Genomic DNA, 111,372 nt, shown 5'->3' on the forward strand with positions numbered 1-111,372 from the left:
GCGAGACCGAGGTGATCGACCGTCTGCTGGAGGCGGGGTGCGGGGTATTGTCCACCGGCGGTGGTGCGTTTCTCGTGGCGCGTAATCGGGCACTGATCTCCAAGAAAGGCGTGTCGGTGTGGCTCAATGCCGATCTGCCGCTCCTGTGGAGCCGGGTGAAACACAAAGATACCCGCCCACTTTTGCGCACGCCTGATCCTCGCGGAACACTCAAGGCGCTCTATGAGGCCCGCGTGCCGGTCTATGCCGAAGCAGATCTGGAAGTGGTGAGCCGGGCGGAATATTCTATCGACATGATGGCTGAGAAAGTGCTTGAGGCTTTGGGTCGCCGACCCGACGTTCTGGAGGCCGCAACATGAGCGATATTGTCCATGTCCCGCTTGGGGATCGCGCTTATGACGTGCATGTGGGCCCCGGATTGCTGGGCCGCTCGGGCGAGATGATCTCGCCCCTGTTGCGCCGCCCGCGCGTGGCCGTGGTGACCGATGAGACGGTGGGGGCACTCCACCTGGAGACATTGCGCGCAGGGCTTGCTGCGGCCGGGATCAGCATGGAGGCGCTCGCCCTGCCGCCCGGTGAGAGCACGAAGAGCTGGCCGCAGCTTGAGAGAACTGTGTCGTGGCTCTTGGATCAACGCGTTGAGCGCGGTGATGTGGTCGTGGCCTTTGGCGGCGGTGTGATTGGTGATCTGGTGGGGTTTGCGGCGGCCATCCTGCGGCGTGGCGTGCGCTTCGTTCAGGTGCCGACCTCCCTTTTGGCGCAGGTCGACAGCTCCGTGGGCGGCAAGACGGGCATCAATGCGCGCCAAGGCAAGAACCTCATCGGCGCGTTTCACCAACCCAGCCTTGTTCTGGCTGACACCGACGTGCTCGGCACGCTACGCCCGCGCGATTATCTTGCGGGTTACGGCGAGGTGGTGAAATACGGGCTTCTTGGGGATGCGGCGTTTTTCGACTGGCTTGAGGTGGAGGGGCCGCGCGCCGCCGCCGGGGATATGGCCGCGCGCATTGCCGCCGTGCGCCGCTCGGTCGAGATGAAATCCGAGATCGTTGTCCGCGACGAGACAGAGCAGGGCGACCGCGCCTTGCTAAACCTCGGCCATACGTTCTGCCACGCGCTTGAGGCGGCGACGGGCTATTCCAACCGGCTTTTGCACGGCGAAGGCGTGGCCATCGGATGCGCCATGGCGTTTGAGCTGTCGGCGCGGCTCGGGCTTTGCAGCCAAGAGGCGCCGAGCCGGGTGCGCGCGCATTTGCGCGAGATGGGGATGAAAGTGGATCTGACTGATATTGCCGGAGATCTGCCCGATGCAAAGGGACTGCTTGCGTTGATGGCGCAGGATAAAAAGGTTGTCGACGGTCAGCTTCGTTTCATCCTCGCCCGCGATATTGGTGCGGCATTCGTCACATCGGACGTGCCGCGCGATGCGGTACTCGGCGTTTTGCAGGACGCGCTTAGCCTGCGGTGACACGCGCCCGCCTGCTGCACTTAAAGCAGCTCGGATACCTTTCTGGCACGCATCCCAATGGTCCCGGTTCCACCAAAAGACGAAAAGCACCCATTTGGGTCTCTTGTGCAGGAGACGGAAGGTCCAAGAAGCTGGAGATCCTATCCACATACCCAAAGTTAATGCCCTTTGGATAAAACCAATCTGGCCATCTTCTTAGCCCAAATACTCACCCCCGTGGGTGATCTCATAGGAGCTAAGGAGACCCTCCTCAGCCCGCGCGCTTCACCAAAGCATGCCGCTTCTTGCCCGCGCTCAGCCTCACAGGCTCGGCCAAGGCCGCCGCAGTCAGCATCAACCCCGCATCGCTCAAAGGTACATCATCCATCCGCGCGCCGTGCTCTGCGATCAGCCGCTTGGCCTCTTTGCCCGACTTGGCGAGCCCCGCGCGCACCAGAATCTGCACGATCGATATGCCGTCGGACAGCTCTGCCTCCGACAACTCCAGCGTGGGCAAATCATCCCCAATGCCGCCCTTCTCGAACACCTCATGCGCCGTGGCCTCTGCGGCCTCCGCCGCCGCGCGCCCGTGCAAGAGGGTCGTCACCTCATTGGCCAAAATAACCTTGGACGCGTTTATCTCAGCTCCGCCGAGGGCCCCAAGCCGGTCGCATTCCTCCACGGGCAGCTCCGTGTAGAGCTTCAAAAACCGGCCCGTATCGGCATCTGTCGTGTTCCGCCAAAACTGCCAGAACGTATAGGGGCTGCACATATCCCCATTCAGCCACACGGCGCCATCCTGGCTTTTGCCCATCTTCTTGCCGTCCGATGTGGTCAGGAGCGGCGAGGTCAGGCCAAAGACTTCGCCATGGATCACCCGGCGGGTGAGGTCGATCCCGTTGACGATATTGCCCCATTGATCCGAGCCGCCCATTTGCAACATGCACCCATAGCGCCGATTCAGCTCCATGAAGTCATAAGCTTGCAAAATCATGTAGTTGAACTCAAGAAAGCTCAGCGATTGCTCCCGGTCCAGCCGCGATTTCACGGATTCAAATGACAGCATCCGGTTGACGGAGAAATGCCGCCCGATGTCGCGCAGGAACTCAAGGTAATTCAGCCCGTCAAGCCATTCGGCATTGTTGACCATCATCGCATCGGTCGCATTGTCGCCATAGCTCAGATACCGCGCGAAGACCTGCTGCATGCCTTCAATGTTCTCGTTTATCACCTGCGGGGTCAGCAGGGGTCGCTCGTCCGCGCGAAAACTGGGATCGCCTACCTTTGTGGTGCCGCCGCCCATCAAAGTAATCGGCTTGTGCCCGCTCTTTTGCAACCAGCGCAGCATCATGATGTTCAGCAAATGGCCGATATGCAGGGATTTCGCTGTCGCGTCATAGCCGATATAGGTTGGCACCACCCCCGCCATCATCGCGTCGTCCAGCCCTTGCATATCAGTGCAATCGGCAAGAAAGCTGCGCTCAATCATGATGCGCAGGAACTCAGATTTCGGATGGTAGGTCATGGCGCTTGTCCCGCTTGCTTTTGCGCGGCAATGTATAGGTGGGTAATGGGCGAAGGAAAAGGCCATGTTGACGGCCATAAAGCCGAGTGCGGCACGCATCGCAGAAAAGGCCACGCAGAAGACCATGCAGAAGACCAAAGGCAAGGGCGAGCGCCTCTGGGCGATGGGTGCCATGTCGGGCACGTCGCTTGATGGGGTGGACGCGGCACTGATCGAGACGGATGGCCATGATATATTTGCTTTTGGCGCATCGCAGTACCGGGCCTATAGCGCCGACGAACAGCGGGTTCTGAGCGCCGCTTTGGGAAAATGGCCGGGTGAGGATCTGGGTGCTGCGGAAGATATCGTGATGCGCGCGCATCTGGATGCGATGGCGCAGCTTGAAAGTGCGGCACTGGCCGGGTTTCACGGCCAGACCCTCGCGCATGATCCGCGTGGGCGCGGCACGCATCAGATCGGAGATGGCGCGGCATTGGCGGAGGCTTTGAGCCTGCCGGTTGTATGGGATTTTCGCAGCGCGGATGTGGAGCTTGGTGGGCAGGGCGCGCCGCTGGCACCGTTTTATCATTTCGCCTGCGCGCGCCATATCGGGGCCAAAGCCCCCTTGGCGTTTCTCAATCTGGGCGGGGTGGGCAATATCACTTGGATTGACCCTGCCAAGGACAGCCCCGAGGCCGAAGGCGCGCTTTTAGCCTTTGACACCGGGCCTGCCAATGCGCCGATCAATGATCTTATGATGGCGCGGCGCGGGGTGCCTTTTGACGAAGGCGGCGCACTGGCCCGCAAAGGCGTGGTGGCCGAGGGGGCTTTGGAGCTTTTCCTCGACGAGGCTTATTTTCGCAAGATACCGCCCAAATCGCTGGATCGCGATGCGTTTGCCGACATGATTGAGTTGGTGCGCGAGCTGAGCGATGCGGATGCCGCCGCCACTCTTACCGCGATGAGTGCGGCGGGCGTCTTGCAGGCGATGGAGCATTGCCCAAGCCCGCCCGAACGGATGCTGGTCACGGGTGGTGGGCGGCATAATCCGGTGCTGATGGAGATGCTGCGCGCAGCTCTTGATTGCCCCGTTGAGCCTGTGGAGGCGGTGGGGCTTGATGGTGATATGCTGGAGGCACAGGCCTTTGCGTTCCTTGCCGTGCGGGTGGCGCGGGGGTTGCCCACGTCCTGTCCGGGCACCACAGGCGTGCGGGCGGCGGTGTCTGGCGGCACGCTTAGCCGGCCCGATCTGGGCGTCAGGGAGGCGTGATGGAATACACGCTTAACCAAGGAGCGGCGGGCGGGGTGCGGCTTGGCCTCATCGTGCTGCAAACCGACGAGACGCTTGAATTTGAGGCGTGGCAGGTTCTGGCCGGGCGCGATGCAGCGCTTTTTCATACGCGCATACCCAATGCGCATGACGTCACCCCCGAGACACTGGCCGCGATGGCGAATGAGATGCCAAAGACGGCAGCGCTTTTGCCCGAGGGGTTGGATGCTGTGGGCTATGGCTGCACCTCTGGGGCCACGGTCATAGGCTCAGACGCGGTGGCGGGGTTGGTGGCGCGCGCGCATCCCAAGGCGGCTGTGACGGACCCGATCCGCGCGGTGGTGGCGGCGTTGCATGCGCTCGGGGCCGTAAAAATCGCGATGGTCACGCCCTATGTGCCCAGCGTGACGGCCCCGATGCGCGCGCTCTTGGGGCGCAGCGGCATCGACGTGGTCTCCGAGATCAGCTTTTCTGAGGGCAATGATTGGCGCGTGGCGCGGATTGATCCGGCCTCCACCCGCGCGGCGATGCTCGGCGCGGCAGAGGCCGGACAGGCGGCGGGGGCCGAGGCGATCTTTGCCAGCTGCACGAATTTGCAGACGTTTTCCATCATCGACGGCGTTGAGGCCGAGACGGGCCTGCCAGTCGTCAGTTCCAATCAGGCGTTGCTGTGGCATCTGCTCAAGGTGTCGGGCGCTCGGGCGCAGGGCTGGGGTCCGGGGCGGCTTTTCACCCTCTGATGGGCCTCACCGGACGAGGGTTTTCATACCCCGGTCCAGCCCTTCGAGCGTCATCGGCACCATCTGGTTCTCAAAGATCTCGCGGATCATATGGGTGGATTGTGTATAGTCCCATTGGCGCTCGGGCACCGGGTTGATCCAGAGGTTGGCGGGCCATTGTGCGCGGGCACGCTCCAGCCAGACTTGACCCGCTTCCGGGTTCCAATGCTCGTTCGCGCCGCCCGCAAAGGCGACCTCATAGGGCGACATGGCTGCGTCTCCGACGAAGATGCATTTGTATTCGGGGCCGTAAGTGCGCAGGACCTCATCGGTCGGGGTTTGCGCGTCCCAGCGGCGGGTATTGTCGCGCCACACGCCCTCATAGAGGCAATTGTGGAAATAGTAATACTCCAGATGCTTGAACTCGGAGCGCGCGGCGGAAAAAAGCTCCTCCACCACTTTGATATGCGGGTCCATCGAGCCGCCCACATCGAGGAAAAGAAGGACCCGCGCCGCGTTGCGCCGCTCGGGCCGGGTTTGCACGTCAAGATAGCCCTGCTCGGCGGTGGCGCGGATCGTGCCATCCAGATCAAGCTCCTCATGGGCGCTGTCGCGCACCCATTGGCGCAGGCGCTTGAGCGCCACTTTGATGTTGCGCGTGCCGATTTCCACCCCGTCATCAAGGTTGCGGAACTCGCGCTTGTCCCAGACCTTGACCGCGCGTTGGTGGCGGCTCTCGTCCTGCCCGATTCGCACGCCTTCGGGGTTGTATCCATAGGCTCCAAACGGCGAGGTGCCTGCCGTGCCGATCCATTTGCTGCCCCCCTGGTGGCGGCCCTGCTGCTCCTTGAGGCGTTCCTTGAGGGTCTCCATCAGCTTGTCGAACCCGCCAAGGGCTTCGATCTCGGCTTTTTCCTCGGGGCTGAGGTGCTTCTCGGCAAGCTTTTCCAGCCACTCTGCGGGCAGGTCGACGGCGTCCAGTACCTCATCAGCGCTGATCGCCTCAAGCCCGGAGAAGGCGGCGGCGAAGGCACGGTCGAAGCGGTCGATATGGCGCTCGTCCTTCACCATCGCGCTGCGCGCGAGATAGTAGAAGCCTTCAATGTCATAGGTCACAAGGCCCGCGCCGACCGCCTCAAGAAAGGTCAGGTATTCGCGCAAGGAGACCGGGACACGGGCGGCGCGGAGGCTCTCAAAGAACGGTAGGAACATCGCCTACCCAAAGCGCATCTGGCGGTCGATCAGCAATGTGACAAAGAGCGCGCCCACCGCGAAGATCATCGCGTAAACCACTGCGTATTGGATAATGTCTGCGACGCGCCCCTTACGACGGCGGGCCTGAAAGGCCCCAAGTGCTGCGCCAGCCAGCGCCGCTATCAGAATAATCATGTATCACCCGTTTGGACCTTTGAGCGGGTTCAGGGCCGAGACCTCGCGCAGCTTTGCACGCACGGCCCAATCCGCGCCATATCCGTACCGTGCCCAGCCAAGGCTGTCCAGCCGGACGGAGCGTGCTTCGGCCACGCGTCCCGTAAGCTCCAGCGCCTCGGCACGCAGCATCATAAGCTGCGCCAAAAGGGCAGCGTTCTCGTGGGTTTCAGCCACAGAAATCTGCGGACCGAGCAGCGTCAGGGCGTCTTCACCGTTCCCGCGCGAAATGGCATAGGCGGCGAGTTGTGCCGCGGTGTGGGCGCGGTGCATTTCGGTGCCGGGGGTGCGGCGGTAATAGGCATCGGCGGCGGCAAACTGGTTCTGCGCATATTCGGGATCGGTGTTCTGGCTGAGCCGTCCGATGGCATAATGCGAGAACGCGCGGCGGTGATCGGTCCAACCGACAGTCTCGGCGATATCGAGCGCGGTTTCGGCTGCCTGACGGCGTTGCATGGGGCCAGCGCCCGGTCCAAGCGCGGTCTGGATCGCCCTGATCCATGCGCGCGGTGTCGTGGTGGGGTGGCGGGGCGCGATGTTCTCGCCTGCGGGATTGAGCCGACGCAGGATGCCGGGGATACGCTCGGCCACCTGCCTGCGAGACATGCCCGAGCGCAGCTCTGGTGCGTAGAAGGCGCGCAGCATCAGCATGTCAAAGCCGGTGAGGACGGTGTGAACATTGTCGTCATTGAAGACGCTGTCCGAGAGGCGATAGAGATCGTTGAGCGGGCCCACGGCCTGTGCCAGCTCCTCGTGCAGGCAATCACGCACCTCTTGGGGGCTGGTATCATTGGGCACAAAAATGGCAATGCGCTTGCGGGTCTCCAACGCGCTCCAGCTTGTCAGACGTGCGCGGCGGGCCTGACGGTATTCGGCGAGATTTGAGATGTTGGGCACGACGAAACACGCAGCCTGCGGCAAATGACGGCGGATATCGGCGCGGCTGACCGCCTCAATGGTGATGTTGGCGGCCTGACCCTGCACCTGCCGGATATTGATGCCGGCCTCATTGCGCATACGGTGCAACAGGCGGTTGAGGTCGGGCAGGAGGGTCGCGGGCGGTGCGCCGGTGACACGCACGGTGATCGGCGTCTCAAACCGCGACAGAACCGCAAGCTGGCGACCGGATTCGAGTTGCATACTTAGATCGATAAAGTCGCGCGCGAGATCCACGTTGGAGCGTTGCGGCGCGGCAGGGCGCGGCACGGAGAAGGATTTCATCGGGGGCATCACGCTGACATCGCCAGTCGCGGCGCGCGATGTGATCTCTCCGGATGTGCCGGGCATACACGCCCCCAGCATGAGGCAAATCGGCAAGATCATTCGACGCATCTGTTTCCCAATCCTTGAGCACTCGTGAAAAACCCCCATGCCAGAGTGGCCGGGGGGGTGCGCTCTGCCAGCGGAGATTGGAGCGTTGATACCTGCCGTCCCTTGCAGACAAAATTACACCGAATCCCATAACCAGCAGGTTCAGGAGTAGAATTGCGCCTCATCCCGACGTCAGTAAGGAGCATTTAAGGCAAAAATGGGGCAAAGTTTATGAAGCAGAGAAAATGCGTCGGGTCACGCCTAAACCTTAGCCATTGACGGTTTTTTCGCTGCATAGCTCTTGTGATTTCTTAGCGGCCGCGCCGCGCCATAAAGGCCAAACGCTCAAAAAGATGCACGTCTTGTTCGTTTTTCAAAAGCGCGCCATGCAGCTTAGGTAGCGCGTCCGCGCCCTTGGATTTAAGGTCCTCCGGGCTCAGATCTTCTGCCAGCAGAAGCTTGAGCCAATCCAGAACTTCTGAGGTTGAGGGTTTCTTCTTCAGCCCTTGCTGCTCGCGAATCTCGTAGAATTGGGTGAGAGCCGTGGTCAAAAGCGCGTCCTTGATGCCGGGGTGGTGTACCTCCACGATCTTGCGCATCGTGTCCATGTCGGGGAAGCGGATGTAGTGGAAAAAGCAGCGGCGCAGGAACGCGTCGGGCAACTCTTTTTCGTTGTTGGATGTGATGATCACGATGGGGCGTTTGGTGGCGCGGATCGTCTCGCCCGTCTCGTAGACGTGAAACTCCATCTTATCGAGCTCTTGCAGCAGATCGTTGGGAAATTCGATATCGGCCTTGTCGATCTCGTCGATCAAAAGCACGCATTTCTCCTCCGACGCAAAGGCCTGCCAAAGCTTGCCGGCGCGGATATAGTTCGACACATCTTCGACCCGCGCATCGCCAAGCTGGCTGTCGCGCAGGCGGCTTACGGCGTCATATTCATAGAGACCTTGTTGTGCGCGGGTGGTGGATTTGATGTTCCACTCGATCATTTGCATCCCAAGCGCGCCCGCGATCTGCCGAGCCAGCTCGGTTTTGCCGGTGCCCGGCTCGCCCTTGACCAGAAGGGGCCGCTCCAGCGTGACGGCGGCATTGACCGCGATGGTCAGATCGTCCGTGGCCACATATGCGTCCGTGCCTTCAAATTTCATGGCTCACGCCCCTTTGTTTCGCGTCTCATCAGGCTGCGTGATACCCCAGCGCGGTGTCGCGGTCAAAAGACAAAACCGCGCGCTATTTCGATAGTGACAAATGCCGCGCGGTGCAGTATTTCGGCCCAAATGAAGGGGAGAATTATGTCTCAACCCGATATCCAGACCAACCTTGAACCCATTGAGGATAAACGCATGAAAGCCGAAGTTTTCCTGCCAAAAGACTATAGCCCAGTGGAAGATGAGCCATTCATGAACGAGCGGCAGCTGGAGTATTTCCGCCGCAAACTCGTGGATTGGCGTGAAGACCTCTTGGCGGGAAGCCGCGATACAATCGAGGGTTTGCAAGACGGCACACGGGCGATCCCGGATGTGGCGGACCGCGCCAGCGAAGAGACTGACCGCGCGCTTGAGCTGCGGACCCGCGACCGTCAGCGCAAGCTGGTGGCCAAGATTGATCAGGCCCTGCGCCGGATTGAAGAGGGCGAGTTTGGGTATTGCGATGTGACGGGGGAGCCGATCAGCCTCAAGCGTCTTGACGCGCGGCCCATTGCGACCATGAGCCTTGAGGCGCAGGAGCGGCATGAGCGCCGCGAAAAAGTCCACCGCGACGATTGATTTATATCAGGATCACGTATTCAAGCGCCGGGGCTTTCGCTCCGGCGTTTTTCGTTTGAAAGTGGGTGTATGAAAGCGGCATCAAACATCACTGTGATTGGCGGCGGTATCGGCGGTCTCGCCGTGGCGCGGGCCTGTGCGTTGCGCGGCGCGCGCGTGACGGTGCTGGAGCAGGCGGAGGCCATCGGCGAGGTTGGCGCAGGGTTGCAGATCAGCCCCAACGGGTTCGCTGTTCTGCGCGGTCTCGGGCTGGGTGATGCGCTGCGGGCGGGGGCGGTGCAGGGCGAGGCTGTGGCGCTACATGATTACCGGCGCGGGCCGGTGGTGCGACTGGACCTCACGCGGCTTGAGAGCCGGGAGTATTGGTTCATTCACCGCGCCGACCTGATCGAGATTTTGCGCGCGGGCGCCGAGGCGGCGGGGGTGACGATCCGCACGGGCGCGCGGGTCAGTGAACCGGGGGAGTGCGAGGGCGATCTGGTGATTGGGGCCGATGGGCTCCATTCCGTACTACGGCCCGGCCTCAACGGCCCCGAGGCGCCGTTTTTCACAGGCCAAGTGGCGTGGCGCGCCCTCATCCCGCATGACGGCCGCCGTGGCGGGGAGGCTCGCGTGCACATGGCCCCGCGTCGGCATCTGGTCAGCTACCCGCTGCGCGGTGGTACGCTGATGAACCTTGTGGCGGTGGAAGAGCAGGCGGAGTGGACCACTGAGAGCTGGAGCCATGCAGGCGACGCGGATAATCTGCGGGCGCGGTTCGCGGATTTCGGGGCGGATGCGCAGGAGATGCTCGGTGCCGTGAATGCTGTAAGCCAATGGGGGCTTTTCCGGCATCCCGTGGCCAAAATCTGGGGGCAGGGGCGGTTTGCCCTGTTGGGGGATGCGGCCCATCCCACGCTGCCTTTTTTGGCGCAGGGCGCGTCCATGGCGCTGGAAGATGCGTGGGTTCTGGCCGATGCGCTCGCCGTGCAGGATCTGCCCGAGGCGCTCGTCACCTATACCGCGCGCCGCCGTCCCCGCGCCACGCGCGTCATTGAGGCGGCCAGCGGCAATGCGTGGAAATACCACCTCAGCTTTCCGCCCCTGCGCCTTGCCGCGCATACTGCGCTGCGGCTGGGTGGGGCGCTGGCGCCGATGCGGATGATGCGGCAGTTCGACTGGCTCTACGGCGAGGATGTCACGAACGGCGCGCAGCTTTGCTGATCGGCTCGCCGTAAAGCTCCATCTTATGGCCTTTGAGCTTATAGCCCAGCTTGGCCGCGATTTTTTCCTGAAGCGCCTCAATCTCGGGGTCACAAAACTCGATCACGGCACCTGTCTCCAGATCAATCAGGTGGTCGTGATGCGCGCGCTCCGCATCTTCATAGCGCGCGCGTCCATCGCCGAAATCAACCTTCTCCAAAAGGCCCGATGCCTCAAAGAGCTTCACCGTGCGATAGACCGTCGCCAGAGAAATCCGCGGGTCATGCGCCACGGCGCGGGCGTAAAGCTCATCGACATCGGGGTGATCGTCTGCCGCCTCCAGCACGGCCGCAATGATGCGCCGTTGCTCGGTCATGCGCAGGCCCATGTCGGCTGCGCGGCGGATGATGCTGTCGGTCATGGCGTGTCTCGTTTGCGGAACCTCGCTTAGGTGATACCGCCTGAGCGGCGTAGATTCCACCGCTTTTGACCGCCTCCGTGCTTGACTTATCCACGCCGCACCCGCATATGCACATCACGCGCATCTGTCCCGCCGCGTGAGCATGCTGGCCGCCCTTCGGGCAGACAGCCCCCCCGGACAGGCAGCGTTTGTTCCCAAAATCACGCGTGGGGCATGCCGCCGGGACGGCGGCCGGGCATTCGTCCGGCGCGTCAGGGCCGTTGGCGGAACCACGACGAGGGCGGCCCTGCGCATGAGGTGCAAGGCTTTGAGCCCTTTGAGACTGGTGCTGCGTGCAGTTTGCCCGGCGCCGATAAAGGAAACGATTTGAATTTGTTTGAAGAAATGGGCCTGCCCAGCGGTTTGGTCCGCAAGCTGGCCGCGCAAGGCATCTCCGAGCCAACCCCGATCCAGAGCCACGCGATTCCGCACGCGCTCAACGGGCATGACGTGATGGGCCTTGCCCAGACCGGCACGGGCAAGACGGCGGCGTTTGGTTTGCCACTGATTGCGCGTATGATGGAAGAAGACACACGCCCCGGCCCCAAGATGGTTGGTAGCCTGATCCTCGCGCCCACGCGCGAATTGGCAGGACAGATCCGCGACACGCTTTTGCCTTTGGTGCGCGACACGCCGATGAAGATCGGTGTGGTGGTCGGTGGGCAATCGATCAACGTGCAGATCAAGCGCCTTGAGAAGGGCACGCATATCCTCGTGGCCACGCCGGGCCGCTTGCTGGACCTGCTGGATCGCCGGGCGCTGCGCCTTGATGAGGCGAAGTTTCTGGTGTTGGATGAGGCGGATCAGATGCTCGATCTGGGCTTTATCCACGCGCTGCGCAAGATTGCCGGGATGCTGCCAAAAGAGCGTCAGACGATGCTTTTTTCGGCCACCATGCCCAAACAGATGGAAGAGATCGCCGCGAGCTATCTCACCCATCCCAAGCGCGTGCAGGTCGCCCCTCCGGGCAAGGCTGCCGACAAGGTCACGCAAGCCGTGCATTTCATCGCCAAGGCGGAAAAGCCAAACTTGCTGATTGAGCTTCTGGCCAAGCACAAGGATGAGCTTGCACTGGTCTTTGGGCGCACGAAGCATGGCTCGGACAAGCTGGCCCGCAAGCTTGAAAGTGCTGGCTTCTCCGTGGCCGCGATCCATGGCAACAAAAGCCAAGGACAGCGTGACCGTGCGCTCAAAGCATTCCGCGATGGTCAGGTGAAGGTGCTTGTGGCCACGGATGTGGCGGCACGCGGTCTCGATATTCCGGATGTGAAACATGTCTACAACTTCGATCTGCCCAACGTGCCCGAGAATTACGTCCACCGCATTGGTCGCACGGCCCGCGCGGGCAAGGATGGCGCGGCTATCGCATTTTGCAGCCCCGATGAGATGGGCGAATTGAAAGACATCCAGAAGGTTCTGGGCACCAGCATCCCCGTTGTTTCGGGGCGGCCCTGGGCCGATCTGCCTGATCCTACGGCCAAGCCCAAGGGCCGTGGTCCGGGCGGCGGTGGCGGCAATCGACGCGGGCGCGGTGGCAAAGGTGGTGGCGGCCAAGGGGGCGGCGGTGGCCAATCCCAAGGCGCCGGCCCCGGTGGCGGTGGTGGCAACCGGCGTCGGCGCGGTGGCGGCGGTGGACGCTCTGGTGCTAAGGCCGCGTAATCTGCGAATGTTACAGTGACGGATCAGGCGGGGTGTTCCCCGCCTTTTTCATGTGCCGCAGAAGGTTTGTTGCACCACTTCCGAGGGCTCGGGCGGGCGGCGTAAATCCTCCACGCCCGGCTGCGCCTCAAAGGGCTTGGAGAGCACGCTAAGAAGCCGCTCGAAGGGGGCGAAATCTCCCTCGCGCGCGGCCAGGATCATCTCTTCGATCCGGTGGTTGCGGGGGATGACCCAAGGGTTGGAGGCCTGCATCAGGGCTGACGGGTCTGCCTCGCGTTCGATTCGCGCGCGCCACTCCGGCTCCCATTGATCAAAGGCGGCAGGGTCCAGAAACTGATCCCGCGCAGCCCCTTCGGTGAGCGCGCGGAATGTGTTGGTAAAATCCGCGCGCCCCGCCTGCATCCGTTCGAGCAGCCCCTCAATGAGCGGCTTGTCTGCCTCCGTGGCCTCTTTGAGGCCGATCTTGGCACCCATCCGGCGCAGCCATGCGGCATCCACCAGCGCAGGCATGGCGTGAATGATCGCGGTAAACTCCTCAATCGCGGCGTCCCTGTCTGGCATCAGCGGCACAAGCGATGTGGCCAGCTGCGCCATATTCCAGACGATCACATGTGCCTGATTATCATAGGCATAACGCCCCTGCGCGTCGATTGAACTGAAGACCGTGACCGGGTGATAGACATCCATGAAGGCGCAGGGGCCGTAATCAATTGTCTCGCCCGAAAGGGCCGTGTTGTCTGTGTTCATCACCCCGTGGATGAAGCCGAGCGACATCCAATGGGCCACCAATTCGGCCTGCGCGGCGCAGACCGCGCGCAAGAAATCCGCCGGGCCGTTTGCGTCCGGGTAATGGCGCGCGGCAGTGTAGTCATAAAGTGCGTGGAGCGCCTCCACATCGCGGCGCGCGGCGAAATACTGAAACGTGCCGACGCGGATATGGCTTGACGCAACGCGGGTCAGAACCGCGCCGGGCACGGCCCCTTCCTGACGGTAGATCGGCTCGCCCGTCAGGGCGGCGGCCAGCGCGCGGGTGGTGGGCACGCCAAGCGCGTGCATTGCCTCGCTGACGACATATTCACGCAGCACGGGGCCCAGCCACGCGCGCCCATCGCCATTGCGGCTATAGGGGGTAGGGCCGGAGCCCTTGAGCTGAATATCGCGCCGATGCCCAGCGGGGTCTATGACCTCGCCCAGCAGGACTGCCCGCCCATCACCGAGCTGTGGGGAGAAGCCGCCAAATTGGTGCCCCGCATAGACCTGCGCAATCGGCTCGGCCCCATCAGGCAGCTCGCTGCCCGCAAACACCGGGGCCATGGCGGCGTAATCAAGGCTCAGCCCCAACTCTTCGGCAAGGCCGGTGTTGAACGCCAAAAGCGCAGGTGCGGCCACGGCGCGCGGGGCGATCCGTGTGTAGAAGCCTTCGGGCAGGCGGGCGTAGCTATTGTCAAATTTGATCATCATGGGGTTAACCTAAGCCTGCGCTTCGCAAATAAAAAGGCGCAGAGGTCTGCGCTTTCGTCTTTCAGAACATACGTGGCATGTTCAAAGCACGCGAGACATCAGGCCATAGCCCTCGCGCAGCTCAAAATGTAGCGCCTCGTAAAGCGCGCGTGCCTTGGCGTTATCGCCGCGCACTTCCAAATGGATCGCCTTCATGCCCGCCGCGCCAAGCGCCTTGGGCAGCCCGCGCAGCACTTCCAGCCCGATCCCGCGTCCGCGCACGCCGGGCCGGATATAGATCTCGTCCAAAATCCCGTCGAGCCCGCCATATTCCAGCGACCAGCCAAAACTGACGCAGGCATACCCAATCGGCGCGCGCGATGGCCCGATCACATAGATCGCCCCATGCGGTGATCCCTCCAGCAAAGGCAGCACAGCCGCGCGCCGTGCAGCATCGCTCAGATCAATGCCCTCTTCGGTGTGGAACGCCGCAATCAATGGCAAAAGCCGGTCGATATCTTCAGGTTTGCCAAGTGTCATCGCGGTCATAACTGTCCCACCCTATCTGGCGTATTGGCGGACCATGGCGTGTGCAGGCTTCATTGTCCACCGGACAGGGCCGCGCCGGTGGACGGGCGCCGGTAGTGGCGTAACACATAGAGCCGGATGGCCGAAGCGAGCCCCATATCTGTGCCTCGGTCCGCGTCAATTTCTGCGGCCAGCACGTTGATCGCCGTATCTTTTGACGCTGCAATCTCGCGAAAGGCCTGCCAAAACTCTGCCTCAAGCGACACCGAGGTACGATGCCCCTTGAGGGTGAGCGAATGTTTGACAGGCCGCCTGCTCATGTCTCGCGTTTTTTAGCGTCCAGATTTTTGGCGATCTGCGCTGCCTTGGCCTTGAGCAGTTCTTTCTGGCTCTTGGTCTGGCCAAAGGCCACGGCATTTTCATCCGCGCGGGCCCGGCGGGAGGCGCGGTTGCGCTCTTTCTTGGCCTTGTTCATGTTCACTGGGGCGCTCATTTTGGTCCTACCATGTTCTCGGGCCGCACAACGCGGTCGAATGTTTCGCCATCCACAAAGCCCAAGGCAATCGCCTCTTCGCGCAATGTGGTGCCGTTCTTATGGGCCGTCTTGGCCACTTTTGTCGCGTTATCATAGCCAATTTCGGGCGCGAGCGCCGTGACAAGCATCAGCGATTCGCGCATCAGCTTGTCGATCCGTGTGCGGTCCGCGTCGAGCCCGGCCATGAGATTATCGGTGAACGTACCCGCCGCATCGCCCAGAAGCTGCATGGATTGCAGCACGTTATAGGCCATCATAGGTTTGTAGACGTTCAGCTCAAAATGCCCCTGAGAGCCGGCAAAGCCCACGGCGGCATCATTGCCCATAACATGCGCGCAGACTTGGGTCAGCGCCTCGCATTGAGTGGGGTTCACCTTGCCGGGCATGATCGAGCTGCCCGGCTCGTTTTCGGGCAGGATCAGCTCGCCCAGGCCGCAGCGCGGGCCGGAGCCGAGCAGGCGGATATCGTTTGCGATCTTGAAGAGCGACCCGGCCACGGTTTTCAGCGATCCGGAGATTTCCACCATCGCGTCATGGGCGGCCAGCGCCTCAAACTTGTTGGGGGCGGTGACGAAGGGCAGGCCGGTGATCTTGGCCATGTTCTGGGCCACCATCACGTCCCAACCGGGGTTTGTGTTGAGGCCGGTGCCCACGGCTGTGCCGCCTTGGGCCAGCTCATAGATGCCTTCAAGCGAGGTCTCGACCCGCTTGATCCCCATGGCGACCTGATGGGCATAGCCCGAAAATTCCTGACTCAGCGTCAGAGGGGTCGCGTCTTGAGTGTGGGTGCGGCCAATTTTTATTATTCCATCGAAACTTGCGATCTTTTCTTCAAGTGACGCATGAAGCTTGCGCAGGCCCGGCAGCAGCATGTCGCGCGCCATCATCGCGGTCGAGATATGCATCGCCGTAGGGAAGGTGTCGTTGGACGATTGCCCCATATTGCAATGGTCGTTGGGATGCACCGGGTCCTTGGAGCCGATCACGCCGCCCATGATCTCAATCGCGCGGTTGGCGATCACCTCATTGGCGTTCATGTTGGATTGCGTGCCCGACCCGGTCTGCCACACCACCAGCGGGAAATTGTCGTCGAGCTTGCCCGCGACAACCTCGGATGCGGCCTCGATAATTGCTTCTCCGCGCGCCGTGTCCAGCTTGCCCAGCGTCACATTCGCCTCAGCGCAGGCCTGTTTGATCACGCCAAGCGCGCGAACAATGGCCACGGGCTGTTTTTCCCACCCGATGGGGAAATTCAGGATCGAGCGTTGCGTTTGCGCGCCCCAATACTTGTCTGCGGGGACCTCAAGAGGGCCAAAACTATCGGTTTCAGTGCGGGTGGCGGTCATGGGCGGGCTCTCCTATGCGGTTTGCCCCTTCCTTATCCTATGGCGCGGAAAGTTCAATCGCGGCTTACTTGCGGAAGGTATCGAGGCTGACCACCTCTGCCTGCTTGGTAGAGCTGTCGTCGGGGGATGGCGCGTCCTCGTCTTCTTCGTCCTCCTCCTCCGGCGTCTCGAAGCGCAGCCCAAATTCGACCGAGGGGTCTACGAAGGTCAGGATCGCGTCATATGGCACCACAAGCGCTTCGGGCGCGTCGCCAAAATTGAGTGAAACGGAGAAGCCTTTGTCCGTGACCTCAAGATTGTCATACCAATGCTGCATCACCACGGTCATCTCGCTGGGATAGCGTTCGCGCAGCCAATCCGCGAGCTTTGCGTCCGGGTGCGTCGTGTCGAATGTGATGAAGAAATGATGCGCGCCTGGCAGGCCGTTTTCCTGCACATCTTCCAGCACCTCTTGGATCAGGCTCCGCATGGCGCGGTGCATCAGGTTGCCATAGTCAATTCTATCGGACATGTGCGCCCCCCGGCTTGGTCTCCCTCATCATAGGGGATTCGGGGCAAAAGCAAAGCGCTGTCAGAGGGCCATGCCCAGCACTCCGCCTGCCGCCGCCATAAGCCCCAATGCGGGCAGCATTGGCACCCGCAGGCCCAGCATGAGCACGCCCGCCAACGCGGTGAGGGCTGCGGCGGGGAGGGAGAAACTGGACCAGACGGGACGGGGGCCAAAAGCCGTCTCGCCCACCTCGCCAAAGAGGACATGAAGCGCGAACCACAGCGACAGGTTCAGGATCACGCCCACCACAGAGGCGGAAATCGCGGCCAGCGCGCCTTTGAGCCGGGGCTGCGCCAGAAGCCACTCCAGATAGGGTGCACCGGCGAATATCCATAGAAAACAGGGCAGAAACGTCACCCAAAGTGTGAGCGCGCCCGCCGCAAGGGCCAGCCCAAGCCCGCCCTCGTAATAGCCCGCCAGAAGCGCCACGAACTGCGTCACCAGAATGAGCGGGCCGGGGGTGGTTTCCGCAAGCCCCAGCGCGTCGATCATCTGTGCGGTGCTGAGCCAGCCATGTGTCTCCACCACGGCCTGTGTCATATAAGCGAGAACGGCGTAGGCGCCGCCAAATGTCACCACGGCCAGTTTGCTGAAGAAGAGCGCGATTTCCGTAAGGAACTCTGCACCCGAGGCCCAGACGGCCAGCACGGGCAGCGCCCACAGCACTGCAAAGATCACCGCGCCCTTGGCAGAGCGGCCAAACTGGCCCCGTGGCAGTGGCGCCGCATCGCCTGGTGCTGCCCCGGCGCTCAGCGCGCCATAAAGAGCGGCCAGCGCAATGATCAGCGGGAAGGGCAGCCCCGCGAAGAAGATCGCGGCAAAACCCAGTGCGGCAAGCGCCCAATGCGCGGCCCCTTTCAGCGCCTTCTGGCTGAGGCTCCAAAGCGCCTTGATCACGATGATAACCACCGCCGCCTTGATCCCCAGAAAGACGGCTTGAACCAGCGGCACTTGCCCAAGCGCGATATAAGCGAGCGCGAGCGCGAGGATGACCGCCGCACCGGGCAGCACGAAGAAAAGCCCGGCGATCAACCCGCCCACCGTGCCGCGCAGCTTCCACCCGGCATAGGTGGCCAGTTGCATTGCCTCGGGTCCCGGCAGGAGCATGCAGAAGGACAACGCACCCAGAAACTGCGGCTCACTCATCCATCCACGGTGCTCCACCAGCTCGCTATGCATGAGGGATATCTGCGCGGCGGGCCCACCGAAGGAGAGAAGACCGATACGCGCGAAGCTGCGCAGGAAATCGCTCAGCGGCATGTCCATCGCTCACTCCCTTATACGCGGTGGCGCGCGCTTTGTGGTGGCTCACCTTGGCTCAGGGGTTTGACGATTTCATGACACGGCGCGCGCGCCAAGAGGCATCGGTGCGGAAATCATAAAAATATGGGGGTAAAGTGCAGGCTTCTGTTGCCAGGTGCCTGCGAACCCCGCCTTACGCGGCTAGGCGCAAGGGCTTAAGTTTCAGTCGCTGAAACCGCTTACGCGGCCATCGCAACTGGAGCACGATTGTCATTTGCAATTGTACTTTTTGGGCCGATACGGTGGCACCCAGCCGAAACAAAGCATAACCCCTTTAGACGTTCGTCGATCCTATTTCGACCCCCTCCGCCGCCAAATGAACGGGTGTTGGTGGAGTCGCCGGGTACCGCCCCCGGGTCCGATCCGCGTATTACGAGCGCGTTTATGTCCATAGTCCCCGAAGGAACATTTTGAATATAGGCGGTGCTGTTCGGTTTGCAAAGGGGGCACGCAAAACCCCCCGCCGGGTAAGGGCGGGGGTTTTGGTCATCTTGGGGCGCGATGATTAACCAGCGCGGCGGAAATCCGTCTCATCGGTCACGGCGAACCGCCCGCCTTTGAGCTTTTGCAGCTTTCCCTCGCGCAGAAGCTGCCCGAACGAGCGCAGCCCCTCTTCGCGGGAAAAGTCGCCCGCCTCCATCTCACGCAGCTTTTGCATCAGCATCGGGCGCGAGAATTGCGGCATGCCTTCCACATCGGCCATATAGGCGGCGGCGGCTTCCAAAAGCTCGGGCAGGGATTTGGCCCCTTGCGCGTCGGCAAAATCAGCAAAGCTGTGATCGGTGGCGGAAGCATTCATCTGCTCAGGCTTTGGTTCGGTCTGTGGGCGCTGTGGGGTCATGTCCGAGGTGTCTTTCCGTATCTCGGACGCTTCGGCCAGAGGAGCCTCGGCGGGACGCGCGCGCACAACCCGGCGAGGCCGTATGGGGGCCGCATCGGTGTCGACACGTTGCTCGGCCACCAGCTTCAGAGGCGCGGGGCGTGGGGCGGCTGGCCGTTCGGGGCTGGGCGTGGCTGTGACTGATACGCGCGGGCGACGGGGGCGCACGGCGTTTTCAAGATCGAGCCGGTAAGGCTGATCGTCCACGTCTTGCGCCATGGCTCCGCCCGCGCTGCGCTCGGCCTTGGTGGCGGCCACGGCGGCGCGCAGGTGTTGAATGGCATTGCGCCGTTCGTTTGATTCGGGCTCTTGCAACTGGCTGTCGGTCTCATCGAAGATCCGCGAGGTTTGCGCATCGGACCCAATTGCGCCGAGCACAGCGCTTTTGGCGTCAGGGGCGGGCTTCTCCGTGGCGGCGTCTTCGGCTGCATCTTGGGGCGCATCTTCCGGCGCGTCGTCGATCTCATCCGTAAGGTCTTTGCTGGCCTCGGCGGGGGTGTCGTCAAGATCGGCGAGGGCGTCGGCCACATCATCTGCCACATCCTCGGACGTGCCCTCTACGATCTCCTCGGCTGGCATTTCTGCCGCCTCAGGCTCTGACTTTGCGGCGCGGGACGCGTTCAGCTCCGCTTCGACCTCTGCCAATTCGCGTTGCAGATCGGCCTCTTCCTCGGGCGAGAGGGAGGCACCGTCTGTGGCGTTGTTTGCGGCGCTGTCTGTCCCGCCAAGGGCTGCGTCGAGATCGGCGCGTTTCACCTTGATCATACGCGCGGCGAGGGGGCGGACCTCTGATGCGTCCTCAGTAGGGGCTGTCTCGGCGTCATTGCCGATGGCATCCGCCTTAAGCTGCGCCAGAGTATCATCTGCGCGGGGCGCGGCGTCTGCGTCGATGTCATCGTCATCCTTAGCGGTTTCAATCGGGCCGTTGTCCGCTGCGCTCAAGCGGGCCAGCATGTCGTCTTCGACGTCTGTGTTTTCTTGCGCGGTGGCGTGTGCTTCGGCTTCGCGAGTGGCGGCCTCGGCGCGGGCTTGTTCTGCGTCGGCTTCGGCCTGCGCTTCAAGCTCTGCTTGGCGTTTGGCCTCGGCGGCGTGGTCTGCCTCGGCTTTCGCGTCTGCTGCACGCTCCGCCTCCGCTTGCTCAGCGGCCTCGGCTTGACGCTCTGCTTCCGCTGCACGCTCAGCCTCGGCCTTTTCGGCCGCTTTGGCTTCTGCTGCCGCTTGGGCCTCCGCCTCACGCGCGGCCTCTGCCTCACGCGCGGCCTCAAGGGCGGCACGGTCTTCTTCGGCTTTGGCGGCGGCCTCAGCTGCGCGCTGGGCCTCCTCGCGCTCCGCTTGTTCGGTGCTTTCAGCCTCGGCCAAACGGGCCGCATCTTCTTCTACATCATCAGCGTCCAGCGCGGCCGCGATATCATCCTGTGCGCTTCTCAAGAAATCTTGGGCGTGCTCGTCCTCGGTATAGCGCGCATCGAATCCGCCTGACGGGCTGGCCACGGCGCGGATGCGGCGCAGCTTGTCGGCCACGCTTTCCGCCTCGCCTTGGGGGGCGGCGCGTTTGGGTGCTTCATCAGCGTTATTTATGCCGTTGGTCACAGTGGCCTCAGAGCGGACCTCTGCCGCGCCCTGCGCAGGCAACGCGGCAGGGGGCGTCGTTGCCACCGGGGCGGACTGTGGGGCAGGCGCGGTGGCGGGCGATGCCGCTGCATCGCTGGCGCGCAAGTGGATACGGCCGTCTTGATCATGTGCCTCCACGCGGCGCGAAATCTCGCGGCCTGCGATCTTGGCCAGCATGTCTGCATCGGGTGTCGGTGGCTCTGCGCCGAAATAACGGTCGTCGGCGGCCAGATCACGGAAATACTCCGCAATCGCCTTCATCGTGTCGAACGAATCGTCGAACCCTTCAAGGGTGCACGAAAACGTGCCATACGAGACCGTCAGAATTTTACTCGAATTCACCATAACATGCTCACTTTCGTTGCCTGCAATGGGCGGTTTACCATGGGGGGCGCGTTCAAACCGGCCCGAATCTGAGAAGATTAACGTATCATTTCATGGCGAGATTGTGATCTGTTTCACAAATCTGGGATAATATAGTGAATTTGAAAATGATTGTGCAGGATTTGGGACCAATCACGCTGCTGGGTGGCGGTGCGGCGACGCAAGAGCAATTGCACGCGGCGATGGGGATCGCCCCCGTGGCGGTGGCGGCGGATGGCGGCGCGCAGTTGGCGTTAACCCACGGGGTTGATGTGCGGGCGGTGATCGGCGATTTCGATTCGATATCTGAGGATGTGCGCGCCGCCGTGCCCGCTGAAAACCTGCATCATATCCCCGAGCAAGACAGCACGGATTTTGAGAAATGCCTCGCGCGGATCAAAGCGCCCCTTATCCTCGGGGTGGGCTTTGCAGGCGGGCGGATGGATCATCAGATGGCCGCGTGTAATGCGCTGGTGCGGGCGGCGCATCAGCGCTGTGTGCTTTTGGGCAGTGACGATCTGATCTTTCTCGCACCGCCCAGTTTGCGGCTCGATCTGCCCGAGGGGGCGCGTGTGTCGCTTTTTCCGCTGGGCGCGGTTGAGGGCGTGTCGGATGGGCTTGAGTGGCCCATTCAGGGGCTGAACTTTGCGCCCGACCGTCAGATCAGCACATCTAACAGGGCGCTGGGGCCTGTTTTTCTTAGCATGACCGCGCCGAAAATGCTGGTGATGGTGGCGCCCGAGCATCTGGAGATGGTGGTGGCGTCGCTTCTGGCCGCGCCGAATTGGGGCCGGTGACGGCGCAGTGATCAGATCAGGGCTGCGGGGGGACGCGGCGCTCTATCGCCAGTTCCATTTTGCGTTCGCGCAGGAAAACGTAAAAGCCTGAGCCCACAATGAGCGCGATGCCAATAATGCTCAGCCCATCAGGCAGGTCCCCGAAGATCCAAAAGCCCAGTGCGGTGGCGCTGACAATCTCAAGGTAGTGGATGGGCGCGATGGTGGAGGCGGGGGCGAAGCTGAGCGCGTAGCTGATGCAGATATGGCTGAGCGTGGCGACCACGCCGACGCCTAAGAGTAACCATAGCTCGCGGGCGGCAGGCCAGCTTGGGTCAAGCTCGGTCACGCCGGTATTGTTGAAGATCGTAAGGAGGGGCACGGCGATCACCAGTGCGGCAAGGCTGGTATAGGTTTGCAAGGTTATGGGGTGCATGCGCTGCGCCATCTTACGGGTCAGGATCATGTAGAAGGCAAAGAGCAGGGCCGTCACCAGAGGCGCCAGCGCGACAAGGCCCACATCCACGAATGTGGGCTGAATGATCAAAAGCGCGCCCACAAAGCCCACGGTGCAGGCAAGGATGCGCCGCGCCCCGATTGCCTCCCCCAGCAGGAGCGCCCCCAGAAGGGTCAGGATGAACGGCTCCACAAAGAAGATCGCGATAGCATCTGCGATTGGCATGTAGCGCAAAGCGTAGAAGAAAAATCCGGTGGCGGTGAGAATGAGCGCCGCGCGAATGAGGTGCAGGCCCATCTCGGCGCGCAATGGCCTGTGCAGGCATCCCATGGCGATGGCCAGCGGCAGCAGCAAAGCGGCCTGAACCGCAAATCGGGTTGCCGCCACCTGGCCCACGGCCAGCGCATCGCCGATCATTTTGGCGAAGCTGTCCATCAGCGGCGCGGTGAGGGCAAACCCCACCATCAGCAATATGCCGAGTGTGGGCCGCTCGGCTTTTGGCAGGCCTTTCATCAGCAGTTCGGCACGTTCACAGCGAGCCCGCCAAGCGACGTCTCTTTGTATTTGTCCATCATATCCGCGCCCGTCTGGCGCATCGTCTCGATACAGGCATCAAGCGGGACAAGATGCGTACCATCGCCGCGCAGCGCGAGGCTTGCCGCCGAGACGGCCTTGATCGCGCCCAGCCCGTTGCGCTCAATGCAGGGCACTTGGACAAGGCCCGCAACCGGGTCGCAGGTCATGCCGAGGTGATGCTCCAGCGCGATCTCGGCGGCGTTTTCAATCTGCTCGGGCGTGCCGCCCAGAACGGCGCAGAGGCCAGCGGCCCCCATGGCGGCGGCGCTGCCCACTTCGGCCTGACACCCGGCCTCGGCGCCCGAGATGGAGGCGTTGTATTTCACCAGCCCCCCAATGGCGGCAGCGGTGAGCAGAAATTCCTCCACCTGCGCCTCGGACGCGCCGGGCACATGCTCCAGCCAGTATTTGATCACCGCAGGCACCACGCCTGCCGCACCGTTGGTGGGGGCTGTGACCACCTGACCGCCCGCCGCGTTCTCCTCATTGACGGCCATGGCATAGGTGCTCATCCAGTCATTGATCTTGTGCGGTGCGCTGAGGTTGGTGCCGCGCTCTGCGATCAGCGCGTCGCGGATGCCCTTGGCGCGGCGTTTGACCTTCAGGCCGCCGGGCAGGATTCCATCGGTGACCATGCCGCGCTCGATACAATCATCCATCACCTGCCAGATGCGTTTGACGCCCGTGGTCATATCCACCTCGGCCTTGCGCGACACCTCATTGGCGCGCTTCATCGCGGCGATGGATTTGCCCGAGCTTTGGGCCATCTCCAGCATCTCGGCGGCGGATTTGAACGGGTAGGGGACGGGCGCGCCCTCATCGGTGTTGCGCCCGGCGGCAAGCTCTGCCTCGGTCATCACGAAGCCGCCGCCGATGGAGTAATAGGTCTCCTGCAAGATCACGTCGCCCTGCGCATCCGTGGCCATCAGGACCATACCGTTGGCGTGGCCGGGGAGGTTGGGACCAAAATCGAACACCAGATCGTCCTTGGGGTGAAAGGCCAGCTCCGGCAGGCCTTCGGGGCGCAGGGTATGCGTCGCGTGGATATCGGCCAGTGCGGCTTCGGCCTTTTCTGCGTCATATGTCTCGGGCAGGAACCCCGCAAGGCCGAGGATCGTCGCGCGGTCCGTCGCATGGCCCACGCCTGTAAACGCAAGGCTGCCATGCAGCGAGCCGCGGATACCCGCATATTGAAACGGTGCGCCGCGCATTTTGTCCAGAAACATGGAGGCGGCGACCATAGGCCCCATCGTGTGCGACGACGACGGGCCAATACCCACTTTGAACATCTCAAACACAGACAGAAACATTGAGGGCGCCTCCCTTGATACCCGCTGAGTGCGGCGATTGAGCTTTAGCGCATCCATAGGCCAGAGGGCTATCCGGAAACGACAGAGCGCGCCGTATCAGAGACGATTTGCGCCCTCAACCGACATTGTGACGCCGCCGTATAGTGGTGGGCCTGCCGGGAAGGGTCAGGCTGGCATCGCCGCGCGGGGTGCGGGCAATCACGCGGCCCTTGGCGATCACGCAAAGCCGGGCGGCGCGCAGGCGCAGGGCCTCTACCGGGTCGCCCGCATCAATCACTACCAGAGAGGCCTCACAACCAACCTCAAGCCCGTATCCCTCCAGCCCCATGATCTTGGCGCTGCGGGTCGTGACCATCTCATAGCACTCGCGCATCTCGGCGGGGCTGCTCATCTGCGCCACGTGCAGGCCCATGAAGGCCACGTCGAGCATATCGCCCGTGCCCAGCGGATACCACGGATCGCGCACGCAATCCTGCCCAAAGCCCACGGTGATGCCATGGGCTTGCATCTCCTTCACGCGGGTCATGCCGCGCCGCTTGGGGAAGGTATCGTGCCGCCCTTGGATCATGATGTTGATCAGGGGGTTGGGGATTGCGGCAACCTCGGCCTCGGCCATCAAAGGGAGCAGTTTCGAGACATAGTAATTGTCCATCGAATGCATGGATGTGAGGTGACTGCCCGCCACGCGGCCCTCAAGGCCAAGGCGCTGGGCCTCAAAGATCAGCGTCTCGATATGGCGGCTCATCGGGTCGTCCGTCTCGTCGCAATGCATGTCCACGCGCAGCCCGCGCTGGGCGGCCATCTCGCATAGCTCGCGCACGGACGCCGCACCATCCGCCATTGTCCGCTCGAAATGCGGGATGCCGCCGACCACATCCACGCCCATATCCAGCGCGCGGATCGTGTTGTCGCGCGCGGTGGGGTCGCGGTAGAACCCGTCTTGGGGGAAGGCCACGAGCTGCAGGTCGATATAGTCTTTGACCTGTCGCCGCACCTCCAGCATCGCCTCTACGCCCTTGAGGCTATCGTCACACGTGTCCACATGGCTGCGGATCGCTAAGAGGCCCATGCTCGCGGCCCAATCGCAATAGTCCAGCGCGCGGGCGATCATTTCGTCCTGGGTCATCACCTGCTTCAGCTCGCCCCAGAGGCCGATCCCCTCTAGCAATGTACCCGAGGCGTTGATGCGGGGCTGGCCGTAGCTCAGCGTGGCATCAAGATGAAAATGCGGGTCCACGAAGGGCGGGCTGACGAGATCGCCGGTGGCATCGATCACCTCGCCCGCCTCGGCGTCCAGCGTGCCAATCGCTGTGATCTTGCCGGCTTTGATCCCGATATCGGCCACGTGCCCATCGGGCAGGGTGCCGCCCTTGACGATCAGATCGAACATCACCGCTCTCCTTTGTTGAATGGCACCATCAGGGCCGCTGGCACCTCGGCCCGGCGCGACATCACGATGAGGGCGAGGATGCTGAGGATGTAAGGCATCATCAGGAATATCTGATAGGGGATATCCGCGCCCACCTCCGTCTGCTGCACCCGGATTTGCAGTGCGTCAAAGGCGGCAAAGAGTATCGCGCCCAAGAGCGCCTTGCCGGGCCGCCACGCGCCAAAGACCACGAGGGCGATACAAATCCAGCCGCGCCCGTTCACCATCTCGAAGAAGAAACTGTCAAAGGCCGACATGGTCAGGAATGCCCCGCCCACGGCCATCAGCCCCGACCCGGCAATCACCGCGCCCATGCGAATGGCTGTCACCGACAGGCCCTGTGCCGCCACCGCCGCCGGGTTCTCGCCCGCCGCCCTTAGCGCCAGCCCCAAAGGCGTGCGGTAGAGGATATAGGCCACGACGCCCACGCTGATAAACGCCAAGTATGTGAGCGGAGTCTGGTTGAAGAGCGCTGGGCCGATGATGGGAATATCCGATAGGAACGGGATTTCAAGCGGCTGAAACGCCTCGATTTTCGGTGGGCTGGTGACCTCGGGCAGGAAGAGGCGATACGCAAAATATGTGAGTGACGTGGCCAGTAGCGTAACGCCCAAGCCCACCACATGCTGGCTCAGCCCGAAGGGCACTGTCAACGTGCTGTGCACCAACCCGAAGAGCATCCCCACGGCGAAGGCCACAGCGACCCCGGTCCAGAGGTCCGTGCCGCTATAGACCGCCATCCAGCCCGCGAAAGCGCCCGCGACCATGATCCCCTCGATCCCGAGGTTGAGCACGCCCGCGCGCTCGCAGATCAGCTCGCCCAGCACAGCGAAAATCAGCGGCGACGCGATGCGGATCGCGGCGGTCCAAAAGCTGGCTGAGAGGAGAATGTCGATGATGTCCATGCTATTCCCTTACCACCCGGAACCGCGTCAGAAGGATCGCCAGCACCATAAGCAACAGCGCTGTGGCCAGCATGATATCGGCCAGATATGTGGGCACGTCCAAAGCGCGGCTCATGCTGTCTGCGCCGACGAAAATGCCTGCCACAAAGAGGGCGGCGGCGATCACACCCAGCGGATTGAGCAAGGCCAGCATTGCCACGATGATCCCAGTGTAGCCAAAGCCGGGGCTGAGATCCAAGGTCAGCGCGCCTTTCAGCCCCGCCACTTCCGAGAAGCCCGCGAGGGCTGCAAGGCCGCCCGACAGAAGCGCCGTCTTGATCAGTACCAGCCCCACCGGGATGCCTGCAAACTTTGCCGCATCGCGGCTGAGACCCACGGCGCGCATCTCATACCCGAGCGTGGTGCGGGCCTGAATAACCCAGACCAGCACGGCGGCAATGAGCGCGATGCCAAAGCCCCAATGCAGGCGCAGCCCGTCGATGATGCGGGGCAGGCGGGCCTCGTCGATCAGGCGCGGGGATTTGGGCCAACCCATGCCCATAGGGTCTTTGAGGGGGCCTTCGAGGAGCATGGAGACAAAGAGCAGGAAGATAAAGTTCAGCAGGAGCGTCGTGACCACCTCATCCACCCCCAGCCGCACTTTCAAAAGCGCGGGTACCAACAGGAGCAACGCGCCTGCCAAAAGCGATGCGATGATCAGCGTGGGGATAAGTGCGGCGGACGACCAGCCAAGCGCGCCCGTGCCCAGCACAACCGTGACCAACGCGCCCGCATAAAGCTGCGCCTCGGCCCCGATATTCCAGAGCTTTGCACGAAACGCCACGGCGACGGCCAGCCCGGTGAAGATCAAAGGCGTGGCGCGGTTCAGCGTCTCCAGAAGCGCAAACTGACTGCCCGCCGCGCCGCGCAAAATCTCGCCCAGCACGGCAAAGGGGTTTGCCCCTGCGGCCATTGCCAGCAGCGAGGCGATGACGACCGTGGCGCTGATCGCGAGGGCAGGTGGCATGAGGGTGCGCAGGGCCGATGGATTGGCGATAGGCTCAAGACGCATGGGCCATCTCCTCGAAACCTTGCCCGGCCATCCAGACACCAAGCTCTGCCGGGCTCATTGATCCACGCGCGAAGGGCGGCGAGAGGCGGCCTTCGGAGATCACGTGGATCACATCCGACAGCGCCATGATCTCATCGAGATCCTCGGAGATCAAAAGCACTGCCGCCCCGCGATCCCGCGCGGCCAGAAGCTGCGAATGGACATAGTTCACCGCGCCAATATCGAGACCGCGCACCGGTTGATTGGCCAAGATAATCTCCGGCGCACCTTCCAGAACCCTGCCAAGGATCAGCTTTTGCATATTGCCGCCCGATAGCAACCTGATCCGCGTGCCGGGACCGGGGCAGCGCACATCGTAGCGGTCGATCACCGCGCGGGCGAAGTCCTGCGCCGCGCGCCAGCTCATCCAGCCCTTGCGGCTGAACGGGGCATCGGCGTAGCGCTCAAGGATGGCGTTTTCCGTGAGGTCAAAATCCGCGATTGTGCCGGTCTTGTGGCGGTCCTCGGGAATGCGCGCGATGCCCGCATGGACGGCGGCGCGGGGCGACCAACCTTGCGGCGGGGCCCCTTTGAGGTGGAGCGCACCCGCGCTCGGCCCCTGCATCCCGCCGATCAGATCGGCCAATGCGGCTTGTCCGTTGCCCGACACACCCGCAAGCCCGGTAATCTGCCCCGCAAAGAGGTCCAGATTGAGCGCCTTCAGCCCCGGTGCGGCCCCCCGATCCGGCGTGGTCACCGCTTTGAGCGATAAAAGTGCTGCCCCCGGTGTGCCCGGCGCAACCTTAGGCGCGGACACCTCAGAGCCGACCATGCGCGCGGCCAGATCGCGTTTGTCCGTCTCAGCGATAGGGCCTTCATGGACCATTTTGCCGTGGCGCAGGATCACCACACGGTCCGAGATCGCCATAACTTCATGCAGCTTGTGCGAGATGAAAACGATGGAGAGGCCCAGGGCCACCGCCTTGCGCAACGTCTCGAAAAGATCATCCGTCTCTTGCGGCGTCAGCACGGCGGTCGGCTCGTCCAGGATCAGGATGCGCGCCTCGCGGTAGAGGGCCTTGAGGATCTCGACCCTCTGCCGCTCGCCCACGGTTAGGGTGCCGACCCGCGCATCTGGGTCCACAGCCAGCTTGAAATCCGCAGCCAAGGCCATGATCCGCGCCCGTGCCGCGCGCGCATCGAACCGCCACGACATCAGCCCTTGGGTGCCGAGGGCGACATTCTCCAGCACGGTCATATTCTCGGCCAGCGTAAAATGCTGATGCACCATGCCCACGCCCGCCTCCAATGCGGCGCGCGGATTGCCGGGGGGCAGGGGTTTGCCGAACACCTCGACCGTGCCGCTATCGGCTGTGTATTGGCCGAAGAGGATGTTCATCAATGTGGTCTTGCCCGCGCCATTCTCGCCCAAAAGCGCGATCACCTCGCCCTTGTGCAGAGCGAGGCTCACGGCGTCATTGGCGGTCAGCGCGCCAAACGTCTTAGTGATCTTGTCGAGGCGCAGGACAACCTGCGCCTCTGTTTGCTCCGGCATTTACTGCGACTTCGGCTCATCATCATTGATCGCGGTCACATATGTACCCGCAAGGATTTCGGCGGTGCGTTGTTCCACCAGATCCATCGCCTCTTGCGGCACCTTGCCCTCAAACGTGCCCAGAGGCGGGATCGAACAGCCGCCCTCGATCATGTAGGAATAGACGCCGTAATCAGCGGCGGTGAACGTGCCTGCCTTCACCTCTGCGATGGCCTTATCCAGCGTCGGCTCAAAATGCCAGATCGCGGAGGAGACAACCGTTTCGGGGTAATCGGCCTGCGTGTCGATCACATTGCCAATGGCGAGGATGCCCTTCTCTTGGGCCGCGTCCGAGACGCCAAACCGCTCGGCGTAAAGCACGTCCGCGCCATTCTCGATCATCGCAAATGCGGTCTCTTTGGCCTTGGGGGGATCGAACCAGCTGCCGATGAAGCTGACTTGGAACGACGCGTCAGGCCGCATCTCGCGCACGCCCGCCATGAAGGCATGCATCAGACGGTTCACTTCGGGGATGGGGAAGCCGCCGACCATGCCAAAATTACCAGTCTCGGTCATGGACCCTGCAATGATCCCGGTAAGATACGAGGCGTCCTGAATGTAATTGTCGAACACGGCCATGTTAGGCAACGCATCGTCAGGCTTGAAGCTGGACCCCATGAGGAAGGCGATCTCGGGATATTCGGCCGCCACTTCGCGCGCCTCTTGCTCCACGGCGAACATCTCGCCGATGATCATCGTGTAGCCGCTTTCGGCGTATTCGCGCATCACACGGGCATAGTCGGTGTTCGACACATTCTCGGAGAAAGTATAGTCCAGATCACCGCGCTCTTGGGCAATCATCGCGGCCTTGTGGATGCGGCTCACCCATTGCTGCTCCACGGGCACGGTGTAGATGCCCGCGCATTTGATCGGCTCGGCGGCCAGAAGGCGCGTGGGGCCAAAGGCCGCGCCCGAGGCAAGGGCCACGCCCGCTGTAGTGGTCAGAAAACGGCGGCGGCTGAAGCCCGGTTTGGTCGCTATGGTCATGGATATATCCCCCTGAAAATTATTGCCTGGCGCGGATTTGACGTGGCAGACAAGCCGCGCGGCGTGTGGGCGCGAAATTGGCCCAGCGGGGCCGGGAGCGCAATCGTTAATCGCGCCTCTTAGCGGGAAAACCGGGCAATTGCCTGTGGATTAAGCGGCGGCTCCACCCGCAAGATGCGCGGCGATCAGCTGCGCGACCTGCTCGGGGGCTTCCTCATGGGCCAGATGGCCGAGACCACGAAGCCGCGTGACGACTGCATTAGGCAGGACGGTGGCGGCGTGCTCGGAGACGCCGGGGGGCACGGCGATATCGCCCTCGGCGGCGATCAAAAGCGTGCGGGCCATGTTGCGGGGCATCCGCGTGAGCAACGTGTCGAGATCCCATTGTGCCATCATCGCCAGAACCCCATTCACATGGGCACGGTCCCGCGCCAGCCTGTGATAAAGCGCCAGTCCTTCGGGGGTCAGGGTGGAGCCCGTGCCCTCGATCAGGCGGGCCACATGGGTGGGCGAGGCGGAGGTGCGCACAAAAAGCTCCGCCGTGAAGGGCGCAATCGCCAGCGCCTTGGCGAGTTTGGGAAACAGCCATCCCGCCACGCCTTTGAAGGGCGCGAGGGCCGCGTTGATGCCAATCACGGGGGGCGGACCGGACCATGTCTCGGCCAGTCTGAGGGCCAATGCGGCCCCTGCGGAATGGCCGATCAGTGCGTCAGGCTGCCAACCTTCCTGGTGCATCAAACTGGTGATATCGGCAGCCATATGGTCAATCCCGCAGCGCGCCCGCCCACCCATCTGGGTGAAGCCCTGACCGGGCAGGTCAATTGCCACCACGTGAAAATCTTCGGCCAGCAGCGGAAAGAGACCGCGCCAGCTTTGCGTGGCTCCACCTGCGCCATGCAGAAGGATGAGCGTAGGGCCAGCGCCCGCTTCCTGCACGTGCCAGCGATGGGGGCGGCAGAGCACCCGGCGGGAGTGCTCCATAAGGGGCCAGCCGCCTGTGTCCTCGGGCCAGCGCACGGGCTCAGGCGTCCAATGCGGCGCGCGCGGCGCGGCTCAGGCGCTGCGCATCGGCGCGCGGCAGGGCGAGGTATTGTGCGCCCATCGCGGTGCTGAGGGTCGCAAGCTCAGCCGTGGGGCGGTTGCCTGCGTCGATCACCAGCGCGGCGGTTCCGGCGGCCATGATACGGCGGGCTGCCTTTGTTGCGTCGGCCCCCGCCTGTGCGCGGCCGGGCTGGCCATCGAGGCCGATATTCGCGCGCCCATCGGTGATGAGCGCAATTGTGGGCGTCATCCCGCGCCCACGCGCCTGTTCTGCCAGATCTTCGGCGGCCATCAGCCCGGAGGCGAGCGGCGTGCCACCCCCACCGGGCAGCCCCGCAAGCCTGCGTTTGGTCTGCACCAGTGAGCGGGTGGGCGGCAACATGAGGTCAGCGCCCGCACCACGAAAGGCGATGAGAGCCACGTGATCGCGCCGCGCATAGGCCTCGGCAAGCAGCAGCTCGACTGCCCCTTTCGCCTCGCCCAGACGCGCCATGGCGGCGGAGCCGGACGCGTCCACCGTGAAGATCAAGAGCCGCTCGGCGCTGTCCTCATAGCGTTTGGTATGGATGTCCGAGGGGCGCACATGGATTGGTGCGGGCGCATCCGGCATGGCTTTGCGGCGCATCGTCTGCCACGGGGCGGCGGCGCGGAGCGTTGCCACCAGATCAAGCCGGGTGCGTCCATCAAGCCTGCCGGGCCTTGCGGGCAGGGGCCGGCCCCGCGCGCCGCCCTTGCGCTTGGCACCCGCACCGCTGCCCGAAGCGCGGCGGGTGTTGCCTTGGGCCATGCGCGACAGGATATCTTTTGGCAGCTGCGCCATCACGGCGGCGAGAAGAAGCTCCTCGGGGATGTCGCTCTCTTGCTGCGATGCGGCCTCGTCTGGGGCCTCTTCAGGCTCTTCCGGGGTGTCGGGCGGTGGGGCCTCCTCCTCCGGTGGCTCCTCCATCTGTGGTATTTGCGTGGCGCGGTGCCCGCAAGTGAGCGCGATGGCCGCCGCCAGATGATCCGCATCCGCCGCCTGTGCACCGTCGAGCGCGGCCAATGCGCGGGCGGCACGCAAGGCGTAATGCCCGGCGCGGGCGCTTGAGATGCCCATCAGCACGGTCATGGTGGCAATCTGCGCGATGGCGTCTTCGGGCAGGGCGATGCGCGGCAGGGCGTTGCGAGCGGCTATGATGTCGTCCTCATCGGCTGCGGCACCGGGGATATCGGCCAGCCCCAGCCCGTCGAGATCGGCGTAGAAGGCCAAACGCTCGGAAAGGGCAGGCGCGATGCCCTCACCCTCCTCAATCCCTTCATCGAGCGCCAGAACCGGCAGGGGTGTGGCCCCAAGGGCCTGCGACAGGCGCGCGGCGAGATGCGGGCGCAGCCGCTCAGCCGAGGTGAGCACCATCGCGCGCGCACCCTCCAAAAGCCCTGCACGCTCTACTGTGCGGCCCTTGGCCAGCGTCTCTGTCACGTCGAGCCCGCCGAAAATCTGATCCTCGGACGCGCCGGGGCCAAGCCTGAGCGCGGGCCCGAATATGTCGACCAAGCTGTCGCGCACCGGGCCAGATCGCGCGCGCAGATGAAGCCCGCCCAGCGAGGCATCCACCTGCACCAGCGCAATGGCCAGTGCGGCGCGGTCCGCCTCGGTCTCGGGCAGGGTACTCATCAGGCGAGGACTTCCTCGACCACGCGCATGACGCGCGTGCCAGTCCCGGCCTCGTCCAATGGGTCGCGGCGCAAGCGGTGACGCAGCGCCATGGCCGCCACGGCGCGCATATGCACACGGGCGAGCGCCGTGTCGTCGCGGTAAGCCGCAAAGGCACGCGCGGCCTTGAGCAGGGTCAGCTCCCCGCGCAAGCCATCCGCGCCCAGCGTTAGGCAAAGCTGCGAGATGTCGCGCAGCACGGCGTCTGTCGCACTCAGCTTTTTCAAAGCGGCGCGCGCGCCGATGATCCGGTCGCGGATCGCGGCATCCTCGGCCTGCCAACGCAGCATGAAGGCGGAATTGTCGTTCTCATAGGCATCGCGGCGGCGGATCACCTCGATCCGTTCCTCGATATCCGTGGGCGAAGCCACATCGACGCTCAGGCCAAAACGGTCCAGCAGCTGGGGCCGCAATTCGCCCTCTTCGGGGTTGCCGGAACCCACCAGCACGAAGCGCGCGGCGTGACGGATGCTGAGCCCGTCTCGCTCCACCACGTTTTCGCCCGATTGTGCCACATCAAGCAGCAGATCAACGATGTGATCCTCCAGCAGGTTCACTTCATCAATATAGAGATAGCCCCGGTTCGCCTTCGCCAGAAGCCCCGGCTGAAACGCCTTTTGTCCTTGGGTCAGCGCCTTCTCGATATCGAGCGCACCTGTGACCCGGTCCTCGGTCGCACCGAGCGGCAGATCGACCACGGGGGTCGGGATTTCGTGGGTGACCTTGCCGACATTCTCGGCCCAGTCAGGGCAATCGGCATGCCGCTCAGCGTTGATCGGGCAATTCTCTACGGCGATGATGGGCGGCAGCAAAGCGGCGAGCGCCCGCACGGCGGTGGATTTGCCCGTGCCCCGGTCGCCAAAGACCAGAACCCCGCCGATGCTTGGGTCGATCGCGGTGAGGATCACCGCCTGTTTCATCTCGTCCTGACCGACGATGGCGGAGAAGGGGAAAGGCTGTTTCATATGGCGTCTCTTTGTGGATGGATCGGCGGGGATGCGAGCGGTGCGGCCTCTGACCAACTACCACTCTCGCCTGCAATGGCAAAGCGGGCATAAAGCTCCTCGCGGAACCAGCCTTCGTCGCGCACGGCGCGGATCGCCTCTGCATGGGGGCCTGTTCGGGCAAATTGCGCGACCGTGCTGGCGTCGGGCCAGACGGAGAAGGTCACCTGATGCAGGAGAGGCACCTCGCCGATGCCTATCTTGAACAAAACATTTGGGTCTGCGCCGATCCGCGCGCTGATATCCGGCACGCGGCGCCAGAAGCGGGCGGCGCGGCTGGGCTTGACCGTGGCGCGGGTGAGGACGGCAAGGGGGCCGGGAATTGTTTCGGGCGTGACTTCAAACGGTGTCACCCCGGCCCAATCGCCCCGTGCGGAGGTGGGCGACATGAAAAGCGTCCAATCCTCGCAGGCGCGGGCGCGGTAGCGGTTGAAGACCGCCGCGCCATTCGTGCGCGCGCGGGCGGTCGCCATGTCGGGCCACGTGGCGAGGATCGCATAGACGCCTGTGTTGGGCAGGGGTGTGAACCCTTCGCCCGTGCCCGAGCCGCAGAGCTTCCAAAAGCCTATATCCGGCACCCGCGCCATCATAGGCCGCGCCATGCCCATCATCGTCAGCGCCCAAAGGCGCGAGAGCAGGCTGTCGAAGCGAAAAAGGGAAAGGGTGACGATTTGTGTCACGCGGGGGCATACCTCCGAGGCGTGTTGGGGGCCTATGTGTCAGATAAGTCTGACACATATAGATGTATTTGGGAAGGTGCTGGATTGAACCCATTGGGGAATCCGGGTTGGTGCGGCAGCGTTGATTTAAGTTGTCAACTTAGCTAGACACACCTACACTTGTGGAATGATATCAGAATCTGACACATTTACCCGTCCTACCAAATCTCATGCCGTTGTTATCGGCGCCGGCCTCGGCGGTCTGTCTGCCGCCATGCGCCTCGGGGCGAAGGGTTATGTGGTAACGGTTCTGGATCGGCTTGACCGCACCGGCGGGCGCGGATCGTCGCTGAGCGAGGCGGGGCACCGCTTTGATCTGGGCCCTACGATTGTGACTGTTCCACAAGTGTTTGAGGAGCTTTGGGCGGCCTGCGGGCGGGATTTCCATGCTGATGTGACGCTCAAGCCGATGGACCCGTTCTACGAGATCCGCTGGCCCGATGGCAGCAGCTTTACCGCCACCGGCGACACCGACCAGATGGTTGAGGAGGTCCGCCGCCTCAGCCCGGGTGATGTGAAGGGCTACCTCAAATTCCTGAAAGACAGCGAGACCCGCTATACATTCGGCTTCGAGAATCTGGGCCGTCGCCCGATGAACAAGCTGATGGATATCGTGAAGGTCCTGCCCACCTTCGTGCGTCTGCGCGCGGACCGCTCGGTCTACAAACATGTCTCGACCCGCGTGAAGGACGAGCGGCTGCGCATGGCGCTGTCGTTTCATCCGCTTTTTATCGGGGGCGACCCGCTGAAGGTCACGTCGATCTATGCGCTGGTGAACCATCTGGAAAAGGCGTTTGGTGTGCATTACGCCATGGGTGGCGTGCAGGCGATTGCCGATGCGATGGCGGACGTGATCCGCGATCAGGGTGGCACAATCCGTCTGGGTGCCGAGGCCGACGAGATCGTGCTGGAGAATGGCCGCACCGCTGGTGTCCGCCTCAAGGACGGCGAGATGGTGCACGCGCCTTTGGTGATCAGCAATGCCGATCCGGGGCACACCTATAGCACCCTCATGCGCAATCATGACCGCCGCCGCTGGACGGATAAGAAGCTTGCGAACAAGCGGTGGTCCATGGGGCTTTACGTTTGGTATTTCGGCACCAAAGGTACGGCGGATATGTGGAAGGATGTGGGCCACCACACCATCCTCAACGGCCCGCGCTTCCAAGGGCTGATCAAGGATATCTTCATCAATCAGCACCTGTCTGATGATATGAGCCTTTATATCCACCGCCCCAGCGTGACCGACCCGAGCGTGGCCCCCGAAGGCGATGATACGTTCTATGTGCTCTCGCCCGTGCCTCATATGGGCGGCGACAATCCTGTGGATTGGGAGGCAGAGCGCGGGGCTTACGCGGACAAAGTCGCCGCCGTTCTCGAAGGTGTGATCCCCGGATTCCGTGAGCGGATTTCGGCGTCTGTGACCTTTACGCCCAATGAGTTTCGTGATCGCTACCTGTCGCCCTACGGCGCGGGTTTCTCGATCGAACCGCGCATTTTTCAAAGTGCGTGGTTCCGGCCCCATAATGTCTCGGAAGAGGCGCCGGGGCTTTATCTGGTGGGGGCGGGGACCCATCCCGGTGCGGGCCTTCCTGGTGTGATTAGCTCGGCCGAGGTGCTGGGCAAGCTGGTGCCGGACGCGCCGCATGTCGCGGTGCCAACCCCAGCAAAACTGGCTGCAGAATGAGCGCGCCTTTGCACGCGTCCGGCATCCGGGCCGATGATCTGGAGCATTGCCGCGCAGTGATCCGCACAGGCTCGCTCAGCTTTCATGCGGCGTCCAAACTTTTGCCCGCATCGGTGCGTGATCCGGCGCTGGCGCTTTATGCGTTTTGCCGTCTGGCTGATGATGAGGTGGATGAGGGCGGCAACAAGGCGCGCGCGGTTCTGGACCTTCAGGAACGTCTTGATCTGGCTTATGCCGGGCGGCCCAAGAATGCGCCCGAAGACCGGGCTTTTGCCGCCATCATCGAAGAATTCGACATGCCCCGCGCCCTGCCGGAGGCCCTTCTAGAGGGGCTGGCGTGGGACGCGGTTGAGCGGCGCTACGAGACACTCTCGGATGTGCGGGGCTATTCCGCGCGCGTGGCCAGTGCCGTGGGTGCGATGATGTGCGTGCTGATGCGGGTGCGTGATGCGCATGCGCTGGCGCGCGCCTGTGATCTGGGCGTGGCGATGCAACTGACCAATATTGCCCGCGATGTGGGCGAGGATGCGCGCGCAGGCCGGATTTATCTGCCGCTTGAATGGGTGCGGGAGGCGAGGCTGACGCCCGAGGACATTTTTGCAGCCCCCGAAGCCAGCCCCGAGATCCGCGCCATGGTGCGTCATCTTCTGGCCGAGGCGCACAGGCTTTATGTCCGCTCCGAGGCGGGCATCCCCGCGCTGCCGCGTGAGGCGCGCATGGGCATCTTTGCCGCGCGCTATATCTATGCCGCCATCGGGCGTGATCTGGCACGGGCACGGCACGATTCAATCACCCGCCGGGCGCATACCAATACGGCGCAGAAGCTTGTGTGGATCGGCGTCTCTGCCGCCCGCACAGGGGTCAGCTTTGCGGCCCCACGCTCGCCGGTACTCTATGCGCGGCCCTTGCCTGAGGTGGCCTATCTCGTGGATGCGGCGGCGCGCAATACCGCCCAGCCGGGCCGGACCGGGGCGCTTTTGGATGTGCTTGCCGACCTCAGGGCACGTGACACGGGGCGCCAAGAGCCTTATCTGAGTTGAAAGCCCGGTCCTGCCGGGGAGTTTAACTGGAGGCCACACACCCTATGGATTGGATGCTTTTCGCTATTTTTCTCGTGACATGCGGGGCAGCGGGGGCCACGGGTGCGGCCTTCAACCCCGGCGCTTGGTACATGCGGCTTGAAAAGCCGTGGTTCACCCCGCCCAACTGGGCCTTTCCGGTGGCGTGGACCTCAATCTATCTGCTGATCTCCTTTGCAGGCGCGCGGGTCGCCGTGCTTGACGGGTCGGGATATGCGTTGGCCTTCTGGGCCGCGCAGGCAGGGTTTGCGACGCTCTGGACCCCTATTTTCTTTGGTTTGCGGCAGATGAAGGGCGCGATCCTCGTGATCGTGATGTTGTGGATTTCTGTGCTGGGCGCGACCGTGCTGCATTGGCAGCTCGATTTTTGGGCGGGGCTGGCATTCATGCCCTACCTTGCATGGGTGACGGTTGCGGCGGCGCTGAATGTGGGCATCGTGCGGCTGAACCCGGATGTGAAGCCTCTGGCAATCGACAAGATTTAACGCGGCCAACGTGCACGGCGCGGCACACGCACGGCCAGCATAGGCTTGAGCAGCGGCGACGCGAATCGGCGCAGGTCGAGGGCTTCGTGTACGCCGCGCATGGTCTCACCGTTGATCACGGTCTCCACGCCCGCGCGCGCGTAGAACGGTGCGTCGAGCATGGCTTGCACCTGCCGGGCGGTGTGGCCGGGGTCAGCGCGGCCCTCTCGGCGCAGCATCCATGCGCTGCGTTTCATCGGGCGCGGGGCGGGGGCATCGAGCATCCGTGCGCGCCCCTCGGCGTCAAAGCCTATGGCAGCGCTCAGCGTGCTGCCATCGCGTCGCTCGGCGTCATAAAAACACGTAGCCCCCTTGGCAGAGGGAAAGCGCGCCCATGTCCAATAATCGAAATCCGCCTCCAGCGCGCGGGTGCCGAAATTGGCGTCGAAATAACCGTGCCCGTCCCATTGCCAGCCCTTGGCCTCCAGATCGACCTTGATCCGGGCCACAGGCGCGAAGGGGCGCCAGATATGGCTGTCATCGGGTGCCAGAGGCAGCTCAACCCCGGTGATGGCCGAGGGGGTCAGCGTGATGCGCCCGCGCACCGGGCCGAACTGCGGGAGGGCGGCGCGCTCGTCGATCTCGATGATCAGATCGGACCCGGTCCAGCGCATGGACGAGGGGCCGATTTTGATCTCATCGGGGGTTTGGCGCAAGGCATCACGGCCCCGGTCGGTCATGGTAAAGCGGCCACCCGGCCCGTAGGTGGCCACGTTGAGGCAGCAGTGGTTTTGCGGCTCGGCGCGCCCTGACCACGCATACCAAGGCGAAAAGACGGAGCCGATAAACCCGATCACCGACACAGCCCGCGTGCCACAATCGCTTACGCCGTCGACATACCACCAGGCATAGCCGTCTGGCTCGACATGGAGGCCGAAGTCAGGTCCGTCCAGATCGCCTCGGCCGCGTGCCGTCCGGAGAGGGTCGCCATCGGCACGCCCGCACCCGGATGCGCGCCGCCCCCCACCAGATAGAGCCCCTTGAGCGGTGTGCGCGCCGTTGGCCGCTGAAAGGCCGCCATCATCCCCGAGGGACTGCGTCCGTAAAGCGCTCCCTGTGACGCCGGGAAGAGCCTGTCCCAGTCCTGCGGCACCGTCAGCGCCCTGAGGCTCGGGCGCGGATCGCAGGTCAGGCCGAAGCTGGCCAGTCGGTCGAATATTCGCTTCAGACATTTTTCTTGCTCCTCTAGGGACAATATCAGGCCCGCAGGGGCATTCATGATGATCTCGTACCGGCCCGGTGTGCCGGGTGGCTGGCCGCTTGCGCCGTGGTCCTGCGCGCAAAGATAGAGCGTGGGATCATCGGGCAGGCGGCCTTGGTGTATCGCGTCAAATTCGGCGTGTAAGTTATTGCCAAAGAAAACGTTATGATGGCTCAGATCTGGCCCGTGCATCATGCCCGAGAAGGCCAGAACGCACGCCGAGAGCGAGCGCGGGCTGGTTGCGCTTGCACCAACCGCGCGGCGCGCGCCATGGCCCAGCAGCCCCGTTTCCAGCGCGCGCGGATCGCCGTTAAACACGACCGCATCCGCCTCGAAGCGCGCCTCATGGGTGTGGACAAGAGCCGCGCGATCCCCTTGGCTTTCGATGCGCGTGACGGGGGTGTTGTACTGGAACTCAGCCCCTTTGCTGGTGGCCAGATCGGCAATCGCGCGCGGCAGGGCGGTCATCCCGCCTTCGGCGGCCCAGACGCCGTCCGCCTCGGCCTGCGAGATCAGGCTGAGCAGTGCGGGCACGCGGGCCGGCATCCCACCCACATAGGTGGCGTAGCGGCCAAAGAGCTGGGCAAGCTCTGGGTCGGAAAACTGTGCGCGCAGCATCTTTGCAAGGCTTTGATGCGGGGCCATTTTGGGGATGATGCGTGGGTTTGAAGCCACTTTGGCGACCATGGCCGAGAGGCTTGGCGTGGCGGTTTGCATCATAGGCGCGTCGAACGCATCGAACAATGCGCGTGTACGGGCGGAGTAGCTCTGAAATTCGGCCTCTGCGCGCGGGCCTAAGGCATCGCGGATGTTGCGGGCGCTGGCAGCCGGGTCCGCCATCAGATCGAGGCTTTGCCCGCCCGGCCAGAAATGCCGCGCCAGAACGGGCAGGGGTGTGAGGGTCACATGATCGCTCAGCACCGCGCCCACATCGCGGAAAAGGGCGTCGAACACATGCCGCATGGTCAGCACCGTTGGGCCGGTATCGGCGGCGCCATGATCCGTGGGCAAGGTGCGAATTTTGCCGCCGGGCGCGCCTGCGGCCTCCAGCACCGTCACGTCACAGCCTCGATGGGCCAGCCGCAACGCCGCGCTGAGCCCGCCGATCCCGGCACCGATGATGATTATTTTGGCCCCTTGGCCCATATGGCACCCTTTCTTGGGTGGGATGATTGTTGACTCGCGAGGTAAAACTGTCCAGTCTTGTTTACACATATATGTCCAAGATAAATTACACCTTGAGCGCCTTGCGCAGAATGAGAGGGCCGAGATGGACCTGAAACGCCGTATCGAAGGGGCCATGAGCGCCGCTATCTCGGGGGCGCGGACCGGAACACCGCCACAAAAGCTGTCTGAGGCTTTGAACTATTCCGTCACTCCGGGCGGGGCACGTATCCGCCCGACGATTCTTCTCAGCGTGGCGGCGGCCTGCGGCGATGACCGCCCGGCGCTGGCCGATGCGGCGGCGACGGCGCTGGAGCTTATTCATTGCGCCTCGCTTGTGCATGACGACATGCCCTGTTTTGACGATGCCGACATGCGCCGGGGCAAGCCTTCGGTCCACAAGGCCTACTCTGAGCCGCTCGCGCTTCTGGCGGGTGATAGCCTTATTGTGCTGGCCTTTGACGTGCTGGCAGAGGCGGGCCACGACGATCCACACCGCGCGTTGCAACTGGTCCAGACCCTTGCACGCTGCACCGGGATGCCCGGCGGAATTTGCGCGGGCCAAGGCTGGGAAAGCGAGGCGGAGATTGATTTGTCGGCCTATCACCGGGCCAAAACCGGCGCATTGTTTATTGCCGCTACCCGGATGGGCGCGATCGCATCGGGGCAAGACGCAGACCCGTGGGACGAGCTTGGGATGCGTATCGGTGAGGCATTTCAGGTGGCCGATGATCTGCGCGACGCGCTTTTGGACGAAGAAAGCCTCGGCAAACCCGCAGGTCAGGATGATCTGCACGGGCGGCCCAATGCGGTGGCCCTGTTGGGCGTTGACGGGGCCGTGGCTCGGCTTGGGAACATTCTGAGCGGTGCGATTTCGTCCATTCCGCATTGCCCCGGTGAGGCGCAGCTTGCCCAGATGGTGCAGGCCTATGCGCAAAAACTGGCGCCGATGGCGGCCATGCGGCGCGCCGTGCCCGGCGAATGATGCACGAGGCGGATATGGGTCAAGTGGCACCCTCGGGGCGCGGCGTGCGTGCCGGGGCCGGGTGGCTCACGAGGCTGGTGGCCAGTCGCAAGTTTCAGAAATGGGCGGCTGGATTTCCTCTTACCCGTGGCCGGGTGGGGCGCGAGGGCGCTGCGGTTTTCGACATTCTGGCCGGGTTTTGTCACAGCCAGATCCTGAGCGCTCTGGTCGAGATGGATATCCTTGCGCAGCTGTTCGAGCGGCAAAGCACAGTGGCTGAATTGGCATCCGAGAACCGTGTGCCGCCTGAGCGGATGGCGGTCTTGCTGCGCGGTGGCGAGGCGCTTGACCTATTGAAGCTGCGGCGCGGGCGTTATGGCCTCACGGCGCGGGGCGCATCGATCCTTGGCGTTCCGGGTTTGCAATCCATGATCCGCCATCACCATATTCTTTATGCTGACCTCTCTGATTCCAAAGCATTTTTTCGTGGTGAGACAGACCCGAACCTTGCACGGTTCTGGCCATATGTCTTTGGCGCGGCCGAGGCCGAGGACCCCAAGACAGCACAAACCTATTCGCGCCTGATGGCCGAGAGCCAGGTTCTGGTGTCTGAGGACACGCTGGGGGCTGTGGCCTTCAAGGATGTGCGCCATTTGATGGATGTGGGCGGCGGCACGGGCGCGTTTCTGGAGGCGGTGGGGCAGGCCCATCCGCATCTGTCGATGACGCTCTTCGATCTGCCCGCTGTGGTGCCCGGTGCGACCGAGCGCTTTGGCGCGGCAGGGCTCCGCGACCGGGTCCGAATATCTCCGGGGTCGTTTCGCGATGACGCGCTGCCGCTTGGTGCGGATATGATCAGCCTCGTGCGGGTGCTCTATGATCACGCGGATGACACGGTGGCCGCTTTGCTGCGCGCGGCATATGTCGCGCTTCCGGTGGGCGGGCGTATCCTGATCTCCGAGCCGATGAGCGGTGGCACAAGGCCCGAACGGGCAGGGGACGCATATTTCGCGCTTTACACGCTGGCAATGGGTACGGGACGCGCGCGCTCTGCGGCGCAGATCACAACCCTTTTGGAGGGCGCGGGCTTTGATGCAGTCAAGACGCATCGCGCGGTGCGACCTTTTATCACAACAGCGATCACGGCTGTCAAAAGCAAATGACACAAATCTGTAAGGTTTAGTTGACACCAGCGCGTGTAAGTTTAAACTGACAGGCAACGGAGCGCCCGGATCTGAGTCTCTCGATCATCAAGAGCAAGACGGGGTGTCAGAACAGGAACGTCACTTGGAAACCACCGCAGTCATACTCAACGGACCCCGCGATCTTGGTCTTGATGTGCTGCCTGTCACGCCGCCGGAGGCAGGGGATCTGGTGGTGGAAATCACGCATTCCGGGATTTCCACAGGGACGGAAAAGCTCTTTTATTCTGGCGAGATGCCGCCCTTTCCGGGCATGGGCTATCCGCTTGTGCCGGGCTATGAGGCCGCAGGCTTTGTCGTCGAGGCGGGTGCCGATACCGGCTTTCGTGTGGGCGAGCATGTCTTTGTGCCGGGCGCCAATTGCTACGAGGGGGCGTTTGGCCTTTTTGGGGGTGCCGCAGCGCATCTGGTCTCGGCGTCTGAGCGGGTTACGCGAATCGATTCGGGTCTTGGGGCCGAGGGGGCGCTTCTGGCGCTTGCCGCCACGGCGCGCCATGCGATGGCCGGTCCTAACAAGGCTGTGCCGGACCTGATCGTGGGCCACGGCGTTCTGGGCCGCCTTCTGGCGCGCCTGACGGTTGCGGCGGGCGCACCGGCCCCCACAGTGTGGGAGGTTGATCCCGCGCGTATGGGTGGCGCGCAGGGCTATGAGGTTATCACACCTGAGGCCGATACGCGGCGCGACTACATGTCGATTTACGACGCATCGGGCCGGGCGGATCTTCTGAATGATCTGATCGGGCGGATTGCGCGGGGCGGTGAAGTCGTTCTCGCCGGATTTTACACCGAAGCGCTGAGTTTCTCGTTTCCGCCCGCCTTCATGAAGGAGGCGCGGCTGCGCATCGCGGCTGAATGGGCTGCCGATGATCTCGTCGCCACCCGCCGTCTGGTGGAGAGCGGCGCGCTCAGCCTTGGTGGGCTGATCACACATCAAAGTGCGGCCACGGATGCCGCGCAGGCGTATGAGACAGCGTTCTCAGATCCCGCTTGCTTGAAAATGATACTGAACTGGAAGGGCCTCGCATGACACTTGATGTTCCAAACCTCAAAGATTTTGACCAACGCTTGCGAGACGAGGCGAATGAAGAACCTACGTTGGAGGTGCCCCAGGGCGAGCCCACGTCCAAGACGCAGATCATCGCGATCTACGGCAAAGGCGGTATCGGCAAATCCTTCACGCTGGCCAATCTGAGCCACATGATGGCCGAGCAGGGCAAGCGCGTGTTGCTGATCGGGTGTGATCCCAAATCAGACACGACCAGCCTTCTGTTTGGCGGCAAGGCGTGCCCCACGATTATCGAGACTTCGACCCGCAAGAAGCTTGCTGGTGAAGAAGTCGCCATCGGTGATGTCTGCTTCAAACGCGGTGGAGTTTTCGCGATGGAGCTTGGCGGGCCGGAAGTTGGCCGCGGCTGCGGTGGACGCGGGATCATCCACGGATTTGAATTGCTCGAAAAGCTGGGATTTCACGATTGGGACTTTGATTATGTCCTGCTCGACTTCCTCGGCGATGTTGTGTGCGGCGGCTTTGGCCTGCCCATCGCGCGGGATATGGCGCAGAAGGTCATTCTGGTGGCCTCTAATGATCTGCAATCGCTTTACGTGGCCAACAACGTCTGCTCGGCGGTGGAATATTTCCGCAAGCTGGGTGGCAATGTCGGTGTCGCGGGCCTTGTGATCAACAAGGATGACGGTTCGGGTGAGGCGCAGGCTTTTGCGGAATCGGTCAAAATTCCGGTGCTGGCCTCGATCCCGCAGAACGATGATTTGCGCAAGAAATCAGCAAACTACCAGATTGTTGGCACCGCCGAATCTGAGTGGGGCGCCTTGTTCGCTGAGCTTGGCGATAATGTGGGCGTGGCCCCGCCTGTGCGGCCCACGCCGCTGGATCAAGACGGGCTTCTGGCGCTCTTTGATGCGTCGGAAACGGGCGGTGATTACCAGCTCGTGCCCGCCACGGACATGGATATGCGCGGCAAGAACGCGAAACCCATCGAGAGCCTGGAGGTGATTTATGACGAAGCATGACGCCCCCAAATCCGACGATTTCGCCCGTATCAAAAAAATGCTGCGCGATGCACGGCCTGAGCAAATCTGGAACCTGATGAAGGATATCCAGAACACGCAGTCCAATTCTGATGAGGGCAAGCCCGCATGAGCGATGAAGTCACATATGACGCCGCCGGCGCCGTAGAGGTGACGCTCGGCACGGATGTTGCTCCCGCCCCTACACCTGATCTGGGTGCAGGCAACCTGCCGGGGCAGGCGGCGGCCAAAGGCTGCCACGCCCCTGGCGGCGAGATGGAAGCGGCGGCGCGCGCGGCGGGCCAGTCCGAGATCCTTGATCAATACGCGAAAGACTATCCCACCGGCCCCCATGATCAGCCGCAAAGCATGTGCCCCGCTTTTGGCAGCCTGCGCGTTGGCCTGCGGATGCGCCGCACGGCGACCGTCCTGTCGGGCTCGGCCTGCTGCGTGTATGGCCTGACCTTTGTGAGCCATTTCTACGGCGCGCGGCGCTCGGTCGGCTACGTCCCGTTCAATTCCGAGACGCTGGTGACGGGCAAGCTCTTTGAGGATATCCGCGAGAGCGTCCATGCGATGGCGGACCCCGAAAAATTCGATTGTATCGTCGTGACGAACCTATGTGTGCCCACGGCCTCCGGTGTGCCTTTGCGGCTTTTGCCCAAGGAAATCAACGGTGTGCGGATCGTGGGAATTGATGTTCCGGGATTTGGTATTCCCACCCATGCCGAGGCGAAAGACGTGCTTGCCGGGGCGATGCTCAATTATGCGCGCGCCGAAGTGGCCGCAGGTCCCGTGCCGGCACCTGTGGGCGGCAAGTCTGATCGCCCGACCGTGAGCCTTCTGGGCGAGATGTTCCCCGCCGATCCGATGATGATTGGTGCGATGCTGGCCCCGATGGGTCTGGCTGCGGGTCCTGTCGTTCCGTGCCGCGAGTGGCGCGAGCTTTATGCGGCACTTGATTGTGGCGCAGTGGCTGCGATCCATCCTTTCTACACCGCTGCCGTGCGGGAGTTTCAGGCCGCTGGTCGGCCCATCGTCGGCTCCGCACCCGTTGGGCGTGATGGCACGGCCACATGGCTTGCCGCGATTGGCGATGCGTTCGGCATTGCCGCCGACAAGGTGGCCGCCGCGCAAAACGCGTTTTTGCCTGCGATCTCGACCGCTCTGGAAGGTGCAGCCATCAATGGCACGATCACCCTGTCAGGCTACGAAGGCTCCGAGCTTCTGGTCGCCCGTCTGCTCATCGAGAGCGGTGCGAACGTCCCTTATGTCGGCACGGCTTGTCCCAAGACACCTTGGAGTGCTGCGGACGCGGATTGGCTTGAGGCGAAGGGCGTGACGATCAAATATCGCGCCAGCCTTGAGGATGATTGCGCCGCCATGGAGGCGATCCAGCCGGATCTCGCCATTGGCACAACGCCCGTTGTCCAAAAGGGCAAAGAGCTGGGTATTCCATCGCTCTACTTCACCAACCTCATTTCCGCGCGGCCCCTTATGGGACCTGCGGGTGCGGGGTCCTTGGCCGAGGTGGTCAATGCCGCCATGGGCAACAAGGAGCGCATGGGCACAATGAAGGCTTTCTTCGAGGGGGTTGGCCATTGCGACACGGCTGGCGTCTGGGAAGGGTCTCCGAACATTCAGCCGCGCTTCCGCGAGCTGAACGCCAAGAAGATCGAGAAACAAGCCCGCGCGGCCAAAGCGGCGGAGATGATATGACGGCGAAAAATACATATTTTTCGCCGGGTGCGGGAAAGCGATTGGCGCAGCCAATGGCGGCCGCACGTGGTTGTTATGTGGCACCCAGCCGCACACGCCAAAATCGCACCAAAGGGGAGGCACAAACATGCTGATCCAGGACCATGATCGTGCGGGCGGATATTGGGGGGCGGTTTATGCCTTCTGCGCCGTCAAGGGATTGCAGGTTGTGATCGACGGCCCCGTAGGCTGCGAGAACCTGCCCGTGACCTCCGTTTTACATTACACGGATGCGCTTCCGCCGCATGAGCTTCCCATCGTTGTCACCGGCCTTGCCGAGGACGAGATGGGCAAAGGCACCGAAGAGGCGATGGAGCGGGCGTGGAAAACGCTTGATCCCGCACTGCCTGCGGTCGTCGTCACCGGCTCTATCGCCGAGATGATCGGCGGGGGCGTGACGCCCATGGGCACGAATATTCAGCGCTTTTTGCCGCGCACCATTGATGAGGATCAATGGCAATGCGCCGACCGCGCGATGACCTGGATCTTCACCGAGTTCGGCATGACCAAGGGCCGGATGCCCAAGGAGGTCAAGCGCGAGGAGGGCGACGCACCGCGCGTCAATATCCTCGGGCCGATGTATGGCACGTTCAACATGCCATCCGATCTGCACGAAATCCGCCGCCTCATCGAGGGGATCGGCGCCGAGGTCAACATGGTGATGCCGCTTGGCGCGCATGTGGCCGAGATGCGCAATCTGGTGAATGCGGACGTCAATGTCTGCATGTACCGCGAATTTGGCCGGGGGCTTTGCGAAGTTCTGGGCAAGCCTTATCTGCAAGCGCCCATCGGCGTGGACAGCACGACGAAATTCCTGCGCCAGCTGGGCGAGATGCTGGGGCTGGACCCTGAACCGTTCATCGCGCAGGAAAAGCACTCGACGCTTAAGCCCGTCTGGGATCTGTGGCGCAGCGTGACGCAGGATTTCTTTGCCACGGCGAGCTTCGGCATCGTGGCGGGGGAGACCTATGCGCGCGGCATCCGCAATTATCTTGAGAATGATCTGGGCCTGCCGTGTGCCTTTGCCGTGGCACGCACGGCGGGCAAGAAGACCGATAACGACGAGGTGCGCGCCATGATCGGGGCCAAACGGCCCCTGATCCTGATGGGCTCGATCAACGAGAAAATGTATCTGGCCGAGCTGAAATCCGGCCACGGCCCCGCGCCCACGTTCATTCCCGCAAGCTTCCCCGGTGCCGCCATCCGGCGCGCGACGGGCACGCCCTTCATGGGATATGCGGGTGCCACTTACATGTTGCAAGAGGTCTGCAACGGGCTTTTCGATGCGCTTTTCCACATCCTGCCTTTGGGCACGGAAATGGATGCGGCCGAAGCCACACCAACAACCCTGCGCCGCGATTTCCCTTGGGATACCGATGCGCAGCGCCTGCTGGACGAAATTGTCGCCCAGCACCCCATTCTCACCCGCATTTCCGCGGCCAAATCCCTGAGAGACGAGGCCGAGAAGGTCGCGCTTTCTCAAGGTGAAGACCGGGTTGTGCGTGAGACCGTCGCGGGGCTTAGCCCAGCATTTCAAGACCAAAATTCGGGAGGACAGACATGACTCATGTTGACACGAACGCACCGGCGCGATCCCGGAAGAAACATGCGCCAAGGCGCACGGAATACTCCGCTTATTTTGCCGTGATCTTCATGACCGCCGTTCCCTTTGCCCTTGTGGCATGGGCGCTGGCACAGGTCGGGATCATGGACACGCCAGAGCACGGGCCGATCAAATCGGCATGGTCTCAGGCCAGCATCATCACCCCCAAGATCTTTTGGGCCTGATGCAAATGGAATTCGCCGCTTCGCTTGCGAGGGGGTGAAATAGGGCAGGGGATGAGCCTCTGTCGTATCCCGGCCGCGGGGAATTCGCGGTGTCGGTATATTTTTTCCTGGAGGAAAAAACATGGCTGATAAAACTGATCTGTCTTTCACAGGTCTCACAGACGAGCAGGCCCAGGAGCTGCACTCAGTCTATATGAGCGGTTTCACCATCTTCGCGATGGTAGCAGTCGTCGCTCATATTCTGACGTACATCAAGCTTCCTTGGTTTGCTTGGTAATAGGAGACTGACAAATGGCACAGTTCTACAAAATCTGGCTGATCTTTGATCCGCGGCGTGTGTTCGTGGCCCAAGGCGTCTTTTTGTTCCTGCTCGCAGCGATGATTCACCTCGTCCTGCTCAGCAACGCTGAGACAAACTGGTTCGACCGCGCGTTCGGCTCGGAGATGGCAGCAGAGTAATCGGACGCGAGCGTTCGGTTCAAAAATCAGCCGCGGGCGGGGGCATCTCTTTGTGCCTCGCCCGCGGTAACCAGAACAAGATATCGCAACATCGGGTGCGCCCTCTCTTTTGGGGTGTATCTGCAAGGAGTTAGACGATGGCACAGCTCAGCTTCGAGAGAAAATATCGCGTCCGTGGTGGGACGCTGGTGGGCGGCGATCTTTTCGATTTCTGGGTTGGTCCGTTCTATGTAGGGTTTTTTGGGGTGACGACGTTCTTCTTCGCCGCCTTGGGAACAATCCTCATTTTTTACGGCGCGGCCCTTGGAGACACGTGGAATCCGTGGCTCATTTCGATTGACCCGCCAAGTATTGAATACGGCCTTGGCTTTGCGCCTCTGGCAGAGGGAGGGCTGTGGCAGTTGATCACCATCTGTGCCACCGGGGCTTTCCTGAGTTGGATGATGCGTGAGGTTGAAATCTGCCGCAAACTCGGGATCGGGTATCACGTACCCTTTGCCTTTGGTGTGGCAATCTTCGCCTATGTGACGCTGGTGGTGTTCCGCCCGGTCTTCATGGGTGCCTGGGGGCATGGCTTTCCCTACGGGATCTTCAGCCACCTCGATTGGGTGAATAACGTGGGGTATGCGTATGGCAACTTCCACTATAACCCCGCTCACATGGTGGCCATCAGCTTCTTCTGGATCACCGCAGTCGCGCTTGCGCTGCACGGGTCCCTGGTTCTTTCGGCGGTCAACCCTGCCAAAGGTCAAGAAGTGAAGAGCCCCGATCACGAAGACACCTACTTCCGCGATCTGATCGGCTATTCGATCGGGCCGCTCGGTATTCACCGGCTGGGTCTCTTCCTCGCGCTGAGCGCTGGTTTCTGGAGTGCGATCTGTATCGTGATCTCCGGCACCATCTGGTTCGAGGAATGGATCGTCTGGTGGGATTGGTGGCTTGAATTGCCCTGGTGGGCGGACCTTTAAGGAGATATGAAAAATGGCTGAATATCAGAACATTTTCACCCAAGTGCAGGTCCAAGGCCCTGCCGAGATGGGGGTCGCTGCCGACGCGGATACAGACCGCGAGCGCACCAAGGGCACGACGTTTTCGACACTGGCGGGCCTGTTTGGCAACGCACAGATTGGCCCCGTGCACCTTGGGTCCTTCGGGATGCTGGCGGTGATTGGCTTCGCCTCGTGGTTCTTCATTATCGGGATGAACTTCTGGGCGCAGGCCGGCTACTCGCCCGGCATTTTCTTCCGGGATCTCTTTTGGTTCTCGCTTGAACCTCCAGGACCGGAATACGGGCTGGGCTTTGCGCCACTGGCCGAAGGTGGCTGGTGGCTGATCGCGAGCTTCATGTTCGCGGTGGGCTGTGTCGCCTGGTGGGTGCGGACCTACCGTCGGGCAGAAGCGCTCGGGATGGGCAAACACGTGGCCTGGGCCTTTCTTGCTCTGCTGTGGCTCATCTTCGTGCTCAACTTCTTCCGCCCGATCCTTATGGGCAGCTGGTCTGAGGCGGTTCCTTACGGCATCTTCTCGCACCTTGACTGGACGAACCTCTTCTCGATCACGTGGGGCAACCTCTTCTACAACCCGTTCCACGCACTCTCGATCGCCTTCCTTTATGGCTCGGCCCTGCTCTTTGCGATGCACGGCGCAACCATTCTGGCGGTCAGCCGCTTCGGCGGTGAGCGCGAGATCGAACAAATCGTGGACCGCGGCACAGCCTCGGAACGTGCGGCGCTCTTCTGGCGCTGGACCATGGGCTTCAACGCCACGATGGAAGGGATTCACCGCTGGGCTTGGTGGTTTGCCGTGCTGACGCCGCTGACAGGCGGGATCGGTATCCTGCTGACCGGCACTGTGGTCGACAACTGGTTTGTCTGGGCACAGGACCACGGCTACGCGCCGCTGAACTGAGGAGAGACACGATGAGTAACGACAACGATATCCTTCGAACTTCGGACAGCAGCTTTCGTTTGCGTGCTGACGCCTTGGCCCTAATGCTGAAAGGGGGCGGCTATGCAGCCCTCTTTTGCGGAGCGCTCTTGGTGATCTGGTTCGTGCTGGTGGGCATCGGTGCCCTCCTGCCGCCAGAATCGAAGGAAGCAGATGACCCGAACCCCAACTTCTCGATGGTGGTTCCGGAGGCCGAGCGCACGTTCGGATAAGAGATCAGATGGCGGGCCGCATACCCGCCATCTGTTACGGTGCAGGATCTTTTCACGCGTTTAGATCCTGCGCCTTCGGGGCTTCCAAGCCTCGGTTCCCTTCCTGTTGGCTACAGGAGCGTGGCGTCGCGAGGGGGTAACTCAGCGCGGCGCCATTTGCCTTCCATCGGTGGCGAAACCGATGAAAGATATCCAGAGCACGAAGGAAACATATCATGAATACACCTGCCACACCAATCCTTGATCGCGTCGCCTCTCCGGCGGATCTGCGCCGCCTTAGCGACGGGGCGCTTGGCCAGCTGGCGGATGAGCTGCGCGCCGAGGTTGTCTCGGCCGTCTCCGAGACTGGCGGGCATCTGGGGTCTTCCTTGGGTGTGGTGGAAATGACGGTGGCGATCCATGCGGTTTTTGATACGCCGCACGACAAGCTGATCTGGGATGTGGGCCACCAATGCTATCCGCACAAGATTTTGACGGGCCGCCGGGACCGTATCCGCACGTTGCGCCAAGAGGGGGGCTTGAGCGGTTTCACCAAACGCGCCGAGAGTGATTATGACCCTTTCGGCGCCGCACATAGCTCCACCTCAATCAGCGCCGCTTTGGGCTTTGCAGTGGGGCGCGATATGGGCCAGCCGACGGGCGACGCGATCGCGGTAATCGGCGATGGCTCGATCAGCGCGGGGATGGCCTATGAGGCGCTGAACAACGCGGGCGCGGAGGGGCGGCGTCTTTTCGTGATCCTCAACGACAACGAGATGTCCATCGCCCCGCCGGTGGGCGCGATGTCGAGCTATCTCAGCTCCATCGGTGGCACACCTATTGGCCAGATGGCCGAGGATTTTGAGAAAGCCCTTCCCGGCCCCTTGCGTGATCACGCGCGCCGCGCACGGCAGCTTGTGACCGGACAGATGAGCCAGGGGCGCGGCACGATGTTCGAGGATCTGGGCTTTCAGTATTATGGCCCCATCGACGGGCACGATATGGGACAGCTTCTGGCCGTTCTGCGCTCGGCCCATACACGGGCCACGGGGCCGGTGCTCATCCATTGCTGCACCGTGAAGGGCAAAGGGTATGGCCCCGCCGAGACGGCGGCGGACAAATATCACGGCGTGGCCAAATTTGATGTGGAGACCGGCGCGCAGGCCAAGAAACTGCCCAACGCGCCCAGCTATACGCGTGTCTTTGGCGATGCCCTGCTGCAAGAGGCGCGCGCAGATAGCCGCGTTGTTGCGGTGACGGCGGCGATGCCATCGGGCACGGGGGTCAATATCCTTGCCGATGCGCTGCCCGGGCGGGTGTTTGACGTAGGGATTGCTGAGCAGCATGGCGTGACCTTTGCCGCCGGGATGGCCGCGTCGGGGCTCAAACCCTTCTGCGCGATTTATTCCACGTTTTTGCAGCGTGGCTATGACCAAGTGGTGCATGACGTGGCGCTGCAAAACCTGCCGGTGCGCTTTGCGATTGACCGTGCGGGCCTTGTGGGTGCGGACGGGCCCACACATGCGGGCGCGTTCGACATTTCCTATATGACGGCGCTGCCCAACATGACCGTCATGGCCGCTGCGGATGAGGCGGAGCTGATGCATATGGTGGCCACGGCCGCCGCACATGACAGCGGCCCGATTGCCTTCCGCTTTCCACGCGGCGAGGGGACAGGGACGTCCCTGCCGGAGCGCGGCGAGGTTTTGGAGATTGGCCGTGGCCGGGTGATCCGTGAGGGCGCGGATGTGGCGCTTTTGTCCTTCGGGGCGCATCTGGCCGAGGTTGAGAAGGCCGCTGCCATGCTGGCCGAGCAGGGTGTCGAGGCCACCGTCGCCGATGCGCGCTTTGCCAAGCCGCTCGACATGGATCTCATCCGGCAGCTTGCGCGCAATCACAAGGCGCTGATCACGGTGGAGCAGGGCTCGAAGGGCGGTTTCGGCGCGATGGTGCTGCATGCGCTTGCCAATGAGGGCTGGCTCGACGGGAGCCTCGCGGTGCGCACGATGACATTGCCCGACCGCTTCATTGATCAGGCGGCCCCCGATGCGATGTATGCGGATGCGGGGCTCACTGCGGGCGATATCGCGGCCAGTGCGATGCAGGCCCTGGGCCGCACGCGGATGGCCAAAGGCGGCGTGCTGCCCAGCTAGGGCATTGGACCAGACATAGAAAAACGCCGCGCAAGTAAGACCTGCGCGGCGTTTTGTTGTTTTGGCTTTGCCTGCTTACGCGATCTTGAGGGCAGGGCGGTCGAAAATGGCGCTGTGGTAATTCTCAAGGTAGATGCGCAGCCACGGCGTGAAGAGGTCCGGCTCGTTCGCGGCGCGTTCCACCAACGTGTCGACATTGACCCATTCGGTCTCCATCACCTCATCTGGGTTGCACTGCACCGTCATCGTCTCGGGTGCTTCGGCGAGATAAATCTCTACCACTTCATGTTCGATCAGGCCGCCGCCGACATCTGCGCGATACTCCACGCGCCCACGGTGGCGATAGCTGAGGCCCGTCACGCCGAGTTCTTCCTCCATGCGCCGCGCGGCGCAATCGAGGCTTTTCTCGTCCCAGTTGGGATGGGTGCAGCAGGTGTTGGCCCAAAGGCCCGGCGTATGATATTTTCCCAGCGCACGGCGTTGGATCAGCACGTCATCGCCGCTGACCACGAAGACGGAGACGGCCTTGTGCCGCAATCCGCGCTTATGCACTTCAAGTTTTTCCACTGGGACGAGCGTGTCGCCCACCCATGCCGGAATCATAGCAGTCATGTTCTCTCCACAGAGACCAAGCGCGTCAAATGCGCCAGGTTTTTCAGGCCGATCTTGAGATGCGCCATCGGGCGCGCCTTGACCAGTTTCTTGTTCATATATGCCTCGAATGTGAGGCGCTGCACGTCGATATCATGGCATAGCGACACGAAGCGTTCGCGCCGCTCGTCCGAGCGGTAATAAGCATTTTGCATTGAGGCCAGCACGCGGAACACGGTCTTATGTTCCTTCATGAAGAGCGAGCGGGCGAGTTTGAGGTTCTTGACCTTGCCGGTCACAAGCGTGGCGGCGCAGGCGGTGGCGGCCACGCGACCCCCGACCATGGCATAATAGATGCCTTCGCCCGAAGAGGGCGCGACAACACCTGCCGCGTCCCCGGCCAGCACCACGTCCAAGCCGTTGTCCCAGCGGTCCAAAGGCTTGAGCGGGATGGGCGCACCTTCACGGCGCAGCGTCTCGCAATCGGTGAGACCCGCCATTTCGCGCAGATCAGCGGTGGCTTTCTTGAGATCCACCGAGGCCACTTCGGTGCCCATGCCGACAGAGGCGCTATCGCCATGCGGGAAGACCCAGCCGTAGAAATCGGGGCTGATCTTGCCGTCATAGATCACATCACAGCGCGCGGGATCATAAATTGCCGTCTTGGCAGGGGCCTTGATGATCTCGTGATAGGCCAGAACGTAAGGGATCGTGTCGCCGCCGGGCACCTCGGCGCGTCCCACCTTGGAGCGCGCACCATCGGCACCGATAATCAGCTTCGTTGGCAGGGCGCGCTCTTGGCCGCTGGCCTTGTCGCGGAAGATCACGGCGGTGCCATCCTCGCCACGCTCAATCCGCAGAAAAGTGCCGGTGAACAACTTGGCCCCGGCCTCCACCGCGCGGTTGCGCAGAAAGGGATCAAAATCCTTGCGGTCCACCATGCCGACAAACCCGTTCTCGATAGGGATGTCCACGTGACGGCCCGTGGGCGAAATCATGCGCGCGGTGTTGACCTTGGCGACAAGCTGCGCGTCCTCAATGTGGAAATCGCGCATCAGACGCGGCGGGATCGCCCCGCCGCAGGGTTTGATACGGCCATCACGGTCCAGAAGGGCGACGCTATGGCCCGAACGAACCAGATCTTCTGCGGCTGTGGCACCTGAGGGACCGCCCCCGACAACAACGACATCATACATATGCTATTCTCCCGGAACGAGGGCGCGGCGGGTCATGCTACGCTCCATGACTTGGGCCGCCATGAAGGCTGCGGCGATGAAAAGGGCGGCCTCGAAGACAAAGACGAGGCCGAATGATTGTGACGTGCTGAGGCTGGTCATGCGGAACACATCCACAAGCGCGGCACCGGTGAGGCCACCAAAGCCCGCCGCGATGGCCTGTGCCGCGCCCCAAAGGCCCATGCGTGTGCCCTCGCGCCGCTCCCGGCCCGCACCGGCGAGTGCCATCATCGAGCCGATGGCGGCAACCGCGAACATCCCGTTGAAAAAGCCCAATGCCACGACCGCGGCGGTCAAAGGCGCGCCCGGCCCGATCGTGCCGAGCGAGGCAATCGCCAGGAGTGCCACGCAGGAGCCAAGGCAGCCCGCGATCACCCAGGAGCGCAGCGCGCCCCATTTGAGGCCCGTGGCCGCGATCCCCACAAGGAGCATGCCGATGAAGACACCGCCGTTTTGCGCGCCGCTGAGCGATGTGGACTGTCCGGGCGTGAAGCCGAAGACCAGACCTGCATAAGGCTCAAGGATCAGCTCCTGCATGAAATAGGCCGTCATGGAGAGGAAAACGAAGAGGGTGAAATTGCGCGCCTCACGCTCGCGCCAGACCTCTTTGAGGCCATCGAGAAAGGGTGTTTTTTCCGGCTCCTGTTCGGCATGGACGGCGCGCTCGACGCCCCAGACTGCGATGACTGTGACGAGCACGGCCAGCGCACAGACGCTCCCCACGATGCGCAAGAGAAGCGCTGGCGTATAGGGGTCCAGCATGGCGCCCACGATGCCCGCCGTGGCCGCGATCCCGAAGATCATCATCAGCCACACGATGGTGGCAGCAGCGGCGCGCCGGGTGGGGGCAGTGGCCGTGGCCATGAGCGCCAGAAGCGATGTGCCGCCCGCGCCCACACCCACACCGATGAGGGTATAGGCCAGCACGCTGAGCAACAGGCCAAGGGTTGCCGCCTGCGGGATCAGCCAGACAGCAACCGCCGCAAGGAAAGCCCCAAGTGCCAGAATGGCCATGCCGGTGATGATCCAGAAGGTCCGATTGCCGCCCGCATCGGATTTGAACCCCCAACCGGGGCGCGACAGCTGGATGGCATAGTGCAACCCGACGAGAAGGCCGGGGATCAAAGCGGGCAGGGCCAGCTCGACAATCATCAGTCGGTTCAGCGTCGATGTGGTCAGCACCACAATCGCGCCAAGCGCCATCTGCACGAGGCCGAGGCGGAAAATCTGGACCCAGCTGAGTTTCATGAGACACCTCCCAAGGCGCGCAGGGCGAAGGCGGCGATCATCATGCCCGAGACATAGAGCGTGATGCCGGTGCCGTTATACCAAGGTGTGCGGCCCTTTGGGTCGCTCAGAAGGACGCGCATGGCCCAGAACTGCACCGCAAGAAGGGCCGCGATGGCCAGAGCGTGCCATGGGCGATCCCATGTGAACAGAAGCGCGATGACCACGACTTGCGGGATCGCCATGACCCAGCAGGCAAGGCGCGCGGCGCGCGCAGGGCCCATCGTGACGGGCAGGGAGTTGAGCCCCATCTGCCGGTCGCCTTCAAGGGCCTTGAAATCATTGAGGGTCATGATGCCATGCGCGCCAAGCCCGTAGAGGAGCGCGATCAGCATTGTCTCCCATGAGGGCGCACCAGCGGCCAAAACAGCCGCGCCGGTGATCCACGGCAGTGTCTCGTAGCACAGACCGCAAAGGCCCGGACCCCAGATGCCAGAACGCTTGGCGCGCACAGGCTCGGCCGAATAGGCCCAAGCGGCGGCAACGCCAAGGATCGTCGCGCCAAAGCCCCACGGCCCAAGCTGCCAACCGATCAGAAGAGACAGGCCTGTCATGGCCAGCGCCACGTAAAGACCCCAGCGACCGGGCACCCGGCCCGAGGGGATGGGGCGGTCCGGTTCGTTGATCGCGTCCACATGACGGTCGCACCAGTCATTTGCGGCCTGACTCATCCCGCAGACCACGGGGCCTGCAAGGATCACACCCAGAAGCACCAAAAGCCACTGCCCGGAAGGCGAGGCACCCGAAGATACGGCCCCACAGAGATACGCCCACATGGGCGGAAACCATGTGATGGGCTTGATCAGTCGCAAAAGTGCGAGAGGATCTGGGAGCCGCCGGGGGGTGATGATTGGAGTATCGGCCATAGTGTCAGTTTAGCCTGACACCGTGTGTATCGCAAGTGTAAATCAAGATTTACACTGCGCCTGAAGAGCCTTGCTTAAAAGGGTGGCGGCCTAGTCCGTGTCGCGTGAAATCAAACCGTATTTGCGCAGTTTCACATAAAGAGACTGCCGCGAGAGGCCGAGCATTTCGGCGGTGGCGACGCGGTTGTTATCCGTAAGTTCAACAGCGGTTTCGATGCAGAGTTTCTCAATGACATCAGTGGTATCCGCGACGATCTCCTTGAGGGTCGCGCTGCCCACAAGCTCAACCACGGACTTGCGGTTATCGCCTGCGGGACCGGAGCCTGCGAGGGCGCGGGTCTTGTCGGTGACTTCTGCATCACGCATGACGAAAATATAGGCAGGGTGGGCGGCATCGGCGAGATAAGTCGCGGAAATCTCAACGGAACGCTCGTTATCATACTGTCCCTTGACCTTGGTTGCGTAGAGCCGCATCCGGCCCGAACGGGCGGCATTTTCCAGCAGAACCTTAAGGTCCACCACGCCGCGCCCAAGGAAATCGGCGAGGCTGCGGCCCTTAACTGCGGTGCCATGGGCGCAATCTGTGAGGCTGAGGAAGGCGTCATTTGCGGCGACGATCATGCCGTCGCGATTGGCAAAGACCAGCGCATCGGGTCCGTTCTCAAACAGGCCGGTCATGTACCGCGCCAGCACATCCTTGCCGGCACGATCCGCGGCCTGTTCTTCAAGTCGGCAGAGCATCATACGCTCCCCCGCGGCCCGAAAAAACGACGGTGCGGCGCGCAACACGATCCGGCGGCGACCGCGCAGAACCAAGGAAACTTCGGTATTGCCTTCGGACAGCGCCGAGGCGGCCATATCGGCCATCAACTCGCTCTTGCCCTGATCTTCAAAAATGGCGGCGAAATCAGCGCCCGTCAGTTCTTCCGAGGTTTGCCCCAGAAGGGCGGCGGCAGATCCATTGACGTCCGTGATGCGCCCATTGGCGACCGAGACAAAGACGATCGCATCATGGCTCGCCTTCATCAGCACGCGAAAGCGGGTGTCATATTCGCGTTGGCGTTCAAAATCTTGCTCAAGTGCAATCTGGGCGTTGACCAGTTGCTGCTGCAAATCCGCGACGGGGCGCAGATCGCGGCCCATCATCAAGATGGCACCATCCGGGCCGATATCGAAAAAGGAATATAGCACCGCCGAATCTTGTCCCGGCTGGGCCGACTGGTGGTTCATCTGCGCGCGCTGCTGACGATCGGGGTCCGCGCGATGCTCTTCCATGGCGCGCTCGAACTTGGCGATGCTATCGGGCATGAGGGTGCTGCGGATATTCTGGCTTTCCCATGATTTCACATGAGAAAAAGCGCTGTGATCAGGTGCATTGAGAACGGATAGGATAAGCCCATCCACATCGATTACCAAGGCCAGGTCCGAAATGGTCGAAATCATTTCGGCAAGCATCTCTGGCTCGATCATCGGCACGGCGCCGAGATCCCAGTTTTGCGTTCCTCCGGAATTCATTAGGCGTCCTTTACTCGGCGCTGGCATGCGCTTTGCGTGTCCGTTGATGTCTGCGTTGACATCAACCTCACCCCGCCTCGAGGCCACAAAAGACGAGGGCTTCATCCAGATCGGATGTGACGAGGCCGGCGCCGGTTCTGCTATACAGGTCGTCGGGTTCACCCGCGACGCTGCCGCCCAGAACAACGGGAATGGTCGGTCCGTCAGAATGGTTCTTGATGGCCCTGACGAGGGCCGTTATCGCGTCCAGCCCATCGCCAAGCGACGATGAGATAAAGACAGCGCTGTAGCTTCCCGTGGCCAACATCGCCTTGAGCGAATCGGGAGAGACCCCAAGGGCGAGGCGCACGGAAAGTCCCTCGCGCCGCAGCCGTGTCGAGACGACCGAGGCACCCAAAGTGTGCTGCGCCTCCATCGGGACCGCCACGATGACAGATCCCTTGGTGCTTGCAGCGCCCACCGCGCCATCTGCGGTCCAGACCGCTGACAATTCCCGCACCAACGCCTGAAGCCGGGCCGTGCCAATGGTCACTTCGGCAAAGCTGCTGATATCGTCGGTCCACTCATCGCCCATGCGGCGGGCGGCTGCGGGAATGTAATGATCTACAATGGCTTCGGGTGAGATACCCATCTCCAGCATTTGCTGGGTGACAGCGCGGTGACCATCTTCTGAACGGCCCATGGCGGATTGCAGCAATTTATCAATAAACACGGACCCAGCCTTTTGTGGGGTTGTGCGGGATGCGACGATCGAAAGCGCGAAATCTGCGAGATCGCCAACACGTTGTGTGACAGGCCCCGATCCTTGTGCGGCGTTTCGTTCGGCGTTCTGCGACATCATATCCCCAGTCTTCATTCGGTGTGTTTCGCTCAAAGTTGCGACCGCGAGCAGAGATGCAGCCACTTAGTTTTGTATTGTTTTCCGTGTGGCCGAAAATGTCAAAGAAAATAGACAGTATATAAAGAGGCCTGTTTGTTTCCTGTGATTTTTTCAGCATTTTATTGTTGTAAACGGTGAAAAATTGCAGAGTTCTCAAATTTTAGACAGTGTAAGCTTTGCGTATCAGGTGTGTAAATCAAAGTTGACACCAGCCCTGTCTCAGTCTTATCTTCAGGGTTGTAGCCACCTTGGGAACGGTGAATGACACAGCATTCGACTTCAAAGCCAGTAGGGCTCCTTTACACTGCAGAAGAGCGCGCGCGCCGTGACGCGACACGCTGGACCCTCGTGCAGGGTCTTTTGGCGCCGGCTCAGTTCTTGGTCTTCGTGATCTCGCTCGTGCTGGTAATCCGGTATCTTTGGACGGGCGAGGGGTATCAGGCGGCGACCATCTCGATCATCGTGAAAACCGGCTTTCTTTACGTGATCATGATCACGGGCGCGATCTGGGAGAAAGTGGTTTTCGGCTGCTATCTTTTCGCGCCATCCTTCTTCTGGGAGGATGTGTTCTCCTTCGTCGTGATCGCGCTGCATACCGCTTATATTCTTGCACTTTTCGACCAATCCATGACCACGACCGGCCTCATGATAATCGCCCTTCTGGCCTATGCAGCCTATGTGGTGAATGCGGGTCAGTTTATCTGGAAGCTGCGCCGCGCCCGGCTTGATGCCGAGACGCGCGGCATGGGCTCCGAGGTGACGGCATGAAGGATCAGATCCCCGCCACGACCGGATGCCGCACCGCCCCCGTTTTGAAAGAGCGCGGACAGCGCGAAGTCTTCTGCGGGCTCACCGGGATTATCTGGCTGCACCGCAAGATGCAGGACGCGTTCTTTCTCGTCGTGGGCAGCCGCACCTGCGCGCATCTGCTGCAATCGGCGGCGGGGGTGATGATCTTCGCCGAGCCGCGATTCGCCACGGCGATTCTCGAAGAGGGCGATCTCGCGGGCCTCAAGGATGCGCATGACGAGATTGACCGCGAAGTGGGCCGTCTTCTGGCCCGCCGCCCCGATATTCGCCAGCTCTTTCTGGTGGGCTCATGCCCCTCAGAGGTGATCAAACTGGATCTGGCCCGCGCCGCCGAGCGTCTGACGCAAACCCATGCGCCTCATGTGCGGGTTCTGAACTATTCCGGCTCGGGCATTGAGACGACATTCACCCAAGGCGAGGATGCGTGCCTTGCCTCCATGGTGCCGGTCCTGCCCAACACGGATGCACGCGAATTGCTCGTGGTGGGTGCGCTGCCTGATGTGGTCGAGGACCAGATGCTGGCCCTCTTGTCCGATATGGGCATTGGCCCCGTGCGCTGCCTTCCGGCGCGCGCGCGTGCTGATGAAATCGCCGTCGGGCCGAATTCGGTCTTTGCGCTGGTGCAGCCCTTCCTCGGCGACACCCATGCCGAGCTTGAGCGGCGCGGCGCCCGCCATCTTCCCGCCCCATTCCCCTTTGGTGAGCAGGGCACAACAGCCTGGCTGCGCGCCGTCGCCGATGAATTCGGCGTGGACGCAGAGACCTTCGCCCGTGTCACGGACGCGCCCCGCAAGCGCGCGCGCACCGCCATCGCCGGTGCGGCGGATGTGCTCAGCGGCAAATCGGTGTTCTTCTTCCCCGACAGTCAGCTTGAAATCCCCCTCGCGCGCTTTCTCACGCGCGAATGCGGCATGACCGCCATCGAAGTGGGCAGCCCCTATATCCACGACGCGCTGCACGGCCCCGATCTCGATCTGCTGGAGGCCGGCCCGCAAATCTCGGAAGGGCAGGACGTTGATTTGCAGCTAGAACGCGTGCGCGCCGCGCGCCCTGATCTCACGGTTTGCGGTCTTGGCCTCGCCAACCCGCTGGAGGCCGAAGGTCTGCTGACCAAATGGGCCATCGAATTGGTCTTCACCCCGGTGCATTTCTACGAGCAGGCGGGTGATCTCGCTGGTCTCTTCTCACGCCCCATCCGGCGCCGCGCGCGCCTGCATCTGGAGGCTGCGGAATGATCCCTCTTCTTGCCACAAGTATCCTTGGGGGTCCGGGGGCAGACAGCCCCCGGCGGCGCGCCACAGACGCCCGCACCGCGTGGATGGAGGGCCGCCCATGAAGCTCACCGTGTGGACATATGAGGGCCCCCCCCATGTCGGTGCGATGCGCGTCGCCACCGGCATGACCGGCCTGCATTACGTGCTGCACGCGCCGCAGGGCGATACATATGCGGATCTTCTCTTCACCATGATCGAGCGGCGCGACCATCGCCCGCCGGTCACCTACACCACGTTTCAGGCCCGCGATCTTGGTTCCGACACGGCGAACCTTTTCAAAACGGCCTGTCAGGATGCCTATGACCGCTTCCAGCCCGAGGCGATCATCGTCGGCGCGTCCTGCACAGCCGAGCTGATCCAGGATGATCCCGGCGGCATGGCCGAGACCATGAACATGCCCGTGCCGGTGATCGCGCTGGAGCTTCCAAGCTACTCGCGCAAGGAAAATTTCGGCTGCGATGAAACGTTTTTCCAGATCGTACGCCACTTGGCGAAGCCGATGGCGCGGACTGAGCGGATCACGGCCAACCTGATAGGCCCCACCGCGCTTGGTTTCCGTCACCGCGACGATATCGTTGAGGTCACGGCCCTTCTGGACGAGATGGGGATCGACGTGAATGTGGTCGCGCCCATGACCTCGTCTCCGTCGGATATTGCCCGCATGGGGGCCGCGCATTTCAACGTTCTGATGTATCCCGAGACGGCTGAAATGGCCGCGCGCTGGATGGAGAAGGAGCTGGATCAGCCTTTCACCAAGACTGTGCCAATCGGGGTAGGGGCCACGCGCGATTTCATCGCCGAGGTGGCCAAGATCACGGGCCGCCCGGCACGCATGGAGGAAAGCCGCCTGCGCCTGCCATGGTATTCCAAATCCGTCGACAGCACGTATCTCACAGGCAAGCGTGTCTTTATCTTTGGCGATGGCACACATGCCCGCGCCGCCGCGCGGATTGCGCGCGACGAGATGGGTTTCGAGGTTGTTGGCCTTGGCTGCTATAACCGCGAATTTGCCCGCGATATCCGCGCTTTGGCGCGTGAATATAATGTCGAAGCGCTGATTACTGATGACTATCTTGAGGTCGAAGCCGCCATTGAGGCCGCCGCACCCGAGATGATCCTCGGCACCCAGATGGAGCGCCATATCGGCAAGCGTCTGGGCATTCCTTGCGCCGTGATCTCGGCACCCGTCCATGTGCAGGATTTCCCCGCGCGCTACTCGCCCCAGATGGGGATCGAGGGTGCCAATGTGATTTTCGACACATGGGTGCATCCGCTCGTGATGGGGCTGGAAGAGCACCTTCTGCACATGTTCCGCGATGATTTTGAATTCCACGACGCCGCGGGCCCAAGCCACCATGGCGGCCACGCCCCGAAGCCGATGCCGGCCACCGCCGATGAGGCCCGCAGGGCCGAGGAGGCCGCCGCCCCGCCCGAGCGCCAGCCCAATGGCGAGGTTATTTGGCTCGATGCCGCCGAGCGCGAATTGAAAAAGATCCCGTTCTTCGTGCGTGGCAAGGCCCGCCGGAACACAGAAACCTTCGCCGCCGAGCAAGGCATCTCTGAGATCACCCTAGACACCCTTTATGAGGCGAAAGCACACTTTGCGCGATAACATGGATCATATCTATCGTATCGTCATCGTGACGGTGGACCGGCATACCGCCGGCCCGATCGAGCGTGTGGGCCCGCGTCTTGCCGCCGATTTTCCCGGTCTTGAGGTCAGCGTCCATGCCTCAGCTGAATGGGGCGAAGACCCGGCTGCGCTCGAGGCCGCACAAGCGGCTGTGCTTCAGGCCGATATCATCGTCTCGGGTGTCTTGTTCCTAGAAGAGCATCTCAGCGCGATCCTGCCCCAGATGCGCGCGCGCCGCGATGCGTGCGACGCCTTTGTCGGGATCGTCTCGGATCCGCAGATCGTCAGCCTGACCAAGATGGGCGATCTGGACATGTCCAAGCCCGCCTCGGGTGCTATGGCGATGCTGAAAAAGCTGCGCGGCACCAAGGCGCCGTCGGGCGGGTCTGCCGCCAAGCAGATGAAGATGCTGCGCCGCCTGCCCAAGATCCTCAAGCTGATCCCCGGCAAGTCTCAGGACCTGCGCGCATGGTTCTTGTCCATGCAATACTGGCTGGGCGGCTCTGACGACAATATCGAGAGCTTCGTGCGTTTCTTGCTGTCGCGTTATGCGCGCCGGGATGAGTGGCACGGTGTGCAGGCCGACGCGCCTGTGGAATACCCTGATGTGGGGCTTTATCACCCGCGTCTGCCGGGCCACCGGATCATCACCGATCTGGACGAGCTGCCCAAGGTCGACGCACCTGTCGCCACCGTGGGTCTTTTGATGTTGCGCTCTTATGTGCTGGCCTCGGACACGGCGCATTATGATGCGGTGATCGAAGCGTTTGAGGCGCGGGGCATGCGCGTCATCCCGGCCTTTGCGGGCGGTCTTGACGGGCGGCCTGCGATGGACGCCTATTTCAAGGGGATCGACACGCTTGTGTCGCTCACCGGGTTCAGCCTTGTAGGCGGGCCTGCCTATAATGATAGCGACGCGGCTGTGGAGACGCTCAAAGGGCTCGACGTGCCTTATGTGGCCGCACATCCTCTGGAGTTTCAGACGCTTGGTCAATGGGCCGCGAGCGGACAGGGGCTTGGCCCTATCGAGACCACGATGCTCATCGCGCTGCCCGAGCTAGACGGGGCGACCAACCCCACGATGTTTGCGGGCCGTCATGGCACCGAGGGTTGCACCGGGTGCGAGCGTCAATGCGGCTCCCATTCTACCTCCAAGGAAATGGCGCCCTGCCACGAGCGGATCACGAGCCTTGCCGAAAAGACATTCCGCTTGGCCGTGCTGCGCCGCAAGGCGAATGCCGACAAGAAGGTCGGCGTGGTTCTTTTTGGGTTCCCGCCCAATGCGGGAGCGGTGGGCACAGCAGCGCATCTCAGCGTTTTTGAGAGCCTTTTCAACACCCTGAGCCGGATGAAGTCCGAAGGCTACGTCGTTGATCTACCTGATGATGTGGACGCGCTGCGCAAGGCCGTTCTGGAAGGCAATGCCAAGCAATATGGCCAAGAGGCCAATGTCGCCGACCATGTGAGCGCCGATCATATCGTGCGCAACACGCCACCGCTGGCCGCCATTGAGGCGGTCTGGGGGCCGGCACCGGGCAAGGCGCAATCGGATGGGCGGGGCGTGTTCGTTCTGGGCCACCATTTCGGCAATGTCTTCGTCGGTGTGCAGCCCACATTCGGCTATGAGGGTGATCCGATGCGGCTCCTCTTTGAGCGCGGTTTTGCCCCGACACATGCGTTTGCCACCTTCTATCTGTGGCTCAAGAACACCTACAAGGCCGATGTGGTGCTGCATTTTGGAATGCACGGCGCGCTGGAATTCATGCCGGGCAAGCAAGCGGGCCTTGGCGCGCGCGACTGGCCTGATCGCCTGATTGGCGAGATGCCGAATATCTATCTTTACGCCGCAAACAACCCGTCCGAGGCCTCGCTGGCCAAGCGCCGGTCCAACGCGGTGATCATCACGCATCTCACTCCGCCTCTGGCCACGTCTGGCCTCTACAAGGGTCTTCTGGACCTCAAGGAGAGCCTGAAACGCTGGCGCGAAATGGACGCCGAGGACGCGCAGCGCGCCGAGCTTGAAGTGCTGATCCATGATCAGGCCGAGACGGTCGATCTTGACGGCACCCACCCCGAGCGGCTCTGGTTGACCCTTCTGGAGACGGAAGAGGCGCTTATCCCTGATGGGTTGCACATCGTGGGCCGCGCCATGAGCGAAGAGGCGCGCAAGGGCCACATCGCTCATATGGATCTGGATGCGGAGGGGGCCGCGCGTGTTGACCGGCTTCTGGCCGAGGATCATGAGCTGCCCGCGCTGATGCGCGCGCTTTCGGGCCATTACACACCTCCGGTGGCGGGCGGCGATCTGATCCGCAGCCCTGACATTCTGCCCACGGGCCGCAATATCCACGCGTTTGATCCTTTCCGCATGCCCACCGCCTTTGCCATGCAAAGCGGCGCGGAGCAGGCGGGTGTGCTTCTTGACACCCATGAAGATCTGCCGCGCACCGTGGCGCTGGTCCTGTGGGGGTCGGACAATATCAAGAGCGACGGCTGCGGCATTGCGCAAGCACTGTGCCTCATAGGCGCGCGCCCCAGCTTTGATGCGTATGGCCGCCTTTACGGGGCCGAGCTTATCCCGCTTGAGGAGCTTGGCCGCCCGCGCATTGACGTGATCATGACGCTGTCGGGTATTTTCCGCGACTTGCTGCCGTTGCAAACACGGATGCTGGCCGAGGCCGCGCTTAAGGCCGCGATGGCCGATGAGCCGGTCGAGCAGAACTTCATCCGCGCCCATGCGCTGCAATACGCGGCCAAGATGGGCGTCGATATGGAAACCGCGGCGTTGCGGGTTTTCTCCAATGCGGAAGGGGCCTACGGCTCCAACGTCAACCAACTGGTCGATAGCAGCGCCTTTGGCGACGAGGACGAGCTGGCGGATGCGTATCAGGCCCGCAAGAGCTTTGCCTACGGCACCAATGGCAAGCCCGCGCAGCAGTCGGAGCTTTTGCAGAACGCACTCGCAGACGTGGATGTGGCCTACCAGAACCTCGAATCTGTCGAGTTGGGCGTGACCACGGTGGATCATTATTTCGACACGCTTGGCGGCATTGCTCGCGCGGTCAAACGCGCCAAGGGCGGGGCGGATGCGGCGGTCTATATCGGCGATCAGACACGGGGCGGCGCAAAGGTGCGCACCCTCAAAGAGCAGGTCGCGCTAGAGACACGCGCCCGCAACCTCAACCCGCGGTATTTTGAGCCGCTTCTGAAGCACGGCCATGAGGGCGTGCGCCAGATCGAGGCGAGCATTACCAACACGCTGGGCTGGTCCGCGACGACCGGTCAGGTGGAGCCGTGGATCTATCAGCGCCTGAGCGAGACATTCGTTCTGGACGCGGAGATGCGCGAACGGCTGAGCAAGTTGAACCCACAGGCCAGCATGCGCATGGCCAACCGTCTGCTGGAAGCCAGCGACCGGTCATACTGGACGCCCGACGAAGACACGCTGGCGGGGCTGCGCGATGCGGCTGATGCGCTGGAAGATCGTGTCGAAGGAATTGCGGCCGAATAGGCCCGGAAAGAGGAATGAACATGGCACTTGATAAATCACCCCCCATTTTGCGCGGACAAGACGGCGAAGGCTCGGTGCAGGTCCATCAAGATGACGCGATGAAGATCGAAGGGGCCAAGGTCTTTTCGGTCTATGGCAAAGGCGGGATCGGCAAATCAACGACCTCCTCGAACCTCTCGGCGGCGTTTTCCATGCTGGGCAAGCGGGTTCTTCAGATCGGTTGTGATCCCAAGCATGATAGCACATTCACCCTGACTGGTACGCTGGTGCCCACGGTGATCGACATCCTCAAGGATGTGGATTTCCACTCGGAAGAGCTGCGGCCCGAGGATTTCGTGTTTGAAGGCTTCAACGGCGTGAAATGCGTGGAGGCGGGCGGACCGCCTGCGGGCACCGGGTGTGGCGGCTATGTGGTTGGCCAGACTGTGAAACTTCTCAAGCAGCACCATATGCTGGAAGACACGGACGTTGTGATCTTCGACGTACTGGGCGATGTGGTCTGCGGCGGATTTGCAGCCCCTTTGCAGCATGCGGACCGTGCGCTCATTGTGACGGCCAATGATTTCGACAGCATCTATGCGATGAACCGGATCATTGCCGCTGTGCAGGCCAAATCGGCCAATTACAAAGTGCGTCTGGCAGGCTGTGTTGCCAACCGCTCCAAGGACACTGACGAGGTGGATCGCTATTGCAAGACGGTGGGCTTCAACCGGATCGCGCATATGCCCGATCTCGATGCGATCCGCCGCTCACGCCTGAAGAAAAAGACCCTTTTCGAGATGCCCGACGAGCAAGACGTGGTCGAGGTGCGCAAAGAGTATATCCGCCTCGCCGAGACCCTCTGGGCCGGGACGGACCCTCTTGCGCCTGCGCCATTGCCGGATCGTGAAATCTTTGAGCTTCTTGGGTTCGATTGATGGACAAGAGCGCCACATATGACGCGACGCGGGACCGGGTTGAGCATTACTTTGACCGCTCGGCCACCAAGGTCTGGGAGCGTCTGACATCAGACGCGCCTGTCTCGGGCGTGCGTGCCACTGTGCGCGCAGGCCGGGACCGCATGCGCGATCTGATGCTGGCGCAATTGCCTGCCGATCTGCATGGCGCGCGGGTGTTGGATGCGGGTTGCGGCACGGGCGCGATGGCGGTTGAGCTTGCGACGCGCGGCGCTGATGTGGTGGCCGTTGATATCTCGCCCGAGCTGATCAAGATCGCCGAGGCGCGCTGCCCGGACGGATTGCGCGGGCAGATTACGTTTGCGTCTGGCGATATGCTGAGCCCGGAACTGGGTCAGTTTGACCACGCGCTGGCGATGGACAGCATGATTTATTATGGCGCGAGTAGCGTGGCGCGGATGCTGGCGGGCGTGGCGCCACGCATCACGACCTCGATGATCTTCACGCTGGCCCCCCGCACGCCACTTTTGATGACCATGTGGCGCGTGGGCAAGATTTTCCCAAGCTCGGACCGGTCCCCTTCGATGATCCCCGAAAGCTGTGCACGTGTCTCCAAGGCTTTGGAAACCCTTGGGGCAGGCGGCAGCCTGCGCGAGATTGAGCGCATCAACTCGGGCTTCTACATTTCCACCGCCCTGGAGTTTCGGCCATGAAAGACGAACGCCATCCCCTGACAAAGTTCACGGAAAAGATGCTGCCCTTTGCGGATGCGGCCAGCGTGGGCCTGCCCATGTGGCAGCTGTTGCGGCTGGCGCTTTTCCAGATCTCGGTCGGGATGGCCGGCGTGCTGCTTCTTGGCACGCTCAACCGGGTGATGATCGTGGAGCTGAGCGTGCCTGCGATGATCGTGGCCACGTTTATTGCGATTCCGGTGCTTATTGCTCCGTTTCGCGCGCTTTTGGGTTTTCGCTCGGACACGCATCGCAGCGCGATTGGCTGGAAGCGGGTGCCGTATCTCTGGTTTGGCACGCTGTGGCAGTTTGGCGGCCTTGCGATCATGCCGATGGGGCTGGTCCTCTTCACTGGCACGCAGGCGATGGACGTGTCTTTTGCCGCCGAAGTGGGGGCGGGGCTTGCGTTTCTTCTGACCGGGCTTGGGATGCACATGACTCAGACCGCGGGGCTGGCCCTTGCCGCTGACCGCGCGACAGAAGAGGCACGCCCCCGCGTTGTGGCGCTGCTTTATGTCATGTTCCTTGTGGGTATGTTGATCTCGTCGATCATCATCGGGCTTTTGCTGCGTGATTTCAGCGAGCTGCGCCTGATCCAAGTGGTCCAAGGAGCCGCCGTTGTCACGGTTCTTTTGAACCTCGTGGCGCTTTGGAAGCAAGAGAAGATGGCACCGATGACCAAGCAGGAGCGCACAGCACCGCGCCCCCTGTTCCGCGATGCCTGGGCCGATTTCACCTCTGGTGGTGATGCCGGGCGGCTTTTGGTCGTGGTCTTCATGGGCACGATGGCCTTCAACATGCAGGACGTCCTGCTGGAGCCTTATGGCGGTGAGATCCTCGGGCTTTCGGTGTCCTCGACCACGCTTTTGACGGCGATGTGGGCGATTGGCGCGCTGGGGGGCTTTGCGCTTGCGGCGCGGTGGCTGGCGCAGGGGATTGATCCTTACCGCATGGCCGCGCGTGGGATCCTCATAGGTGTCTGCGCCTTCACCATGGTGATCTTTGCCGATCCGCTCGATTCAATCCCGCTTTTCTTTGCCGGGGCCTTCGCCATCGGCTTTGGCAGCGGTCTGTTTTCCGTGGCCACGCTGACGGCGGCCATGACGATGCCCACGGCTGGTCTTGCTGGCCGAGGACTTGCCCTTGGGGCCTGGGGCGGGGCGCAAGCCACTGCTGCGGGTCTCTCGATCGTGATCGGTGGCGCAATTCGCGACACGGTCTCAAACCTTTCCGCTTCGGGAGCGCTCGGCGATGCACTCAGCGATCCCGCAGTCGGTTACTCGGTGGTGTACCATATCGAGGTATACCTGCTTTTCTTCACCCTGATTGCCCTTGGCCCGCTTGTGCGTGTCCGGGCATTGGGAACCCGCAAGGCCAAGTTCGGCCTCGCGGACTTCCCCACCTGACCTACGGAGGACAATATCATGGTAGGCATGGAATTTTTCGGAGACTTCGACCTGGCGAGTGCATCGATCTGGCTCTTCTGGCTCTTTTTCGCACTGCTGATCTATTATCTGCAAACCGAGAATATGCGTGAGGGCTATCCGCTAGAAGATGATGATGGCAAAGCGGCCCCCAATCAGGGCCCGTTCCCCTTGCCCTCGGACAAGACATTCAAACTGCCCCATGGCGCGGGCGAGTTGACCTATCCATCGGGCGCACGCGGAGACCGCGATAAGCTTGCTCTGGAGCGCACGGCCAAATCCGCAGGATCTCCCTACATCCCAACGGGTGATCCCATGGTGGATGGTGTTGGCCCTGCCGCATGGGCGCCGCGCCGCGATGTGCCGGAGCTGGATGCGCATGGCCATCCCAAGATCAAGCCGATGTCGATGCTGGAAGATTTCCGCATCAGCGCTGGCCGTGATCCGCGTGGCAAGGTCGTGATGGCTGGGGACGGTGAGATTGTTGGTCGTGTGGTTGATATGTGGATCGACGTGCCTGAGCATATGGTGCGTTTCCTGACTATCGACCTCAACCCGGAAGGGTCGGGCGAGCACCGCCTGATGCCGATCAACATGGTTCGGATCAAATCCGACCACGTCAAAGTACGCTCGCTCTACGGGCACAATTTTGCAGGGATCCCCAAGGTGAAAGCCGCGGACAAAGTGACCCTGCTTGAAGAAGAGAAGATCATGGCCTGGTTCGCCGGGGGCACGCTTTATGCCCATGATCGCCGCGCAGATCCTGTGATCTGAGGCGGACCAAACCTAAACGCGTAAGGGGGAGACGACATGTCCCACGATGATTTCAAGTTCGAGCCGGTCCGAGGATTGCCAGAAGTATTGCCAGAGGGAGAGCATATCCTCTGGCAGGGTAGCCCGAATGCCCTGCGACTGGCACGTGAGGCGCTTTGCCTGAACTGGGTCGCGGGATATTTCGTCCTTTTGGTGATCTGGCGGATCGGTGCCTCCTCGGCCACCTATCCCATGGCCGAGGCGATGAGCCACGGTATCCCCCTTGCGCTGGTAGGTCTGGTGGCCTGCGCGCTGATCTACGGGCTGGCCTATATGCAGGCCCGCGCGGCGGTCTACACGCTGACAAACAAACGGGTGGCGATGCGGATCGGTGCCGCCCTCACCATGACGCTGAACCTGCCATATGTGGCCATTGGCACGGCCAAGCTTGAAGAGCGCGGCAAAAAAGGCTCCGGCACGATTGCTTTCGAGCTGATCGGAGACACGCGCTTTTCCTACATTCTGTGCTGGCCGCATGTGCGCCCATGGCATTTTGCCCGCACGCAGCCTGCGCTGCGGTGCATTGATGATGCGCCCGAAGTGGCGCGTATTTTCGCCGAGGCCGCTGATGCGCGCGTCTCACAGCCCAAAGTGGAGCGGATCCCGGCCCGCGAGGCCGTCAGCGCTCTGGCCGCCGAGTAAGGAGAGGACCAATGACGACCAAGCCACAAACGCGTGAATTTGAAATGGTGCCCAAGTTTCTGGTCCGGGCGATGTTCGGCCTTATCCTCGGGACCTTGGCCCTTGTAAGCTATCAGGCGATCAGCGATCGGAGCCATGCGGGCGTTCTGACCGTGGCGCCAGAAGCGGCCTCCAGCCTGATCCGGATGGAGGGCACCCGCGAGGGGGCCGTCACCGTCTATAACGCGGGGGGGGATGTGATCGCCCGCTCCGGCGAGGACAAGCAGGGCTTCATCGGTGTGATCTGGCGGGTGCTTGCCCGCGAACGCGCGCTGGCAGGTGTGGCCGACACACCCGGCGACACGCCCCCGGTGCGGGTTCTGCGCCGGACGAACGGAAATATATCCGTTGAAGACACGGTAACGGATTGGTCCGTGGACTTAATCGGGTATGGTAAAGACAATATCGCCGCCTTCGCCAGGCTGGTCGACTAACCCATAAAAGGAGGGAACCTTATGGGACTGCTACTGAGAGAAACGGAGACCGCGCCCTGCACGGTCGAAATCAGCCACCGCTTCGAGGAGCTGTCGGCGCATGTGAAATTTGAGAACGGTGCCGTGATCTATCCCGGCGATAGCGTTCAGGTCCATGGCGAAGAGATCATGGCCCCCTACGGAGAGGTTGTGCGCGAAGAGCGTATGGCCACCATCACCCGCGCCTCCAAGCTTGAGCGTTGGTGGACCCGCCAGACGGGCGATCTGGAGTTCATGGAGCTTTGCGAATTCTCATTCTCCGAGGAGATCTTGTCATGAACGTGCAAACCCCTCACAGCTCTACCGCGGCTACCGCCGAAGAGGCCATCGCGCGCCAAGAGGCGCTGCCGCCGCTGACCAATGATGAGGCCACGGCCGTTGCGATGCAGAACACGCTGCTCACGCCGCGCTTCTACACCACCGATTTTGACGAGATGGACGCGATTGACGTCACCCCCGTGCGCAAGGACTGGGACGTTTTGATCGCGCAGATGAAGGCCGACCCCAACAAGGGCCATTTCAAGAAAAATGAAGATTGGGATGATGTTGATTGGGACGGGATGGAGCCGGGCCTCAAGGCCGAGTTCATCGACTTCCTGATTTCTTCGTGCACCGCTGAGTTCTCGGGCTGCGTTCTTTACAAGGAAATGAAGCGGCGCGGGTCCAATGAGGATATCACGACGCTGTTTCAACTGATGGCGCGCGACGAGGCCCGTCACGCGGGCTTCATCAACGATGCGCTGCGCGAGGCGGGGATTTCGGTCAATCTGGGCTTTTTGACCCAGCAGAAGAAATACACCTATTTCCGGCCCAAATTCATCTACTACGCCACATACCTGTCGGAAAAGATCGGTTATGCACGCTATATCACGATCTTCCGCCACCTTGAGGAACACCCTGAGCATCGGTTCCACCCGATCTTCAAATGGTTCCGCGAGTGGTGCAATGATGAGTTCAGCCATGGCGAGGCCTTTGCCCTTCTGCTGAAGACCGATCCGAAGCTGACCGAGAGCCGGGCCAACAAGCTCTGGATCAAGTTCTTCCTCACGGCGGTTTATTCCACCATGTGGGTGCGCGATCATCAGCGGCCCATCTTCCATGAGGCGCTGGGTGTCGACACGACCTGGTATGGTCAGGAAGTGTTCCGCAAAACCTCCGAGATCACCAAGCAGGTCTTCCCCTTCACCATCGACATCGACCATCCCCGCTGGCGGCCCAATCTGGACCGGTTGCAGGACGCATCGGTTCAGGTGGCAAAGGCCAAGGCGCGCGGCGGGATCGGCGGCATGGTGATACGCGTGCTGGGCATGGCCAAGGCGGGGGCGGCGTTCGTGTCGCTCTATACCATCCCCGTGGTCAAGCATGAGGCGCCCGCCCAAGTGCGTCTGGAGCCTGCTTACTGATGACAACGCCTTGGATTGCAGCTCTTTTCGCCCTCTTCGTTTGGTGGTTCGCCACCGGGGTGATCCTGTTGGTGGTGCGTCGCGCCGACCGGGCAGGGGGGCATGCGCATGGCCGGTCGGTGCTTTTTGGCACGCCCGTTCTGGCGCTTGGCTTTGCGCTGCTGATCCATTCGGTTGAAAACACAAGCGTCGCGGGGGCCTATACGGGCTTTCTCGCGGCGCTGGCGATCTGGGGTTGGATCGAGCTGACCTTCCTCACGGGCCTTGTCACCGGACCAACGCGGGCGAAATGCCCGGCCCATGTGTTCGGGCTGGACCGTTTGTGGCGCGGATGGTCCGTGGTGGCGCATCATGAGGCATTGCTTCTGGTAGGTCTGTTGGTGATGGTTCTGGTCTGCCACGGTGCGGCCAATCCGATGGCGCTTTGGGCCTATCTTGTGCTGTTTGGCGCGCGGATATTGGCCAAGCTCAACCTTTTCTTCGGCGTGCCGCGCATCAATACCGAATTTGTGCCGCGCCCTCTTGAGCATATCAAATCCTATTTCCGGCGCGGGCCGATCACGCTGGCCTTTCCGGTCGCGATCACGGCGCTGTCTCTTCTGACGGGCGGGTTGGTCCATCAGCTTTGGACCGCCGATACGGGCTACGCCCAAATCACCTATGCCCTTCTGAGCGCGCTGGCGGCGCTGGCGCTTCTTGAACATTGGTTGATGGTGGTTCCGCTGCCCGATGCCAAGCTTTGGCGCTGGATGCTTCCCACGCCGCGCGGGCCGCAGATCCACTCTGCGCACGCCTCTGATGATACAAACGGAAAGATAGCACCATGAATTTCGATGCGATGTTCACCGCCCAGATCGACGCTCTCAAGGAAGACGGCAACTACCGTTATTTTGCCGAGCTAGAGCGCCAGTGCGGCAAGTTTCCTCGCGCTGCCAACCACCACAACGACGGTGTGCGCGATGTGACGGTCTGGTGCTCGAACGATTATCTGGGCATGGGGCAACATCCCAAAACAATCTCCGCCATGTGCGAGGCGGTGCGCCGCACCGGCACGGGCGCAGGTGGGACGCGCAACATTTCGGGCACGAACCACGATCATTTGTTGCTCGAAGAGGAGCTGGCCGATCTGCATGGCAAGCAGGCTGCTTTGCTGTTCACCTCTGGATATGTGTCGAACTGGGCGGCCCTGAGCACGCTGGGCTCGCGCCTGCCCAATTGCGTGATCCTCAGCGATTCCGGCAACCATGCCTCGATGATCGAAGGCATCCGCCACAGCCGTGCGCAGAAGGTGATCTGGAACCACAATGATGTGGCCGATCTGGAGATGAAGCTCAGCCTTCTGCCCGCAGATGTGCCCAAGATCGTGGCGTTCGAGAGCGTCTATTCCATGGATGGCGATATCTGCCCCATGCGCGAGATCGTTGAAGTGGCCGAGAAATATGGCGCGATGACCTATCTTGATGAGGTTCACGCGGTTGGCCTTTACGGCCCGCGCGGCGGTGGTGTCAGCGAGCGCGAAGGGCTGGCGGACCGGATCACCCTGATCGAAGGTACACTTGGCAAGGCTTATGGCGTGGTGGGCGGGTATATTACCGGCTCGGCTGCACTTTGCGATTTCATCCGCTCGTTCGCATCGGGGTTCATCTTTACCACCGCCTTGCCACCCGCCGTGGCGGCGGCGGCGCGCGCGTCGATCGCGCATCTCAAGGTCAGCCAGCTGGAGCGCGCCAAGCAACGCCGTCAGGTGGCCCTCTTGCGCGCGCGTCTGGATGCGGCAGGCATCCCGCATATGATGAACGATAGCCATATTATCCCAGTGATGATCAAGGACCCGGTGAAATGCCGGATGTTATCGGATCATTTGATGGAAGAGTGGGGCATCTACGTGCAACCCATCAACTATCCCACCGTTCCCAAGGGCACGGAGCGTTTGCGATTCACCCCGTCGCCCCTTCATACGGACGCCGATATTGAATATCTGATCGAGGCGCTGACAACTTTGTGGAAACAATGCGCAATTTCTCGCGCAGTGGCCTAGAATTACCCGAGCGAGACGCTATTATCATAGAACGAACGAGCGCCATGTGTGCTCGTCCCAGTATGAGAATCAGGGAGATAATATGAACAAGTTTGCACTTACCGCCGCCGTGATGCTGATGGCTGCGCCTGCTTTTGCCACAGACGCGACCGAAGAGGCGGTTCTGACCGCATCCGGTGACGCAGCCGCTGGTGAAGAGCAGTTCAACCGTCAATGTGTGGCTTGCCACGTCGTAAAAGACGAAGCTGGTGAGACACTCGCAGGCCGCAACGCGCGCACAGGGCCCAACCTCTATGCAATCGCGGGCAAGCCAAAAGGCTCTGTCGAAGGTTTCCGCTACAGCAAGTCGCTGGCAGCCTTGGGTGAGGAAATGGGCCTTGCATGGGACGAAGCAAGCTTCGTGGCCTATGTTCAGGACCCGACTGCCTACCTCAAAGAGGTGCTCGATGACAGCAAAGCGCGCGGCAAGATGGCCTTCAAGGTTCGCGACGAGCAAGACGCGATAAACCTATACGCCTATCTCTACTCGCTGGCACCGCCCGCGACGGAAGAGGGCGACGCGGCTGCCACCAACTAAGAGCGGCATCTAAGAGATTGATGGGCCGGCCTGAGTGATCAAGCCGGCCCTTTTTATGTTTGGCTCATGTTTGGCGGTTGGCGCTTTATCAGCATTTCACCCGCGCCATCTGCGGATCATACAGCGGCTTGAGATGCGCTTTGGCAGGCACGCGGATCGTGGCCACTTCCAGCTCGTACTCCCCCTCCAGAACGCTCTGTGCCGTGGTCGCCGCCGCGCCGCGCACATAACCCATGCCGATGCTCTGGTTCAGCGTATGGCCGAAGCCTGCGGAGCTGAGGAAGCCGACACGCTCCCCATTGCGGTAGATCGTTTCGCGCCCCGATAGGATTACATTCGGATCGGCGGTGAAGGTGACCATGCGCTTGGCCACGCCCTCCTCGCGCTGCTTGGCGGCGGCATCGCGCCCCTTGAAGGGCGTGTTGCTGCGTAGCTTCACCGCCCAGCCCAGCCCCGCCTCATCCGGTGTGTGATCCGGGCCAATATCCGAGGACCATGCGCGGTATCCCTTCTCCAGCCGGAGCGTTTCAATCGCGCGGTACCCTGCGTTGATTAACCCATGCTCCGCGCCCGCCTGATGCAGCGCCTCGTAGACCGAAAGGGCGTATTCCACCGGCAGATGAAGCTCCCAGCCCAGCTCGCCCACATAGGTCACGCGAAGTGCGCGCACCGGCGCGCCTGCGATGCCGATGGTTTGGGCCGTGGCGAAGGGGAAAGCTGCGTTCGACACGTCATCGCGGGTTACGGCCTGCAATATGCCACGCGCGCGCGGGCCAAAGAGCGACAGAACCGCAAAGGCGGAGGTCACATCGACCAGCTGCGCATTCAGTCCTTCAGGGATGTTTTTGGCAATGTGATCAAAGTCATGGGTCGCATAACCGGTGCCAGTCACGATGTAGTATTCATCTTCGGCCACGCGCAGGCATGTGAGATCACATTCGATCCCGCCCGCATCGCTGAGCATTTGGGTATAGATCAGGCTGCCCACGGGGCGTGCCACGTCATTGGCTGCAATCCAGCTAAGGGCGGCCTCGGCATCTGGGCCTTTGAGGGTGAATTTGGCGAAGGATGTCTGATCAAAAAGCACCGCCGCCTCGCGCGCCGCCTTATGTTCGCGCGCCACGGCTGTGTGCCAGTTGGGCCGCTCAAACGTATAGATATCGCGCGGCTCTTCTCCGGGGGCCGCGAACCAGTTTGGCCGCTCCCAGCCCAGCTTTTCGCCAAACACCGCGCCTGCGTCTTTCAGAACACCGTAAAGCGGCGAGCGGCGGCAGGGCCGTCCGCTATCGTGCTCCTCGGATGGCCAGGCCATCGTATAATGCTTGCCATATGCCTCATAGGTGCGCGCGCGGACCCAGTCCGTGTCGAAATGCGGGCGGCCAAAGCGGCGGATGTCCACGGGCCAGAGATCATAAGGCGGCTCGCCTTTGGCGACCCATTCGGCCAGCGCCATACCCGCACCACCGCCCGCCGCGATCCCGTAGGCATTGAAGCCCGCGCCGACGTAGAAATTGCGCAGCTCCGGCGCCTCGCCAAGGATGAAATTGCCATCGGGGGTAAAGCTTTCGGGGCCATTGGTCAGCGTCTTGATGCCAGCGGTCTCCAGTGCGGGGACGCGGCCCAAGGACAGCTCCATAAGCTGCTCAAAGTGGTCAAAATTACTATCCAGCAGGGTGTAGTGGAAATCCTTGGGGATGCCATCCTTGGCCCACATGATCGGGTTTTTCTCATAGCCGCCCATGACCAACCCGCCGACCTCTTCCTTGTAATAGGTTAGGCGATCAGGATCGCGCAAGGTGGGCAGATCAGAGGTCACACCGTCGATGGCCTCGGTGACCATATATTGATGCTCGACCGACACGAGCGGCACGTTGACACCGACTTGCTTGGCGAATTGGCGGGTCCATTGCCCGCAGCACGCGATTACGACGGGTGTCTCAATCGTGCCTTTGTCGGTCTCCACGCCCTTGATCACGCCCTTCTCAACGATGACGCGGGTCACTTTCGTATCCTCAAAAATCCGCGCTCCGCTTTGCCGCGCGCCCTTGGCCAGCGACAAGGTGATGTCCGAGGGGTTCGCTTGCCCGTCCGTGGGCAGGAAGGCCGCGCCGATCACGTCATCGACCTGCATCAGTGGCCAGAGTTTTTGTGCCTCCGATGGGGTCAGAAGCTCCATCTCCAGCCCGAAGGAGTGCGCGGTCGTGGCCTGCCGCTTCACTTCCGTCCAGCGCTCTTCGTTACAGGCCAGCCGCAGCCCGCCATTCATTTTCCAGCCCGTGGCTTGGCCCGTTTCGGCCTCCAGCGTCTTGTAGAGGTCCACCGAGTAGCCCAGAAGCTGCGTGATCCCGGCGGAGGAGCGCAATTGACCCACGAGGCCCGCGGCATGGAAGGTCGTGCCGGAGGTGAGTTTCTTGCGCTCCAAGAGCACCACGTCCCAGCCAAGCTTGGCGAGGTGATAGGCGGTGGAGCAGCCGACGATGCCGCCGCCGACGATGACGGCCTGCGCTTGGGTGGGAAAATCACTCATGTGGGGGATCCTTGGGCAGTAAAGGCGGCATAGGCCGCGGCATATCGGGAGAGGTTCTTGTCGGTGTACTCGACGTAGTCAAAATCCACGGTCGAGGTCAGCTCGGAGATCATCGACCACATTGTCTCACGCAAGAGCGACGCGCATTTCATCGCCGTATAGCTGTGCCAGAGGGATGCATCGGGCTGCGTTCCATAGTAACGCTCCAGCATGGCCTCCTCGGCAGGTCGCTCCAGCGCGCAGTTGCTGGCCAGCCCGCCCAGATCAAACAGGGGAGAGTTGAAACCACCATATTCCCAGTCAATCACCCAGAGCCGGTCGGGCGCGCGCAGGATATTGGCGGGCAGAAGGTCATTGTGGCCCAGCACCAGATCGACAGGGCCGACGGCACGCTCCAGCGTATCCGCTTGCGCGAGCAAGGCGGGCAGGGCGGGGATATGACGCGAGCCCTGAGCGCGCAAACTGGCCGCGTAATCGCGCAGGATGTGGAACACCCAAAAGCTGAGGATCGGGCCGCGCAGATGGGCGGGCATGGTGCGGTGGATTTGCGCGATGAGGTCGGTGGCGGCCATAAGCGTCTTTGCGTCATGCAGATCCTCTTCGCCCAGAGCCTCGCTTTCGATGAAATCCAGCACCAGCACGCCGGGCTCGGAGTGATGCACGGGGGGCGAGAGGCCTGCGGCCTCGGCCGCGCGGCTCAGCGACAGTTCGTGCCAACGCATGATACCGTGCTCAGGGATATCTGCCCCGAGGCGCACGACGTAATCGCGGCCCTGATCGCGCAGGCGGATGTTGTGGTTGGTGATGCCGCCCTCAAGGGGGGCTGCGGCCTCGGGCGCGGTCCAGCAGGGCAAGGCGCGTGCGATTTTCAATGCCTCGTCAGCGGTCATGGCAGTCCCCGGATCATGATCTCTCCTTATCGTTTGAACCGTAGCTTCCCACGTTTTGCAACATATTTTGTGGAATTATGTTGGTTTTGGCGCGCGTATAGGGCAGATTGCCTGAAAGAACGCTCAAAGCCGCTCAGGAAATTCATGAACCTCACCCCTCCAAATCACCGCCAGCAAGAGATTCTCGACGTGCTGCGCCGCGCTGGAGGCAGCCTTCGGGTCGGGCGTCTGGCCGACGAACTGGGCGTGTCCGAGGAGACGGTGCGGCGCAATCTCAAGCGCTTGGCGGATGTGGGGCAGGTCGAGAAGATGCATGGCGGCGCACGTCTTGCAGCCTCGGAGGGCGAGGGCGATTTTAATCAGCGGCTTGCCCGTGCGCCCGAGGCCAAGCAGCGGATCGCGCGTCATGTGGCGGGCAAGCTGCGGGACGGGGCGGTGCTTTTCCTGGATGTGGGCAGCACGACCGCCTATATCGCCGATGCGCTGCGCGACCATTCGGGGCTGATGGTGGTCACGAACTCGGTGACGGTGGCGTTCAAACTGGCCACCCGCAACGGCAATCAGGTCTATATGGCGGCGGGCGCGCTCAGGGCCCATGATGGCGGTGCGTTCGGGGCCGAGGCGATGCGCTTTGCCGAGAATTTCAAGACCGATCTGGCGATCCTGTCGACCGCCGGGGTGACGGCGGAGGATGGATTTATGTTGCACGATCTGGAAGAGGCGAATTTCTGTCGGGCCGTTTTGGCCAATGCCGGTGCGGCCTGGGTCGCGGCGGATGCGAGCAAGCTGGGGCGGGCTGCACCGATCACGGTTTGCCCACCGAGCCGTGTGGATCTGCTGATCACCGATGCGGCGCCGCCCAAGGATCTGGCGCAGGCCGCACGCGGCTGGGGCGTGGCGATCGAGGTGGCACCATGAGCGTGGATCTCGCGAGGGCCGCCGCGCGCATCACCGAAGAGGCGAGTGCTGTGCCGATGCGATATTTTCGCCAAGGCGCGCTCGGGATCGAGGCCAAGGCCGACGCAAGCCCCGTGACCGTGGCCGACCGCGCAACGGAGGAGGCGATCCGGGCAAGCTTGGCCAAGGAATTCCCAGATCACGGTGTGTTTGGTGAGGAATTTGGTGTCACAGGGTCGCTTGATGGGCCGTCATGGATCATTGATCCGATTGATGGCACGCGGTTTTTCCTGTCGGGCTATCCGGGGTTCGGGATGCTTCTGGGTCATTTGCAAGACGGTGTGCCTCAGGTCGGTGTCGTGCGGATGCCTGCGCTCGACGAGACCTTTGTGGGGAGCGCGGCGGGGGCCACGCTCAACGGCGCGCCCATACGTACGCGGCGAGTGGAGGGGTTGTCAGAGGCCATTCTTTTCGTCAATGAGGCCGAGCGCTGTGTCGCGGATGATCCCGCGCGCTTTGCGCGGCTGTGCAAGGCGGGGCACACGCGGCGGATGTCTTATGATTGCTATCCGCATGCGCTTGTCGCGGCTGGGCATGTGGATGCGGTCACGGATATCGGGCTGGAGCCTTATGATTTTCTACCCCTCACCCCGCTCATTGAGGCAGCGGGCGGCGTGATCACCGATTGGGAGGGGCGCGCGCTTGGTCTTGGCTCGGACGGACGGGTGGTAAGCGCGGCGACGCCTGCACTCCATGCCGAGCTTCTCGATGTGCTGAACGGGTGAGCGATGGCTGAGGGCTATATTCCAAAAGGGTCCGCCACGTTTCGCCTGCCGCCTGTGGCCGGGCCGCGCAAGCTTGATTTCGTGCTCTTGCCCAAGCTGACGATGCTGGCGCTCAGTGCCGCGATTGAGCCTTTGCGCATCGCCAATCAGATCGCGCAGCAGGAGCTTTATCGCTGGCACACGATGAGCCGCGATGGCGCGCCGGTACGTTGCTCCAACAATCTGGCGCTGGTCCCGGATGGTCCGCTTGCGCGTGCGCCGCGGGGCGCGCGTCTCTTTGTGTGCTCAGGGATTGAGCCGGGGCAGACCCATGATCCGCATCTTACCAAATGGGTGGCGGGGCAGGCCGCGCACGGCGTGCGGGTCGGGGCGATCTGCACCGGAGCGTTCACGCTGGCGCGGGCGGGGCTTTTGCGCGGGCGGCGCTTCACGCTGCATTGGGAGAACCAGCCGGGGTTTCTGGAAATCTTCCCCGATCTGGTGCCCACACCAAACCTCTTTGAGGTGGATGGGGATCTCATGACCGCCGCCGGGGGGGCCGCGTCCACCGATATGATGCTGAGCCTGATCGAGGATGATTTCGGCACGGATTTTGCCCTCGTTGTGGCTGATATGTGCCTGCACGGGCGCAGCCATTCTGGCGATATGCCCCAGAAAACTGCGCAATCGGCGGCCATCGGCAGCCGCAACGCGCATGTGATTGCGGCTATGCGGCTGATGCAGGCTAACCTTGAGGAGCCTTTGAACGTGGAGGCGATTGCAGCACAGGTGGGTATCTCCAAACGTCAGTTGGAGCGCAGTTTCGCGGCCCATCTGAGCCTCTCGCCGCGCCGCTATTACACGGACCTCAGGCTCGGGCGGGCCTATGCGCTGCTCAGTGAGACGGACCTGCCAATTTCCGAGATTGCGGTGGCCACGGGCTTTGGCAGCGGCTCGGCGCTCAGCCGTGCATTTCGCGGCAAATACGATATGGCACCGGGGCGGTTTCGCCGGACATGGTAGGTTTCAGGCCCGTTTATCCATATTTTCAGGTGCAAAGATCGTGCGCGTCCCATCGGCAATGCTGCCTCTATGCAGGGGCCATGTTGCAGATCGCCCCGTCCGGCACGCACCGCCCCTTGTGCGATGCGCGGTGCCCACCATAGGCCTATAGCTGCGCTGAGTGCAGCAGAGCCTTTCGCAGGGTTACTGAGGGCTCTTGTGCATTCAGGGCTTGATCAGCATAGGCCGGGGCACATCCGCCAGACATTCGGCAGCGGCGTTATCGCGGATCACGATGCTCTCGGTGATCTCGATCCCCCAATTGTCCATCCAGAGCCCGGGCATGAAGTGAAACGTCATGCCCGCCTCCAGCACGGTCTCGTCGCTGGCGCGAAAGCTGATCGTCCGCTCGCCCCAATCGGGCGGATAGCTGATCCCGATAGGATAGCCGCAGCGCGCCTCACGCTCGATGCCCGCGCGGGCCAGCTCTGCGTGCAGTGCGTTGGCCACGTCACAGGCCCGGTTGCCGGGGCGCGCCGCGTCCAGTCCTGCCTCAAGGCCACGGATCAGGGCCTCTTCCGCGCGCTTGATCTCATCGGGGGGCGTGCCGAGGAAGACCGTCCGGCAGAGCGGCGCGTGGTAGCGGCGGTAACAGCCTGCGATCTCGAAGAAGGTGGCAGCACCGCGCTCAAACGGCTTGTCGTCCCACGTCAGGTGCGGGGCGGCGGCATCGGTCCCTGTAGGCAAAAGCGGCACGATGGCCGGGTAGTCGCCGCCAAACGCGTCGGTGCCTTTGATCCCCACGCCATAGATTTCCGCAACCAGATCGCATTTGCGCATCCCCGGCTCAATTCGCTCGGCGATATGGGCGTGCATCCTTTCGACGATTTTTGCGGCCCGGCGCATAAACGTGATCTCGGCCTCGGATTTGACCGCGCGCTGCCAATTGACCAGCGCCGTGGCGTCGATCAGCGTGGCGCATTCCAGATTGCGCGAGAGGGCTGCGAAAGCGGCGGCGGAGAAATAGTAATTGTCCATCTCCACGCCGATCTGCGCCGCGCCATGCCCGTGCTTTTGCAAAAGATCCGAGAGGTGGTCCATCGGGTGCCGTTCGGTCGATTGCACATAGGTATCGGGATAGCCCACGACCTGTTCTGGCGGCATATAGACGGTGCGCAAAGCACCTTGGGTGTCTTGGTTGCGGCCCCACCAGAGGGGCGCGCCCTCCATGCCGATCACGGCGGCCTGATGCACATAAAAGGACCACCCGTCATATCCCGTGAGCCATGCGATATTCGACGGGTCCGTCACGATCAGGGTGTCTATCCCGCGCGCGGCCATGGCGGTGCGGGTTTTCGCGAGGCGTGCGGCGTATTCTTCGGGGGTGAAGGGCAGGTCGGTGGCGGGCATATTGTGCTCCAGTTCTGGGCGATTGTCCCCGCACGCTAGGGGTAAAGCGGGTTTCACACAATATCGGGCTTGCGCGGAGGGGGTCCCTGCGGCTAGCGTTCGGTCTTAATTTGATCAAATAAAGAGGCAGCCATGCGCCCCGTTACCCTCGCCGCCACGCAAATGTCCTGCACTTGGGACATTGATGACAATATCGCCCGCGCCGAGGCGCATGTGCGCAAAGCCGCTGAGGCCGGTGCGCAGGTGATCCTCTTGCAGGAGCTTTTCGAGACGCCGTATTTCTGCCAGCTGGAAGAAAACCAGTATCTGGAGCTTGCGCGGCCCATGTCCGAGAGCCGCGTGGTGAAGCACTTTTCGGCTTTGGCAAAGACGCTGGGTGTGGTGTTGCCGATCTCCTATTATGAGCGGGCGGGGCAGGCGCGATATAACGCTTTGGCAATTGCCGATGCGGATGGCACGATTTTGGGCGGCTACCGCAAAACGCATATCCCCCAATCACCCGGTTATCAGGAGAAGTTCTATTTCAGCCCCGGCGACACCGGGTTTCAGGTATTTGACACGCGGTTTGGCCGGGTGGGCTGTGGCATTTGCTGGGATCAGTGGTTTCCGGAGACGGCGCGCGCGCTTGCCCTCAGAGGAGCTGAGATGTTGCTTTTCCCCACCGCCATCGGGTCCGAGCCGCACGCGCCCGAGCTTGATAGCGCGGCCCATTGGCGGCGCACCATGCAAGGGCACGCGGCGGCCAATATGATGCCCCTGGTGGCGTCCAACCGGGTGGGAACCGAGGTTCAGGGCAATTTGCAGGCCGATTTCTACGGCACCTCCTTCATCGCGGGTTACACGGGCGAGATCCTGACCGATGCGGATCGCAGCGAGGAGACAGTGCTGACCGCCACGGTCGATCTGGACGAGGCGGCGGCCTATCGTGGATCGTGGGGGCCGTTCCGGGACCGCAGGCCCAGCATGTATGGCGCGCTTCAGACACTTGACGGGGTGACACGACCGACCTGAGGGGCGGTTTCGGAGATTTTGCAGAAGGATTTTCAGATGACACGGACCACAGGTATCACACCCAAGGCTGCCGGCTTTCACATGCCACCCGAATGGGCTCCGCATTCCCGCACATGGATGATGTGGCCCACGCGGACCGAAGTCTGGGACGATATGAATGAGACCTGCCGCAACTATGCGGCGGTGGCCCATGCGATTGCGCGGTTTGAGCCTGTGACCATGCTGGTGCGCCCCGAGGATCGCGCAGCGGCGCATGCGATGCTGGGCAGTGATGTGGACCTGTTGGAGCATCCGATCGACGATAGCTGGAGCCGCGATTGCGGGCCGAACTTCGTGATCAACGGCAAGGGCGGTATGGCAGCGTCGATCTTTGAGTTCAACGCATGGGGTGGGAAATATACGCCCTTTGATGGCGACAATTGCGTGGCGGCGGCGATTGCCGGGGCGGCGGGGGTGGAAACCTATACCTCCAAACTGATTGCCGAAGGTGGCGGGATCAGCGTCGATGGTGAAGGCACGCTGCTCACCACGATCAGCTGTTTTCCCAACGTGAACCGCAACCCCGACTGGACTCGTGATACCATCACCGAGGAACTGTGCGAGATGTTTGGCGTCTCCAAGGTGATCTGGCTGCCCGGAAACCCTTTGGAGGTGGAGACGGACGGGCATGTGGACGGCATCGCGCAGTTCATTGCGCCCGGCGTGGTGCTTTGTGAAGGGCCGGGGCCGAAGGATGGCGAGTGGTATGACATCAACGTCTCGAACGTGGATGCGCTGCGCGGGCAGACGGATGCGGCGGGCCGCGCGCTCACATTGATCGAGATCCCCGATGCGTCCGAGGTGAATGACGGGCGCGAAAGGTTCTGCGCCTCTTACGTGAATTCCTACATCTGCAATGGCGCGGTGATCATGCCTGCTTATGGCATTGCAGAGGATGATATAGTGCGCGATCTGCTGGCGGACGCTCTGCCGGGGCGTGAGGTGGTGCAGGTGCCGATCCCCGCCATCGCCATTGGCGGTGGCGGCATCCATTGCATCACGCAGCAGGAGCCGAAGGTATGAGCGCCGCTGACGAGGTGAAAGCCGCCCTCGCTGCTGGCCAGACCCCCGGCGAGATGGGCTTTGTCATGCCCGCCGAGACGGCGCAGCATACGTGTTGCTGGATGGCGTGGGTGCATGATGATCACTATGAGAACTGGGGCAAACGTGATTTCGGCGCGGTGGAGCGCGGCTTTGTCGCTATCGCCGCCGCTATTGCCGAGTTTGAGCCGGTGCGCGTGATTGCCGATCCGTCTGTTGCGGCACGGGCGCGGGCGCTTTTGCCAGCCAATGTCGAGGTGGTGACGCTGCCGCAGGACGATCTGTGGTTTCGCGACACGGGGCCTTTGTTCGTGCAGGACCCCGGCGGCAGGACCATGGCGTCGAACCTGCACTTCACCAATTGGGGCGAGAAATACCCCGGCTCGCACGCGGACCGCGCCGTGGGTGCGGCCCTTGCTGGGCATCTCGACCTGCCGCTTTTCCAGTCGCCGCTGGTGGGCGAGGGCGGCGGGCTGATTTCCGACGGCAGGGGCACGGTGATCACCACAGAGACTTTCCTGCTCAACCCCAACCGCAATCCCGGCATGACACGCGCGGAGGTGGAGCGCGAATTGTTCCACGCCATCGGCGCGCGCAAGGTGATCTGGCTTCCCGGTGATGAGGATGAATGGATCACCGACGGGCATATCGACGGTGTGCTGACCTATGTGGGTCCCGGCCATGTGCTTTTTGAGGACAACCCTGACCCGAGCCATCCGCACCATGCTGTGGTCAAGGAGAACCTGCGCGCCATGCGGGGGCAGACCGATGCGGACGGGCGCGAGATCGAGATCACGCTGCTGGATGAGGCCTATACCTACGTCGATGACAGCAACTGGACCGCGACGTCTTACGTCAATTGCTACATCGCAAACGGGGGCGTGGTCCTGCCGCGCTTTGGCACCAAGACGGACGCGCCTGCGGTCGAGACTTTCGCCAAGGCATTCCCGGATCGCAAGATCGTTCAGGTGGATATCGCCGATATCTGTTGGAACGGCGGCGGCATCCACTGCATGACGCAGCAGCAGCCGGCCTGATCCCTATCAGGCCGCGCCGTCCTTTTGTGGCGCGATCGCGCGGTCGGCCTCAGACACGTTGAGCGTGGACCATGTCTCGTCGCCCTCGGGGGCGGGGAGCGTGTCGCAGTTGCGGCGGTGGATGTTCACCTTGGCGATGAAATTGGCCGAAATGGGCGCTGTGACGAAGAGGAACGCCATGATCAGGATCGCGTGGATGGCCCCGTCACCGATCACCGAATTATAGATGATTGCCGCCGCAAGAAGCGCGCCGATGCCCACAGTGCCCACCTTCGTGGGGGCGTGCATCCGCACCATGGGATCGTTAAACTTGATCAGGCCAATGGCGCCGACCATGGCAAAGATCGCGCCAATGATAAGGGCGGCGGAGGTGGCGTAGATGCCGATAATATCCCAGCTCATTCGATGATATCCCCCCGCATGATAAACCGTGCAAACGCGACGGTGGACACAAAGCCCAGCATCGCAATGATCAGCGAGACCTCGAAATAGATCGTGCTGCCTTGGGAAATGCCCATCAAAACGATCAAGCCGATTGCGTTGATCACCATCGTGTCGAGCGCGAGGATTCTGTCACCTACCGAAGGTCCCATCACCAGCCGGACCATCGACAAGACCTGCGCCAATGCCACGGCGGCAAACGCAATAATCAGGGCGATGTTCATCACATCCATTGCTTGGCTCATTCGAAGATCTCCTTCAGGCGGCGTTCATAGCGGTTTTTGATCTCGTCGCGCACGGCGTCCGGGTTATCGGTGTCCAGCGCATGAACCAGTAGGCTGCGCCCACCAGCCGAGATGTCGGAAGACACCGTGCCGGGCGTGAGGGTGACGGTGCCCGCGAGGATCGTGATCGCTTCGGATTGCGTCAGGTCGATTGGCACGACCACCCATGCGGGGCGTAGCTTGGCGTTGGGGCGGGTCAGAACGATCCATGCGACCTCGACATTGGCGACCATGATATCCCAGAGCACCAGCAGGCAATAGGAGATCATGCGGCCCATCTTGAACTTGCGCGGGCTGTTGGGCCACCAGCGCGAGGTGAGGATCGGAATGATGATCCCGAGGATCAGGCCGAACACGACCATGCCCGCCGACACCTGATTTTGCAAAAGCGTCCAGACGACGGTGAGGATCAGCGTCAGCACCGGATGCGGGAAGAGCCATGCGAAAAAGCTTTTCATCTTAATTCTCCTCCGTCATTGGGCTGAGCTTGCCGGGGGTGTTCAGCACGGTGTCGATATAGGCCTCCGGCGCGAAAAGCTGTGCGGCGGCGCCCTCAGTATAGCGGTAAATTGGCCCTGCGAAGACCGTATGTGCGATGAGCAGCGCAATCAGCCCACCCGCGGCGATGGCCGCAAGGGCGGAAGGCGGCGCGCCTTTCGGTGCAGTCTCAGCCTCGATGCTGCGCGCCTTCCAGAACAACGTGCTGCCCGCGCGGGCAAAGCCCACAATGCCGATGAGGCTTGAGATCAGGATCACGGACCAGACCCATGGCATCAAGGGCGATGTGTAGGACGCATCAAGGATCATCAGTTTGCCCACAAAGCCCGACAGGGGCGGCAGGCCCGCCATCGCAATGGCCGTCGTCATGAAGAGCCCCGCAATGAGCAAGTGGCCGGGCACAGGCGCTTGGGCCGTGAGGCGCAGATCAGCGCGGCCTTGCCGGACCATATCGGTGATCAGGAAGAGGGCGGCGGCGGCCAGCGTGGAGTGGATGATATAGTAAAGTGCCGCCGCTATCGCCTCTTGGGAAAAGAGCGCGATGGCCGTCATCACCATCCCCATGGAGCCGATGACGGCAAAAGCCACCAGCCGGTCCAGCGTCTTGGCCGCAAGCACGCCCACCATCCCCAGCGCCAGCGATATGAGCGCGGCGGGCAGGAGCCACTGGGTGTGCAGGCCTGCCGTCGCCTCAAGATCGGGCGGGAAGATAATCGTGTAGACGCGGATGATGGCGTAGGCGCCGACCTTGGTCATGATCGCGAAGAGGGCGGCCACGGGACCGGGCGCCTCTGCATAGCTCGATGGGAGCCAGAAATGCAGCGGCACCAGCGCGGCCTTTACCGCAAAGACCAAGATTAAAAGCACGGCGGCGATACGCAGGCCCACGGTTTCATCGGCGCTGACCATCTGCGCGCGCTCGGCCAGATCGGCCATGTTGAGCGTGCCCGTTTCCGCATAGATCGCGGCGAGGGCGAAGAGGAACAGCGTGGAACCCAAGAGGTTGAAGAGCACGTATTGAACGCCTGCGCGCAGGCGTTTGTTCCCACCCGAATGGATCATCAGCCCGTAGGAGGCGATGAGCAGGATCTCGAAGAACACGAAGAGGTTGAAGAGATCGCCCGTCAGGAACGCGCCCATGATCCCCATGATCTGAAACTGCAACAGCGCATGAAAATGCCGCCCCCGCTCGTCCCATTTGGACCCAATGGCATAGAGCGCCACAAAAAGCCCGAGGATTGCGGTCAAAAGCACCATCATCGTCGAAAGCTTGTCGGCCACCAGAACAATGCCGAACGGAGCGGCCCAATCGCCGAGGCGGTAAATCGTGACCGTGCCGTCAGAGGCCTGCCACACAAGGCCCGCCGCAAGTGCTATGAGGGCGATCATGCTGGCCACGGTCGCGACCCGCTGAATGGACATATGATAGCGCGCGGCGAGGATAATGAACGGGGCCACCATGGCAGGCAGCATCACCGGCAAGATGATCCAATGGGTCATGTCCGATCCTCCGTATCCGGCTCAACCGGGTCATTCACATGATCGTCGTTTGATCCCAGATACGCGCCAAGGGCGATCATCACGACCACAGCGGTCATCCCGAAGGAGATCACGATGGCCGTCAGCGCCAAGGCCTGCGGCAGCGGGTCTGCGTAGTTGGTCACACCCTCGCGCAGCACGGGCGCGGAGCCCACGGTGAGCCTGCCTGAGGCGAAGAGAAACACGTTCACCGCGTAGGTGAGCATGGCGATGCCAAGGATCACCGGGAAGGTGCGCAAACGCAGCACCAGATAGAGCCCTCCGGCGGTCATGGCGCCGATGGCGGAGGCGACGAGAAATTCCATATCACACGCCCTCCTTCAGGTTTGGCTGTGGGGCGGGGGGCTCGGGCGGGTCATCTGGTTCGGGGTCGATATCCAGTTTTTCATCGGTGTCCGGCACATGGGCGTGCCGCGCCAATCGTGAGAAGCTTTCGAGCGAGAGCATCACCGCCCCCACCACCGTCAGGAACACGCCGAGATCAAAGACCAGCGCCGTGGCCAGTTCAAACTCGTTGAAGGGCGGGATGCGTACATAGGTGAAATCCGTGGTCATGAAGGGCTTGGACACCAGCCACGAGCCGATGCCGCAGAGCCCTGCGATCAAAACACCCGCACCGATGACGCCGTGATAGGGGTAGCGCATGCGCGCATTGGTCCAGGCCAGCCCGCTCGCCATGTATTGCATCACAACCGCGATGGACACGACCAGCCCCGCGATGAAGCCACCACCCGGCTGATTGTGGCCCCGCAGGAAGATGTAGAAACCGACCATCAGAACAACGGGCATCATCACCCGCGTCAGAACAATCATCATCATCGGATGCATGTCGCCCGCCCGCGCCTGATCGGGCTTGCGGTTGAACAAGCGTGCGCGCACGGGACCGCTGAGCAGGGTTTCGGTCAGCGCGTAAATCAGCAAAGCCGCGATTCCCAGAACGATGATCTCGCCATAGGTGTCAAAGCCACGGAAATCGACGAGGATCACGTTGACCACATTCGTACCGCCGCCACCCTTGTAGGAATTGGCGACATGAAAGGCCGAGATGGGCGTCTCAACCGCATCGCGCATCAGATAATGGAAGGCCATGCCGGTCGCGGCCAGCCCGCCGATTGCGGCCACGGCCCCGTCGCGCAGACGCAGCGCTACGTTGCTCTCGACAGGGGTGCTTTTGGGCAAAAAATTGAGCGCCAAAAGCAGCAGGACCAGCGTGACCACATCCACGGTCAGCTGCGTCATGGCAAGATCGGGGGCGCTGAAATAGACGAAGCCAAGCGAGACGATCAGGCCGACTATGGAGACCATGATAAGCGAGATCAGCCGGTTGCGATGCAAAAGCACCAGCCCGATTGTGGCCGCGACGAGCATGGCCCAGCCTGCCGCAGGGACAACCTGTATTGGGCTCATCGCCCGCGCGGAGGGCAGGACGGTGCCTGAGGTATAGGCGTAGTAGCCAGCCCCCACCACGGCGAGCGCGAAGATCGCGCCATAGCGGGTGAAGGCGCCATTGTGCAGCCCGTGGGTGAAGCTGCGCGCGGCGGAGGTGATGGCTTCGACCAGTGCGTCGAAGATCGTCTTGGCCTCGGGGCGCGGCGCCGCGTCCCATCCGGCCTGAAGATATTTGTGCAGGGCCAGCAGGATCAAGCCGCCGGCCGTGGCGATCATTGACATGTAAAGTGCTGGCACCAGCCCGTGCCAGATCTTGAAATAGGCCGTCGGCACGTCTGCTTCGCCGCCCAGAACCGAGGCGGTGACCATCTTGATGAAGGGCTCGGCGAGAAAGGGGGCGATGCCGATTGCGATGACAGGGATCATCAAGAGGGCGGGTGGCCCCCAGAGGCCGATGCCGGGATCATGCGGCTTGGCCGGATAGCTTTCGCGCACCGGGCCGAGGAAAGTATGGCTGATGAGGCGGAAGCAATAGGCGGCAGAAAAGAGCGAACCGATGGTGGCCAGCGCCGGGACCAGCCACGCAGAGTTGAAGAGCGCTGTGCGGTTCGCCTCCTCCAGCATCATCTCCTTGGAGAGGAACCCATTGAGCAAGGGGATGCCCGCCATTGACAGCGCGCCCAGTGTGGTGATGACGAATGTGATCGGCATGAGCGTGCGCAACCCGCCAAGGATGCGGATATCGCGGGTCTTGGTTTCATGATCCACGATCCCTGCTGCCATGAAAAGCGCGGCCTTGAATGTCGCGTGGTTGAGGATGTGGAACATCGCGGCCATAGCGCCAAAGGCGGTGCCGGTGCCCAGCAGCATGGTGATGAGGCCCAGATGGCTGACGGTGGAGAAGGCGAGAAGCGCCTTGAGATCATGCTTGAAGAGCGCAATCACCGCGCCCAGCACCATGGTGATCAAACCCGCGCCCGTGACCAGAATGAACCATTCCGGCGTGCCCGAGAGCACCGGCCACATCCGCGCCATGAGGAAAATCCCCGCCTTCACCATTGTGGCGGAGTGCAGATAGGCCGAGACGGGCGTGGGCGCGGCCATCGCGTGCGGCAACCAGAAATGGAACGGGAACTGAGCGGATTTGGTAAAACACCCAATGAGGATCAGGATCAGCGCGGGCAGGTAGAGCGGCGAGGCCTGAATAAGCTCCTTGTTCTGCAAGATCACGCTCAGTTCGAAGCTGCCCGCGATATTGCCGAGGATCAGCATCCCGCCGATCATCGCAAGGCCGCCCATGCCAGTGACAGCCAGTGCCATGCGCGCGCCCTGACGGCCCGCAGGCAGGTGCTTCCAATAGCCGATCAGCAGGAAGGACGAGAGCGACGTCAGCTCCCAGAAGATAAGCAAAAGCAGGATGTTGTCGCTCATCACGATGCCGACCATCGCGCCTTGGAACAACAGCAGATAGGTGAAGAACTCACCCATATTATCCTCACGCGCGAGGTAATAGCGCGCGTAGGTAATGATCAAAAGGCCTATGCCGAGGATCAGACAGGCGAAGAAAAAGCCAAGCCCGTCCAGCATGAACGTGACATTAAGCCCAAGTGCCGGCAGCCAAGGTGTCCCTGCGGTCACAAGCTCTCCGGCCATAACGGCGGGCAAGTTGGTCAAAAGCCCGACAAGGGCGATGAGGGTCACGGTAAAGGTGACCCCGGCGCAGGCGGCACGGCCTGCGGAATTCATGAGACCGGGCAACAAAGCCCCGAGGAATGGTAGGGCGACGATAAGGAAGAGGGACACGCGAACTCCTGATCTTTAAGGGCCTATGGTCTCGGGCCTGAAATTTTCGCATATCTGGGGGAAAACTGTCGGGTTCTCAAGCGAAACCGACAAAAAACGATCAATACTGGGTCAGGACGCCGCAGGTGGCGGGCATTTGTGGCCTTATGCATCAAACGCACCAACACTTGTGAAACCCTACGCGCTATAAAGGGTCATGGGACAATCAATCGTATTACACGGCTTAATCAAGAAACGCGGCGAGATAGCGGGCCAGCACAAGGTCGCTATGAAGGCCGCTGACACCCTCAAGGCTGATCTGGACGCCATAGACCGCGCGCTGGTGCTGTGCGGTTATGAGGGCGACCCCAAGGGCATCGCACCGCGTGGCAATTACAAGCAGCTATTCGGGCGCAATGAGTTGAAGCTGACAATCATCAACGCGCTACGGGTTGCCCCTGCGGATGATGAGGCGATAGCGGCGCAGATCATGGCCGCGAAGGGATGGGGCGATGATATATGGCCCGATGTGCTAAAGCGGGTGCGTGACGCGCTGCAAAGGGCGCAGAAGGACGGGCATGTGGTGCAGGACTTCGGGCCAGATGGGTGCTTGTGGCGTATAGGTTAGCGTTATTTTTCGATTATACGGTTTACCATATGAGTAAAAAGGTACGCTACAGCCATCCAAATCACACCAATAGCGGCCAGCCATGCAGAGGTTTCACCCCAGTAGCTGCTGTCCGTAGTCAGGCTTAACACCGCCGCAAGCAGTAAAAGACCCCATGGTGCAGCAACGCCAATAGCAAAACAAACAGCGCAAAACGCCTTGTCTCCATTAGTCATCATCATTCCCACCTTTCAGCGCGCATAGTGCCTCAAAAGCCCAGCACATCGCCGCAATAGTTCCCGCAATAATCCAAACAGTCCCCGTTGCAAACAAGTACTTTTCGATATTCTCAGCGCAAGCTACTAAACTCATAAAAGCAATCGCACCGCAACCAAGTACTTTAGCTAAGCACTCCCTCTTAGGATGCTCACTCAAGATATGTAGTCCCAAAACGTGGCATTACTAAGGCTACCTTATCACAAAAACTTTCCAAAAAGTTATCGGTGTGGAGCGTTGCGGTCAAGCCGCCCGCTGCCAGTACCCTTTCCAGTTGCGCGACACAGGCGCATCCATCGCGTTAGACACAACGATGTGAGCCAATGTGCCGTTATCCGTGCGGCGGTTATCTTCCAGCCATGCGGAGTGGTTCGCATACTGGTGCAGTTACTTGGGAGATACGCCGTGGTGCTGGCCTTGGATCATGTTGCGCAGACGTGAGAAGAACGACACAACCATATTCGTGTGCTTGCCGTGGTCACTGTAAATCTCGGAGTGGTTAACGCGGTCTACATTGTAACCCATGTGCAGAATGTCCCAATGTGACGCTTCGTCTGCGGACATGATTGCCATGCGTGACACGTTCTCATTTGCTAGTGCTACGCCTTCATTCATGGCAACGAAGGGCAACGTGCGGACCTCACGCTCACGCAGAGCCACCACAACGCGACGTGTGTCTGTCTGGTAACGCTTGTTGAGGCGGCGATCAACGCGATCTGCTTTGACGTTCGCGGGGCGGATGTGACCGCCGAAGTACGCACCATCAATCTCGACATGACCTTCCAACAATTCGCCCGTCTGGACTTCGCGCGTCATGGCCTCGCGCAGCTTGTGTGCCAACACGAAGGCGGTCTTGTATTGGCAATCCAGATCGCGGGACAGCATGCACCACGCTCATGCCCTTGGAGGCGTTCACAATGATGCAGACCGCGGCCAGCAAGTCCACGAAGTCCATTTTGCGGCTGGCAAAGATTGTGCCGCTGGTCAAGCTAAACTGGTGGTGGCAGTTCTTGCACTTGAACTTGCGGCGCGTGCTGATCTTGTAGGTCTCGTCATGGCTGCAACGGGGGCATACGGCCTCGCCATTGGTCTCAAGCCAGCGCATCTGACAGAACGTCTCATAAGCCGCCGCCTCGCCAGCTTTGTAGATGCTGCGAAGGCTAAGTGTGCGTGATGCCGCTTAAAGGAGAAAGTGCTGTGCCATTTGTATCTCTATCATTACCTATGTAGTGAATTTAATACGTATACGTAACGAATGCAATACCTTGTGTAATGATTATGATGCTTTTATTTATGTAGGTGACACATGGCAGATCAGAATGAGTGGGAAACCAAGGCGGCTAACTTGCTGAAAGCCGAATTGAAGCGCAAGGGCGTGACATATTCCCAGCTTTCAGAGTTGATTGGCGAAAAAGAGGTTAACATCCGCAATAAGCTGTCACGCGGCAAGTTCAGTGCCGCGTTCTTGTTGCAATCGCTCGCCGCTATTGGCACGAACGATATCAGGTTACTTTGATATCAGGCACTTGCCCTATCTCTTGAAGAATCTCTCGATCTAAAGCTTCCTGAAGAAAATCCCTTAAAGCACCAATTTCAGTTTCCTTTCTGCCGCCTTCGACTTCCCTTACAGCATTAGGGTTGTTCTTGTGGAACGCCCTTAACGTAGCTTTCAAATATATTTGAAATTTTCTTTGTGCCTTCCGCTCTGGCGACATGCCTGATATCGTATGCCTTTGATTTAAAGCCTTAAAAATTGCACTACCGGCTCCAAAAGAGTTGGGTTCTGAAACGTAAGGCTCTTTCATTTCCCCCCAATCTGAATCCCTTATCTCACTTATGGCCTCATCTTCCGATACCCACACTTTTTCGGACATTTTCGACTTCCCCCAAATTTTGATTTTGTAGCGCAGTCGCAGAAATCTCTGCATGGGCCATGCTATCGCGATTATGCCTATGGCGCCCAGTGCAAACCTCACTATCGGATCATTGATCAGGTGCGCTGCATCAGCAGCAAATTCTGCCCGTCTCTGTACCGTCGGGTTTTCTACCACAGCAGAAATCCAATCGTACCACTGGTCGATATCGCCCGGAACACCCGAAAAACCAACGACGAGCATAACGAATCCAAGGAAACCATAGAATCGCGAAAACAAAGATTTAAAAAACCCAACCATTTAAAAGATATTGATTGGCCAAGCGTACAATGTGGAGTCCTAATCATCGCTTACACCCGCTTGGTGCGTTTGATACATAAGGCCGGCCCAGTCCCAGAAGCGGCGGAACATGTCGAGATAGCTATTCGCGGTCTTGGTGCTGAGTGTGGGCAGGCCCGGAACGGCAACAGCTTCCCGCAAAGTCAGGTCGCGGGTTTCAGCCTTGGTCTTGCGATTGACAGGCATGGTCAGCACGACCTGCTTCATCTCAGCGGCGTCTTGGCGTGTGATCTGATCCATGCCCTTATCCGGTCCGCAAAACTCGGCCAGCAAGGCAAGGTAAGCATCGGCCTTGTTTCGCATCTCCTGAGACCATTGCGGCCCATGTTCGGCCTTGAAATCACTGATGGCGGCGCTGAGGCTTATGGAGCGGGTCTGTGGTGGCCTTGGCGCTGTCTGGGCGGGTGGTTCGGTGGGGGAATAGCCCTCAAGGCTCTCAGCGCGGCTCAGACCCCCCTGATCTAGGCAACACGGGCCTTGCGCATCTCGCGGCGTAGGGATGGCGCATTCTCGGCCCACTGAGCCTCTGTTAGACCCACTGAGCCTCGGAAGCCGTCCAAGGTGCCTGCGTCAAGATAAAGGTCTGATAGGTCGTCAAAGCCGCCTATGGCGTCCTCATGCACGTCCAACTCTTGGCGCAGGGCATCAAGGGATCGCTCGGACAGCCTGGTATCGTTCAACCGCTCCACATACCGATCCAGCGAAGCTGCAAAGTCGCTACGCACCATCTCGCGCATCTCATCTTGTCTGAGCCTAGCCAATGTCTTGGAATCCCGAACCAATCATCCGCATGATGCAAGATGACGGGCAAGATCGCCAGCCCGATCTGGGCACTTGGTGCGTAAGGATATCCTGACTGTGCTGCGCTTGTGATCCTCAGCCCGAGGAAGGGGCCAACGGAAGTAATAAACCCCGTGACGCGATGCCGAGAGGTATGCGGACAGTTTCATGGGCTTGTGCTCCACTTTGTGTCGCACTTGCCTGTCCAACTCTTAAGTCGCTGATCTTATTGATAATGGCGGAGAGACAGGGATTCGAACCCTGGGAAGGCTTGCACCTTCAACGGTTTTCGAGACCGCCCCGTTCGACCACTCCGGCACCTCTCCGCGGGGGTCAGTGGCAGGCGTTTAGTTGCCTTTGGGGGGGCAGGCAAGGGGTTTTGCATTGTTTGGCTTTAGAATTTGCCGCAGGTTGGGGCGGCGCGCCGGGTTTGGGCCGTGCGCGATGCAATGTGAGGTGGCATGGGTCGTATAATTGTGGGACGAAGCTTGGGGCAGGCGGCGGGTGCGGCGATGGCGCTTTGCGGGCTGGTGCTTGCGTTGGCGCTGCCCGCGGCGGCGGCGGATCGTGGCAAACTCAAAGCGTTTCTTGATATCACAGGGTTTGATGTCGCGTTGGAGAGCATGGGGCTGAGTGCGGCGGATGCGCCTGCGATGCTTGGTATGGATGCGGGCGATTTTGGCGGGCAGTGGCGCGATGTGGTTGATGAGGTGTTTGCGGCTGAGCGCGTGAAGGGTCTTGCGCTTGATGTTCTTGAAAATACGCTCTCGGATGAGCTGTTGGGCCATGCGGCGGGCTTTTATGCGTCTGATCTTGGTCAGCGCCTCGTTGAGGTCGAGAATGTCGCGCATATGCGCGACGACACAGCCGTGATCGAGGCGGACGGTGCCGTCGCGTGGGAGGTGGCGAGCCGCGAGCGGCAGGCGATCCTGAACCGGTTGATGCAGGCGGTGGGTGGCACCGAAAGCTCGATCCGCGCGATCCGCGAGGTACAGGTGCGGTTTTTGATGGCGGCGTCGGCGGCGGGTGTGGTCGAGTATGACCTCGACGAGGCCACGCTGCGCGCGATCCTTGCCGAGGGGGATGCGGAGCTGGACGCTGATCTGGTGCAGATGGGGCAGCATACGGCGGCGCTGACATATGCTGTGATATCTGATGCAGATCTGGAGACCTATGCGGGGGCGTTGGAGGCCGCAGAGATGCAGCAGGTGTATGAGTTGATGAACGCGATCCAGTTTGAGATCATGGCCAACCGATTTGAGGCGCTGGCGCTGCGCATGGCGATGATCGAGCCGGGGCAACCTCTATGATGATGCGTATCCTGCCGGCGGTGGCGCTGGCATTTGGCCTTTTGATGTCTGGCCCCGCGCCGGCGTCGGAGGAACGTGCGGCGCAGATCGAGGCGCTGCTGGAGGCGCTTGATCTGGAGCAGACGGTTGAAATCATGGAGGCCGAGGGGCTGCGTTACGGCGCTCAGGTTTTGCGTGATTTTGCACCCGATGCGGATTTGGACAGCTGGAATGCCACCGTGGCGCGCATCTATGACAGCGCGCGGATGAGTGCGCTGGTGCGTGCGGAGTTTGCCACCGGTATGGAGGGCGTGGAGACCGCACCGCTCACGGCGTTCTTTTCGTCGGATGTGGGCGCGCGGATCATCGCGCTTGAGCTTGCGGCGCGGCGGGGCTTTATGCAGGACGGGATGGAAGAGGCGGCGCAGGCGGCACTTGGCCAAGCTGAAGCGGACAAATTACCCATTCTGGAGCAGATTGACGCGCTGATTTCAGACAGTGACCTCATTGAGCGCAATGTCATGGGATCGCTCAACTCCAACCTCATGTTCTATCGCGGCCTCATGGATGGCGGGGCGTCCGAGCTGGGCGAGGCGGATATCCTCGCCGATGTCTGGTCTCAGGAAGGGGCCGTGCGGACAGAGACCGAAATATGGCTGCGGGGCTTTTTGCTGATCGCGTATCAGCCCCTGAGCGCGCAAGATCTGGAGGCCTACGGCGCGCTTTATCGCAGCGTGGAAGGGCGGGGGCTCAATGCCGCCCTGTTCGGTGCGTTCAACCAGATGTATGAGGAGCTGTCCTATCTTCTGGGCCGCGCCGTGGCCGAGCGGATGATGAGTGCGCCGCTTTAGTCCGAAAAAACAGGCGGAGTTTGCGCCAAAACTGCCCGCTACTCCCTTGACTTGGGCGCAGTGGCGACGGATAAGCCCGCAACCTTGCCGGGACGGTCTCGTGCGGGTCATTCATATATGACGCTGTAATGGCGCGCTGTTCGAGGTGGAGCATGGCTCCAACAACACCCGCAAGGGGGCCACAGAACGCGAAAATGCGAAGGAAAAGCAGATGTTTGCGGTTATGAAAACCGGCGGCAAGCAGTATAAGGTCAAATCTGGCGATATGCTGCGCGTCGAAAAACTGGCAGCGGATGCCGGTGAGACAATTCAATTCAACGACGTGCTGATGCTGGGCGGTGATGCGCCCGTGATCGGTGCGCCGATGGTGGATGGTGCGGCCGTGCAGGCCGAGGTCATCGACCAGGTCAAGGGTGACAAGGTCATCCACTTTGTCAAGCGCCGCCGTAAGCATGGCAGCCAGCGTACCAAAGGTCACCGCCAGCAGCTGACGCTTCTGCGGATCACCGAGATCCTTGCGAAAGGCGCTGACAAATCCGGCGTGAAAGCGGCGATGGGTGCAGGCTCCGTCTCTGGTGCGGCACTGAGCGCTGCGGCCCCCAAGGCGGCCAAAGCCGAAAAGAAAGCCCCCAAGGCCGATGCGAAAGCCGAGAAAGCAGCTCCCAAAGCGGCGAAAGCTGCGGGCGGCGACGATCTGAAACAGCTGTCGGGCGTTGGTCCCGCGCTGGAGAAGAAGCTGCACGAAGCTGGCGTGACAAGCTTTGCCCAGATCGCAGCATGGTCCCCCGAGGACGTGGCTGCGATGGACGAGAAGCTGTCCTTCAAGGGCCGGATCGATCGCGAAGGCTGGATCGACCAAGCCAAAAAACTTAGCTAAGGAGAGACCAGATGGCACATAAAAAAGCAGGCGGCTCATCCCGTAACGGGCGCGACTCAGCTGGTCGTCGCCTTGGCGTCAAAAAATATGGCGGCGAAGCCGTTATCCCCGGTAACATCATCATGCGTCAGCGCGGCACGAAAATGTGGCCGGGCGAGGGCGTGGGCCTTGGTAAGGATCACACGATCTTTGCCGTTGTCGAAGGCAATGTGAAGTTCCACAAGGGCATGAAAGGCCGCACCTTTATTTCGGTTCTGCCGGTGGCGGAGGCCGCCGAATAAGCCGACCGAAGGGTTCAGTCTAGAATTCAAAGGGGGATCGGCGCGGGCCGGTCCCCTTTTTATATTTTCAGGGCGGGAGGCCCTTTGGGCATGATGCCAGATACCAGTGCAGATATGACGCTTGGCCAGCCGTTGATCACTGCCGCGCGCTTTGATTTGCGGCCGCTTCGTGTGTCTGACGCAGGGCTGATCGCACTTCATACCGGCGACAAGCGTGTGGCACAGATGACGGGCTCTATTCCCCATCCGCTGCCGCCCGGCGCGGTTGAGGCCTACATCGCCAGCGTTCAGGCCCCGGATCGCACACAAAGCGCGTGGGCGATGGATGCGTCGCGTCTTGGTGGTGCCGAGGTTCAGGGCGTTGTGTTGTTGAAACACGTGGATCATGATGCCTCCGAGATCGGTTTTTGGGTCGCGCCGCAGATCTGGAATTCCGGCCTCGCATCAGAGGCAGTGCGCGCGCTTATCGAGGCCAATCCGCGCGCCAGCCGGGTGATCTATGCCACTGTTTTCCAAGACAATGCCGCCTCCGCCCGTGTTCTGACGAAGTGCGGGTTTCAGCATCTCGGCAATGCCGAGGGTTTTTGCGTGGCGCGCGATGCGACATTGCCCACATGGACCTACAGCCTCAAATGCGATTGAGCCATGTGGGCGTTTTCGGGTAAGGACCTGATATGAAATTTCTCGATTTTGCCAAAGTCTATATCCGCTCGGGCGGCGGTGGGGGTGGATGCGTCAGCTTCCGCCGGGAGAAGTATATTGAATATGGCGGCCCTGACGGGGGCGATGGCGGCAAGGGCGGCTCGGTCTTTGTAGAGGCGGTGGACGGGCTCAACACGCTCATTGATTTCCGCTATCAGCAGCACTTTTTTGCGCGCAGCGGTCAGCCGGGCATGGGCAAACAGCGCACCGGCAAGGATGGCGATGACATCGTGCTGCGCGTGCCCGTGGGCACCGAGATCCTCGATGAGGACCAAGAGACGGTGATCGCCGATGTGACCGAGCTTGGCCAGCGGGTGCAGCTTGCGCGCGGCGGCAATGGCGGTTTTGGCAACCTGCATTTCAAATCCTCTACCAATCAGGCGCCGCGCCGCGCCAACAAGGGGCAGGAGGGTGTCGAGCGGACCATCTGGCTCCGGCTGAAGCTGATTGCGGATGTGGGTCTTGTCGGTCTGCCAAATGCGGGCAAGTCAACCTTTTTGGCGGCCACATCCAACGCGCGGCCCAAGATTGCGGATTATCCCTTCACCACGCTGCACCCCAATCTGGGTGTTGTTGGCGTGGACGGTGTGGAGTTTGTGGTCGCTGACATTCCCGGCCTTATCGACGGGGCGAGCGAGGGGCGGGGCTTGGGCGATCTGTTCCTTGGCCATGTGGAGCGCTGTGCGGTGCTCTTGCATCTGGTTGATGGCACGTCCGAGAGCATCGGGCAGGATTACCAGACCATCGTGAACGAACTTGAGGCGTATGGCGATATCCTCGGGGGTAAGCCGCGTTTGACGGTTTTGAACAAGATCGACGCGCTTGAGCCAGATGCCTTGGACGAGGCGTTGCAAATCCTGCGCGCGGCGTCTGGTGGGCCGGTGATGGCGATGTCCGGTGTGGCCCGCGAGGGAGTGACGGAGGTTCTGCGCGCGCTGCGCGGCGAGATAGACGAGGACCGTCTGCGCCAGAGCCCTGCAGAGGAGCCTGAGCAGTGGCAGCCGTAGAGGACGCCGCAAGGCTGGTTATCAAGATCGGTTCGGCCCTTTTGGTGGATCGCGGAACGGGCGGTCTGCGCGCCGACTGGCTTGAAGCTTTGGCGGATGATGTGGCCCGGCTACGCGCGCGCGGCACGGATGTTATCTTGGTCTCGTCAGGCTCGATCGCCATGGGGCGTGGGATGCTTGGCCTGCCGCGCACGGAATTGACGCTGGAGCAATCACAAGCTGCTGCCGCTGTGGGCCAAATCCGGCTGGCGGGGGCGTATGGCGCGGCGCTGGCGCGGCACGGGCTCATCGCGGCGCAGGTTCTTGTGACGCTGGAGGACAGCACGGACCGGCGGCGCTATCTCAATGCCCGCGCGACGCTGGAGCAGCTTCTGAAACTGGGCGCTGTGCCAATCGTCAACGAGAATGACACGGTGGCCACCGATGAAATCCGCTATGGCGACAATGACCGGCTGGCCGCGCAAGTGGCCGCTACGGCTGGGGCGGATCAGCTCATTCTTCTCAGTGATGTGGACGGGTTCTATTCCGGCAATCCGGCGCAGGACGCGTCCGCCACGCGCTTTGACGTGATCGAGGCGATCACGCCCGAGATTGAGGCGATGGCGGGCGATGCGGGCTCGGGCCTCAGCAAGGGTGGGATGAAAACCAAGTTGATGGCCGCGCGCACGGCGATGGCTGCGGGCTGCGACATGGTGATCACCGAAGGCTCTTGCCTGCGCCCGGTTCAGGCGTTGGAGCAGGGTGCACCCTGCACATGGTTCCGCGCCATGGGCACGCCGCAGCAAAAGCGTAAAGCGTGGATTGGGGGCATGAAGCCCAAGGGCCGTTTGCATGTGGATGCAGGGGCCGTGCGCGCAATGGGGCGGGGCAGCTCGCTCTTGCCCGCAGGTCTGGCCCGCGTCGAGGGCCGCTTTGGCCGGGGCGATCCGGTGGAGATCGTGGCACCCGATGGGGCGGTACTGGGCCTTGGCCTCTGCCGCTATAACGCAGTTGATGCGGGGATGATCAAGGGGCTACGCTCGGAGGCGATTGAGCCGGTTTTGGGATACCCTGCGCGCGCGGCCCTTGTGCACCGCGATGATATGGCGTTTTGATAAAAGAGTCCCGAGGTGCCATGAGAAAAGGAGCCGAGCCGATGAAAGACATGACCAATATCCCGGCCCTTATGGCCCAGATCGGGGCCTGCGCACGCGCCGCCGCGACCGAGCTGAGCATCGTGCCAAGCGCCCAGAAAGACGTGGCTCTGCGCGCCGCCGCCGATGCGATCGAGGCGCGCAGCGCGGCGATTCTCATGGCCAATGCCGCGGATCTGGATGCGGCCCGTGAAAAGGGGCTGAGCGCGGCGATGATTGACCGGCTGACCTTGGACGCGGACCGGATCAAGGGCATCGCGGACGGTTTGCGCGCTGTGGCGGATCAGCCCGATCCGGTGGGCGAAGTTCTGGCCGAGTGGAACCAGCCTACGGGCCTCAACATCCGCCGGGTCCGCACGCCTTTGGGTGTGATCGGCGTGATCTATGAAAGCCGGCCCAACGTGACGGCGGATGCAGGCGCGCTCTGCCTCAAATCCGGCAATGCGGTGATCCTGCGCGGCGGGTCCGAGAGTTTCCAGTCTTCGAGCGCGATCCATGCCTGCCTCATTGAGGGCTTGCGCGCGGCGGATCTGCCCGAGGAAGCGATTCAGCTTGTGCCCACGCGCGATCGCGCGGCGGTCAGCGAAATGCTGACCATGACGGGCGTGATCGACGTGATCGTGCCGCGCGGTGGCAAGGGCCTCGTGGGCCTCGTGCAACGCGAGGCGCGCGTGCCGGTCTTCGCCCATCTGGAGGGCATCGTGCATATCTATGTGGACGCCGCCGCCGACCCGCAAAAGGCGATGGATGTGGTGCTCAACGCCAAGACGCGGCGGACGGGTGTTTGTGGTGCGGCGGAATGCCTGCTGATCCACCGCGACATTGCCGAGGGCTTGGGCCGTGCGCTGATCGAAGCGCTTCTGGAGGCCGGGGTGGAGGTGCGCGCGGACAGCACGCTGTCTGCGATCCCGGGCAGCGTGCCCGCGACTGACGCCGACTGGGGCTGCGAGTATCTCGACAGTATCATAGTGGCGCGTGTGGTGCCGGATGTGGTGGCGGCGATTGGCCATATCGGGCAGTTCGGCTCGGATCATACCGATTGCATTCTGACCGAGGACACCGCCGCCGCTGCCATGTTCTTTGCCGAGGTGGACAGCGCCATCGTGATGCATAACGCCTCCACGCAATTTGCCGATGGAGGTGAGTTTGGTATGGGGGCCGAGATCGGCATCGCCACAGGAAAGCTTCATGCGCGCGGCCCCGTAGGCGCGGCGCAACTGACCAGCTTCAAATACCTCGTGGTGGGCGACGGGACCGTGCGCGCTTAAAAGCGCAGGTTCACCGCGTTCGCGCCCACATCAACCTCGACCGGGCGGCCCATTTCAAACGCCAGATCGTGCAGCATCAAAAACTGCACTTGGGCCGCAGGAACATCGCAAGGTGCGACACCCGTGCTGAGCCAGCCCCAATGCTCGGGACGCGCCGTCAATGGCCCGCCGCTGCTGGTAATCTCTACCGCCTCCGCCGTGCCGCCGATGGTGATCGTGCCACCTTGGGCGAGAGCCTGTTCGGCGCATAGAACGCCGAGGCAGATCGCCTGCGCCACAAGGCGCTCCAAATCGCCGATGCAGGTCCAGTCAATGTGGGTCTTTTCGGTGTAAACGTCCCCGAGGATACCTGACAACTCGCGCGTGGGCATGATCTGTCGCTCGCTGGACATGCCGAACGCCACCCGGAAAAATCTCAACCGCGCGCCTGCATTCGCGGCACTTTGGCTCACCAACTGCATCTCGGGGCCCTCGGGCAGACCCGTGAGGCTCAGAAGCTCAAGCCCGTTGGCGATGGCCCCCACCGGGCTGATCAAATCATGGCAGATCCGGCTGCCTATCAACCCGGCCAATGTGCGGTTATGATCAATCTGCGCATTTGCGTCTTTCATCTCCGGAGGTCTCCCATGTCTGATCACTCCTCATATCTTGCGCCCGGCATGCGGGTCGAGCACCCCGGCCAGCCCGAGTGGGGCGTGGGGCAGGTACAATCCAATATCGGCGGCAAGATCACCGTGAACTTCCCCGAAGCGGGGAAAGTGGTCATCGATGCCTCCCGCGTCATGCTGATGCCAGTCTTTGATCCGTGATGATGGTTACCAAAGCGTTAACGCGCAAGCGCCCCGCACAAAGCGGCGTATTCTTGCTATTGGACAGGGGCGGGCCTAAGACAGGGAACGGTGAGTAAGGCAGGAGATATTATGACCATGCGCGGGCCGCAATTCGAGCTGAGCCTTGCGCAGGGGCCGGAGGATATCCGGGCCGCGCAGGCGCTGCGCTATCGTGTGTTCATTGAGGAGTTGGGCGGATCAGGTCCGATGGTGGACCATGACGCGCGGCTTGAGATGGATAGGTTCGATCCCTATTTCGATCACCTGATCCTGCGCGATCTCGCGCTGTCTGAGGGTGCGAATGTGATCGGCGTCTACCGGGTGCTGCGCTGCGAAAAGGCCCAGCTGCTTGGGCAGTTTTATTCCGAGGATGAGTATGATCTTGCCCCTTTGCGTGCGTCGAATCGGCGGCTGCTGGAGCTGGGCCGGTCCTGCGTCGATGCGCGCTACCGTGGTGGCGAGGCGTTGTTGCATCTGTGGCAGGGCCTCGCGAAATATGTGGCAGAGCACCGGATAGAGGTGCTTTTCGGTGTGGCGAGCTTTCATGGCACGGATGCGGCAGCGCTGGCGGCACCGCTATCGCTTTTGCATCACAAATACCTCGCGCCCGAGGCTCTGCGTCCCAAGGCAAGGCCCGAGGGGTATGCCGCAATTGATATGATCGACGCAGAGACGCTGGACCGGCGGGCGGCGATGCTCAAGCTGCCTGCGCTGATCAAGGCCTATCTCAGGGTGGGTGGGTGCGTCGGTGACGGGGCCTTTGTGGATCATGCGTTCAACACCACCGATGTGTGTTTGGTGATGGATACCGCACGCCTCAGTGCTGGACATAAAGAGAAGTATTCCAAAGGGCTTATCGTATGAGCTTTACCTGGTTACCGGAGGAGACGCCGGTGGACGCGCCTCTGGGCATGGCGGGCTGGATCAGGGCCATGTTGCGCGGTGTCGTTTTGCTGGTGTTGGTTGTGTGCGGGCTTACGCTCTTGCTGCTGATCCGGTTGGTGGAGCGGCCTCTGTGTGGGCTGCGCAGGCCGGTGAGCCCGGTGATCACGGTCTGTGTCTGCCGCGCTGCGCTGAGTGTTTTGCGCTTGCGTCATGAGGTGGTAGGTCAACCCATGCGAGATGCGGGAGCTGTGGTTTCTAACCATGCCTCTTGGCTTGATATTTTCGTGCTCAACGCGGCTAAGCGGATCTATTTTGTATCCAAGGCTGAAGTGGCTGGGTGGCCTGGCATCGGTGCTTTGGCGCGGGCCGTGGGGACGGTGTTCATCGCGCGCGACCGCACACAGGCTAGGGTGCAAACGGCGCTTTTTGAAGCGCGGCTTTCGGTCGGGCACATGCTTCTCTTCTTCCCGGAAGGCACGTCAACTGATGGGATGCGAGTTTTGCCTTTTAAAACAACGCTCTTTCAGGCGTTCTTTAGTCCTGACTTACACGCATCGCTTCAAATCCAACCCGTCACCGTGATTTACGCAGCCCCACGCGGTATGGATGCGCGGTTCTATGGCTGGTGGGGCGATATGGAGTTTGGCGGGCATTTCCTCAAGGTTCTGGCCGTGCGCGGACCGGGCGCAGTCAAAGTGATCTACCATAGCCCCGTGGCCGTGCGCGATTGGGACAGCCGCAAGGCGCTGGCCGCGCATCTTGAGGCACAGGTGCGCGCAGGCATGCCGCCCGACAGGCGCGGCGCGGTCTAGTCTACCGCCGCCATGAGCTTTGCGAGGGCTGCTGCGGGATCATTCACGCCCCAGATCTCATCCCCAATCCCGAAGAAATCCGTGGCTGTGCAAAGGGTTCTGATCATATCTTCATCCAACGTACCCTCGGCCACCACAGGCACTTCGATCATCTCGGACCACCATGTGAAAAGCTCCGTCTCGGCGCGCGCACCATCACCGAGGGCAGACACGCCCACCGGACCGAAGGCCACGTAATCCGCGCCCGCCTCACCGGCGCTGATCCCCTCATGGCGCGATTGCGCGCAATAGCTGCCGACAATCGCATCGGGGCCAAGCGCCGTGCGCGCCTTGCGGACCGAGCGCGCGCCATCTGTCAGATGTACACCATCGAGGCCCAGACGCTCGGCCAGCGCGATATGCGTGTCGATGACCAGTGCGACGTCACGCTCTGTCGTGATCTCGCGGCAGGCATCGGCGGCGCGCGAAATCGCATCTTCGTCATGGCTGGCAAGGGCCAGACGTAGGCAAGCCACGTCATGGGCGTCAAGCACTGCGGTAAGCTGCGCTGTGAAGCGGCTCAGCTCAATCACGCTGGGGGAAATGAGGTAGATTTGCGGCTGCTCTGGGTCGGCCATCTGGGGGCTCCTTTGGTCTTTCGCGGTCTATATCAAAGGGCTGCGGGCGGGCCAATCCCTCATGCGGGGGCTTTTCTTGGGCGCGCGCTGCGCGTATCAGGCGGCAAGCCTCAGGAGAGTGACCATGCCCACCGACACGCCCCAGCCGGATTTCATCCTCGTGCGCCCGCAAATGGGCGAGAATATCGGTGCCGCCGCACGGGCGATGTGGAATTTCGGGCTGGACCGGATGCGGATCGTGGCCCCGCGCGATGGCTGGCCTAACCCCAGCGCCGTGGCCATGGCAAGCGGGGCCGGGCGGCTTCTGGATGAGGCGATGCTGAGCGCGGATGTGAGCGATGCGGTGAGCGATGCGGCCTATGTCTATGCCACAACCGCGCGCCCGCGTGAGATGACCAAGCCCGTGTTCTCTCCCGAGGACGCGATGCAGGACGCGGCCCACCGGATTGCGCAGGGCCAGCGGGTGGCGGTGCTGTTCGGGCCGGAGCGGGCAGGGCTGGAAAATGCAGATGTGGCGCTGGCGAATGCGATCATCACAGTGCCGGTAAACCCTGATTTCCCGTCGCTTAATCTTGCGCAATGCGTCCTACTGACGGGCTATGAATGGCGCCGCGCGACCGAGGTGGTGGCCGCACCTGAGACGCGTATGGACAACACCGATTGGGCCGTGCACGCCGATATCGAGGCGCTGGCCCAGCATTATGAGGCGCGCATGGAGGAGGCGGGGTTCTTCTATCCTGAGCACAAAGCCCCCGCGATGCGCCAGACCTTGCGCAATTTCTGGTCCCGCATGCCCCTGACCGAGTCCGATACGCGCCTTTTGCACGGCATCATGCGACAGATGGTCCGCTGGAAGAACAAGGGCGTTTAAGCCGCCTTGAAGGGGGGCGGAGCGCGCTCTATTGTCCGGCCCAAGCCGGTGTGAGACCGCAGGACGGGGGCCTTCCATGAGCAAGAAACGCAGCATATTCGAAGAGGTGGGCAACGTCGCGCCGGAGCCTGCGGGCACGGCCCCTCAGGGCGGGATGATCGACGCGGGAAAACGCGGCGCGCGCGGCGCGATCCGGATCTGGCTTATCGTGCTTTTTGCGCTGGTGCTGGTCATGATTACCGTGGGCGGGCTGACGCGGCTCACCGATAGTGGGCTCTCGATTACCGAGTGGCGGCCCCTGACCGGCGCGATCCCACCGCTCAACGCGGCGGATTGGGCGGCAGAGTTTGCGCTTTATCAGACGATCCCGGAATTTCAGTTACAAAACAGCTGGATGACACTGGCGGATTTCAAGGTGATCTATTGGTGGGAATGGGGCCACAGGCAGTTGGGCCGGGTGATCGGCCTTGTCTGGGCCATCGGGTTTTTCGGGTTTCTCGCTGCGCGAAAGATCCCCGTGGGCTGGACAGGGCGGCTCTTTCTTTTGGGCGTTCTGGGCGGGCTTCAGGGGGCTGTGGGGTGGTGGATGGTCTACTCAGGCCTCTCGGATGGGCGGCTTGACGTAGCGTCTTACCGTCTTGCGACGCATCTTGGGCTGGCGTTCATCATCCTTGGGGTCATCACATGGTTCATCCTGCAATTGGGTGTTGAGGACCGCGCGCTGATGCAGGCCCGCCGCAACCGCGACGCCAAGCTTTTTGGCCTCTCCACGGGCTGGCTGCATTTCACCTTCCTGCAAATCTTGATCGGCGCTTTGGTGGCGGGCATTGATGCGGGGCGCAACTATACCGACTGGCCGCTTATGGCGGGGGGCTTTTTCCCGCCCGATATGTTCGCGCTGGAGCCGTGGTGGCGGAACTTTTTTGAGGATGACGGGCTGGTGCAATTCATCCACCGGATGAGCGGGTATTTGTTGCTCATCTTCTCCGTCGTCGTTTGGCGTCGTGGCCGCAAGAGCGCCAATGCCGCCACCCGCGCGGCCTTCACGGCAGCCTTTATCGCGATGATCGCACAGGTCGTGCTTGGCATTTATACGGTGATCATGGGCGCGCCTTGGAACATCGCGATCGTGCACCAATTCCTTGCGGTGGTTGTCTGGTGCTTGATCCTGCGGGCGCGGTTCCATGCGGGCTATCCGCCGGCACAATCCGTGCGCGGCACAAAAAGAGAGGCCAAGGCATGAGCAATTTCGACGCGTTGATGGCGTATCAGCGTGAGACAGAAGCGCTGAGCCAGGTCGCCGGGCGGCTAAGCTGGGATCAGGAAACCATGATGCCGCGTGGGGCCGCGCCGCAGCGGTCCGAGGAAAGCGGGGCAATGCAATCGGTGCTTCATGCGCGCCGGACCGATCCGCGCGTGGCCGAGTGGCTGCACGCCGCCGAAAGTGAGACGCTCAGCCAAGCGGGCGAGGCGCAACTGCGCCATATCCGCCGGGGGCTGGAGCGGGCCCAAAAGGTACCCGCCGATCTGGCCGCAAGGATTGCCCGCAAAACTGCCCTTGCCCAAGGCATCTGGGCCGAGGCGCGTACGGAGGAAGATCCGGCCTCGTTCCTGCCCACGTTGGAGGAGGTCGTGGCGCTTCGCCGTGAAGAGGCGAGCGCGCTGGCCGATGGGGGCGATGCGTATGACGCGCTTCTCGATGATTACGAGCCGGGGGCGAAAGCCGCCGAGCTTGAGGCGATGTTCACCGCTATGCGCCCCGGTCTGGTGACGCTGCGTGAGGCGGTTCTGGCAGGGCCCACACCGCCCGCTGTGACGGGGCCGTTCCCGCCGCAGGCGCAGATGAAGCTCGCGCGCATGCTCGCCAAGACCTTCGGCTATGACATGACGCGCGGGCGGCTCGACAAGGCGGTGCATCCGTTCTCCTCAGGCTCGGGGCTTGATGTGCGCATCACCACCCGTACCAGCGATGACGACCCGTTCAATTGCCTTTACTCCACTGTGCATGAGGTGGGCCACGCCTGTTATGAGCAATCCATCGATGGTGCCTATCTGCTGACCCCGCTCGGGTCGGGCGTGTCCATGGGCGTGCATGAAAGCCAGAGCTGCATCTACGAGAACCAACTGGGCCGCAGCCGGGCGTTCACAGACTGGCTCTACGGTGAGATGCGCGATGCGTTCGGTGATTTCGGTATTGCGGATGAGGGGGAGTTCTACCGCGCGGTCAATGCGCTTCAGCGTGGGTTTATCCGCACCGAGGCGGACGAGGTGCAATACAACCTCCACATCCTCTTGCGGTTTGATCTGGAGCGGGCGCTCATTTCGGGCGATCTGGCCCCCGCTGATCTGGAGGAGGCGTGGAACACACGGTTTGAGGCCGATTTCGGCTATGCGGTGGACAAGCCCTCCAACGGGTTTTTGCAAGATGTGCATTGGTCGGTGGGGCTCTTTGGCTACTTCCCGACCTATACGCTCGGCAATCTCTACGCGGGCTGCCTGCACCGGGCCTTGCGCGAGGCTGTGCCGTCCTTGGATGATTATCTGGCGCAAGGAGAGCTTGCGCCCGCGACCGATTGGCTACGCGAAAACGTGCAGCAACATGGCGGGCTTTACGAGCCACGCGCGCTCGTCACCCGCGCTTGCGGGTTTGAGCCGAGCGAAGCGCCTTTGATGGCGTATCTCAAGGAAAAATTCGAGGGCCTTGCGGCTTAGGCACAGGGAAGTAAGGCGGCCCTGAGCAGGGGCCGCCTCGCAATTATTCTTCTGTGGCTTCAGCCGTGTCAGTGGCCTCGTCCTCATCGCCCTGATCGGCGATCCACGCCACGCTGACGACAACCTCGTTCTTGCCCGTATCAAAGACCTTCACACCGCCCGCACTGCGCGAGCGGAAGGAAATCCCCTCGACCGGCACGCGGATTGATTGCCCCTTGGACGTGGCCAGCATGATCTGATCCTCGATATCGACGGGGAAGGATGCCACCAGATCGCCGCCGCGCATTGCCTTGTCCATCGCCTGCACGCCCATGCCACCACGGCCCCGCACGGGGTAATCATGGCTGGAGCTGAGCTTGCCCGCGCCACCTGCGCTGATCGTCAGGATCAGGTTCTCGGCGGCAGACATCTCGGCATAGCGATCCGGGCTGATTGTTGCATTCTCGCTGGTTTCTTCGTCGCTTGGCGTCTCATCTTCAACCATCCCGGCCACAGCGCGGCGCATCTTGAGATAGGCGGCACGCTCATCCGCCGAGGCGTCGAAATGGCGGATAACGGACATGGACACGACGGTGTCTTTCCCACTTAGCTTGATGCCACGCACACCTGTGGAGGCGCGGCTTTGGAAAACGCGCACTTCGGTGGACGGAAAGCGGATGGCGCGGCCCGATGAGGTGACAAGCATCACATCATCCTCTTCCGAGCAGATGCGCGCATTGACGAGCGTGGCATCGGCCATATCGTCCTCGAACTTCATGGCAATCTTGCCGTTGCGCATTACATTTGTGAAGTCTGACAAGGCGTTACGGCGCACAGTGCCCTTGGAGGTGGCAAAGACAATCTGCAAATCGCCCCATTCATCCTCGGGTCGGTCCACGGGCATAATCGCCGCAATCGACACGCCGGGCGGGATGGGCAGGATGTTGACGATGGCCTTGCCCTTGGAGGTGCGTCCCCCCTGCGGCAGGCGCCACGTCTTAAGCTTGTAGACCATGCCATCGGTGGTGAAGAACAAAAGCTGCGTATGGGTGTTGGCGACGAAAAGCGTGGTCACCACGTCCTCTTCCTTGGTCGCCATGCCGCCCACGCCCTTGCCGCCACGCTTTTGGGCGCGGAAATCGGCGAGGGCGGTGCGTTTTATATAGCCGCCGGAGGTCACGGTCACGACCATGTCCTCACGCTCGATCAGGTCTTCATCCTCCATG

Annotated in this window: 113 protein-coding genes, 1 tRNA gene, 1 other RNA gene and 1 pseudogene (2 of these 116 cut by a window edge); 62 read left to right on the top strand and 54 right to left on the bottom strand. The window is 61.9% G+C overall.

The annotated features are described in order from the left end of the window. Both KUD11_RS10580 and aroB read left to right on the top strand, forming a co-directional pair. On the top strand, positions 1-359 hold the 3' portion of the coding sequence (locus tag KUD11_RS10580) for a shikimate kinase (protein WP_109384731.1). 160 nt of this gene lie to the left of the window's left edge; only the last 359 of its 519 coding nucleotides appear in the window; its start codon lies beyond the left edge, outside the window; the stop codon is at positions 357-359. Continuing rightward, positions 356-1,468, top strand: a complete 1,113-nt coding sequence (gene aroB / locus KUD11_RS10585; RefSeq protein ID WP_109384730.1) for a 3-dehydroquinate synthase — start codon at positions 356-358, stop codon at positions 1,466-1,468. The genes KUD11_RS10580 and aroB overlap by 4 nt, the downstream gene beginning before the upstream one ends. A gap of 250 nt (positions 1,469-1,718) precedes the next feature. On the opposite strand, the gene tyrS is transcribed toward aroB, so the two are convergent. Continuing rightward, entirely contained in the window at positions 1,719-2,972 is a 1,254-nt protein-coding gene (tyrS, locus tag KUD11_RS10590; protein ID WP_109387949.1) for a tyrosine--tRNA ligase, read from the bottom strand. Between the two features lie 124 nt (positions 2,973-3,096). Here tyrS and KUD11_RS10595 point away from each other — a divergent pair, with 124 nt between their 5' ends. Both KUD11_RS10595 and KUD11_RS10600 read left to right on the top strand, forming a co-directional pair. Beyond that, positions 3,097-4,221: an anhydro-N-acetylmuramic acid kinase gene (locus KUD11_RS10595; protein ID WP_109384729.1), complete on the top strand. Its 1,125-nt coding sequence runs from the start codon at positions 3,097-3,099 to the stop codon at positions 4,219-4,221. Then, entirely contained in the window at positions 4,221-4,961 is a 741-nt protein-coding gene (locus KUD11_RS10600; protein ID WP_109384728.1) for a maleate cis-trans isomerase family protein, read from the top strand. The genes KUD11_RS10595 and KUD11_RS10600 overlap by 1 nt, the downstream gene beginning before the upstream one ends. A 6-nt stretch (positions 4,962-4,967) precedes the next feature. Here KUD11_RS10600 and KUD11_RS10605 read toward each other — a convergent pair whose 3' ends face one another. The 4 genes from KUD11_RS10605 to KUD11_RS10620 all read right to left on the bottom strand — a co-directional run bounded on the left by KUD11_RS10605 (position 4,968) and on the right by KUD11_RS10620 (position 8,830). Continuing rightward, positions 4,968-6,152: a vWA domain-containing protein gene (locus KUD11_RS10605; protein ID WP_109384727.1), complete on the bottom strand. Its 1,185-nt coding sequence runs from the start codon at positions 6,150-6,152 to the stop codon at positions 4,968-4,970. A gap of 3 nt (positions 6,153-6,155) precedes the next feature. Continuing rightward, the gene (locus KUD11_RS10610) at positions 6,156-6,329 is read right to left on the bottom strand and encodes a hypothetical protein (protein WP_181375265.1); all 174 of its coding nucleotides are present in this window, start codon (positions 6,327-6,329) and stop codon (positions 6,156-6,158) included. A gap of 3 nt (positions 6,330-6,332) precedes the next feature. Then, positions 6,333-7,700: a DUF2927 domain-containing protein gene (locus tag KUD11_RS10615; protein ID WP_109384726.1), complete on the bottom strand. Its 1,368-nt coding sequence runs from the start codon at positions 7,698-7,700 to the stop codon at positions 6,333-6,335. Positions 7,701-7,990: 290 nt separating this feature from the next. Then, positions 7,991-8,830, bottom strand: coding sequence for an AAA family ATPase (locus KUD11_RS10620; RefSeq protein WP_109384725.1), 840 nt, complete (start codon positions 8,828-8,830; stop codon positions 7,991-7,993). Between the two features lie 195 nt (positions 8,831-9,025). Here KUD11_RS10620 and dksA point away from each other — a divergent pair, with 195 nt between their 5' ends. Both dksA and KUD11_RS10630 read left to right on the top strand, forming a co-directional pair. Next, positions 9,026-9,448 carry an RNA polymerase-binding protein DksA gene (gene dksA / locus KUD11_RS10625; protein WP_109387947.1) on the top strand — a complete coding sequence of 141 codons (423 nt, stop codon included), beginning with the start codon at positions 9,026-9,028 and terminating at the stop codon, positions 9,446-9,448. A gap of 69 nt (positions 9,449-9,517) precedes the next feature. Beyond that, on the top strand, positions 9,518-10,651 hold the full coding sequence (locus KUD11_RS10630; protein ID WP_109384724.1) for an FAD-dependent monooxygenase: 1,134 nt from the start codon (positions 9,518-9,520) through the stop codon (positions 10,649-10,651). Here KUD11_RS10630 and KUD11_RS10635 read toward each other — a convergent pair. Next, positions 10,626-11,051 (bottom strand): Fur family transcriptional regulator, encoded by a 426-nt coding sequence (locus KUD11_RS10635; RefSeq protein ID WP_109384723.1) that lies wholly within the window; start codon positions 11,049-11,051, stop codon positions 10,626-10,628. The genes KUD11_RS10630 and KUD11_RS10635 overlap by 26 nt on opposite strands. Before the next feature lie 366 nt (positions 11,052-11,417). On the opposite strand from KUD11_RS10635, the gene KUD11_RS10640 reads away from it, so the two are divergent. Beyond that, the gene (locus KUD11_RS10640) at positions 11,418-12,749 is read left to right on the top strand and encodes a DEAD/DEAH box helicase (RefSeq protein ID WP_224380204.1); all 1,332 of its coding nucleotides are present in this window, start codon (positions 11,418-11,420) and stop codon (positions 12,747-12,749) included. Between the two features lie 48 nt (positions 12,750-12,797). On the opposite strand, the gene KUD11_RS10645 is transcribed toward KUD11_RS10640, so the two are convergent. The 9 genes from KUD11_RS10645 to KUD11_RS10685 all read right to left on the bottom strand — a co-directional run bounded on the left by KUD11_RS10645 (position 12,798) and on the right by KUD11_RS10685 (position 21,286). Then, a complete protein-coding gene (locus KUD11_RS10645) occupies positions 12,798-14,210 on the bottom strand; it encodes a protein adenylyltransferase SelO (protein WP_109384722.1) in 1,413 nt (470 codons plus the stop codon). Positions 14,211-14,291: 81 nt separating this feature from the next. Further along, a complete protein-coding gene (locus KUD11_RS10650) occupies positions 14,292-14,738 on the bottom strand; it encodes a GNAT family N-acetyltransferase (protein WP_109384721.1) in 447 nt (148 codons plus the stop codon). Positions 14,739-14,788: 50 nt separating this feature from the next. Then, the gene (locus KUD11_RS10655) at positions 14,789-15,037 is read right to left on the bottom strand and encodes a ribbon-helix-helix domain-containing protein (RefSeq protein ID WP_109384720.1); all 249 of its coding nucleotides are present in this window, start codon (positions 15,035-15,037) and stop codon (positions 14,789-14,791) included. After that, positions 15,034-15,210, bottom strand: a complete 177-nt coding sequence (locus KUD11_RS10660; protein WP_109384719.1) for a DUF4169 family protein — start codon at positions 15,208-15,210, stop codon at positions 15,034-15,036. Before KUD11_RS10660 ends, KUD11_RS10655 begins: the two co-directional genes overlap by 4 nt. Further along, positions 15,207-16,598, bottom strand: a complete 1,392-nt coding sequence (gene fumC / locus KUD11_RS10665; RefSeq protein WP_109384718.1) for a class II fumarate hydratase — start codon at positions 16,596-16,598, stop codon at positions 15,207-15,209. The genes KUD11_RS10660 and fumC overlap by 4 nt, the downstream gene beginning before the upstream one ends. A gap of 64 nt (positions 16,599-16,662) precedes the next feature. After that, entirely contained in the window at positions 16,663-17,109 is a 447-nt protein-coding gene (locus KUD11_RS10670) for an SspB family protein (protein WP_109384717.1), read from the bottom strand. Between the two features lie 60 nt (positions 17,110-17,169). After that, on the bottom strand, positions 17,170-18,414 hold the full coding sequence (gene chrA / locus KUD11_RS10675) for a chromate efflux transporter (protein WP_109384716.1): 1,245 nt from the start codon (positions 18,412-18,414) through the stop codon (positions 17,170-17,172). A 130-nt stretch (positions 18,415-18,544) separates the two neighbouring features. Next, positions 18,545-18,896, bottom strand: a transfer-messenger RNA (tmRNA) gene (gene ssrA, locus KUD11_RS10680). A gap of 59 nt (positions 18,897-18,955) precedes the next feature. After that, complete coding sequence (locus tag KUD11_RS10685) at positions 18,956-21,286, bottom strand: hypothetical protein (RefSeq protein WP_109384715.1); 2,331 nt, start codon at positions 21,284-21,286, stop codon at positions 18,956-18,958. 134 nt (positions 21,287-21,420) lie between these two features. Here KUD11_RS10685 and KUD11_RS10690 point away from each other — a divergent pair, with 134 nt between their 5' ends. After that, positions 21,421-22,101 (top strand): thiamine diphosphokinase, encoded by a 681-nt coding sequence (locus KUD11_RS10690; RefSeq protein WP_318010149.1) that lies wholly within the window; start codon positions 21,421-21,423, stop codon positions 22,099-22,101. 16 nt (positions 22,102-22,117) lie between these two features. Here KUD11_RS10690 and KUD11_RS10695 read toward each other — a convergent pair whose 3' ends face one another. The 11 genes from KUD11_RS10695 to crtA form a co-directional block, all read right to left on the bottom strand. After that, positions 22,118-23,050: a DMT family transporter gene (locus KUD11_RS10695; RefSeq protein ID WP_109384713.1), complete on the bottom strand. Its 933-nt coding sequence runs from the start codon at positions 23,048-23,050 to the stop codon at positions 22,118-22,120. After that, complete coding sequence (locus KUD11_RS10700; protein WP_109384712.1) at positions 23,050-24,423, bottom strand: L-serine ammonia-lyase; 1,374 nt, start codon at positions 24,421-24,423, stop codon at positions 23,050-23,052. The genes KUD11_RS10695 and KUD11_RS10700 overlap by 1 nt, the downstream gene beginning before the upstream one ends. A 115-nt stretch (positions 24,424-24,538) precedes the next feature. After that, a complete protein-coding gene (locus KUD11_RS10705) occupies positions 24,539-25,813 on the bottom strand; it encodes an amidohydrolase family protein (protein ID WP_109384711.1) in 1,275 nt (424 codons plus the stop codon). After that, positions 25,813-26,757, bottom strand: coding sequence for an ABC transporter permease (locus KUD11_RS10710; protein WP_109384710.1), 945 nt, complete (start codon positions 26,755-26,757; stop codon positions 25,813-25,815). The genes KUD11_RS10705 and KUD11_RS10710 overlap by 1 nt, the downstream gene beginning before the upstream one ends. A gap of 1 nt (position 26,758) precedes the next feature. After that, positions 26,759-27,808 carry an ABC transporter permease gene (locus KUD11_RS10715; protein ID WP_109384709.1) on the bottom strand — a complete coding sequence of 350 codons (1,050 nt, stop codon included), beginning with the start codon at positions 27,806-27,808 and terminating at the stop codon, positions 26,759-26,761. After that, positions 27,798-29,342: an ABC transporter ATP-binding protein gene (locus tag KUD11_RS10720; protein WP_109384708.1), complete on the bottom strand. Its 1,545-nt coding sequence runs from the start codon at positions 29,340-29,342 to the stop codon at positions 27,798-27,800. The genes KUD11_RS10715 and KUD11_RS10720 overlap by 11 nt, the downstream gene beginning before the upstream one ends. Continuing rightward, positions 29,343-30,368 (bottom strand): BMP family protein, encoded by a 1,026-nt coding sequence (locus tag KUD11_RS10725; RefSeq protein WP_109384707.1) that lies wholly within the window; start codon positions 30,366-30,368, stop codon positions 29,343-29,345. A gap of 150 nt (positions 30,369-30,518) precedes the next feature. Further along, on the bottom strand, positions 30,519-31,385 hold the full coding sequence (gene bchO, locus KUD11_RS10730) for an alpha/beta fold hydrolase BchO (RefSeq protein WP_224380205.1): 867 nt from the start codon (positions 31,383-31,385) through the stop codon (positions 30,519-30,521). Positions 31,386-31,389: 4 nt separating this feature from the next. Next, on the bottom strand, positions 31,390-33,063 hold the full coding sequence (locus KUD11_RS10735; protein WP_109384706.1) for a magnesium chelatase subunit D: 1,674 nt from the start codon (positions 33,061-33,063) through the stop codon (positions 31,390-31,392). Then, complete coding sequence (bchI, locus tag KUD11_RS10740; protein WP_109384705.1) at positions 33,063-34,067, bottom strand: magnesium chelatase ATPase subunit I; 1,005 nt, start codon at positions 34,065-34,067, stop codon at positions 33,063-33,065. Before bchI ends, KUD11_RS10735 begins: the two co-directional genes overlap by 1 nt. Then, the gene (crtA, locus tag KUD11_RS10745; RefSeq protein WP_109384704.1) at positions 34,064-34,786 is read right to left on the bottom strand and encodes a spheroidene monooxygenase; all 723 of its coding nucleotides are present in this window, start codon (positions 34,784-34,786) and stop codon (positions 34,064-34,066) included. The genes bchI and crtA overlap by 4 nt, the downstream gene beginning before the upstream one ends. A gap of 166 nt (positions 34,787-34,952) precedes the next feature. Between crtA and KUD11_RS10750 the strand changes: the two genes are divergently transcribed. From KUD11_RS10750 to tspO, 3 genes are read left to right on the top strand one after another with little or no spacing between them, the layout of a single operon-like run. Next, the gene (locus tag KUD11_RS10750; protein ID WP_109384703.1) at positions 34,953-36,512 is read left to right on the top strand and encodes a phytoene desaturase; all 1,560 of its coding nucleotides are present in this window, start codon (positions 34,953-34,955) and stop codon (positions 36,510-36,512) included. Further along, positions 36,509-37,552, top strand: a complete 1,044-nt coding sequence (gene crtB, locus KUD11_RS10755) for a 15-cis-phytoene synthase (protein ID WP_109384702.1) — start codon at positions 36,509-36,511, stop codon at positions 37,550-37,552. The genes KUD11_RS10750 and crtB overlap by 4 nt, the downstream gene beginning before the upstream one ends. A gap of 44 nt (positions 37,553-37,596) precedes the next feature. After that, a complete protein-coding gene (gene tspO / locus KUD11_RS10760) occupies positions 37,597-38,076 on the top strand; it encodes a tryptophan-rich sensory protein TspO (protein WP_109384701.1) in 480 nt (159 codons plus the stop codon). Here the strand turns inward: tspO and crtC are convergent. After that, complete coding sequence (crtC, locus tag KUD11_RS10765) at positions 38,073-38,912, bottom strand: carotenoid 1,2-hydratase (RefSeq protein ID WP_109387941.1); 840 nt, start codon at positions 38,910-38,912, stop codon at positions 38,073-38,075. The genes tspO and crtC overlap by 4 nt on opposite strands. Before the next feature lie 26 nt (positions 38,913-38,938). Next, complete coding sequence (gene crtD / locus KUD11_RS10770; protein ID WP_109384700.1) at positions 38,939-40,462, bottom strand: 1-hydroxycarotenoid 3,4-desaturase CrtD; 1,524 nt, start codon at positions 40,460-40,462, stop codon at positions 38,939-38,941. 124 nt (positions 40,463-40,586) lie between these two features. On the opposite strand from crtD, the gene KUD11_RS10775 reads away from it, so the two are divergent. From KUD11_RS10775 to dxs, 14 genes are all read left to right on the top strand, one after another. After that, positions 40,587-41,465: a polyprenyl synthetase family protein gene (locus KUD11_RS10775; RefSeq protein WP_109384699.1), complete on the top strand. Its 879-nt coding sequence runs from the start codon at positions 40,587-40,589 to the stop codon at positions 41,463-41,465. 14 nt (positions 41,466-41,479) lie between these two features. Next, entirely contained in the window at positions 41,480-42,607 is a 1,128-nt protein-coding gene (locus tag KUD11_RS10780) for a methyltransferase (protein ID WP_109387939.1), read from the top strand. A gap of 124 nt (positions 42,608-42,731) precedes the next feature. Next, positions 42,732-43,673, top strand: a complete 942-nt coding sequence (gene bchC, locus KUD11_RS10785; protein ID WP_109384698.1) for a chlorophyll synthesis pathway protein BchC — start codon at positions 42,732-42,734, stop codon at positions 43,671-43,673. After that, positions 43,670-44,674 carry a chlorophyllide a reductase iron protein subunit X gene (locus KUD11_RS10790; protein ID WP_109384697.1) on the top strand — a complete coding sequence of 335 codons (1,005 nt, stop codon included), beginning with the start codon at positions 43,670-43,672 and terminating at the stop codon, positions 44,672-44,674. The genes bchC and KUD11_RS10790 overlap by 4 nt, the downstream gene beginning before the upstream one ends. Next, entirely contained in the window at positions 44,661-44,804 is a 144-nt protein-coding gene (locus KUD11_RS10795) for a hypothetical protein (RefSeq protein WP_181375264.1), read from the top strand. The genes KUD11_RS10790 and KUD11_RS10795 overlap by 14 nt, the downstream gene beginning before the upstream one ends. After that, positions 44,801-46,390, top strand: a complete 1,590-nt coding sequence (gene bchY / locus KUD11_RS10800; protein WP_109384696.1) for a chlorophyllide a reductase subunit Y — start codon at positions 44,801-44,803, stop codon at positions 46,388-46,390. The genes KUD11_RS10795 and bchY overlap by 4 nt, the downstream gene beginning before the upstream one ends. Before the next feature lie 127 nt (positions 46,391-46,517). After that, a complete protein-coding gene (gene bchZ, locus KUD11_RS10805; RefSeq protein WP_109384695.1) occupies positions 46,518-47,993 on the top strand; it encodes a chlorophyllide a reductase subunit Z in 1,476 nt (491 codons plus the stop codon). After that, complete coding sequence (gene pufQ / locus KUD11_RS10810) at positions 47,990-48,217, top strand: cytochrome PufQ (protein ID WP_109384694.1); 228 nt, start codon at positions 47,990-47,992, stop codon at positions 48,215-48,217. The genes bchZ and pufQ overlap by 4 nt, the downstream gene beginning before the upstream one ends. 121 nt (positions 48,218-48,338) lie before the next feature. Next, positions 48,339-48,494: a light-harvesting antenna LH1, beta subunit gene (gene pufB / locus KUD11_RS10815; RefSeq protein WP_109384693.1), complete on the top strand. Its 156-nt coding sequence runs from the start codon at positions 48,339-48,341 to the stop codon at positions 48,492-48,494. A 14-nt stretch (positions 48,495-48,508) separates the two neighbouring features. Continuing rightward, positions 48,509-48,676 (top strand): light-harvesting antenna LH1, alpha subunit, encoded by a 168-nt coding sequence (gene pufA / locus KUD11_RS10820; protein WP_109384692.1) that lies wholly within the window; start codon positions 48,509-48,511, stop codon positions 48,674-48,676. A gap of 137 nt (positions 48,677-48,813) precedes the next feature. Continuing rightward, positions 48,814-49,644, top strand: a complete 831-nt coding sequence (pufL, locus tag KUD11_RS10825) for a photosynthetic reaction center subunit L (protein WP_109384691.1) — start codon at positions 48,814-48,816, stop codon at positions 49,642-49,644. A 13-nt stretch (positions 49,645-49,657) separates the two neighbouring features. Further along, positions 49,658-50,584: a photosynthetic reaction center subunit M gene (gene pufM / locus KUD11_RS10830; RefSeq protein ID WP_109384690.1), complete on the top strand. Its 927-nt coding sequence runs from the start codon at positions 49,658-49,660 to the stop codon at positions 50,582-50,584. Positions 50,585-50,595: 11 nt separating this feature from the next. Further along, complete coding sequence (gene pufX / locus KUD11_RS10835) at positions 50,596-50,835, top strand: RC-LH1 core complex protein PufX (RefSeq protein ID WP_109384689.1); 240 nt, start codon at positions 50,596-50,598, stop codon at positions 50,833-50,835. Between the two features lie 215 nt (positions 50,836-51,050). Next, entirely contained in the window at positions 51,051-52,967 is a 1,917-nt protein-coding gene (dxs, locus tag KUD11_RS10840; protein WP_109384688.1) for a 1-deoxy-D-xylulose-5-phosphate synthase, read from the top strand. A 75-nt stretch (positions 52,968-53,042) separates the two neighbouring features. Here dxs and idi read toward each other — a convergent pair whose 3' ends face one another. The 6 genes from idi to KUD11_RS10870 all read right to left on the bottom strand — a co-directional run bounded on the left by idi (position 53,043) and on the right by KUD11_RS10870 (position 59,173). After that, positions 53,043-53,579: an isopentenyl-diphosphate Delta-isomerase gene (gene idi, locus KUD11_RS10845; RefSeq protein ID WP_109384687.1), complete on the bottom strand. Its 537-nt coding sequence runs from the start codon at positions 53,577-53,579 to the stop codon at positions 53,043-53,045. Further along, complete coding sequence (locus KUD11_RS10850) at positions 53,576-54,754, bottom strand: geranylgeranyl diphosphate reductase (protein ID WP_109384686.1); 1,179 nt, start codon at positions 54,752-54,754, stop codon at positions 53,576-53,578. The genes idi and KUD11_RS10850 overlap by 4 nt, the downstream gene beginning before the upstream one ends. Before the next feature lie 3 nt (positions 54,755-54,757). Further along, entirely contained in the window at positions 54,758-56,041 is a 1,284-nt protein-coding gene (locus KUD11_RS10855) for a BCD family MFS transporter (RefSeq protein ID WP_109384685.1), read from the bottom strand. Then, positions 56,038-56,946, bottom strand: coding sequence for a chlorophyll synthase ChlG (gene chlG, locus KUD11_RS10860; protein WP_109384684.1), 909 nt, complete (start codon positions 56,944-56,946; stop codon positions 56,038-56,040). The genes KUD11_RS10855 and chlG overlap by 4 nt, the downstream gene beginning before the upstream one ends. A 90-nt stretch (positions 56,947-57,036) precedes the next feature. Next, the gene (gene ppsR / locus KUD11_RS10865) at positions 57,037-58,461 is read right to left on the bottom strand and encodes a transcriptional regulator PpsR (protein WP_109384683.1); all 1,425 of its coding nucleotides are present in this window, start codon (positions 58,459-58,461) and stop codon (positions 57,037-57,039) included. A gap of 67 nt (positions 58,462-58,528) precedes the next feature. Next, positions 58,529-59,173, bottom strand: coding sequence for a B12-binding domain-containing protein (locus KUD11_RS10870; protein ID WP_224380206.1), 645 nt, complete (start codon positions 59,171-59,173; stop codon positions 58,529-58,531). 429 nt (positions 59,174-59,602) lie between these two features. Between KUD11_RS10870 and bchF the strand changes: the two genes are divergently transcribed. The 15 genes from bchF (at position 59,603) to KUD11_RS10945 (ending at position 75,605) form a co-directional block, all read left to right on the top strand. Then, on the top strand, positions 59,603-60,109 hold the full coding sequence (gene bchF, locus KUD11_RS10875) for a 2-vinyl bacteriochlorophyllide hydratase (RefSeq protein WP_109384681.1): 507 nt from the start codon (positions 59,603-59,605) through the stop codon (positions 60,107-60,109). Beyond that, the gene (locus KUD11_RS10880; RefSeq protein ID WP_109384680.1) at positions 60,106-61,386 is read left to right on the top strand and encodes a ferredoxin:protochlorophyllide reductase (ATP-dependent) subunit N; all 1,281 of its coding nucleotides are present in this window, start codon (positions 60,106-60,108) and stop codon (positions 61,384-61,386) included. Before bchF ends, KUD11_RS10880 begins: the two co-directional genes overlap by 4 nt. A 97-nt stretch (positions 61,387-61,483) precedes the next feature. Next, positions 61,484-63,037, top strand: a complete 1,554-nt coding sequence (bchB, locus tag KUD11_RS10885) for a ferredoxin:protochlorophyllide reductase (ATP-dependent) subunit B (RefSeq protein WP_109384679.1) — start codon at positions 61,484-61,486, stop codon at positions 63,035-63,037. A gap of 1 nt (position 63,038) precedes the next feature. Next, positions 63,039-66,569 carry a magnesium chelatase subunit H gene (locus KUD11_RS10890; RefSeq protein WP_181375262.1) on the top strand — a complete coding sequence of 1,177 codons (3,531 nt, stop codon included), beginning with the start codon at positions 63,039-63,041 and terminating at the stop codon, positions 66,567-66,569. A 20-nt stretch (positions 66,570-66,589) separates the two neighbouring features. Continuing rightward, a complete protein-coding gene (gene bchL, locus KUD11_RS10895) occupies positions 66,590-67,486 on the top strand; it encodes a ferredoxin:protochlorophyllide reductase (ATP-dependent) iron-sulfur ATP-binding protein (protein WP_109387937.1) in 897 nt (298 codons plus the stop codon). Next, the gene (gene bchM, locus KUD11_RS10900; RefSeq protein WP_109384677.1) at positions 67,486-68,178 is read left to right on the top strand and encodes a magnesium protoporphyrin IX methyltransferase; all 693 of its coding nucleotides are present in this window, start codon (positions 67,486-67,488) and stop codon (positions 68,176-68,178) included. Before bchL ends, bchM begins: the two co-directional genes overlap by 1 nt. After that, positions 68,175-69,602 carry a PucC family protein gene (locus KUD11_RS10905; RefSeq protein ID WP_109384676.1) on the top strand — a complete coding sequence of 476 codons (1,428 nt, stop codon included), beginning with the start codon at positions 68,175-68,177 and terminating at the stop codon, positions 69,600-69,602. Before bchM ends, KUD11_RS10905 begins: the two co-directional genes overlap by 4 nt. Positions 69,603-69,620: 18 nt before the next feature. Then, entirely contained in the window at positions 69,621-70,394 is a 774-nt protein-coding gene (gene puhA / locus KUD11_RS10910) for a photosynthetic reaction center subunit H (protein WP_109384675.1), read from the top strand. 36 nt (positions 70,395-70,430) lie between these two features. Further along, on the top strand, positions 70,431-71,075 hold the full coding sequence (gene puhB / locus KUD11_RS10915; RefSeq protein ID WP_109384674.1) for a photosynthetic complex putative assembly protein PuhB: 645 nt from the start codon (positions 70,431-70,433) through the stop codon (positions 71,073-71,075). A gap of 11 nt (positions 71,076-71,086) precedes the next feature. Beyond that, positions 71,087-71,548, top strand: coding sequence for a photosynthetic complex assembly protein PuhC (puhC, locus tag KUD11_RS10920; protein ID WP_109384673.1), 462 nt, complete (start codon positions 71,087-71,089; stop codon positions 71,546-71,548). Positions 71,549-71,569: 21 nt separating this feature from the next. Then, entirely contained in the window at positions 71,570-71,866 is a 297-nt protein-coding gene (locus KUD11_RS10925; protein ID WP_109384672.1) for a hypothetical protein, read from the top strand. Continuing rightward, entirely contained in the window at positions 71,863-72,990 is a 1,128-nt protein-coding gene (acsF, locus tag KUD11_RS10930; protein ID WP_109384671.1) for a magnesium-protoporphyrin IX monomethyl ester (oxidative) cyclase, read from the top strand. Before KUD11_RS10925 ends, acsF begins: the two co-directional genes overlap by 4 nt. Then, complete coding sequence (puhE, locus tag KUD11_RS10935; RefSeq protein WP_109384670.1) at positions 72,990-73,817, top strand: putative photosynthetic complex assembly protein PuhE; 828 nt, start codon at positions 72,990-72,992, stop codon at positions 73,815-73,817. The genes acsF and puhE overlap by 1 nt, the downstream gene beginning before the upstream one ends. Then, a complete protein-coding gene (gene hemA / locus KUD11_RS10940) occupies positions 73,814-75,028 on the top strand; it encodes a 5-aminolevulinate synthase (RefSeq protein ID WP_109384669.1) in 1,215 nt (404 codons plus the stop codon). Before puhE ends, hemA begins: the two co-directional genes overlap by 4 nt. An 82-nt stretch (positions 75,029-75,110) precedes the next feature. Continuing rightward, entirely contained in the window at positions 75,111-75,605 is a 495-nt protein-coding gene (locus tag KUD11_RS10945) for a c-type cytochrome (RefSeq protein ID WP_109384668.1), read from the top strand. 88 nt (positions 75,606-75,693) lie between these two features. Here KUD11_RS10945 and KUD11_RS10950 read toward each other — a convergent pair whose 3' ends face one another. Together KUD11_RS10950 and KUD11_RS10955 are read right to left on the bottom strand one after the other, a co-directional pair. Then, a complete protein-coding gene (locus tag KUD11_RS10950; protein ID WP_109384667.1) occupies positions 75,694-78,132 on the bottom strand; it encodes a GcvT family protein in 2,439 nt (812 codons plus the stop codon). After that, the gene (locus tag KUD11_RS10955; protein WP_109384666.1) at positions 78,129-79,022 is read right to left on the bottom strand and encodes a phosphotransferase; all 894 of its coding nucleotides are present in this window, start codon (positions 79,020-79,022) and stop codon (positions 78,129-78,131) included. Before KUD11_RS10955 ends, KUD11_RS10950 begins: the two co-directional genes overlap by 4 nt. Before the next feature lie 144 nt (positions 79,023-79,166). On the opposite strand from KUD11_RS10955, the gene KUD11_RS10960 reads away from it, so the two are divergent. The 3 genes from KUD11_RS10960 to KUD11_RS10970 are packed head-to-tail and all read left to right on the top strand — an operon-like array spanning position 79,167 to position 81,706. After that, the gene (locus KUD11_RS10960; RefSeq protein WP_109384665.1) at positions 79,167-79,940 is read left to right on the top strand and encodes a DeoR/GlpR family DNA-binding transcription regulator; all 774 of its coding nucleotides are present in this window, start codon (positions 79,167-79,169) and stop codon (positions 79,938-79,940) included. After that, on the top strand, positions 79,937-80,704 hold the full coding sequence (locus KUD11_RS10965) for an inositol monophosphatase family protein (protein ID WP_109384664.1): 768 nt from the start codon (positions 79,937-79,939) through the stop codon (positions 80,702-80,704). The genes KUD11_RS10960 and KUD11_RS10965 overlap by 4 nt, the downstream gene beginning before the upstream one ends. 3 nt (positions 80,705-80,707) lie before the next feature. Next, entirely contained in the window at positions 80,708-81,706 is a 999-nt protein-coding gene (locus KUD11_RS10970; protein WP_109384663.1) for a GlxA family transcriptional regulator, read from the top strand. 204 nt (positions 81,707-81,910) lie between these two features. Here the strand turns inward: KUD11_RS10970 and doeA are convergent, their stop codons facing one another. Beyond that, on the bottom strand, positions 81,911-83,095 hold the full coding sequence (doeA, locus tag KUD11_RS10975; RefSeq protein ID WP_109384662.1) for an ectoine hydrolase DoeA: 1,185 nt from the start codon (positions 83,093-83,095) through the stop codon (positions 81,911-81,913). A 132-nt stretch (positions 83,096-83,227) separates the two neighbouring features. Between doeA and aguB the strand changes: the two genes are divergently transcribed. From aguB to KUD11_RS10990, 3 genes are read left to right on the top strand one after another with little or no spacing between them, the layout of a single operon-like run. Further along, positions 83,228-84,106 carry an N-carbamoylputrescine amidase gene (gene aguB / locus KUD11_RS10980; RefSeq protein ID WP_109384661.1) on the top strand — a complete coding sequence of 293 codons (879 nt, stop codon included), beginning with the start codon at positions 83,228-83,230 and terminating at the stop codon, positions 84,104-84,106. A gap of 36 nt (positions 84,107-84,142) precedes the next feature. Beyond that, on the top strand, positions 84,143-85,168 hold the full coding sequence (locus KUD11_RS10985) for an agmatine deiminase family protein (RefSeq protein WP_219930171.1): 1,026 nt from the start codon (positions 84,143-84,145) through the stop codon (positions 85,166-85,168). Next, entirely contained in the window at positions 85,165-86,223 is a 1,059-nt protein-coding gene (locus KUD11_RS10990; RefSeq protein WP_109384660.1) for an agmatine deiminase family protein, read from the top strand. The genes KUD11_RS10985 and KUD11_RS10990 overlap by 4 nt, the downstream gene beginning before the upstream one ends. Positions 86,224-86,229: 6 nt before the next feature. Here the strand turns inward: KUD11_RS10990 and KUD11_RS10995 are convergent, their stop codons facing one another. The 6 genes from KUD11_RS10995 to KUD11_RS11020 are packed head-to-tail and all read right to left on the bottom strand — an operon-like array spanning position 86,230 to position 92,177. Then, on the bottom strand, positions 86,230-86,625 hold the full coding sequence (locus KUD11_RS10995) for a cation:proton antiporter (RefSeq protein WP_109384659.1): 396 nt from the start codon (positions 86,623-86,625) through the stop codon (positions 86,230-86,232). Further along, positions 86,622-86,909, bottom strand: coding sequence for a K+/H+ antiporter subunit F (locus KUD11_RS11000; protein WP_109384658.1), 288 nt, complete (start codon positions 86,907-86,909; stop codon positions 86,622-86,624). Before KUD11_RS11000 ends, KUD11_RS10995 begins: the two co-directional genes overlap by 4 nt. After that, positions 86,906-87,406, bottom strand: a complete 501-nt coding sequence (locus tag KUD11_RS11005; protein WP_109384657.1) for a Na+/H+ antiporter subunit E — start codon at positions 87,404-87,406, stop codon at positions 86,906-86,908. Before KUD11_RS11005 ends, KUD11_RS11000 begins: the two co-directional genes overlap by 4 nt. Position 87,407: 1 nt before the next feature. Beyond that, positions 87,408-88,946 (bottom strand): monovalent cation/H+ antiporter subunit D, encoded by a 1,539-nt coding sequence (locus KUD11_RS11010; protein ID WP_109384656.1) that lies wholly within the window; start codon positions 88,944-88,946, stop codon positions 87,408-87,410. Further along, positions 88,943-89,290 carry a Na+/H+ antiporter subunit C gene (locus tag KUD11_RS11015; RefSeq protein ID WP_109384655.1) on the bottom strand — a complete coding sequence of 116 codons (348 nt, stop codon included), beginning with the start codon at positions 89,288-89,290 and terminating at the stop codon, positions 88,943-88,945. Before KUD11_RS11015 ends, KUD11_RS11010 begins: the two co-directional genes overlap by 4 nt. Before the next feature lies 1 nt (position 89,291). Further along, complete coding sequence (locus KUD11_RS11020) at positions 89,292-92,177, bottom strand: monovalent cation/H+ antiporter subunit A (protein WP_109384654.1); 2,886 nt, start codon at positions 92,175-92,177, stop codon at positions 89,292-89,294. Between the two features lie 268 nt (positions 92,178-92,445). Here KUD11_RS11020 and KUD11_RS11025 point away from each other — a divergent pair, with 268 nt between their 5' ends. Continuing rightward, complete coding sequence (locus KUD11_RS11025; RefSeq protein WP_146190828.1) at positions 92,446-92,784, top strand: hypothetical protein; 339 nt, start codon at positions 92,446-92,448, stop codon at positions 92,782-92,784. 2 nt (positions 92,785-92,786) lie between these two features. Here the strand turns inward: KUD11_RS11025 and KUD11_RS11030 are convergent, their stop codons facing one another. From KUD11_RS11030 to KUD11_RS11040, 3 genes and pseudogenes are all read right to left on the bottom strand, one after another. Then, on the bottom strand, positions 92,787-93,005 hold the full coding sequence (locus KUD11_RS11030) for a hypothetical protein (RefSeq protein WP_109384652.1): 219 nt from the start codon (positions 93,003-93,005) through the stop codon (positions 92,787-92,789). After that, complete coding sequence (locus KUD11_RS11035; protein ID WP_146190827.1) at positions 92,992-93,198, bottom strand: hypothetical protein; 207 nt, start codon at positions 93,196-93,198, stop codon at positions 92,992-92,994. The genes KUD11_RS11030 and KUD11_RS11035 overlap by 14 nt, the downstream gene beginning before the upstream one ends. An 84-nt stretch (positions 93,199-93,282) precedes the next feature. Next, positions 93,283-94,189 (bottom strand): annotated as a pseudogene (locus KUD11_RS11040) (IS1595 family transposase). Positions 94,190-94,345: 156 nt separating this feature from the next. Here KUD11_RS11040 and KUD11_RS11045 point away from each other — a divergent pair. Beyond that, the gene (locus KUD11_RS11045; protein WP_109384651.1) at positions 94,346-94,555 is read left to right on the top strand and encodes a DUF6471 domain-containing protein; all 210 of its coding nucleotides are present in this window, start codon (positions 94,346-94,348) and stop codon (positions 94,553-94,555) included. On the opposite strand, the gene KUD11_RS11050 is transcribed toward KUD11_RS11045, so the two are convergent. The 5 genes from KUD11_RS11050 to KUD11_RS11065 form a co-directional block, all read right to left on the bottom strand. Then, a complete protein-coding gene (locus tag KUD11_RS11050; RefSeq protein ID WP_109384650.1) occupies positions 94,542-95,213 on the bottom strand; it encodes a hypothetical protein in 672 nt (223 codons plus the stop codon). The two genes, KUD11_RS11045 and KUD11_RS11050, sit on opposite strands and share 14 nt — an antisense overlap. A gap of 39 nt (positions 95,214-95,252) precedes the next feature. Then, entirely contained in the window at positions 95,253-95,555 is a 303-nt protein-coding gene (locus KUD11_RS11055) for a hypothetical protein (protein WP_224380207.1), read from the bottom strand. Between the two features lie 158 nt (positions 95,556-95,713). Continuing rightward, positions 95,714-95,989, bottom strand: coding sequence for a hypothetical protein (locus KUD11_RS11060; protein ID WP_224380208.1), 276 nt, complete (start codon positions 95,987-95,989; stop codon positions 95,714-95,716). Positions 95,990-96,034: 45 nt separating this feature from the next. After that, a complete protein-coding gene (locus tag KUD11_RS15290; protein WP_318010150.1) occupies positions 96,035-96,202 on the bottom strand; it encodes a DUF6538 domain-containing protein in 168 nt (55 codons plus the stop codon). 66 nt (positions 96,203-96,268) lie between these two features. Then, a tRNA-Ser gene (locus KUD11_RS11065) sits at positions 96,269-96,358 on the bottom strand. 135 nt (positions 96,359-96,493) lie between these two features. Between KUD11_RS11065 and KUD11_RS11070 the strand changes: the two genes are divergently transcribed. The 8 genes from KUD11_RS11070 to KUD11_RS11105 all read left to right on the top strand — a co-directional run bounded on the left by KUD11_RS11070 (position 96,494) and on the right by KUD11_RS11105 (position 103,440). After that, positions 96,494-97,342 (top strand): DUF2059 domain-containing protein, encoded by an 849-nt coding sequence (locus KUD11_RS11070; RefSeq protein ID WP_224380209.1) that lies wholly within the window; start codon positions 96,494-96,496, stop codon positions 97,340-97,342. Next, a complete protein-coding gene (locus KUD11_RS11075) occupies positions 97,339-98,172 on the top strand; it encodes a DUF2059 domain-containing protein (protein ID WP_109384649.1) in 834 nt (277 codons plus the stop codon). The genes KUD11_RS11070 and KUD11_RS11075 overlap by 4 nt, the downstream gene beginning before the upstream one ends. Before the next feature lie 211 nt (positions 98,173-98,383). Next, complete coding sequence (locus KUD11_RS11080; RefSeq protein WP_109387931.1) at positions 98,384-99,049, top strand: 50S ribosomal protein L21; 666 nt, start codon at positions 98,384-98,386, stop codon at positions 99,047-99,049. An 11-nt stretch (positions 99,050-99,060) separates the two neighbouring features. Continuing rightward, complete coding sequence (rpmA, locus tag KUD11_RS11085) at positions 99,061-99,330, top strand: 50S ribosomal protein L27 (RefSeq protein WP_109384648.1); 270 nt, start codon at positions 99,061-99,063, stop codon at positions 99,328-99,330. 90 nt (positions 99,331-99,420) lie between these two features. After that, on the top strand, positions 99,421-99,972 hold the full coding sequence (locus KUD11_RS11090) for a GNAT family N-acetyltransferase (RefSeq protein ID WP_224380210.1): 552 nt from the start codon (positions 99,421-99,423) through the stop codon (positions 99,970-99,972). Between the two features lie 32 nt (positions 99,973-100,004). Beyond that, positions 100,005-101,039, top strand: a complete 1,035-nt coding sequence (gene obgE / locus KUD11_RS11095) for a GTPase ObgE (RefSeq protein ID WP_109384647.1) — start codon at positions 100,005-100,007, stop codon at positions 101,037-101,039. Further along, a complete protein-coding gene (proB, locus tag KUD11_RS11100; RefSeq protein WP_109384646.1) occupies positions 101,027-102,133 on the top strand; it encodes a glutamate 5-kinase in 1,107 nt (368 codons plus the stop codon). Before obgE ends, proB begins: the two co-directional genes overlap by 13 nt. Before the next feature lie 41 nt (positions 102,134-102,174). Beyond that, a complete protein-coding gene (locus KUD11_RS11105; protein WP_109384645.1) occupies positions 102,175-103,440 on the top strand; it encodes a glutamate-5-semialdehyde dehydrogenase in 1,266 nt (421 codons plus the stop codon). Here KUD11_RS11105 and KUD11_RS11110 read toward each other — a convergent pair. Further along, entirely contained in the window at positions 103,437-104,051 is a 615-nt protein-coding gene (locus KUD11_RS11110) for a histidine phosphotransferase family protein (protein WP_109384644.1), read from the bottom strand. The two genes, KUD11_RS11105 and KUD11_RS11110, sit on opposite strands and share 4 nt — an antisense overlap. 15 nt (positions 104,052-104,066) lie before the next feature. Here KUD11_RS11110 and KUD11_RS11115 point away from each other — a divergent pair, with 15 nt between their 5' ends. The 3 genes from KUD11_RS11115 to KUD11_RS11125 all read left to right on the top strand — a co-directional run bounded on the left by KUD11_RS11115 (position 104,067) and on the right by KUD11_RS11125 (position 105,967). Beyond that, positions 104,067-104,249 carry a DUF3553 domain-containing protein gene (locus KUD11_RS11115; RefSeq protein WP_109384643.1) on the top strand — a complete coding sequence of 61 codons (183 nt, stop codon included), beginning with the start codon at positions 104,067-104,069 and terminating at the stop codon, positions 104,247-104,249. A 111-nt stretch (positions 104,250-104,360) separates the two neighbouring features. After that, entirely contained in the window at positions 104,361-105,134 is a 774-nt protein-coding gene (locus KUD11_RS11120; protein WP_109384642.1) for a GNAT family N-acetyltransferase, read from the top strand. After that, complete coding sequence (locus KUD11_RS11125) at positions 105,131-105,967, top strand: lysophospholipid acyltransferase family protein (RefSeq protein WP_109384641.1); 837 nt, start codon at positions 105,131-105,133, stop codon at positions 105,965-105,967. Before KUD11_RS11120 ends, KUD11_RS11125 begins: the two co-directional genes overlap by 4 nt. Here the strand turns inward: KUD11_RS11125 and KUD11_RS11130 are convergent. Further along, the gene (locus KUD11_RS11130) at positions 105,964-106,584 is read right to left on the bottom strand and encodes a thiamine phosphate synthase (RefSeq protein ID WP_109384640.1); all 621 of its coding nucleotides are present in this window, start codon (positions 106,582-106,584) and stop codon (positions 105,964-105,966) included. The genes KUD11_RS11125 and KUD11_RS11130 overlap by 4 nt on opposite strands. A 124-nt stretch (positions 106,585-106,708) precedes the next feature. Between KUD11_RS11130 and KUD11_RS11135 the strand changes: the two genes are divergently transcribed. From KUD11_RS11135 to KUD11_RS11145, 3 genes are all read left to right on the top strand, one after another. Next, entirely contained in the window at positions 106,709-107,455 is a 747-nt protein-coding gene (locus KUD11_RS11135) for an RNA methyltransferase (RefSeq protein ID WP_109387927.1), read from the top strand. Between the two features lie 76 nt (positions 107,456-107,531). Then, the gene (ctaA, locus tag KUD11_RS11140) at positions 107,532-108,698 is read left to right on the top strand and encodes a heme A synthase (protein ID WP_109384639.1); all 1,167 of its coding nucleotides are present in this window, start codon (positions 107,532-107,534) and stop codon (positions 108,696-108,698) included. After that, positions 108,695-110,167 carry a carboxypeptidase M32 gene (locus KUD11_RS11145; protein ID WP_109384638.1) on the top strand — a complete coding sequence of 491 codons (1,473 nt, stop codon included), beginning with the start codon at positions 108,695-108,697 and terminating at the stop codon, positions 110,165-110,167. Before ctaA ends, KUD11_RS11145 begins: the two co-directional genes overlap by 4 nt. A 43-nt stretch (positions 110,168-110,210) precedes the next feature. Here the strand turns inward: KUD11_RS11145 and gyrA are convergent, their stop codons facing one another. Then, a protein-coding gene (gene gyrA / locus KUD11_RS11150; protein ID WP_181375261.1) for a DNA gyrase subunit A crosses the window boundary here: on the bottom strand, positions 110,211-111,372 show its 3' end. The gene runs 1,598 nt beyond the window's last position; only the last 1,162 of its 2,760 coding nucleotides appear in the window; its start codon lies off the right edge, out of view — the gene reads right to left on this strand; the stop codon is at positions 110,211-110,213.

Source organism: Roseovarius carneus, from assembly GCF_020141465.1.
Taxonomy (GTDB): domain Bacteria; phylum Pseudomonadota; class Alphaproteobacteria; order Rhodobacterales; family Rhodobacteraceae; genus Roseovarius; species Roseovarius carneus.

Coding starts and splice junctions, on each gene's coding strand:
- aroB (WP_109384730.1), top strand. CDS start 356: ATGAGCGATATTGTCCATGTCCCGCTTGGGGATCGCGCTTATGACGTG.
- tyrS (WP_109387949.1), bottom strand. CDS start 2,972: ATGACCTACCATCCGAAATCTGAGTTCCTGCGCATCATGATTGAGCGC.
- KUD11_RS10595 (WP_109384729.1), top strand. CDS start 3,097: ATGCAGAAGACCAAAGGCAAGGGCGAGCGCCTCTGGGCGATGGGTGCC.
- KUD11_RS10600 (WP_109384728.1), top strand. CDS start 4,221: ATGGAATACACGCTTAACCAAGGAGCGGCGGGCGGGGTGCGGCTTGGC.
- KUD11_RS10605 (WP_109384727.1), bottom strand. CDS start 6,152: ATGTTCCTACCGTTCTTTGAGAGCCTCCGCGCCGCCCGTGTCCCGGTC.
- KUD11_RS10610 (WP_181375265.1), bottom strand. CDS start 6,329: ATGATTATTCTGATAGCGGCGCTGGCTGGCGCAGCACTTGGGGCCTTT.
- KUD11_RS10615 (WP_109384726.1), bottom strand. CDS start 7,700: ATGCGTCGAATGATCTTGCCGATTTGCCTCATGCTGGGGGCGTGTATG.
- KUD11_RS10620 (WP_109384725.1), bottom strand. CDS start 8,830: ATGAAATTTGAAGGCACGGACGCATATGTGGCCACGGACGATCTGACC.
- dksA (WP_109387947.1), top strand. CDS start 9,026: ATGAAAGCCGAAGTTTTCCTGCCAAAAGACTATAGCCCAGTGGAAGAT.
- KUD11_RS10630 (WP_109384724.1), top strand. CDS start 9,518: ATGAAAGCGGCATCAAACATCACTGTGATTGGCGGCGGTATCGGCGGT.
- KUD11_RS10635 (WP_109384723.1), bottom strand. CDS start 11,051: ATGACCGACAGCATCATCCGCCGCGCAGCCGACATGGGCCTGCGCATG.
- KUD11_RS10645 (WP_109384722.1), bottom strand. CDS start 14,210: ATGATGATCAAATTTGACAATAGCTACGCCCGCCTGCCCGAAGGCTTC.
- KUD11_RS10650 (WP_109384721.1), bottom strand. CDS start 14,738: ATGACCGCGATGACACTTGGCAAACCTGAAGATATCGACCGGCTTTTG.
- KUD11_RS10655 (WP_109384720.1), bottom strand. CDS start 15,037: ATGAGCAGGCGGCCTGTCAAACATTCGCTCACCCTCAAGGGGCATCGT.
- KUD11_RS10660 (WP_109384719.1), bottom strand. CDS start 15,210: ATGAGCGCCCCAGTGAACATGAACAAGGCCAAGAAAGAGCGCAACCGC.
- fumC (WP_109384718.1), bottom strand. CDS start 16,598: ATGACCGCCACCCGCACTGAAACCGATAGTTTTGGCCCTCTTGAGGTC.
- KUD11_RS10670 (WP_109384717.1), bottom strand. CDS start 17,109: ATGTCCGATAGAATTGACTATGGCAACCTGATGCACCGCGCCATGCGG.
- chrA (WP_109384716.1), bottom strand. CDS start 18,414: ATGGACATGCCGCTGAGCGATTTCCTGCGCAGCTTCGCGCGTATCGGT.
- KUD11_RS10685 (WP_109384715.1), bottom strand. CDS start 21,286: ATGGTGAATTCGAGTAAAATTCTGACGGTCTCGTATGGCACGTTTTCG.
- KUD11_RS10695 (WP_109384713.1), bottom strand. CDS start 23,050: ATGAAAGGCCTGCCAAAAGCCGAGCGGCCCACACTCGGCATATTGCTG.
- KUD11_RS10700 (WP_109384712.1), bottom strand. CDS start 24,423: ATGTTTCTGTCTGTGTTTGAGATGTTCAAAGTGGGTATTGGCCCGTCG.
- KUD11_RS10705 (WP_109384711.1), bottom strand. CDS start 25,813: ATGTTCGATCTGATCGTCAAGGGCGGCACCCTGCCCGATGGGCACGTG.
- KUD11_RS10710 (WP_109384710.1), bottom strand. CDS start 26,757: ATGGACATCATCGACATTCTCCTCTCAGCCAGCTTTTGGACCGCCGCG.
- KUD11_RS10715 (WP_109384709.1), bottom strand. CDS start 27,808: ATGCGTCTTGAGCCTATCGCCAATCCATCGGCCCTGCGCACCCTCATG.
- KUD11_RS10720 (WP_109384708.1), bottom strand. CDS start 29,342: ATGCCGGAGCAAACAGAGGCGCAGGTTGTCCTGCGCCTCGACAAGATC.
- KUD11_RS10725 (WP_109384707.1), bottom strand. CDS start 30,368: ATGACCATAGCGACCAAACCGGGCTTCAGCCGCCGCCGTTTTCTGACC.
- KUD11_RS10735 (WP_109384706.1), bottom strand. CDS start 33,063: ATGAGTACCCTGCCCGAGACCGAGGCGGACCGCGCCGCACTGGCCATT.
- bchI (WP_109384705.1), bottom strand. CDS start 34,067: ATGAAACAGCCTTTCCCCTTCTCCGCCATCGTCGGTCAGGACGAGATG.
- KUD11_RS10750 (WP_109384703.1), top strand. CDS start 34,953: ATGATATCAGAATCTGACACATTTACCCGTCCTACCAAATCTCATGCC.
- crtB (WP_109384702.1), top strand. CDS start 36,509: ATGAGCGCGCCTTTGCACGCGTCCGGCATCCGGGCCGATGATCTGGAG.
- tspO (WP_109384701.1), top strand. CDS start 37,597: ATGGATTGGATGCTTTTCGCTATTTTTCTCGTGACATGCGGGGCAGCG.
- crtD (WP_109384700.1), bottom strand. CDS start 40,462: ATGGGCCAAGGGGCCAAAATAATCATCATCGGTGCCGGGATCGGCGGG.
- KUD11_RS10775 (WP_109384699.1), top strand. CDS start 40,587: ATGGACCTGAAACGCCGTATCGAAGGGGCCATGAGCGCCGCTATCTCG.
- KUD11_RS10780 (WP_109387939.1), top strand. CDS start 41,480: ATGGGTCAAGTGGCACCCTCGGGGCGCGGCGTGCGTGCCGGGGCCGGG.
- KUD11_RS10790 (WP_109384697.1), top strand. CDS start 43,670: ATGACACTTGATGTTCCAAACCTCAAAGATTTTGACCAACGCTTGCGA.
- KUD11_RS10795 (WP_181375264.1), top strand. CDS start 44,661: ATGACGAAGCATGACGCCCCCAAATCCGACGATTTCGCCCGTATCAAA.
- bchY (WP_109384696.1), top strand. CDS start 44,801: ATGAGCGATGAAGTCACATATGACGCCGCCGGCGCCGTAGAGGTGACG.
- bchZ (WP_109384695.1), top strand. CDS start 46,518: ATGCTGATCCAGGACCATGATCGTGCGGGCGGATATTGGGGGGCGGTT.
- pufQ (WP_109384694.1), top strand. CDS start 47,990: ATGACTCATGTTGACACGAACGCACCGGCGCGATCCCGGAAGAAACAT.
- pufB (WP_109384693.1), top strand. CDS start 48,339: ATGGCTGATAAAACTGATCTGTCTTTCACAGGTCTCACAGACGAGCAG.
- pufA (WP_109384692.1), top strand. CDS start 48,509: ATGGCACAGTTCTACAAAATCTGGCTGATCTTTGATCCGCGGCGTGTG.
- pufL (WP_109384691.1), top strand. CDS start 48,814: ATGGCACAGCTCAGCTTCGAGAGAAAATATCGCGTCCGTGGTGGGACG.
- pufM (WP_109384690.1), top strand. CDS start 49,658: ATGGCTGAATATCAGAACATTTTCACCCAAGTGCAGGTCCAAGGCCCT.
- pufX (WP_109384689.1), top strand. CDS start 50,596: ATGAGTAACGACAACGATATCCTTCGAACTTCGGACAGCAGCTTTCGT.
- dxs (WP_109384688.1), top strand. CDS start 51,051: ATGAATACACCTGCCACACCAATCCTTGATCGCGTCGCCTCTCCGGCG.
- idi (WP_109384687.1), bottom strand. CDS start 53,579: ATGACTGCTATGATTCCGGCATGGGTGGGCGACACGCTCGTCCCAGTG.
- KUD11_RS10850 (WP_109384686.1), bottom strand. CDS start 54,754: ATGTATGATGTCGTTGTTGTCGGGGGCGGTCCCTCAGGTGCCACAGCC.
- KUD11_RS10855 (WP_109384685.1), bottom strand. CDS start 56,041: ATGAAACTCAGCTGGGTCCAGATTTTCCGCCTCGGCCTCGTGCAGATG.
- chlG (WP_109384684.1), bottom strand. CDS start 56,946: ATGGCCGATACTCCAATCATCACCCCCCGGCGGCTCCCAGATCCTCTC.
- ppsR (WP_109384683.1), bottom strand. CDS start 58,461: ATGAATTCCGGAGGAACGCAAAACTGGGATCTCGGCGCCGTGCCGATG.
- bchF (WP_109384681.1), top strand. CDS start 59,603: ATGACACAGCATTCGACTTCAAAGCCAGTAGGGCTCCTTTACACTGCA.
- KUD11_RS10880 (WP_109384680.1), top strand. CDS start 60,106: ATGAAGGATCAGATCCCCGCCACGACCGGATGCCGCACCGCCCCCGTT.
- bchB (WP_109384679.1), top strand. CDS start 61,484: ATGAAGCTCACCGTGTGGACATATGAGGGCCCCCCCCATGTCGGTGCG.
- KUD11_RS10890 (WP_181375262.1), top strand. CDS start 63,039: ATGGATCATATCTATCGTATCGTCATCGTGACGGTGGACCGGCATACC.
- bchL (WP_109387937.1), top strand. CDS start 66,590: ATGGCACTTGATAAATCACCCCCCATTTTGCGCGGACAAGACGGCGAA.
- bchM (WP_109384677.1), top strand. CDS start 67,486: ATGGACAAGAGCGCCACATATGACGCGACGCGGGACCGGGTTGAGCAT.
- KUD11_RS10905 (WP_109384676.1), top strand. CDS start 68,175: ATGAAAGACGAACGCCATCCCCTGACAAAGTTCACGGAAAAGATGCTG.
- puhA (WP_109384675.1), top strand. CDS start 69,621: ATGGTAGGCATGGAATTTTTCGGAGACTTCGACCTGGCGAGTGCATCG.
- puhB (WP_109384674.1), top strand. CDS start 70,431: ATGTCCCACGATGATTTCAAGTTCGAGCCGGTCCGAGGATTGCCAGAA.
- puhC (WP_109384673.1), top strand. CDS start 71,087: ATGACGACCAAGCCACAAACGCGTGAATTTGAAATGGTGCCCAAGTTT.
- KUD11_RS10925 (WP_109384672.1), top strand. CDS start 71,570: ATGGGACTGCTACTGAGAGAAACGGAGACCGCGCCCTGCACGGTCGAA.
- acsF (WP_109384671.1), top strand. CDS start 71,863: ATGAACGTGCAAACCCCTCACAGCTCTACCGCGGCTACCGCCGAAGAG.
- puhE (WP_109384670.1), top strand. CDS start 72,990: ATGACAACGCCTTGGATTGCAGCTCTTTTCGCCCTCTTCGTTTGGTGG.
- hemA (WP_109384669.1), top strand. CDS start 73,814: ATGAATTTCGATGCGATGTTCACCGCCCAGATCGACGCTCTCAAGGAA.
- KUD11_RS10945 (WP_109384668.1), top strand. CDS start 75,111: ATGAACAAGTTTGCACTTACCGCCGCCGTGATGCTGATGGCTGCGCCT.
- KUD11_RS10950 (WP_109384667.1), bottom strand. CDS start 78,132: ATGAGTGATTTTCCCACCCAAGCGCAGGCCGTCATCGTCGGCGGCGGC.
- KUD11_RS10955 (WP_109384666.1), bottom strand. CDS start 79,022: ATGACCGCTGACGAGGCATTGAAAATCGCACGCGCCTTGCCCTGCTGG.
- KUD11_RS10960 (WP_109384665.1), top strand. CDS start 79,167: ATGAACCTCACCCCTCCAAATCACCGCCAGCAAGAGATTCTCGACGTG.
- KUD11_RS10965 (WP_109384664.1), top strand. CDS start 79,937: ATGAGCGTGGATCTCGCGAGGGCCGCCGCGCGCATCACCGAAGAGGCG.
- KUD11_RS10970 (WP_109384663.1), top strand. CDS start 80,708: ATGGCTGAGGGCTATATTCCAAAAGGGTCCGCCACGTTTCGCCTGCCG.
- doeA (WP_109384662.1), bottom strand. CDS start 83,095: ATGCCCGCCACCGACCTGCCCTTCACCCCCGAAGAATACGCCGCACGC.
- aguB (WP_109384661.1), top strand. CDS start 83,228: ATGCGCCCCGTTACCCTCGCCGCCACGCAAATGTCCTGCACTTGGGAC.
- KUD11_RS10985 (WP_219930171.1), top strand. CDS start 84,143: ATGACACGGACCACAGGTATCACACCCAAGGCTGCCGGCTTTCACATG.
- KUD11_RS10990 (WP_109384660.1), top strand. CDS start 85,165: ATGAGCGCCGCTGACGAGGTGAAAGCCGCCCTCGCTGCTGGCCAGACC.
- KUD11_RS10995 (WP_109384659.1), bottom strand. CDS start 86,625: ATGAGCTGGGATATTATCGGCATCTACGCCACCTCCGCCGCCCTTATC.
- KUD11_RS11000 (WP_109384658.1), bottom strand. CDS start 86,909: ATGAGCCAAGCAATGGATGTGATGAACATCGCCCTGATTATTGCGTTT.
- KUD11_RS11005 (WP_109384657.1), bottom strand. CDS start 87,406: ATGAAAAGCTTTTTCGCATGGCTCTTCCCGCATCCGGTGCTGACGCTG.
- KUD11_RS11010 (WP_109384656.1), bottom strand. CDS start 88,946: ATGACCCATTGGATCATCTTGCCGGTGATGCTGCCTGCCATGGTGGCC.
- KUD11_RS11015 (WP_109384655.1), bottom strand. CDS start 89,290: ATGGAATTTCTCGTCGCCTCCGCCATCGGCGCCATGACCGCCGGAGGG.
- KUD11_RS11025 (WP_146190828.1), top strand. CDS start 92,446: ATGAAGGCCGCTGACACCCTCAAGGCTGATCTGGACGCCATAGACCGC.
- KUD11_RS11030 (WP_109384652.1), bottom strand. CDS start 93,005: ATGATGATGACTAATGGAGACAAGGCGTTTTGCGCTGTTTGTTTTGCT.
- KUD11_RS11045 (WP_109384651.1), top strand. CDS start 94,346: ATGGCAGATCAGAATGAGTGGGAAACCAAGGCGGCTAACTTGCTGAAA.
- KUD11_RS11050 (WP_109384650.1), bottom strand. CDS start 95,213: ATGGTTGGGTTTTTTAAATCTTTGTTTTCGCGATTCTATGGTTTCCTT.
- KUD11_RS11055 (WP_224380207.1), bottom strand. CDS start 95,555: ATGCGAAACAAGGCCGATGCTTACCTTGCCTTGCTGGCCGAGTTTTGC.
- KUD11_RS11060 (WP_224380208.1), bottom strand. CDS start 95,989: ATGCGCGAGATGGTGCGTAGCGACTTTGCAGCTTCGCTGGATCGGTAT.
- KUD11_RS15290 (WP_318010150.1), bottom strand. CDS start 96,202: ATGAAACTGTCCGCATACCTCTCGGCATCGCGTCACGGGGTTTATTAC.
- KUD11_RS11070 (WP_224380209.1), top strand. CDS start 96,494: ATGGGTCGTATAATTGTGGGACGAAGCTTGGGGCAGGCGGCGGGTGCG.
- KUD11_RS11075 (WP_109384649.1), top strand. CDS start 97,339: ATGATGATGCGTATCCTGCCGGCGGTGGCGCTGGCATTTGGCCTTTTG.
- KUD11_RS11080 (WP_109387931.1), top strand. CDS start 98,384: ATGTTTGCGGTTATGAAAACCGGCGGCAAGCAGTATAAGGTCAAATCT.
- rpmA (WP_109384648.1), top strand. CDS start 99,061: ATGGCACATAAAAAAGCAGGCGGCTCATCCCGTAACGGGCGCGACTCA.
- KUD11_RS11090 (WP_224380210.1), top strand. CDS start 99,421: ATGATGCCAGATACCAGTGCAGATATGACGCTTGGCCAGCCGTTGATC.
- obgE (WP_109384647.1), top strand. CDS start 100,005: ATGAAATTTCTCGATTTTGCCAAAGTCTATATCCGCTCGGGCGGCGGT.
- KUD11_RS11105 (WP_109384645.1), top strand. CDS start 102,175: ATGAAAGACATGACCAATATCCCGGCCCTTATGGCCCAGATCGGGGCC.
- KUD11_RS11110 (WP_109384644.1), bottom strand. CDS start 104,051: ATGAAAGACGCAAATGCGCAGATTGATCATAACCGCACATTGGCCGGG.
- KUD11_RS11115 (WP_109384643.1), top strand. CDS start 104,067: ATGTCTGATCACTCCTCATATCTTGCGCCCGGCATGCGGGTCGAGCAC.
- KUD11_RS11120 (WP_109384642.1), top strand. CDS start 104,361: ATGACCATGCGCGGGCCGCAATTCGAGCTGAGCCTTGCGCAGGGGCCG.
- KUD11_RS11125 (WP_109384641.1), top strand. CDS start 105,131: ATGAGCTTTACCTGGTTACCGGAGGAGACGCCGGTGGACGCGCCTCTG.
- KUD11_RS11130 (WP_109384640.1), bottom strand. CDS start 106,584: ATGGCCGACCCAGAGCAGCCGCAAATCTACCTCATTTCCCCCAGCGTG.
- KUD11_RS11135 (WP_109387927.1), top strand. CDS start 106,709: ATGCCCACCGACACGCCCCAGCCGGATTTCATCCTCGTGCGCCCGCAA.
- ctaA (WP_109384639.1), top strand. CDS start 107,532: ATGAGCAAGAAACGCAGCATATTCGAAGAGGTGGGCAACGTCGCGCCG.
- KUD11_RS11145 (WP_109384638.1), top strand. CDS start 108,695: ATGAGCAATTTCGACGCGTTGATGGCGTATCAGCGTGAGACAGAAGCG.